At 71.6% G+C, this 113,296-nt stretch carries 103 protein-coding genes, 2 pseudogenes and 1 riboswitch (1 of these 106 cut by a window edge); of the genes and pseudogenes, 25 read left to right on the forward strand and 80 right to left on the reverse strand.

All coding sequences use genetic code 11. From position 1 onward, the window contains the following. The 4 genes and pseudogenes from GA0115233_RS05180 to GA0115233_RS05195 all read right to left on the reverse strand — a co-directional run. Positions 1 to 1,207 (reverse strand): annotated as a pseudogene (locus GA0115233_RS05180) (hypothetical protein); the annotation flags it as partial. 37 nt (positions 1,208 to 1,244) lie between these two features. Beyond that, positions 1,245 to 2,126 carry a hypothetical protein gene (locus GA0115233_RS05185; RefSeq protein WP_093718883.1) on the reverse strand — a complete coding sequence of 294 codons (882 nt, stop codon included), beginning with the start codon at positions 2,124 to 2,126 and terminating at the stop codon, positions 1,245 to 1,247. Between the two features lie 31 nt (positions 2,127 to 2,157). Continuing rightward, on the reverse strand, positions 2,158 to 3,684 hold the full coding sequence (locus GA0115233_RS05190; protein ID WP_093718884.1) for a hypothetical protein: 1,527 nt from the start codon (positions 3,682 to 3,684) through the stop codon (positions 2,158 to 2,160). A 110-nt stretch (positions 3,685 to 3,794) separates the two neighbouring features. Then, positions 3,795 to 4,496 (reverse strand): GntR family transcriptional regulator, encoded by a 702-nt coding sequence (locus GA0115233_RS05195; RefSeq protein WP_093718885.1) that lies wholly within the window; start codon positions 4,494 to 4,496, stop codon positions 3,795 to 3,797. A 140-nt stretch (positions 4,497 to 4,636) separates the two neighbouring features. On the opposite strand from GA0115233_RS05195, the gene GA0115233_RS05200 reads away from it, so the two are divergent. The 3 genes from GA0115233_RS05200 to GA0115233_RS05210 are packed head-to-tail and all read left to right on the forward strand — an operon-like array spanning position 4,637 to position 6,893. Continuing rightward, positions 4,637 to 5,395: a LamB/YcsF family protein gene (locus tag GA0115233_RS05200; protein WP_093718886.1), complete on the forward strand. Its 759-nt coding sequence runs from the start codon at positions 4,637 to 4,639 to the stop codon at positions 5,393 to 5,395. Beyond that, positions 5,392 to 6,030, forward strand: coding sequence for a 5-oxoprolinase subunit B family protein (locus GA0115233_RS05205; RefSeq protein WP_093718887.1), 639 nt, complete (start codon positions 5,392 to 5,394; stop codon positions 6,028 to 6,030). The genes GA0115233_RS05200 and GA0115233_RS05205 overlap by 4 nt, the downstream gene beginning before the upstream one ends. Then, a complete protein-coding gene (locus GA0115233_RS05210) occupies positions 6,027 to 6,893 on the forward strand; it encodes a 5-oxoprolinase subunit C family protein (protein WP_093718888.1) in 867 nt (288 codons plus the stop codon). The genes GA0115233_RS05205 and GA0115233_RS05210 overlap by 4 nt, the downstream gene beginning before the upstream one ends. 45 nt (positions 6,894 to 6,938) lie before the next feature. Here the strand turns inward: GA0115233_RS05210 and GA0115233_RS05215 are convergent, their stop codons facing one another. Together GA0115233_RS05215 and GA0115233_RS05220 are read right to left on the reverse strand one after the other, a co-directional pair. Beyond that, positions 6,939 to 8,357, reverse strand: a complete 1,419-nt coding sequence (locus GA0115233_RS05215) for a HEAT repeat domain-containing protein (protein ID WP_093718889.1) — start codon at positions 8,355 to 8,357, stop codon at positions 6,939 to 6,941. 300 nt (positions 8,358 to 8,657) lie between these two features. After that, positions 8,658 to 9,050 (reverse strand): ankyrin repeat domain-containing protein, encoded by a 393-nt coding sequence (locus GA0115233_RS05220; RefSeq protein WP_093718890.1) that lies wholly within the window; start codon positions 9,048 to 9,050, stop codon positions 8,658 to 8,660. A gap of 260 nt (positions 9,051 to 9,310) precedes the next feature. Between GA0115233_RS05220 and GA0115233_RS05225 the strand changes: the two genes are divergently transcribed. Continuing rightward, the gene (locus tag GA0115233_RS05225) at positions 9,311 to 9,505 is read left to right on the forward strand and encodes a hypothetical protein (protein ID WP_093718891.1); all 195 of its coding nucleotides are present in this window, start codon (positions 9,311 to 9,313) and stop codon (positions 9,503 to 9,505) included. Positions 9,506 to 9,545: 40 nt separating this feature from the next. Beyond that, positions 9,546 to 11,111 carry an ATP-binding protein gene (locus tag GA0115233_RS05230; protein WP_093718892.1) on the forward strand — a complete coding sequence of 522 codons (1,566 nt, stop codon included), beginning with the start codon at positions 9,546 to 9,548 and terminating at the stop codon, positions 11,109 to 11,111. Between the two features lie 77 nt (positions 11,112 to 11,188). Here GA0115233_RS05230 and GA0115233_RS05235 read toward each other — a convergent pair whose 3' ends face one another. Next, positions 11,189 to 12,688, reverse strand: coding sequence for an SCO1417 family MocR-like transcription factor (locus tag GA0115233_RS05235; RefSeq protein ID WP_093718893.1), 1,500 nt, complete (start codon positions 12,686 to 12,688; stop codon positions 11,189 to 11,191). A gap of 101 nt (positions 12,689 to 12,789) precedes the next feature. Here GA0115233_RS05235 and GA0115233_RS05240 point away from each other — a divergent pair, with 101 nt between their 5' ends. From GA0115233_RS05240 to GA0115233_RS05255, 4 genes are all read left to right on the forward strand, one after another. Next, on the forward strand, positions 12,790 to 13,443 hold the full coding sequence (locus GA0115233_RS05240; RefSeq protein WP_093718894.1) for a membrane protein YczE: 654 nt from the start codon (positions 12,790 to 12,792) through the stop codon (positions 13,441 to 13,443). Next, positions 13,440 to 14,207 (forward strand): glycerophosphodiester phosphodiesterase, encoded by a 768-nt coding sequence (locus GA0115233_RS05245; RefSeq protein WP_093718895.1) that lies wholly within the window; start codon positions 13,440 to 13,442, stop codon positions 14,205 to 14,207. The genes GA0115233_RS05240 and GA0115233_RS05245 overlap by 4 nt, the downstream gene beginning before the upstream one ends. Before the next feature lie 42 nt (positions 14,208 to 14,249). Then, entirely contained in the window at positions 14,250 to 15,605 is a 1,356-nt protein-coding gene (locus GA0115233_RS05250; protein WP_107406416.1) for an MFS transporter, read from the forward strand. Positions 15,606 to 15,860: 255 nt separating this feature from the next. Continuing rightward, on the forward strand, positions 15,861 to 16,235 hold the full coding sequence (locus GA0115233_RS05255; RefSeq protein ID WP_003977404.1) for an RNA polymerase-binding protein RbpA: 375 nt from the start codon (positions 15,861 to 15,863) through the stop codon (positions 16,233 to 16,235). A 101-nt stretch (positions 16,236 to 16,336) separates the two neighbouring features. Here GA0115233_RS05255 and fxsA read toward each other — a convergent pair whose 3' ends face one another. The 4 genes from fxsA to GA0115233_RS05275 form a co-directional block, all read right to left on the reverse strand. Beyond that, complete coding sequence (fxsA, locus tag GA0115233_RS05260) at positions 16,337 to 16,894, reverse strand: FxsA family membrane protein (protein ID WP_093718896.1); 558 nt, start codon at positions 16,892 to 16,894, stop codon at positions 16,337 to 16,339. 125 nt (positions 16,895 to 17,019) lie between these two features. Further along, a complete protein-coding gene (locus tag GA0115233_RS05265) occupies positions 17,020 to 17,835 on the reverse strand; it encodes a polyprenol monophosphomannose synthase (RefSeq protein WP_093718897.1) in 816 nt (271 codons plus the stop codon). A gap of 548 nt (positions 17,836 to 18,383) precedes the next feature. Then, positions 18,384 to 19,985 carry an amidohydrolase gene (locus GA0115233_RS05270; protein WP_093718898.1) on the reverse strand — a complete coding sequence of 534 codons (1,602 nt, stop codon included), beginning with the start codon at positions 19,983 to 19,985 and terminating at the stop codon, positions 18,384 to 18,386. Between the two features lie 48 nt (positions 19,986 to 20,033). Then, entirely contained in the window at positions 20,034 to 20,474 is a 441-nt protein-coding gene (locus tag GA0115233_RS05275) for an Lrp/AsnC family transcriptional regulator (RefSeq protein ID WP_093718899.1), read from the reverse strand. A gap of 268 nt (positions 20,475 to 20,742) precedes the next feature. Here GA0115233_RS05275 and GA0115233_RS05280 point away from each other — a divergent pair, with 268 nt between their 5' ends. Together GA0115233_RS05280 and GA0115233_RS41620 are read left to right on the forward strand one after the other, a co-directional pair. After that, the gene (locus GA0115233_RS05280) at positions 20,743 to 21,186 is read left to right on the forward strand and encodes a hypothetical protein (protein ID WP_093718900.1); all 444 of its coding nucleotides are present in this window, start codon (positions 20,743 to 20,745) and stop codon (positions 21,184 to 21,186) included. 191 nt (positions 21,187 to 21,377) lie between these two features. Beyond that, positions 21,378 to 21,626: a hypothetical protein gene (locus tag GA0115233_RS41620; RefSeq protein WP_093718901.1), complete on the forward strand. Its 249-nt coding sequence runs from the start codon at positions 21,378 to 21,380 to the stop codon at positions 21,624 to 21,626. On the opposite strand, the gene GA0115233_RS05290 is transcribed toward GA0115233_RS41620, so the two are convergent. The 4 genes from GA0115233_RS05290 to GA0115233_RS05300 all read right to left on the reverse strand — a co-directional run bounded on the left by GA0115233_RS05290 (position 21,589) and on the right by GA0115233_RS05300 (position 25,371). Further along, positions 21,589 to 22,761 (reverse strand): acyl-CoA dehydrogenase family protein, encoded by a 1,173-nt coding sequence (locus GA0115233_RS05290; protein ID WP_093718902.1) that lies wholly within the window; start codon positions 22,759 to 22,761, stop codon positions 21,589 to 21,591. The genes GA0115233_RS41620 and GA0115233_RS05290 overlap by 38 nt on opposite strands. 248 nt (positions 22,762 to 23,009) lie before the next feature. Further along, positions 23,010 to 23,675 (reverse strand): TetR/AcrR family transcriptional regulator, encoded by a 666-nt coding sequence (locus GA0115233_RS05295; protein WP_093718903.1) that lies wholly within the window; start codon positions 23,673 to 23,675, stop codon positions 23,010 to 23,012. Between the two features lie 91 nt (positions 23,676 to 23,766). Continuing rightward, positions 23,767 to 23,907 (reverse strand): SCO1431 family membrane protein, encoded by a 141-nt coding sequence (locus GA0115233_RS40100; protein ID WP_107406417.1) that lies wholly within the window; start codon positions 23,905 to 23,907, stop codon positions 23,767 to 23,769. Positions 23,908 to 24,006: 99 nt separating this feature from the next. Further along, a complete protein-coding gene (locus GA0115233_RS05300) occupies positions 24,007 to 25,371 on the reverse strand; it encodes a peptidase C39 family protein (protein WP_093718904.1) in 1,365 nt (454 codons plus the stop codon). Between the two features lie 195 nt (positions 25,372 to 25,566). Between GA0115233_RS05300 and GA0115233_RS05305 the strand changes: the two genes are divergently transcribed. Continuing rightward, complete coding sequence (locus GA0115233_RS05305; protein ID WP_093718905.1) at positions 25,567 to 26,187, forward strand: uridine kinase family protein; 621 nt, start codon at positions 25,567 to 25,569, stop codon at positions 26,185 to 26,187. Positions 26,188 to 26,617: 430 nt separating this feature from the next. After that, positions 26,618 to 28,483: an AAA family ATPase gene (locus tag GA0115233_RS05310; RefSeq protein ID WP_093718906.1), complete on the forward strand. Its 1,866-nt coding sequence runs from the start codon at positions 26,618 to 26,620 to the stop codon at positions 28,481 to 28,483. A 36-nt stretch (positions 28,484 to 28,519) separates the two neighbouring features. On the opposite strand, the gene GA0115233_RS05315 is transcribed toward GA0115233_RS05310, so the two are convergent. The 9 genes from GA0115233_RS05315 to GA0115233_RS05355 all read right to left on the reverse strand — a co-directional run bounded on the left by GA0115233_RS05315 (position 28,520) and on the right by GA0115233_RS05355 (position 35,871). Further along, on the reverse strand, positions 28,520 to 29,566 hold the full coding sequence (locus tag GA0115233_RS05315; protein ID WP_093718907.1) for a hemolysin family protein: 1,047 nt from the start codon (positions 29,564 to 29,566) through the stop codon (positions 28,520 to 28,522). Beyond that, complete coding sequence (locus GA0115233_RS05320) at positions 29,563 to 30,888, reverse strand: hemolysin family protein (protein WP_093718908.1); 1,326 nt, start codon at positions 30,886 to 30,888, stop codon at positions 29,563 to 29,565. The genes GA0115233_RS05315 and GA0115233_RS05320 overlap by 4 nt, the downstream gene beginning before the upstream one ends. Positions 30,889 to 31,086: 198 nt before the next feature. Beyond that, positions 31,087 to 31,539, reverse strand: coding sequence for a PH domain-containing protein (locus tag GA0115233_RS05325; protein ID WP_093718909.1), 453 nt, complete (start codon positions 31,537 to 31,539; stop codon positions 31,087 to 31,089). A 13-nt stretch (positions 31,540 to 31,552) separates the two neighbouring features. Beyond that, positions 31,553 to 32,401: an ATP phosphoribosyltransferase gene (gene hisG / locus GA0115233_RS05330; RefSeq protein WP_093718910.1), complete on the reverse strand. Its 849-nt coding sequence runs from the start codon at positions 32,399 to 32,401 to the stop codon at positions 31,553 to 31,555. Between the two features lie 68 nt (positions 32,402 to 32,469). Next, positions 32,470 to 32,742 (reverse strand): phosphoribosyl-ATP diphosphatase, encoded by a 273-nt coding sequence (locus tag GA0115233_RS05335; RefSeq protein WP_081223298.1) that lies wholly within the window; start codon positions 32,740 to 32,742, stop codon positions 32,470 to 32,472. Between the two features lie 34 nt (positions 32,743 to 32,776). Further along, on the reverse strand, positions 32,777 to 33,262 hold the full coding sequence (gene ribH, locus GA0115233_RS05340; protein WP_093718911.1) for a 6,7-dimethyl-8-ribityllumazine synthase: 486 nt from the start codon (positions 33,260 to 33,262) through the stop codon (positions 32,777 to 32,779). A gap of 37 nt (positions 33,263 to 33,299) precedes the next feature. Further along, the gene (locus tag GA0115233_RS05345) at positions 33,300 to 34,643 is read right to left on the reverse strand and encodes a bifunctional 3,4-dihydroxy-2-butanone-4-phosphate synthase/GTP cyclohydrolase II (protein WP_093718912.1); all 1,344 of its coding nucleotides are present in this window, start codon (positions 34,641 to 34,643) and stop codon (positions 33,300 to 33,302) included. Then, the gene (locus tag GA0115233_RS05350; RefSeq protein WP_093718913.1) at positions 34,640 to 35,281 is read right to left on the reverse strand and encodes a nicotinamide mononucleotide transporter family protein; all 642 of its coding nucleotides are present in this window, start codon (positions 35,279 to 35,281) and stop codon (positions 34,640 to 34,642) included. Before GA0115233_RS05350 ends, GA0115233_RS05345 begins: the two co-directional genes overlap by 4 nt. After that, the gene (locus GA0115233_RS05355) at positions 35,278 to 35,871 is read right to left on the reverse strand and encodes a riboflavin synthase (RefSeq protein WP_093718914.1); all 594 of its coding nucleotides are present in this window, start codon (positions 35,869 to 35,871) and stop codon (positions 35,278 to 35,280) included. The genes GA0115233_RS05350 and GA0115233_RS05355 overlap by 4 nt, the downstream gene beginning before the upstream one ends. Positions 35,872 to 36,020: 149 nt before the next feature. Next, a riboswitch (FMN riboswitch) is annotated at positions 36,021 to 36,151 on the reverse strand. A 196-nt stretch (positions 36,152 to 36,347) separates the two neighbouring features. Between GA0115233_RS05355 and GA0115233_RS05360 the strand changes: the two genes are divergently transcribed. From GA0115233_RS05360 to GA0115233_RS05370, 3 genes are all read left to right on the forward strand, one after another. Further along, positions 36,348 to 38,681 carry a chitinase C-terminal domain-containing protein gene (locus GA0115233_RS05360; protein WP_093718915.1) on the forward strand — a complete coding sequence of 778 codons (2,334 nt, stop codon included), beginning with the start codon at positions 36,348 to 36,350 and terminating at the stop codon, positions 38,679 to 38,681. Positions 38,682 to 38,782: 101 nt separating this feature from the next. Further along, positions 38,783 to 39,667 carry an RNA polymerase sigma-70 factor gene (locus GA0115233_RS05365; protein ID WP_093718916.1) on the forward strand — a complete coding sequence of 295 codons (885 nt, stop codon included), beginning with the start codon at positions 38,783 to 38,785 and terminating at the stop codon, positions 39,665 to 39,667. A gap of 101 nt (positions 39,668 to 39,768) precedes the next feature. Next, a complete protein-coding gene (locus tag GA0115233_RS05370; RefSeq protein WP_093718917.1) occupies positions 39,769 to 40,512 on the forward strand; it encodes an SDR family oxidoreductase in 744 nt (247 codons plus the stop codon). 97 nt (positions 40,513 to 40,609) lie between these two features. Here the strand turns inward: GA0115233_RS05370 and GA0115233_RS05375 are convergent, their stop codons facing one another. Further along, on the reverse strand, positions 40,610 to 42,190 hold the full coding sequence (locus GA0115233_RS05375) for an ROK family transcriptional regulator (protein ID WP_093719006.1): 1,581 nt from the start codon (positions 42,188 to 42,190) through the stop codon (positions 40,610 to 40,612). A gap of 116 nt (positions 42,191 to 42,306) precedes the next feature. On the opposite strand from GA0115233_RS05375, the gene GA0115233_RS05380 reads away from it, so the two are divergent. Next, a complete protein-coding gene (locus tag GA0115233_RS05380) occupies positions 42,307 to 43,518 on the forward strand; it encodes an MFS transporter (RefSeq protein ID WP_093718918.1) in 1,212 nt (403 codons plus the stop codon). Positions 43,519 to 43,720: 202 nt separating this feature from the next. After that, on the forward strand, positions 43,721 to 45,100 hold the full coding sequence (locus GA0115233_RS05385) for a uracil-xanthine permease family protein (protein ID WP_093718919.1): 1,380 nt from the start codon (positions 43,721 to 43,723) through the stop codon (positions 45,098 to 45,100). On the opposite strand, the gene GA0115233_RS05390 is transcribed toward GA0115233_RS05385, so the two are convergent. Then, positions 45,079 to 46,200 carry a glycoside hydrolase family 6 protein gene (locus GA0115233_RS05390; protein ID WP_093718920.1) on the reverse strand — a complete coding sequence of 374 codons (1,122 nt, stop codon included), beginning with the start codon at positions 46,198 to 46,200 and terminating at the stop codon, positions 45,079 to 45,081. The two genes, GA0115233_RS05385 and GA0115233_RS05390, sit on opposite strands and share 22 nt — an antisense overlap. A 226-nt stretch (positions 46,201 to 46,426) precedes the next feature. Between GA0115233_RS05390 and GA0115233_RS05395 the strand changes: the two genes are divergently transcribed. Then, a complete protein-coding gene (locus tag GA0115233_RS05395) occupies positions 46,427 to 47,113 on the forward strand; it encodes a DUF5995 family protein (RefSeq protein ID WP_093718921.1) in 687 nt (228 codons plus the stop codon). A 4-nt stretch (positions 47,114 to 47,117) separates the two neighbouring features. On the opposite strand, the gene GA0115233_RS05400 is transcribed toward GA0115233_RS05395, so the two are convergent. The 11 genes from GA0115233_RS05400 to rpe all read right to left on the reverse strand — a co-directional run bounded on the left by GA0115233_RS05400 (position 47,118) and on the right by rpe (position 58,059). Next, positions 47,118 to 48,818: a flavin monoamine oxidase family protein gene (locus tag GA0115233_RS05400; protein WP_093718922.1), complete on the reverse strand. Its 1,701-nt coding sequence runs from the start codon at positions 48,816 to 48,818 to the stop codon at positions 47,118 to 47,120. 47 nt (positions 48,819 to 48,865) lie between these two features. Next, positions 48,866 to 49,654 (reverse strand): carbon-nitrogen hydrolase family protein, encoded by a 789-nt coding sequence (locus GA0115233_RS05405; protein ID WP_093718923.1) that lies wholly within the window; start codon positions 49,652 to 49,654, stop codon positions 48,866 to 48,868. Positions 49,655 to 49,800: 146 nt separating this feature from the next. Then, the gene (locus tag GA0115233_RS05410; RefSeq protein WP_093718924.1) at positions 49,801 to 51,030 is read right to left on the reverse strand and encodes an MFS transporter; all 1,230 of its coding nucleotides are present in this window, start codon (positions 51,028 to 51,030) and stop codon (positions 49,801 to 49,803) included. 144 nt (positions 51,031 to 51,174) lie between these two features. After that, complete coding sequence (locus GA0115233_RS05415) at positions 51,175 to 51,627, reverse strand: Lrp/AsnC family transcriptional regulator (protein WP_093551890.1); 453 nt, start codon at positions 51,625 to 51,627, stop codon at positions 51,175 to 51,177. 10 nt (positions 51,628 to 51,637) lie between these two features. Next, positions 51,638 to 53,143, reverse strand: coding sequence for an amino acid permease (locus tag GA0115233_RS05420; protein WP_093718925.1), 1,506 nt, complete (start codon positions 53,141 to 53,143; stop codon positions 51,638 to 51,640). Positions 53,144 to 53,380: 237 nt separating this feature from the next. Further along, the gene (locus GA0115233_RS05425) at positions 53,381 to 53,875 is read right to left on the reverse strand and encodes a GNAT family N-acetyltransferase (RefSeq protein ID WP_093719007.1); all 495 of its coding nucleotides are present in this window, start codon (positions 53,873 to 53,875) and stop codon (positions 53,381 to 53,383) included. Between the two features lie 88 nt (positions 53,876 to 53,963). Continuing rightward, positions 53,964 to 55,415 (reverse strand): GuaB1 family IMP dehydrogenase-related protein, encoded by a 1,452-nt coding sequence (locus tag GA0115233_RS05430; RefSeq protein WP_093718926.1) that lies wholly within the window; start codon positions 55,413 to 55,415, stop codon positions 53,964 to 53,966. A 97-nt stretch (positions 55,416 to 55,512) separates the two neighbouring features. After that, entirely contained in the window at positions 55,513 to 55,827 is a 315-nt protein-coding gene (locus tag GA0115233_RS05435; protein WP_093718927.1) for a barstar family protein, read from the reverse strand. After that, positions 55,824 to 56,210: a ribonuclease domain-containing protein gene (locus tag GA0115233_RS05440; protein ID WP_093718928.1), complete on the reverse strand. Its 387-nt coding sequence runs from the start codon at positions 56,208 to 56,210 to the stop codon at positions 55,824 to 55,826. The genes GA0115233_RS05435 and GA0115233_RS05440 overlap by 4 nt, the downstream gene beginning before the upstream one ends. 40 nt (positions 56,211 to 56,250) lie before the next feature. Then, positions 56,251 to 57,294, reverse strand: coding sequence for a sugar-binding transcriptional regulator (locus GA0115233_RS05445; protein WP_093718929.1), 1,044 nt, complete (start codon positions 57,292 to 57,294; stop codon positions 56,251 to 56,253). A 78-nt stretch (positions 57,295 to 57,372) separates the two neighbouring features. Next, positions 57,373 to 58,059 carry a ribulose-phosphate 3-epimerase gene (gene rpe / locus GA0115233_RS05450; RefSeq protein WP_093718930.1) on the reverse strand — a complete coding sequence of 229 codons (687 nt, stop codon included), beginning with the start codon at positions 58,057 to 58,059 and terminating at the stop codon, positions 57,373 to 57,375. 158 nt (positions 58,060 to 58,217) lie between these two features. On the opposite strand from rpe, the gene GA0115233_RS05455 reads away from it, so the two are divergent. Continuing rightward, entirely contained in the window at positions 58,218 to 60,377 is a 2,160-nt protein-coding gene (locus GA0115233_RS05455; RefSeq protein ID WP_093718931.1) for an MMPL family transporter, read from the forward strand. On the opposite strand, the pseudogene GA0115233_RS05460 reads toward GA0115233_RS05455, so the two are convergent. The 3 genes and pseudogenes from GA0115233_RS05460 to fmt form a co-directional block, all read right to left on the reverse strand. Then, positions 60,328 to 60,755 (reverse strand): annotated as a pseudogene (locus GA0115233_RS05460) (DUF6027 family protein). The gene GA0115233_RS05455 and the pseudogene GA0115233_RS05460 sit on opposite strands and share 50 nt — an antisense overlap. Positions 60,756 to 60,811: 56 nt before the next feature. Further along, the gene (locus GA0115233_RS05465) at positions 60,812 to 62,230 is read right to left on the reverse strand and encodes an RsmB/NOP family class I SAM-dependent RNA methyltransferase (RefSeq protein ID WP_093718932.1); all 1,419 of its coding nucleotides are present in this window, start codon (positions 62,228 to 62,230) and stop codon (positions 60,812 to 60,814) included. Positions 62,231 to 62,314: 84 nt separating this feature from the next. Further along, positions 62,315 to 63,247 carry a methionyl-tRNA formyltransferase gene (gene fmt, locus GA0115233_RS05470; RefSeq protein ID WP_093718933.1) on the reverse strand — a complete coding sequence of 311 codons (933 nt, stop codon included), beginning with the start codon at positions 63,245 to 63,247 and terminating at the stop codon, positions 62,315 to 62,317. Positions 63,248 to 63,455: 208 nt separating this feature from the next. Between fmt and GA0115233_RS05475 the strand changes: the two genes are divergently transcribed. After that, positions 63,456 to 63,974, forward strand: coding sequence for a hypothetical protein (locus GA0115233_RS05475; RefSeq protein WP_093718934.1), 519 nt, complete (start codon positions 63,456 to 63,458; stop codon positions 63,972 to 63,974). Positions 63,975 to 64,227: 253 nt separating this feature from the next. Here the strand turns inward: GA0115233_RS05475 and GA0115233_RS05480 are convergent, their stop codons facing one another. The 14 genes from GA0115233_RS05480 to pyrR form a co-directional block, all read right to left on the reverse strand. Further along, a complete protein-coding gene (locus tag GA0115233_RS05480; protein ID WP_093718935.1) occupies positions 64,228 to 66,384 on the reverse strand; it encodes a primosomal protein N' in 2,157 nt (718 codons plus the stop codon). Between the two features lie 128 nt (positions 66,385 to 66,512). Beyond that, positions 66,513 to 67,721 (reverse strand): methionine adenosyltransferase, encoded by a 1,209-nt coding sequence (metK, locus tag GA0115233_RS05485; protein ID WP_093718936.1) that lies wholly within the window; start codon positions 67,719 to 67,721, stop codon positions 66,513 to 66,515. 239 nt (positions 67,722 to 67,960) lie between these two features. Continuing rightward, on the reverse strand, positions 67,961 to 69,163 hold the full coding sequence (coaBC, locus tag GA0115233_RS05490) for a bifunctional phosphopantothenoylcysteine decarboxylase/phosphopantothenate--cysteine ligase CoaBC (RefSeq protein ID WP_093718937.1): 1,203 nt from the start codon (positions 69,161 to 69,163) through the stop codon (positions 67,961 to 67,963). A gap of 109 nt (positions 69,164 to 69,272) precedes the next feature. Continuing rightward, positions 69,273 to 69,545, reverse strand: coding sequence for a DNA-directed RNA polymerase subunit omega (gene rpoZ / locus GA0115233_RS05495; RefSeq protein WP_003988945.1), 273 nt, complete (start codon positions 69,543 to 69,545; stop codon positions 69,273 to 69,275). 50 nt (positions 69,546 to 69,595) lie between these two features. Continuing rightward, the gene (gene gmk, locus GA0115233_RS05500) at positions 69,596 to 70,153 is read right to left on the reverse strand and encodes a guanylate kinase (RefSeq protein ID WP_093718938.1); all 558 of its coding nucleotides are present in this window, start codon (positions 70,151 to 70,153) and stop codon (positions 69,596 to 69,598) included. A gap of 60 nt (positions 70,154 to 70,213) precedes the next feature. Continuing rightward, positions 70,214 to 70,537 carry an integration host factor gene (locus GA0115233_RS05505; protein WP_003977346.1) on the reverse strand — a complete coding sequence of 108 codons (324 nt, stop codon included), beginning with the start codon at positions 70,535 to 70,537 and terminating at the stop codon, positions 70,214 to 70,216. A gap of 310 nt (positions 70,538 to 70,847) precedes the next feature. Beyond that, a complete protein-coding gene (gene pyrF, locus GA0115233_RS05510; protein ID WP_176711647.1) occupies positions 70,848 to 71,690 on the reverse strand; it encodes an orotidine-5'-phosphate decarboxylase in 843 nt (280 codons plus the stop codon). After that, positions 71,687 to 72,796 (reverse strand): quinone-dependent dihydroorotate dehydrogenase, encoded by a 1,110-nt coding sequence (locus GA0115233_RS05515; protein ID WP_093718939.1) that lies wholly within the window; start codon positions 72,794 to 72,796, stop codon positions 71,687 to 71,689. The genes pyrF and GA0115233_RS05515 overlap by 4 nt, the downstream gene beginning before the upstream one ends. A 68-nt stretch (positions 72,797 to 72,864) precedes the next feature. Further along, positions 72,865 to 76,173 carry a carbamoyl-phosphate synthase large subunit gene (carB, locus tag GA0115233_RS05520; RefSeq protein WP_093718940.1) on the reverse strand — a complete coding sequence of 1,103 codons (3,309 nt, stop codon included), beginning with the start codon at positions 76,171 to 76,173 and terminating at the stop codon, positions 72,865 to 72,867. Further along, positions 76,166 to 77,308 carry a glutamine-hydrolyzing carbamoyl-phosphate synthase small subunit gene (gene carA, locus GA0115233_RS05525; RefSeq protein WP_093718941.1) on the reverse strand — a complete coding sequence of 381 codons (1,143 nt, stop codon included), beginning with the start codon at positions 77,306 to 77,308 and terminating at the stop codon, positions 76,166 to 76,168. Before carA ends, carB begins: the two co-directional genes overlap by 8 nt. Further along, a complete protein-coding gene (locus GA0115233_RS05530) occupies positions 77,305 to 77,865 on the reverse strand; it encodes a PH-like domain-containing protein (protein ID WP_093718942.1) in 561 nt (186 codons plus the stop codon). The genes carA and GA0115233_RS05530 overlap by 4 nt, the downstream gene beginning before the upstream one ends. Then, positions 77,862 to 79,148, reverse strand: a complete 1,287-nt coding sequence (locus GA0115233_RS05535) for a dihydroorotase (protein WP_093718943.1) — start codon at positions 79,146 to 79,148, stop codon at positions 77,862 to 77,864. Before GA0115233_RS05535 ends, GA0115233_RS05530 begins: the two co-directional genes overlap by 4 nt. A 5-nt stretch (positions 79,149 to 79,153) precedes the next feature. After that, complete coding sequence (locus tag GA0115233_RS05540; RefSeq protein ID WP_093718944.1) at positions 79,154 to 80,131, reverse strand: aspartate carbamoyltransferase catalytic subunit; 978 nt, start codon at positions 80,129 to 80,131, stop codon at positions 79,154 to 79,156. Between the two features lie 84 nt (positions 80,132 to 80,215). Beyond that, entirely contained in the window at positions 80,216 to 80,773 is a 558-nt protein-coding gene (gene pyrR, locus GA0115233_RS05545; protein ID WP_093718945.1) for a bifunctional pyr operon transcriptional regulator/uracil phosphoribosyltransferase PyrR, read from the reverse strand. A gap of 255 nt (positions 80,774 to 81,028) precedes the next feature. Here pyrR and bldD point away from each other — a divergent pair, with 255 nt between their 5' ends. Further along, a complete protein-coding gene (gene bldD / locus GA0115233_RS05550) occupies positions 81,029 to 81,529 on the forward strand; it encodes a transcriptional regulator BldD (RefSeq protein ID WP_003956405.1) in 501 nt (166 codons plus the stop codon). Between the two features lie 183 nt (positions 81,530 to 81,712). Here bldD and nusB read toward each other — a convergent pair whose 3' ends face one another. The 14 genes from nusB to GA0115233_RS05625 form a co-directional block, all read right to left on the reverse strand. Further along, on the reverse strand, positions 81,713 to 82,147 hold the full coding sequence (nusB, locus tag GA0115233_RS05555) for a transcription antitermination factor NusB (RefSeq protein WP_093718946.1): 435 nt from the start codon (positions 82,145 to 82,147) through the stop codon (positions 81,713 to 81,715). A gap of 2 nt (positions 82,148 to 82,149) precedes the next feature. Continuing rightward, positions 82,150 to 82,716 (reverse strand): elongation factor P, encoded by a 567-nt coding sequence (efp, locus tag GA0115233_RS05560; protein WP_093718947.1) that lies wholly within the window; start codon positions 82,714 to 82,716, stop codon positions 82,150 to 82,152. A 52-nt stretch (positions 82,717 to 82,768) separates the two neighbouring features. Then, positions 82,769 to 83,875, reverse strand: coding sequence for an aminopeptidase P family protein (locus GA0115233_RS05565; protein WP_093718948.1), 1,107 nt, complete (start codon positions 83,873 to 83,875; stop codon positions 82,769 to 82,771). A 98-nt stretch (positions 83,876 to 83,973) separates the two neighbouring features. Beyond that, on the reverse strand, positions 83,974 to 84,807 hold the full coding sequence (locus GA0115233_RS05570; protein WP_093718949.1) for a Pro-rich N-terminal domain-containing protein: 834 nt from the start codon (positions 84,805 to 84,807) through the stop codon (positions 83,974 to 83,976). 165 nt (positions 84,808 to 84,972) lie between these two features. Beyond that, entirely contained in the window at positions 84,973 to 86,064 is a 1,092-nt protein-coding gene (gene aroB, locus GA0115233_RS05575) for a 3-dehydroquinate synthase (RefSeq protein ID WP_093718950.1), read from the reverse strand. Further along, on the reverse strand, positions 86,061 to 86,573 hold the full coding sequence (locus GA0115233_RS05580; RefSeq protein WP_093718951.1) for a shikimate kinase: 513 nt from the start codon (positions 86,571 to 86,573) through the stop codon (positions 86,061 to 86,063). Before GA0115233_RS05580 ends, aroB begins: the two co-directional genes overlap by 4 nt. Next, positions 86,570 to 87,754 (reverse strand): chorismate synthase, encoded by a 1,185-nt coding sequence (gene aroC / locus GA0115233_RS05585; RefSeq protein WP_093718952.1) that lies wholly within the window; start codon positions 87,752 to 87,754, stop codon positions 86,570 to 86,572. The genes GA0115233_RS05580 and aroC overlap by 4 nt, the downstream gene beginning before the upstream one ends. 185 nt (positions 87,755 to 87,939) lie before the next feature. After that, positions 87,940 to 88,221 carry a hypothetical protein gene (locus GA0115233_RS05590; RefSeq protein ID WP_093718953.1) on the reverse strand — a complete coding sequence of 94 codons (282 nt, stop codon included), beginning with the start codon at positions 88,219 to 88,221 and terminating at the stop codon, positions 87,940 to 87,942. 51 nt (positions 88,222 to 88,272) lie between these two features. Continuing rightward, positions 88,273 to 89,112: a shikimate dehydrogenase gene (locus tag GA0115233_RS05595; RefSeq protein ID WP_093718954.1), complete on the reverse strand. Its 840-nt coding sequence runs from the start codon at positions 89,110 to 89,112 to the stop codon at positions 88,273 to 88,275. Between the two features lie 39 nt (positions 89,113 to 89,151). After that, positions 89,152 to 90,843 (reverse strand): endolytic transglycosylase MltG, encoded by a 1,692-nt coding sequence (mltG, locus tag GA0115233_RS05600; protein WP_093718955.1) that lies wholly within the window; start codon positions 90,841 to 90,843, stop codon positions 89,152 to 89,154. Positions 90,844 to 90,968: 125 nt separating this feature from the next. Beyond that, positions 90,969 to 91,433 carry a Holliday junction resolvase RuvX gene (ruvX, locus tag GA0115233_RS05610; protein WP_093718956.1) on the reverse strand — a complete coding sequence of 155 codons (465 nt, stop codon included), beginning with the start codon at positions 91,431 to 91,433 and terminating at the stop codon, positions 90,969 to 90,971. Then, positions 91,433 to 94,105: an alanine--tRNA ligase gene (alaS, locus tag GA0115233_RS05615; RefSeq protein WP_093718957.1), complete on the reverse strand. Its 2,673-nt coding sequence runs from the start codon at positions 94,103 to 94,105 to the stop codon at positions 91,433 to 91,435. The genes ruvX and alaS overlap by 1 nt, the downstream gene beginning before the upstream one ends. Continuing rightward, positions 94,105 to 94,455, reverse strand: coding sequence for a hypothetical protein (locus GA0115233_RS05620; RefSeq protein ID WP_093718958.1), 351 nt, complete (start codon positions 94,453 to 94,455; stop codon positions 94,105 to 94,107). Before GA0115233_RS05620 ends, alaS begins: the two co-directional genes overlap by 1 nt. A gap of 7 nt (positions 94,456 to 94,462) precedes the next feature. Further along, positions 94,463 to 94,906: a DUF948 domain-containing protein gene (locus GA0115233_RS05625; RefSeq protein ID WP_093718959.1), complete on the reverse strand. Its 444-nt coding sequence runs from the start codon at positions 94,904 to 94,906 to the stop codon at positions 94,463 to 94,465. Positions 94,907 to 95,058: 152 nt separating this feature from the next. Between GA0115233_RS05625 and GA0115233_RS05630 the strand changes: the two genes are divergently transcribed. After that, a complete protein-coding gene (locus tag GA0115233_RS05630; RefSeq protein ID WP_176711648.1) occupies positions 95,059 to 97,215 on the forward strand; it encodes an ATP-binding protein in 2,157 nt (718 codons plus the stop codon). 29 nt (positions 97,216 to 97,244) lie between these two features. Here GA0115233_RS05630 and rpsD read toward each other — a convergent pair whose 3' ends face one another. The 5 genes from rpsD to GA0115233_RS05655 all read right to left on the reverse strand — a co-directional run bounded on the left by rpsD (position 97,245) and on the right by GA0115233_RS05655 (position 102,499). Further along, positions 97,245 to 97,859, reverse strand: coding sequence for a 30S ribosomal protein S4 (rpsD, locus tag GA0115233_RS05635; protein WP_093718960.1), 615 nt, complete (start codon positions 97,857 to 97,859; stop codon positions 97,245 to 97,247). Between the two features lie 299 nt (positions 97,860 to 98,158). Next, complete coding sequence (locus tag GA0115233_RS05640; RefSeq protein WP_093718961.1) at positions 98,159 to 99,514, reverse strand: replication-associated recombination protein A; 1,356 nt, start codon at positions 99,512 to 99,514, stop codon at positions 98,159 to 98,161. Between the two features lie 44 nt (positions 99,515 to 99,558). After that, the gene (locus tag GA0115233_RS05645; protein ID WP_093718962.1) at positions 99,559 to 100,215 is read right to left on the reverse strand and encodes a vitamin K epoxide reductase family protein; all 657 of its coding nucleotides are present in this window, start codon (positions 100,213 to 100,215) and stop codon (positions 99,559 to 99,561) included. Between the two features lie 295 nt (positions 100,216 to 100,510). Beyond that, on the reverse strand, positions 100,511 to 101,773 hold the full coding sequence (hisS, locus tag GA0115233_RS05650) for a histidine--tRNA ligase (protein WP_093718963.1): 1,263 nt from the start codon (positions 101,771 to 101,773) through the stop codon (positions 100,511 to 100,513). 12 nt (positions 101,774 to 101,785) lie between these two features. Then, a complete protein-coding gene (locus GA0115233_RS05655) occupies positions 101,786 to 102,499 on the reverse strand; it encodes an MBL fold metallo-hydrolase (protein ID WP_093718964.1) in 714 nt (237 codons plus the stop codon). A gap of 181 nt (positions 102,500 to 102,680) precedes the next feature. On the opposite strand from GA0115233_RS05655, the gene GA0115233_RS05660 reads away from it, so the two are divergent. Both GA0115233_RS05660 and GA0115233_RS05665 read left to right on the forward strand, forming a co-directional pair. Continuing rightward, positions 102,681 to 103,529: a peptidylprolyl isomerase gene (locus tag GA0115233_RS05660; RefSeq protein ID WP_093718965.1), complete on the forward strand. Its 849-nt coding sequence runs from the start codon at positions 102,681 to 102,683 to the stop codon at positions 103,527 to 103,529. A 136-nt stretch (positions 103,530 to 103,665) separates the two neighbouring features. Beyond that, positions 103,666 to 104,895 carry a DUF349 domain-containing protein gene (locus GA0115233_RS05665; RefSeq protein ID WP_093718966.1) on the forward strand — a complete coding sequence of 410 codons (1,230 nt, stop codon included), beginning with the start codon at positions 103,666 to 103,668 and terminating at the stop codon, positions 104,893 to 104,895. Positions 104,896 to 104,954: 59 nt separating this feature from the next. Here the strand turns inward: GA0115233_RS05665 and GA0115233_RS05670 are convergent, their stop codons facing one another. The 7 genes from GA0115233_RS05670 to ruvA form a co-directional block, all read right to left on the reverse strand. Then, positions 104,955 to 107,495 carry a RelA/SpoT family protein gene (locus GA0115233_RS05670; RefSeq protein ID WP_093718967.1) on the reverse strand — a complete coding sequence of 847 codons (2,541 nt, stop codon included), beginning with the start codon at positions 107,493 to 107,495 and terminating at the stop codon, positions 104,955 to 104,957. Positions 107,496 to 107,748: 253 nt separating this feature from the next. Continuing rightward, positions 107,749 to 108,288, reverse strand: a complete 540-nt coding sequence (locus GA0115233_RS05680) for an adenine phosphoribosyltransferase (protein WP_093718969.1) — start codon at positions 108,286 to 108,288, stop codon at positions 107,749 to 107,751. Further along, on the reverse strand, positions 108,285 to 109,391 hold the full coding sequence (secF, locus tag GA0115233_RS05685) for a protein translocase subunit SecF (protein ID WP_093718970.1): 1,107 nt from the start codon (positions 109,389 to 109,391) through the stop codon (positions 108,285 to 108,287). Before secF ends, GA0115233_RS05680 begins: the two co-directional genes overlap by 4 nt. 1 nt (position 109,392) lies before the next feature. Further along, entirely contained in the window at positions 109,393 to 111,168 is a 1,776-nt protein-coding gene (gene secD, locus GA0115233_RS05690; RefSeq protein WP_093718971.1) for a protein translocase subunit SecD, read from the reverse strand. Positions 111,169 to 111,300: 132 nt separating this feature from the next. Next, on the reverse strand, positions 111,301 to 111,798 hold the full coding sequence (gene yajC / locus GA0115233_RS05695) for a preprotein translocase subunit YajC (RefSeq protein WP_093718972.1): 498 nt from the start codon (positions 111,796 to 111,798) through the stop codon (positions 111,301 to 111,303). Positions 111,799 to 111,984: 186 nt separating this feature from the next. Next, positions 111,985 to 113,058: a Holliday junction branch migration DNA helicase RuvB gene (gene ruvB, locus GA0115233_RS05700; protein ID WP_093718973.1), complete on the reverse strand. Its 1,074-nt coding sequence runs from the start codon at positions 113,056 to 113,058 to the stop codon at positions 111,985 to 111,987. 29 nt (positions 113,059 to 113,087) lie between these two features. Beyond that, positions 113,088 to 113,296 carry the end of a Holliday junction branch migration protein RuvA gene (gene ruvA, locus GA0115233_RS05705; protein WP_093718974.1) on the reverse strand. It continues 397 nt past the right edge of the window, so 209 of the gene's 606 nt are visible here — the last part of the coding sequence; the start codon falls outside the window, past its right edge; the stop codon is at positions 113,088 to 113,090.

Raw genomic sequence — 113,296 nt, forward strand, 5'->3', positions numbered from 1 at the left:
AGTGCAGGGTGCGGGCCTCGGCCAGCTCGCGCTTCTGCGCGGCCGCGGACTTCTCGGCGGCGGCGAGCGCCAGCGAGGCGTGCCGGTAGGCGAGTTCGGCGGCGACGAGCGCGCTGCGCTCACGGGCGGCCTCGGCGTGCGTGACGGCGTACGCGGCGGCGGTGACCCGCTGGGCGAGGTCGGCGGCCCGTACCCGCTCCTGGACGCCGCGCGCGGACAGCCGCCGGGCCAGGGTCCGGGTGCGGCGCTCGGCCCCCGCGTGGATGTCACGCGCGCGTGCGCGGGTCTCGGCCGCCTCCACGATCCGCCCGAGCAGATCGACGGAACCGGCTGTGAAGTCCCGTTCGGCGATCAGCTCGGCACGTCGGCCCAGCTTGTTGCCGAAGCCGCTGACCAGGTCGGCGAGCCCGTCGGTGTCGCGGGTGTCGGTGACCGCGCGCAGCAGCAGATCGGTGAAGTCGGAGTCCTTCTTCACCGCGAAGAGACCGGCCGCCTCGCCCTCGTCGGCGTTCATCTCCCGCTGGTAGCGGAAGAGTTCGGGGTCGAGGCCGAGGTCGCCGAGGTGCTCGATCCACCGGTCGTGGATCTCCTCCCAGTGCACCTCCAGGTGCGGATACGCCTTGCCCGCCTCGGTGAGCGCGTCCCGGAAGCCCTTCATGGTGCGCCTGCGCCCCTGCGCGCCGGAGGTGCCCTCGACGGGCGGCCGTACGGCGGTGGACTCGGCGACCGGCAGGTTGTCCAGGGAGAGGCCGGGGCCGGGCCGGAAGGAGTACCAGGCCTCGGCGAACTTGCGCGGGTCGTTGGAGACCTGCCGTCCGCGCCACTCGCTGACCTTGCCGACCACCACGCACTCACCGGTCAGCGTGTGCTGCCACTCCAGGGCGACATGGCCGCAGTCGTCGGCGAGCAGGAACTTGCGCAGCACGCCGGAGCTGGCGCCGCCGAGGGTGTTGCGGTGGCCCGGGAGCATCACCGAGAAGATCAGCTTGAGCAGGACCGACTTGCCGCCGCCGTTCTCCAGGAACAGCACGCCCGCGGGCGCGGGCCGGCGCGGCGGGCCGACGGGCTCCTCCTCGAAGAACTCCGCCTGCGTGGGCGCGGGGTCGGGCACGGGCTCGCCCACGCCGCGCAGGTCAAGCACGGTGTCGGCGTAACGCGCACCGGCGGGCCCGATGGAGTAGAGGCGGACCCGGGACAGCTCGTACATGGCGGACTCTCGTAAGTCTTCGGCAGGTGGGGGGTGTTCAGGCGGAGTGGAACGGCAGCCCGGCGTCGGCCACCAGGTCCAGGTCGTCGGTCTCGTCCGGCGGCAGCAGGGTCGCCGAGCCGTCGGTGACCGGGACGACGCCCAGTTCCAGCAGCTCTGCCATGGCGGCGCTGCCCGCCATGTCACGGACCTGGAGCTGGTAGCGGGCGGTGGTGCGGTACGTACCGCCGTTGTCGTCGCCGGTGCGCTGGAGGAACCCGGAGTCGGTGAGGAACGCGACGGCCTTGCCGACGATGCCGGTGGTGGACCCGGCGAGGCGGCGGGCGTCCTTGGTGGCGCCGGTGGCGGTGCGTCTGGCCCAGATCCGCCAGGCGGCCTCCAGTCCGGGCGCGTCGGTGGCCGGGTCGGTGTTCTCGCCCTGCTGCTCGGCCCGCTCCTCCAGGCGCCGGCAGGCCTGCCGTACGAAGGCGTCGACGCCGTTGACGGAGACGCGGCCGATGTAGCCGTCGTCGGCGAGGTCCTCGGGCCGCGGGAAGGCCATGGCGGCGACGGCGAGGTGGGCGAGGCCGTGCAGGAACCGGTCGCCGCCGTCGGCGGAGGTGCGCCGGGCGTAGTCGCCCATACGGACGGCGAACACCGAGTCCTCGGCGGCGGTCACCGCCATCCCCGCGCGCGGGGACACCTCCAGCACGATCAGGCCGAGCCCGGTGGCGACGGCGTCCGCGAGCCGGGCGAAGGGCGGGTCGTCGCGATAACGCCGGAGCAGTTCGGTGTACTCCTGGTCGCGCGCGGGCTGGAGCTTCGGCTGGAGGCCGAAGGACACCAGGCGCGCGGCGTCGGCGGCGTCGGCGGGCGTGACGGCGGCACCGGCGGAGGGGGCTGCGGCCTCCGGCTCGCTCCACTCGACGTGCTCGGTCACGGTCGGTCTCCTTGCTGTGCTGTCTTTCGGGTCATGCTGCTTCCGTCCGGTCCGCCGCCATTCCGGCCGCGTCCAGCAGGGCCGTGCCGACGATCAGGTCCGCCCCGCCGAACTCCGGGTCGTCGAGTTCGGTGCCGTCGTCCACGGCGAACAGCAGCTTCTCCTCGCCCTGCCGGTAGGCGGTGCCGACGGCCGGGCTGGCCGCGTGCACGGCCAGCAGGGCGACCAGGTAGGGCAGGTCGGGGTCGGAGCGGCGGGCCTCGGCGAGCAGTCCGGACAGCCGGCGCGGCGCGTCCGCCGGGAGGTCGAGCAGTTCCATGGCGGCGGCGAGCTGCTCCTCGGTGAACCGGCTGTCGTCCGGAGTGGCGATGAGGTCCGGCTCGGGCATCTCCGCACCCAGGTGCTCCCGCTCCACCGGGGGCGTCAGCAGTATGTCGACCAGGTCGCCCACACGTACCGACACCGGCGTCCGCAGACCGGTCCCGCGCGCGAAGAACGCGTCGGTGACCCGGACCGCCTGTTCGACCGGCATCGGCAGCAGAGGCGCGACGAGCTGGCCGTAGAGGTCGATCCCGGCCGTGGCCGTGGGGGTGGCGAAGGCCTGCCGGTCCTGCTCCGCGCGGAACAGCGGTCCGGCCTCCAGCAGGCGGGACTGGAGCTGGGTGTGGCGCCGGATGCAGTCCTTGACGATGTCGACGAGTTCGGCGGCGCGGCGCTTGTGCTCGGGGTCCTCGGACTCGTCGCGGGCCTTGCGGATGTTGGTGAGGATCGCGTTCTCGTGGCGGTAGCGGTCGGCGACGTGGTCCAGCGCCTCGGCGATCATGTCGGGCACGGCCTGGAGCCAGTCCACCGCGCGGACGTTGCGCCGGGTCGCGTCCAGGGCCCTGCGCAGGGTCTCCGAGTACTGCACGGTCCGGTAGCGGGCCTGCTCGGCGGCGAGCTGGGCGTCGGCGAGGCGGCCCCGGCTGATCAGCACCTCCAGCTTGACCTCGGCGGCGATCTGGGCGCTGGTGACGTCGGTGTCGAGGGCGCCGACGAGGACGTTGACGGCCTCGTCCGTGGTCCGCAGGTACACCGTGCCGCCGGGGCCGGGGACCTCCTCGATCAGCTTGAAGTCGTAGTCGCGCCGGACATAGGTGCCATCGGCGGTGAAAGTGCCGTAGACGGCGCGGAATCCGCGGTCGATGCTGCCGACGTTGATCAGGTTCTCCAGCACCCAGCGCGCCACGCGCTCGTGCTCGGCGACGGGGCGCTGCGGGGCCTGTGCGGCGATGCGCGGGATGAGCCTGGCCACTATCTGATCGTGGTCGGCGCCCGTGTCGAAGTCCATGTTCAGGGTGACCAGGTCGATGGCGGCGAGCGCCACCTCCGCCATGCCGTAGACCGAGTACTCACCGGCGAGGTTCGCCTTGCGCGCGTCGAGGTCGTGCAGGGGGGCGGTGCAGGCGAGCGCGCGCAGGCGCCGCGCCAGGCCCTCGTCGGCGGCCGGGCCCGGCGCGGGGCGCGGCCCCGCGCTGAGCTGGGGCGGAACGCTGTCCGTCGATGCAGGCGAAGTCACGGTGCACAGACTAGGTGCTAGGTCTGACATCGACCCAAACGACTCAGAAGCCCCGGTCGTCACCGGGACGCGACAACGGGCCCGGCCGGCGACAACAGGCCCGACCGGCCTCAGGCGCCCCCGTCCTCCCCCACCCGCCGCCGGTAGACCTCCACCATCCGTCGCAGCGAGTCGTCGAGGTATCCGCCGAGGATTCGTTCCGCCTCGTCGCGGTCGCCGTTGTGGAGGGCCTGCAGGAGCTCCTGGTTGCGGACCAGATAGGGCTCGTGCAGCCGTCGCGGGTCGTCCACCACGTGGAAGGCCAGCCGCAGTTCGGCGAAGACGCTGCGCATCAGCTCGTCGGTACGGTCGCTGCCCGCCAGGGCCACCAGCTCCCGGTGGAAGTGGATATTGGCCGTACCCACTCCCTTCCAGTCACCTTCGCGCGCCGCCCGCTGTCCCCCCGCGACGGCCTCCTCCAGGTCGCCGAGGTCGTACGGCGGCTTGCCGAGACCCCGGACGACAGCGCACTCGACGAGCTTGCGGGTGCGGTAGATGTCCTCGACGTCCTCGACGGTCAGGACCCGGACGAAGACGCCCCGGTTGAGCTCGTGGACGAGCAGGCGTTCGTGCGTGAGCAGCCGGAACGCCTCGCGCAGCGTGTTGCGGGAGACCCCGAGCGCGCCGCCGATGCCGTCCTCCGACAGGCGGGTGCCGGGCGGGAAGTACCCCTCGGCGATGCGGGTCCTGAGGATGTCCGAGACCCGCTCGGCGGTGCTGGTGCGCCCCAGGAGCGCACGGTCGTCGGCAAGACCCGACAGCTGCTCTGCCATGCCCGGAATTCAAGCGCAGATACCGGAACGAAACAACGCGGGTATTGAGGGATCGTTCAACAATCCTCTACCTTGCTACGGACGGCGCCCGCTTCCCCCACCACTCCCGCACGGCAGGTTCGGCCGAGGACAGGAGACCCATGACCGCGATCGATCTGAACGCCGACCTCGGCGAGGGCTTCGGCCGCTGGCGGCTGACCGACGACGAACGGCTGCTGTCCGTCGTCACCAGCGCCAACGTGGCCTGCGGGTTCCACGCCGGGGACGCCGCCACCATGCGGCGGGTGTGCGAGCTGGCGGCCGAGCGCGGGGTTCGCATCGGCGCCCAGGTCTCCTACCGGGACCTCGCGGGATTCGGGCGGCGCGCGATGGACGTGCCGCCCGAGGAGCTGACGGCCGAGATCGCCTACCAGATCGGCGCGTTGGAGGTCTTCGCCCGCGCGGCGGGCACGCGCGTGTCCTACGTCAAACCGCACGGCGCGCTCTACAACCGGGTCGTGCACGACGAGGAGCAGGCGGGCGCGGTCGTCGACGGAGTGCTCCTCGCCGACGCCTCGCTGCCGGTGCTCGGGCTGCCCGGCTCGCGGCTGCTGAAGCTGGCCGGGAAGGCGGGACTGCCGACCGTCACGGAGGCGTTCGCAGACCGCGCCTACACCGAGGAGGGCACGCTCGTGCCGCGCGGACGGGAGGGCGCCGTGGTCACCGACCCGGACGCCGTCGTGGCCCGCTCGGTGAGCATGGCCCGCTTCGGCGAGGTCGACGCCCACGGCGGGGCGCGCATCCGGGTGCGGGCCCGCTCCCTGTGTCTGCACGGCGACACGCCCGGCGCGGTGGACCTGGCCCGCCGGATCCGCGAGCGGCTCCTGGGCGCGGGCGTCCGGGTGGAGGCCTTCGCATGAGGGCGTTGCAGGTCGGCGGCGACGCCCTGCTCGTCGAGGTGTCCTCGGGCGAGCAGGCCCGGGCGCTGCACGCGGAGTTGCTGCGCCGCCGCGCGGAGGGCTCACTGTCCGTCCGTGAGATCGTCCCGGCCGCGCGTACGGTCCTCCTCGACGGAGTGACCGACCCGGCCCGGCTGGCGTCGGAACTGACCGCCGCCGAGACCCCGGCCGCGCCCCCACGCGCGGGCGGGGTCGTCGAACTCCCCGTCCGCTACGACGGCCCGGACCTGGCGGACGTCGCCGCGCACTGGGGCGTCGGCCCCGAGGAGGCCGCCCGCATCCACGCGGACACCGAGTTCACGGTCGCCTTCTGCGGTTTCGCGCCCGGCTTCGGCTATCTGACGGGGCTGCCCGCGCACTACGACGTGCCCCGCCGGGCCACACCGCGCACCGCGGTCCCCGCCGGTTCGGTGGCGCTCGCCGGACCGTACACGGGCGTCTACCCGCGCTCGTCCCCGGGCGGCTGGCAGCTCATCGGCATCACGGACGCGGTTCTGTGGGACCACGCGCGCGTACCGGCCGCATTGCTGTCACCCGGCACGCGCGTGCGGTTCGTTCCCGTGACCGCCCCGGCGTCCACCGCGAGGCCCGCATGACCGACCGCGCCCTGGCCGTCGTACGCGCGGGTGCCCTGACCACGGTCCAGGACACCGGCCGTCCGGGCCACGCCCACCTCGGGGTGCCCCGCTCCGGCGCCCTGGACGCCCCCGCGGCGGCGCTGGCGAACCGGCTGGTGGGCAATCCGCCCCAGGCTGCAGTGCTGGAGACCACGCTCAACGGGGTCGCCGTGCGCCCGCGTTCGGCGGTCACCGCCGCCGTCGCGGGCGCCCCCTGCGCGGTCACCGTGGACGGCCGCCCGGCCCCGTGGAGCGCCCCGGTGCATGTACCCGCAGGAGCGGTACTGGACATCGGCCCGGCCGACCTGGGCCTGCGCAGCTACGTCGCCTTCGCGGGCGGCGTCATCGTGGACCCGGTGCTCGGCAGCCGCTCCACGGACCTGCTGTCCGGCCTCGGCCCCGCACCGCTGGCGGACGGCACGGTGCTGCCCCTGGGCATCCCGGCGAACCTCCACGCGCGCGTGGACGTGGCCCCGCAGCCGTCCCCGCCCACGGAGCTGCTCCTCCGCGTCACCCTCGGCCCCCGCGACGACTGGTTCACGCCAGAGGCCGTACGGACCTTCACCACCCGCACCTACGAGGTCTCCCCCGCGAGCAACCGCATCGGCCTGCGCACCCGGGGCCCCGCCCTGGAGCGGGCGGCCGCGGGCGAACTCCCCAGCGAGGGCATGGTGCTGGGCGCGGTCCAGGTCCCGCCCGACGGCAGGCCGGTGGTGTTCCTGGCGGACCATCCGACGACGGGGGGCTACCCGGTGATCGCGGTGGTGCGCCCCGAGGACCTTCCGGCAGCGGCCCAGGCGGTACCGGGGACGCCGGTGCGGTTCATCGCTGCGGGCAGGTGAACGACGCGGGTCGGGCCCCGGGACGGCCCGACCCGCGCGGGGCGTTCACCCGGTGGGCGTGTCCGGCCCGATCCGGCTGCGTACGGCGGTCTGCACCTCGGCCTCCTCGGCCGGGTCGGCGGCGAGCCTGCGCAGACGCTCCACGACACGGTTGTCACCGGTCTCAGCGTGCCGGGCGGCGATCTCGCGGGTGGTCTCCTCGCAGTCCCAGAGGCACTCGACGGCGAACCCGGAGCGGAAGGAGGGATCGGTGGCGGCCAGCGCGCGGGCGGTCCGGCCGCGCAGGTGGGAGGAGGCGGTCTCGCGGTAGATGTGGCGCAGGACGGGGGCGGCGCAGGCGATGCCGAGCCGGCCGGCGCCGTCGACGAGCGTCCACAGGGTCGGCGCGTCGGGGCCCTCGCCCCGGACGGCCTCGCGCAGTGCCGCGAGGACCAGGTCCTTGTCCTGGGCCCCACCGCGGCAGGCGAGCATGCGCCCGGCGGCGGCGCCCAGCGGATCGGGGCGGTGGACCCAGCCGCGGGCCCGGTCTACGGCGGCGACACTGCGCATCCGTTCGAAGGCGTCGACGGCGGCGTCCACGACGAAGCGCGGCCCGTCGGAGACAGCGGCCTCGATCAGGTCGAGGGCGTCGGGGTCGTCGCTGTCGGCGAGATAGCGCAGGGCGGTACAGCGGGCGCCCTCGGTGCCGTCCTTGGCGGCCTGCACGATCTCCGGCCGGTCCTCGGGACCCGCGACGGCGGCGAGACACCGGGCGGCGGGCACATGGAGCACGGCACCGCGGTCGATGCCCTGCTGGGCCCATTCGAAGACGGCGCGCACGCTCCAGCCGGGGCGGGGCCCGGAGGGGCGCATCTGCCGCTGCCAGCGGTCGAAACAGCCGGCTTCCTGGGCGGCACGCACACGCGTGGCGATCGATTCGCGCGGATCCTCGGCCCACAGCCGCCACGGGCGTGGCTCGAAGGCGTCGCGTACGGCGGCGGCCAGGGCGGCCTCGCCCTCGGGGTCGGTGGAGAAGCGGGCCAGCACCGGCGCCGCGAGGGCGCGCAGGCCCGCGTCGTCGTCGCGCAGCGCCAGTTCGTCCAGGGCCCAGGCCCAGTTCGAGCCGGTGGCGGCGTACCTGCGCAGCAGGGCGAGCGCGTCGCGCCTGCCGTAGGACGCCAGGTGGCCGAGGACGGCCAGGGCCAGGCCCGTGCGTGACTCCTCGGTGTCGTAGACGTCCTCGACGCCGAGGAGATGGGCCTCGATCTCGTCCAGCTCGCCGTTGAGGTCGAGGTAGAGCCGGGCGTAGTAGAGGGAGCGGTTCTCCACCTGCCAGTCGTGGCGGGGGTCGTTGAGCACGCAGTGGTTGAGGGCCGCGAGCGCTTCGGCCCGCGGTGCGGTGAGCGCGTGCAGCGTGCCGTCGCCGCGGCCCCGCTGGAGCAGGCCGAGCAACGTGCCACTGGGCGCTATGACCGGATCGAACATGGGAAACAGCCTCACATCAAGCGTCGACGCAACCGGGGACGTGCTCTACCTGGCCGCGTGACAACACGTCGGGGCGCCCGCCGTTTCCTGCTTGCTGTAGACCATTTTCCTCTGCCTCTCGTCGGTGGCCCATGCGGACCGCATCACGGTCCGCGCGGTGCGGCAACACCTGCCCAGCCATCGCGTCCGTGAATCACGACGCCATGATGACTCGGCAGTTCCGCCTGCCGCGACCGATATTTCGGCGGCCCCTTACCGCCTCCCCCGTTTTCTGTGTCGTTGCTGGTCAGACCATACGGATCACTGCGCGCCGAACAGTTCGAGCAGTTCGGTCCTGGCGAACATCCGGGCGGTGTCGACCGCCGACGGCGTCCCGGCGGAAGGATCGGCTCCGCCTTCCAGGAGAACCTTGATCACTTCCGTCTCACCCTTGAACGCGGCCCCGGCGAGCGGGGTTTGGCCCCGGTCGTTGATCCGGTCCGCCTCGGCGCCCCGCGCGAGGAGCGCGCGTACCGCGTCGGCGTGGCCGTGGTAGGCGGCGAGCATCACCAGGGAGTCGCCCCGGTCATTGGTGAGGTTGGCCGGAACACCCGCGTCGAGATACGCCACCAGCGCCTCGGTCCGCCCCTGCCGGGCCAGATCGAAGATCTTGGTCGCCAGCTCCACGACCTCGGGGTCGGGGGCTTCACTCATCGCCGGACCGCCTCTCCATACAACCGTTCAGGTGAATCGCCAGGGTACTGGCTCGCGCGGCACATGACCCGATGTGCCCGAGGTAAAGATCACCGGGAACCCGGTCGGACGCAAGAGCGCAGCTCATCCGGGCCGTGACGGCTCCGCCGAGCGGGGGAAATCCGCCGGATTTCATCCGTTTGCACCTTTTATCGTATGGATACATCCTGTGAGCCTGGAAGTACTCATGGTGACTGTCCCCGCGAACCAGGAGATCCCAAATGATCCTCTCCATCTCAGGCGTGGTCCTGCTCGGCATCATCGTCTTCCTGTTCTTCAAGAAGGACGGGTTGAAGGCGTCGCACGCACTCGTCGCATCCCTGTTCGGCTTCTACCTGGCGAGTACGGCCATCGCCCCGAGCATCAAGGCCGGCGGCGAGAGCCTGGCGAGCCTGCTCGGCGGCATCAAGTTCTGAGCCCGACCGCCCCGTCCGTACGCACCAACAGGAGACAGCAGTGGCCCGCCGCCCCCTCCCCCGCATCCTGAGCACAGGCAGCGCCCAGATCGCCCGGAGCCGGGAGCTGGCCCGCACGGCGGCCGACAGCGCCACCGACGTCCTGCATCCGCTGATCACCATCAGCCGCGGGTTGCGTCGGCTGGCCTCGGCCGGGCGGCACAAGTGGTCCGACACCCCGAAGGACAAACGCGGACCTCTGCTGTTCCTGGCGGCCTCGGTGATCCTGGTGGTGGTGCTCGTCCCGTACGGCCCGCTGCTCGCCGCCATCACCCTGATGGCGGCGGCGGCCTGGCACGGCCGGGAACGCGCCCCGGAGGCCCCCGAGGGCCCGGACGAGTCGCAGACGGAGCGCCTGAAGTCGCTGTACGAGGCGCTGGTGCCGTACTTCTCCACCGCCGAGGACCCGGCCCCGCTGTACTCCCACGGCGGCGCCTGGGAGAGCGCCTTCCCGGCGTACGAGTTCGACTCCTCGGGGCGGGTCACGAGCCTCACGGTCCGCTACCCCGCCTACTTCACCGACGGCGAGCCGGAGGCCCGCGCGCGGATCGAGCACCTGCTCACCGCGAAGTCGGGGCGCGGCCGCGAGTACCGCTTCACCTGGGACGAGGAGGGCAACCAGCTCTCCGTCTCGGCCCTTCCCCCGCTGCCCGTGGACATCGCCGCCCAGCGGTTCGTCACGGCACCGGGCGAGACCGTGCTCGGCTTCACCGACCCGGGTGAGGTCCAGCGCACGCTTCCCCTCACGCACGGCGAGGAGCAGCGCGACATGCCGCCGGTCGTCTGGCGCACCGGCATCCGCTCCACCGAGCCGCACCTGCTGGTCCTCGGCCAGCCCGGCACCGGCACGTCCACATTGCTCCGCTCGATCGCCCTCCAGGCGCTCCAGCACGGGGACGTCGTCATCGTCGAGGGCGGCGGCACCGGCGAGTACGCCTGTCTGATCGGCCGCGACGGCGTGCTCGCCGTGGAGTGCGCGCTGGCCGGGGCGCTGGCCAGCCTGGAGTGGGCCGCGCACGAGACGGAACGACGGCTGATCGCCGCCAACCGCGCCCGGCAGGCGGGGCATCCGCCGCCGGAGGACACCAGGCGCCCGCTGTGGATCCTGCTGGACCGCCCGACGGCCTTCGCCCACCTGGCCGCGACCGACGGCCACAAGGACCCCCAGTCCCTGCTCCAGGTCCCGCTGCGCCACGGCCGCGCCGCCAATGTCACGGTCGTCGTGGCCGACCAGTTCGACACCGCCGACCTGCTGAGCGACGCGGTACGTCAGCACACACGCGCGCGTGCCGTCCTCGGCCCCGCGACCGCCGACCAGCTCACGGCGTTCCTCGGCGCTCCCCCGCAGACCACCCCGCTCGCCCAGGTGCCCCCGGGCCGCGGTTACGCCCGCCTGGGCTCCGGCCCGGTGCTGCGCCTCCAGGTCCCGGCCACCCCGGACCCCTACGACGACGCCACCTCCGACGCCCACCGCCAGGCGGTCCTGGACCTGCTCCCGCCCCGCACCACCCCGGCGGACCAGGAGGAGCCGGTCGCGACGGAGGCGGTACCCGCCGAGACGGCCTGACCGGGCCCGAGCCGGAACACGCACACCGCCTCCCGCCGGTCTTCCGGCGGGAGGCGGTGTGCGTGTTCCGGCTCGGCTCAGGCCACGAAGGTCCGCGGCGCCTCCCCGCCCCCGGCCCCGCCGTTCTCCACCACTCGCGCAGCCGCTGCCAGCCGTACCGCCGCCTCCTCGGCTACCGCGCCCCCCACGGTGAACGGGAGCCGGACGTACCCCTCGAAGGCCCCGTCGACCCCGAAGCGCGGGCCGGACGGGACGCGGACGCCGACCCGCTCCCCCGCCTCGGCGAGCCGCGACCCGGACAGACCGCCGGTGCGGACCCACAGGGTGAGGCCGCCCTTGGGGACCTCGAACTCCCAGTCGGGCAGTTCCCGGCGCACGGCGGTGATCAACGCCTCGCGGTTCTCCCGGGCCTGGCTGCGGCGCAGTTCCACCGCCTGTTCCCAGCCCCCGGTGCTGAACAGCCAGTTCACGGCGAGCTGCTCCAGCACGGGCGTCCCGAGGTCGGCGTAGGCGCGCGCGGCGACCAGACTGCGGATGACGTCGGGGGCGGCGCGGACCCAGCCGATGCGCATGCCCGCCCAGAAGGCCTTGCTCGCCGAGCCGACCGTGATGACGGTGGCCCCGGCGGGGTCGAAGGCGCAGACCGGCCGCGGCATGGTGACGTCCTCGTCCAGCCACAGCTCGCTCATCGTCTCGTCGGCGACCAGTACGGTCCCGGCCGAGCGCGCCGCGTCCACCATCGCCCGGCGCTGGTCGTCGTCGGCCAGGGCGCCGGTCGGGTTGTGGAAGTCGGCGACCACGTAGGCGATCCGGGGCGCCGCGTCGCGCAGCACCTGCCGCCAGCGGTCCATGTCCCAGCCGGTGAGCCCCTCGGCCATGGCGACCGGCACCAGCCGGGCGCCCGCCTCCCGCATCAGCTGCAGGATGTTGGCGTACGAGGGCGACTCCACCGCGATCCGCTCGCCGCGCCCGGCGAAGAGGTGGCAGATGGCGTCGATGGCGCCCATCGCCCCGGTGGTCACCATGATCTGCTCGGGCATGGTGGGGATGCCCCGCGCGGTGTACCGCTCGGCGATCATCGCGCGCAGCGCGGGCAGCCCGGCCGGATAGTCGCCGTGCGTGTGGGCGTACGGCGGCAGCTCCTCCAGCGCGCCCTGCACGGAGCGGGTGAGCCAGGGCTCGGGCGCAGGGAGCGCCGCGCAGCCGAGGTCGATCATGGAGCCGAGGGCCTCGGGGGGCAGCGGTTCCAGACCGCGCGCGGGCAGCGGGTTCCCCGCGGGTACGGCGGTCCAGCTGCCGACGCCGCGCCGGGACTCCAGGAAGCCCTCGGCGCGCAGCGCCTCGTAGGCGGCGGCGACGGTCGTACGGCTGACGGACAGGCTGAGCGCCAGTTCGCGTTCGGCGGGCAGCCGTGCGGCCACCGGGACCCGGCCCTCCAGGACCAGCAGGCGGATGCCGTCGGCCAGTGCGCGATAGGCGGGCGGGCGGCGTGTGCCGGGGCCCGCGGGGCGGTCCTGCTGGGAGCTGAGCAGCCGGGCGAGCTGAGCCGGCCCCACCGCCGAGGTCCACTGCGCCATGGAAATCAGTCCACCTTCCCCGAATTGGCCATGGATGGCCTGTCTCCTCAAGCCACAGGGTGTCATGAGGCAGGCCACTACCACCACAGGGGGCACCCACCTTGTCCACCAGGAGCCGTCTCGGACGACGGTTGACCCAGCTGTACGCCGGTCTCGCGCTGTACGGGGCCAGCTCCGCCCTTCTGGTCGAGGCCGGCCTCGGCCTCGAACCCTGGAACGTGCTGCACCAGGGCCTCGCCGAACTGACCGGGCTGACGATCGGCGTGGTGTCGATCATCGTGGGCGCGGCGGTGCTGCTCCTGTGGATCCCGCTGCGCCAGCGGCCGGGACTCGGCACCGTCTCCAATGTGTTCGTGGTCGGCATCGCCATGGACGCGACCCTTGCCGCCGTCCCCGCGGCGCACTCCCTGGCCGTCCGGATCCCCCTGCTCGTCGCCGGCATCGTCCTCAACGGCGTGGCCACCGGCCTCTACATCGCGGCCCGCTTCGGACCCGGCCCGCGCGACGGCCTGATGACGGGGCTGCACCGGCGCACCGGACGCTCGATCCGGCTGATGCGCACAGGCATCGAGATCGCGGTGGTCATCACCGGCTTCCTGCTCGGCGGCACGGTCGGCGTGGGCACCGTCCTGTACGCGCTCGCCATCGGCCCGCTCGCCCAGCTCTTCCTGCGCCTCTTCGCCGTCCCCGCGACGTCGGACGGCAGCGCGGTCGTTGCCTCGCATGTCCCCCGGCGGGCCATACTGCGACGGTGAGCACGCCGATACGCCATGCCTACCTCGACCACCCCGGTCCGATCCCCTTCGCCCACCGCGGCGGCGACGCCGACGGCCTGGAGAACACCCTGTTCCAGTTCCGCCGGGCGGTGGACCTGGGCTACCGGTACCTGGAGACCGACGTCCACGCCACCTCCGACGGCAGGCTGGTCGCCTTCCACGACGCGACGCTGGACCGGGTCACCGACGGGGCGGGCCGGATCGCCGACCTGCCCTGGGCGGACGTGCGGCACGCGCGCGTGGCCGGTCAGGAGCCGGTGCCGCTGTTCGAGGAGCTGTTGGAGGAGTTTCCCGAGGCGCGCTGGAACGTCGACGTGAAGGCGGAGCCCGCCCTGCTGCCCTTCCTGGAGCTGGTGGAGCGCGCCAACGCCTGGGACCGGGTCTGTCTGGGCTCGTTCTCGGAGGCGCGGGTCGTCCGGGCCCAGCGGCTGGCCGGTCCGCGGCTGGCCACGTCGTACGGCACGCGCGGGGTGCTCGGTCTGCGGCTGCGCTCCTGGGGGCTGCCCGCCGCCGTGCGCGGGTCCGCCGTCGCCGCGCAGGTTCCGGAGGCGCAGTCCGGGGTCCCGGTCGTCGACCACCGCTTCGTGCGCACGGCCCACGCGCTCGGGCTGCAGGTCCACGTATGGACGATCAACGAGGAAGATCGGATGCACCGGCTCCTGGACCTGGGAGTCGATGGCATCATGACCGATCACATCGAGACATTGCGCAAGGTCATGGAGGACCGGGGCGCCTGGGTCTGAGCCCGGCGGCCCGCGGCCCGGACGGGGAAGCGAGGGGCGCGGGTGGACACCGGCACCATGGGCACGACGGCGGCCGAGCAGGTCGCGGACCGGCGCCGCGAACAGCGCGGCTGGTACTTCTACGACTGGGCCTGCTCCGTCTATTCGACGAGCGTGCTCACCGTGTTCCTCGGCCCCTATCTGACGTCGGTCGCCGAGAACGCCGCGGACACGGACGGCTTCGTCCATCCGTTCGGCATCCCGGTGCGCGCCGGGTCCTTCTTCGCCTACTCGGTCTCCCTGTCGGTGATCGTGGCCGTGCTGGTGATGCCGCTGGTCGGCGCCGCCGCCGACCGCACCGGCCGGAAGAAGCCGCTGCTGGCGGCGGCCGCGTACACCGGGGCCGCGGCGACGACGGCGATGTTCTTCCTCGACGGCGACCGCTATCTGCTCGGCGGCGCCCTGCTGGTCGTCGCCAACGCCGCGCAGTCCGTGGCGATGATGCTCTACAACTCCTACCTGCCGCAGATCGCCCCGCCCGAGGAGCGCGACGCGGTCTCCTCACGCGGGTGGGCCTTCGGCTACGCGGCGGGCGCCCTGGTGCTGGTCCTGAACCTGGTGCTGTATCTCGCCCACGACAAATTCGGCCTCTCGGAGTCCGCGGCCGTCCGGATCTGCCTGGCCTCCACCGGACTGTGGTGGGGCGCCTTCGCCCTTGTCCCCCTCCGGCGCCTGCGCGACCGCCGCTCGACCACCGAGGGCACCACGGCTCCGACGGCCACCGGCTTCCGACAGCTCGCCGCGACCCTGCGCGACATGCGCCGCCACCGGCTGACCCTCGCCTTCCTGCTGGCGTACCTCGTCTACAACGACGGCATCCAGACCGTGATCTCCCAGGCCTCCCTCTACGGCTCCGAGGAACTCGGGCTCGGCCAGTCCACGCTGATCGGCGCCGTCCTGCTGGTCCAGGTGCTGGCGGTGGCCGGGGCGCTGCTGCTGGGACGGCTGGCGAGAACCTACGGCGCGAAGCGCACCATCCTCGGCTCGCTGGTGGCGTGGACGGTCACGCTCGCGGCCGGCTACTTCCTGCCCGCCGGGGCGCCGGTGTGGTTCTTCGTACTGGCGGCCGGCATCGGACTGGTGCTCGGCGGCAGCCAGGCGCTGTCCCGCTCCCTGTTCTCCCATCTGGTGCCGCCGGGCAAGGAGGCCGAGTACTTCTCCGCCTACGAGGTGAGCGACCGCGGGATGAGCTGGCTGGGCCCGCTGCTGTTCGGGCTCACCTACCAGCTGACCGGGAGCTATCGCGACGCGATCATCTCCCTGGTGGCGTTCTTCGCGCTCGGGTTCGTGCTGCTCGCACGGGTTCCGGTGCGGCAGGCGATCTCGGAGGCAGGGAACCCCGTTCCGGCAAGGATTTAGCGTTGGACGCGAAAGGGCTGTAGTGTACGCGTTTGGCCTGCCAGGCGTACCGTTACTGCGCGTCAAAGATGCCGAAACGCTGGGTGACATCTGCTAGCAGATGTGACAAACCGGGCGCCGGTGGGTAGAACAAGGGGCGGCTACGACGGCGACGCATGACCCGGAACGGGAATCTTTACCGCCGACCGGACGTTGACCGGATGACGACGACAGCGACACCTGTCCTGTGGGCGACAAGCCCGGGAGGCACGATTCATGAGTGAGCGAGCTCTTCGCGGCACGCGCCTCGTGGTGACCAGCTACGAGACGGACCGCGGCATCGACCTGGCCCCGCGCCAGGCCGTGGAGTACGCATGCGAGAAGGGGCACCGCTTCGAGATGCCCTTCTCGGTCGAGGCGGAGATCCCGCCGGAGTGGGAGTGCAAGGTCTGCGGGGCCCAGGCACTCCTGGTTGACGGTGACGGCCCTGAGGAGAAGAAGGCCAAGCCCGCGCGTACGCACTGGGACATGCTGATGGAGCGGCGCACCCGCGAGGAACTCGAAGAGGTCCTTGAGGAGCGCCTGGCCGTTCTGCGTTCCGGCGCGATGAACATCGCGGTTCACCCAAGGGACAGCCGCAAGTCGGCCTAGCCCCATCGGGGTCCGGACCCGACAGAGCAACACAAGACCGCGGGCGCCGTACGTTTCGACGTACGGCGCCCGCGGTTTTGTCCTGCGCTCAGGTCGTGCGCTCAGTGGGTCAACGGCGGACGCGGGCCCTCGGGGGTGTCGCGCGGTTCGTCCCGGATGACCTCGCCCTGGACGACCTTGCCGTCGGGCCGGTGGATTCGCGCCTGCTGGAAGGCGTCGCCCAGGGAGCCGGATCCGGCCTGGCGGAGCTTCTTCTCGACGGTCCGCTCCGCGTACCGCCCGAGCACCTTCTGGACCGGCGGGACCAGCAGGACCAGACCGATCGCGTCCGAGATCAGCCCGGGCAGCATCAGCAGCAGACCGCCGAGCATCATCAGACCGTTGCCGCCGCCGGAGGGCGCCGGGGTGCCGCCGCGCTGAAGCGCCTCGTTGAGGTTCTGGAAGGCGCGCCGGCCCGCGCGCTTGATGACCACGCTGCCGAGCACCAGGCCGGCCACCAGCAGCAGGAAGACCACGAGGCCGCTGGTCGCGTCGGCGACCATGAGCAGCAGCCAGATCTCCAGCACCAGCCAGGCGGCGATGCCCAGCGGCAGGAAGGTGCGCAGCCGGGAGCGCCGGGGCCGCGCGGGATACGTGGGACTCGGAGCGCCAGTCGTCATGCGTCCAGTGTGCCTGGCGGCGGCTCAGTGCGGGATAAGCGCCGGTGGCGGGGTTACGGCCGGGCGATTCAGCGGGGTTGCGGCCGGGCGGCTCGGCGGGATACCGGCGGGGCGGCTCGGCGGGGTTACGGCCGGGGCGGGTCGGCGGGCTTCTTCCCCCGCCCGAGGAGCTTGCCCGCCCTCTCCTGCGCGCCCCAGGTGGTGACCCGCCACAGCGCCTCGACGAGGATGTCGCGGCTCATCTTGGAGTCGCCCAGCTCGCGCTCGACGAAGGTGATGGGCACCTCGACCACGTGGTAGCCGGCCTTGACCGCGCGGCGGGCCAGGTCGACCTGGAAGCAGTAGCCCTGCGAGGCCACGTCGTCGAGGCCGAGGCCCTCCAGGGTCTCGCGGCGGAAGGCGCGGTAGCCGCCGGTGATGTCGCGCAGCGGCAGGTCCAGGGCCACCCGGGAGTACAGGCTGCCGCCGCGGGAGATGAACTCACGGCTCCTGGGCCAGTTCACCACCCGGCCGCCGGGCACCCAGCGCGAGCCGAGCACCAGGTCGGCGCTCTTGAGGGCGGTGAGCAGCCGGGGCAGTTCCTCGGGGCGGTGGGAGCCGTCGGCGTCCATCTCGACCAGGACGCCGTAGCCGTGCTCCAGGCCCCAGCGGAAGCCCGCGAGGTAGGCGGCGCCGAGGCCCTCCTTGCCCTTGCGGTGCAGCACCTGGACGTGATCGTCCTCGGCGGCCAGTTCGTCGGCGAGCTTGCCGGTGCCGTCGGGGCTGTTGTCGTCGGCCACCAGGATGTGCGCCTCGGGCACCGCCGTGCGCACCCGGCCGACGATCGCCTTGATGTTCTCCGCCTCGTTGTAGGTCGGAATGATCACCAACGCCGTGCCGAGCGGGCCGAACCGCCTCCCCGAGGACTCCGCCTCACGGATCCCGTCGCCGTCGTTGTTCACTGCTGCCCCTTCGTGTGCGTCCGCAGATGCACCACCTTAGTGGTCTCGGCCTGCGATTACGTGACATCACGTTCGTATGGTGGTGTCCATTGCACAAGAGCGGGGTAGTCATCTGCGTTTCGGATCATGCCCGCGCGCGGCGGATGGGGGCCCGGCACCCTTCGGGCCGACCTGGGGCCCGCTGGCTGCGGGTCGACCGAAAGCCGTTGTCTACTGAGCACCCGGGCCCCACCCGGGTCACACCTCCCCGACCGGCCGGAACGTTCCCTCGCCGTGGCGCGGGCGCTGAGCCTGGCTCCCTGGTGACGGTGCCCCGGTGCGGCACACCGTCCCTGACCCAGCGGCGTTTGCGACGAGTTCCCGGACGTTGCCGGGTACCGGTTCGGGCGTCCGGTGGTGGACTCGCCGAACCTACCGGCCCCCTGCCGTCGACTGTCAACAGCCGTCTGACCTGCGTCTTTCCGGTCAATGCCCTGGTCAGCGGGGAGGATACGCAGGTCGCGCGACGGGGTGGCGGCGCCGGATCGGCGGTACGCCACCCCGGGAGATCACTCGCCCGGCCGTACGAACACCGTCCGTCCGCCGACCACCGTGCGCAGACAGACCGGCAGGTCACGGCCGGGGGTGAGATCGGGCAGGCCGGGGGTGCCGGAGCGGGGGTCGGTGGACCAGCGGGCGACGCGGTCGTCGGGGGCCTGGACGACCAGTTCGTCGGTGCGCCACACGGCGTAGTCGGCGGGCGCGCCGGGCACCAGGACGCCCGCGTCGTCGCGCCCGGTCGCCCGCCAGCCGCCCCGGGTGTGCGCGGTGAACGCGGCCCGCACCGAGATCCGGTGCTCGGGGGTGCGGTGGAAGGCGGCGGCCCGGACCGTGCCCCAGGGGTCCAGCGGGGTCACCGGGCTGTCGGAGCCGAAGGCCAGCGGGACACCGGCCCGCAGCAGCGCCGCGAAGGGGTTGAGGGTGCGGGCCCGCTCGGCGCCCAGGCGGGCGGCGTACATGCCCTCCTCGCCGCCCCACAGGGCGTCGAAGGCGGGCTGGACGGAGGCGGTCAGGCCGAGTTCGGCGAAGGCGGCGATGGTCTCGGGGGTCAGCATCTCGACGTGCTCGACGCGGTGCCGGGCGGCGCGGACGCGGGCCAGGCCGACCTTCTCGGCGGCGGCGCGTACGCCTTCGACGACGGCGGTCACAGCGGCGTCGCCGATGGCGTGGAAGCCCGCCTGGAGGCCCGCCTCGGTGCAGGCGGCGACGTGCTCGGCGACGGCGGCGGCGTCCAGGTAGGCGACGCCGGTGTGCCCGGCGTCGGCGTACGGGCGGTGCAGACAGGCGGTGTGCGAGCCGAGGGCGCCGTCGACGAAGAGGTCCCCCGCCGCGCCCACCGCGCCGAGCGCGCGTGCCTTGTCGACGTCGCGCTCGGCCCAGTAGCCGACCACCCGGGGGCCCGGCTCCTCGGCGGCGAGCCGGAGCAGACCGGTGAAGTCGTCCTCGGAGGAGATGTCCGGGCCCGCGCACTCGTGCAGGGTGCCGATGCCCAGGGAGGCGGCGTGGGCGAGGGCGGCGCGCTGGGCCTCGGCGCGCTGGGCGGGGGTGACGGCGCCGAGCGCGGCGGCCCGTACGGCGTGGTGGGCGTCGGCGGTGAGCGGGGCGTCGGGCGCGTCGAGGCCCGGGACCAGGTCCAGCAGGGCCGTGCTGACGACCGCCGAGTGGACGTCGATGCGGGAGAGGTACAGGGGCCGTCCGCCGGTGGCCGCGTCCAGCTCGGCGCGGGCCGGGGGCCGTCCGCCGGGCCAGCGGGCGGCGTCCCAGCCGTGGCCGAGCAGAACCCTGTCGTGCGGGCGGGCGGCGGCGAAGTCCCGTACGAGGTCCAGGGCCGCCTCCAGGGTGGCGGCGGCGGACAGGTCGAGGCCGGTCAGGGCGAGGCCGGTGGCGGTGGTGTGCACATGGGCGTCGGTGAAGGCCGGGGTGACCAGGGCGCCGTCCAGGTCCACGACCTCGTCCACGCCGTCCGCGAAGGCGTCCGCGGCGCCCTCGGAGCCGACCCAGGCGACCTGGCCCCGCTCGACGACCATCGCGGTGGCGAACGGGTCGGCGGGGCTGTGGACCTCTCCGCGGCGGAGCAGGACGGTGGTGGACTCGGCGGTGCGCTCACTCATGGGGAACAGTCTCGCGCCTGTCCGGGGCCGTCCTGCGCGCGGGTCGGCTCAGATACGCGGCGGGCGTGCCTCGTAGGGCGTGGAGAGGACCACCGTCGTACGGGTGGAGACGCCGGCCAACGAGCGCAGCCGGGCCAGGAGTTCCTCCAGTTCGTGCGGGGTCGACACGCGCACCTTGAGGATGTAGTTCTCGTCGCCCGCGACGCTGTGGCACGCCTCGATCTCCGGCACCCCGGCGAGCCGCTCCGCGATGTCGTCGGGCGCGCTGGGGTCGAACGGTTTCACCGAGATGAAGGCGGTCATGGGCAGCCCGACCGCCTCGGGGTCCACGACCGCGCGGTAGCCGCGGATGACGCCTCGCTGTTCGAGCCGTCGCACCCGCTGGTGCACGGCGGACGTGGACAGGCCCGTGGCCTTGCCCAGGTCGGTGTAGCTCATTCGCCCGTCCTTGACGAGCAGCTGCACGATCTGTCGATCCAGCTCCTCCATGGCGCTAGAACCTACAGTGCCTCTGACCTCACGGGACACCTCGGCGGCCCAGGTCATACCCGGTTCGTGATCTGCGGGCGCCGGGCCGGCGAGCCGGCCGGGGGACAAACCGGCCGCCGCGGGCACCTGCGGGCGGCATGTGACGAACGCCACAGGCGTGGAACCGGCTCCGTGATGTTCTCGTGATTACCGCCGAGACGGGGCGGGAAGTGCTTGCTGTGGTCGAGGCCGCAGTGCCTGAACGGCCCAGCCCGAGGGGGAGAATCCCATGCAGAGTCTGAAGCGCCCCGGTCGTACCGCGGCAAAGCGTTCCAAGCCGGTTGTCGAGCCCGAGCCGGAGGGCGTCGAACCCGTCGCGTCCGACCTCGCGGACGAGGATTTCGACGCGTACGACACCTTCGAGATGTACCGGGTGATCTGCCCGGACTGCGCGCAGCCCATCGCACTGCTGGCGGACGAGGAGGTCCTGCCGGAGCACGCGCTGTGCGCCTCGCCGTGGAACCCGTTCGGCCTGACGGTGTGCGCCGGCACCGGCCGCCGCGCCAGTGAGGCCCGTTCCGCGGACGAGTCGGCCGAACCCCAGGAGCAGGACACCGCCCTTCTGTTGACGCTCCCGCAGGGCCTCGACTGGCGGATGCAGCCCTTCTCGCACGTCGGCGGCCCGGGATCACGCCCGATGCGCGTGCCGACGATGCGACGCCACGCCGCCTGAGCGGTCCTGGCGCCGAGCACGCGGCCCGAGAGAGCGCCGAGAAAGCCGAAAGACCCGCACCACCGCCGTCAGGCTGCCGTGGTGCGGGTCCGGTGAGGTGGGGGGCCTGCCGGCCCGCGGGGGTCAACGGCGAACGCACGCCCGATTCAACCGAGAGGTGACCTGCCCGGTCGCCCCCGCGTTGCCCTGGTATGACCCCCACCTATTCCACGACCGGGCGTCAGCTCCGCATCTTCGTGCCGCCACCCGCAGAATCGCTTCCGCCGGCGCCGCCGCTCCACCCCGACCCGCCGATCTACCGGGATCTGATGCGTGCGTGGGCGGACCGGGGCCGCACGCTTCCGGGCCACCACGACCCGGAGTGGGTCAGGCTGGCGGCGCCGACGGTGCGGCCCGGTGCGTTCAGCGCCCCTCGGGACCCGCGAGGTGACGGGCGATGACCATGCGCTGGATCTGATTGGTGCCCTCGACGATCTGGAGCACCTTGGCCTCGCGCATATAGCGCTCGGCCGGGAAGTCGGCGGTGTAGCCGTAGCCGCCGAGGATCTGCACGGCGTCCGTGGCCACCTTCATCGCGGTGTCGGTGCAGTGCAGCTTGGCCATGGCGGCCTGCTTGGCGAACGGCCGCCCCGCGTCCCTCAGCCGCGCCGCCGCCAGGTACAGCGCGCGGCCCGCCTCGATCTGGGTCGCCATGTCGGCGAGCATGAACCGCAGGCCCTGGAAGTCGGAGATCGGCCGCCCGAACTGCCTGCGCCCCCGCGCGTAGGTCACGGCCTCGTCCAGCGCCGCCTGGGCCACGCCTATGGCGCAGGCCGCGATGCCGAGGCGCCCGGAGTCCAGCGCGGACAGGGCGATGGCGAAGCCCTGGCCCTCCTCGCCCAGGCGCCGGTCGTCGGAGACGCGGACGCCGTCGAAGTGGACCTGGGCGGTCGGGGAGCCCTTCATGCCCATCTTCTTCTCGGGCGCCGCCGCGCTCAGCCCCTCGGCGTCGCCGGGCACCAGGAAGGCGGTGATCCCGCGCGGGCCCTCCTCGCCGGTGCGGGCCATGACCGTATAGAAGTCGGCGATGCCGCCATGGGTGATCCAGGCCTTCGTGCCGGTGATCACCCAGTCGTCGCCGTCGCGCACCGCCTTGGTGCGCAGGGAGGCGGCGTCGGAGCCGGAGGACGGCTCGGAGAGGCAGTAGGCACCCAGGAGTCCGCCGCCGAGCATCGCGGGCAGGTGCTCGACCTGCTGTTCCTTGGTGCCGTATGCGGCGAGGGCGTAGGAGGCCAGGGTGTGCACGCTGACTCCGAGGCCGACCGTGAGGCGGGCCGCCGCGAGCTCCTCAAGAACCTGGAGGTAGACCTCGTAGGGCTGCTCGCCGCCGCCGTACTCGGCGTCGTAGGGCAGTCCGAGCAGGCCGGACTCGGACAGGAGGCGGAAGACCTCGCGCGGGAAGATCCCGGCGTCCTCCTCCTCGGCCGCCTTCGGGGCGATCTCGCGCTGGGCGATGTCGCGGACGAGCGAGATCAAGTCCCGGGCCTCGTCCGTGGGCAGTTGCCGGTCCACCGGCTGCGGGGCGCGGTCGGGCATGGCGACGCTCTCCTCCCTTTTCGGGCGCATCGGCGGACGTGCGCCTTGGGTGGGGCGGCTCCGCCGGGGTCTCACTTGGTGCGGGCCGAGGCTCGCACTCCCGGGTCACGGAAGCTGCTGACCAGCGGCTGCGCGCTGTGAGTATGCCCGATCGGAGGCACCCAGTCACCAGTTAACGACCGCTTACTCCAAGAAAGCTGGAGCCGACGGAAATGGTCCGGACCAATGATCCGTCCCCAGGGGGCGTGTCACCGCTCGCGGCGGGCCGGGGCCGGCGCCGGATAGGAGGGGGCGAGCTCCTCGACGGCACGCAGCGCGCCGCCCAGCATCTTCACCAGCAGGTCGCGCATGGTGTCGCGGGAGAGTTCGGGACGGTCGATCCAGTCCAGGGCCGCGCCCTCGACGCTGCATACCCAGGCCAGCAGACCCATCCGGGCCACCGGGTCGATGTCGGTACGGCCGTACGCGCCCTCGGCGATGGTCGTGATGATCGCCTCGCGCACCCCGTCCCGGATGCCGTGCACCTCGGTGTCGAAGCCGACGCCGCCGCTGACGATGGTGCGGTAGGCGGCCTGGTTGGCCTCGGCGTAGCGCAGATAGCTGTCGATCGTGCGGTGGACCCGCTCCACCGGGGGCAGCTCGACACCGCTCGCCGCGTAGGTGACCAGGTCGGCGACGGAGTCCTCGATGATCGCCAGGTAGTAGCCGCGCTTGGACTGGAAGTAGTAGTAGATCAGCCCCTTGGCGACATGGGCGTGGCGCGCGATGTCGTCCATGGAGAGCGCGTCGTAGGAGGTGTCGGCGAACAACCTCCGCCCGATGGCGATGAGTTCGGCGCGCCGGGCCGCCGATCGCTCGGTGCCGCGAGGCCGGGGCCGGGGCCTGACGACCGCAACGTGCTGCTGACTGTTCAATGTCGACCCTGGTCTTCATACGAGCGGCGGGACATCCGCAGTATGACAGGTTCGAATATGTGTCAGGTCACATCGGTCGGGTCACAACGGGTCAGAGCAGGCCGAGTTGGGTCACGAGCATCGCGACCACCACGACCAGGGTCCACCCCAGGACGTGTTCGAGGATCTTCGGGCCGTTCTCCTGCGGTCCGCCGGTGCGGACCCGGCCGGCCGCGGCTGCGTTCGTGCTCATCCGCCCACCTTGCCACCGGCCGGGGCTTTTGCGACCGAGAGCTTGGTCACAGGGGACGGCCCCCGGACCCGGGGTCCGGGGACCGTCGCCGCGCATCCGTCAGCGCACGCCCACCGAGGCCAGCGCGAGCCGCTGGCGCCCCGAGGGACGGGCCGGGAAGTACAGGTAGCAGACGCCTCCGGTGCCCGAGACGACCTTGCCACTGGCGTTGTACCGCTTGGTGCGCAGCCAGATGTTCTCGAACTCCCGTCTGCGGTAGACCCGACGCACCGCGTCGTTGGTCGGCGAGGCCGGGTCGTTGGCGATGACGTCGCCGTCGGCGGTGAAGCCGATCACGGTCATCAGATGGCCCGAGGTGCCGTACCCCGCCCCGGTCAGCTCCTCCTTCAGGAAGGACTGGGACGTTATGGCCGGGATGCCGGCCGCGATCAGCCGCTCCAGCTCGGTCAGTGAGCCGAGCCGGGTGACCACGCCCTGCAGGCCGTCGAAGGTGGCCGCGTAGGCGGCGTTGAACGGCCAGTTGCCACAGCCGCCGTACTGGTAGTCGTAGGTGTACCGGGCCGCGTGGCACACCTGCGGGTCGGCGAACGTCGGGTCCACCCAGGCCAGTTGCTCCGGGGTGAGCCGGCCGCCCCAGTACTCGATGATCATCTGCGAGGAGGTGGGGCTGCACCAGGCCTCGCCGCCGTTGTCGTACTCGGGGTACTGGCCGACGTGGATCTCCTGCGAGTACCGGGGCACCGCGAGTTCCTGGGCGAGCCCGGGCGTGGTGGCGGGGACGGTGAAGCGGTCCGGGATGTCGGAGGCCATCGCGCCGAGCCGCCATACGACGGGCGACTTCTTCGTGCCGGGCTTGCGGTACAGGGTCAGCCGGAGCCGGTACGAGGTCAGGCGCAGGCCGGTCGCCGGGTCGTCGATGGCGAAGGTGTCGGTCCAGACCGTCGACCTGTCGTCGGTCTGGTCGTCGACGGAGGTCCGCTTGATGTCCCCGTCCCCGGCGGCCCAGCGCCCCATCACGTACCAGGGGCTGTCGGTGCCGTCGGAGTAGGTGCCCTTCAGTTCGATCTGGATCCAGGTCCCGGCCGGGGTGTGCGCGTTCCACGAGGCGATGGCCTCGGTCGAGGGCACGGACAGCCGGTGGACCGGTGAGGTCCAGGTGGCGTACTCCCAGGTGGCGGTGGTGCCGGTGTGCGGGTCGGTGTAGTCGGCGAGGCCGATGGGGGAACCGATCATCACGCCGGGCCGGGAGCCCGCGACGGCGCGGGTGCCCCTGGCGCTGCCCGAGCGCCAGTCGGTGTACGTCGTCCAGGCGCGGTTGTCGATCGGGCGGGCCGGGTGCTTGCCGTGGCCGGGCGCCCCGGTGGGGGCGGCGGCGGCCGGGACCGCACCGGCGCCACCGGCCACGGCGGCGGCGACCGCGGCGGTCAGGACAGTTCTGCGGGACGGCTGTTCGGATCTGCTCATGGGCGGAATGACCCCCAGGTGTCCGAGTCGGGGCAGGTCCTATGGTGTGTGGGCCAACTATGGACGTACGGAAAGGCTCCTGCCAGCACTTCGGGGCATGCCACGGCAGGAACATTGGACTCGACCTCTGACATCACCCCGGGGCCGGATCACTAGACTCGGCACGCACCCGCTCCCCATCCCCCGGGACCCGTCATCGACCAGTTCGCCTCGCGCCTTCTCCGTCTGTCCCCCTCCTGCGGTCCGGTCCGGCTGGTCGGGGTCGACGGGCACGCCGGGTCCGGGAAGTCCACGTTCGCCGCGCGGCTGGCGCGTGCGATGGGCGGGGCGCCGGTGCTCAGGCTCGACGACATCGCCAGCCACGACGAGCTGTTCGAGTGGACCGACCGGTTGCTCACCCAGGTGATCACCCCGTTCTCCCGCGGCGAGAGCGCCCGCTACGCCCCCTACGACTGGCACGCCCGCGCCTTCGGGCCCCCCGTCCCGCTGCCGCCCTCCCCCGTCGTCCTCGTCGAGGGCGTCGGCGCCGGGCGCCGGGCGCTGCGGCCGTTTCTGGCTTTGCTTCTGTGGATGGATCTGCCGCGCGAGCAGTCCTGGGCGCGCGGCCGGGCGCGGGACGGGGAGGAGCAGCGGGAGTTCTGGGACACCTGGGTCCGGGCGGAACGCAAGCACTTCGCCGACGACCCGTCGGAGCCCTTCGCGGACTGGCTGGTACGTCAGTGCGGGGAGGGGTACGAGGTGCGTTCCGGGCCTGCCGGGACAGGAGAAACGGACCACTTCCTCACGCTCAGTGATGGACCGTCCCCAATGTGGTGAAGTTGTGAAGGGCCGCCTGCGAGAACTCGCCGGAGTGCCCCAACTCGGCTTGACCCAAGGGCCGTACAGGTCTTACGTTCTCAATGTGCGGTCCTCGCAGACCGCCCGAAAGACGCGAAGCCCCCGGTTGTTCCCCCGTGATCGGGGGCTTCGTTCTGCCCTGACCCCGTTTTCCGGCCGTACCGAGGCCGAATCCGCTCACCCTCGGTCACCGAGTCGTGCGCTCCGGGTCCGTCCCCACCTCGCCAAACGGGCGGTGCGGCACCCTGGGGCGGGCGACGCCACCGCAGGTACGATGCCCTCGGTGCGACCTGGACAGTTGCTCCGCGCACCGTTGCAACTGCGGTCCGCCGTACGGCGGTTCGACTTGGCGGCCGACGGGTGAACGCCCGCCGGCCAACCGACGGGGGCACGGTTTGTGGGGGACGTGATGGACTTCGGCACGCAGGGCCCCGAGGCCCCGGCCGACCTCGCCTGGTTGCGAGGCGTGGACGCCTACACCATGGGCGCCTATCCGCAGGCGGAGGAGGAGTTCCGCACCGCGGTGCGGATCGATCCCGGCATGGCCGACGGCTGGCTCGGCCTGCACGCGCTGCGCGTGGACACCACCACCGCGCTGCTGCGGATGTTCCGCCACCGCGACCGCTTCGGCGAACAGCGCACCCGCCACCGCCGCACCCTCAACTCCTGGTACTGGCTGGGCTGGTGGGTGCAGCCGGTGCTGGAAAGCCCGCGCGACCTGCTGCTCGCGCACGCCTCGCACTGGCTGGACGGCCGCCACGTACCCGAGCTGGACCGGGCCCTGGCCGGTCTGCCGCCGGTGGACACCGACCCCCAGGTCCGCTTCCTGCACGCCTGCCGGGCCTACCTGGTCAAGGACTGGGAACAGCTCGTCCGGCACACCGACCCGCTGCTCGACGACCCGATGCTCGGCATCGAGGCCGGGCTCTTCGGCGGGATGGCCCGGGTCCGTCTGGAGATGTACGGCCAGGCCGAGCCCCTGCTGTCCACGGCGCTGATGCGCTGCCGCAGCGAGCAGCCGCAGCGCAAGGAACTGCGCTACTGGCTGGCCCGCGCCCACGAGGGCACCGGCCGCTCGGCCGCCGCGCTGCCGCTGTACCGGGCGGTGCACCGGGTTGACCCGGCCTTCATGGACACCTCCGCCCGGCTCGCCGCCATCGCCGAGGGCGACGGGTACGAGGAGGCCGGCGATCTCGCCCCGATCACGCTGACCGGGTTCGGCCAGGACTCCGTGGACGGCCCCGACACCCTGGACCCGCTCTTCGGCGAGGGCCGCGACCTGAAGCTGTCCGGGCCCGAGATGCCCTCCTCCGGCCCGCTCCCCCCGGTGATCGATCCGGCCGTACGGGAGCGGACGAGCCTGCCCGGCGGCCAGCCGCCGCCCGCGGGACCCACCGATCCCGGGTTACTTGAGGAGGCGCTCGCCGAACTGGAGCGCATGGTGGGCCTGGAGCCGGTCAAGCGCCAGGTGAAGGCGCTGTCCGCGCAGTTGAACATGGCCCGGCTGCGGGCGGGACAGGGGCTTCCGGTCCAGCCGCCGAAACGGCACTTCGTCTTCTCCGGGCCCTCCGGCACCGGCAAGACCACGGTCGCGCGCATCCTGGGCCGCGTCTTCTACGCGCTCGGCCTGCTCGGCGGCGACCATCTCGTCGAGGCGCAGCGCGCCGACCTGGTCGGCGAGTACCTGGGGCAGACGGCCGTGAAGGCCAACGAGCTGATCGACTCCGCGCTCGGCGGTGTCCTCTTCGTGGACGAGGCGTACTCGCTGTCCAACTCGGGCTACGGCAAGGGCGACGCGTACGGCGACGAGGCGCTCCAGGTGCTGCTGAAGCGGGCCGAGGACAACCGGGACCACCTGGTGGTGATCCTCGCCGGGTACCCCGAGGGCATGGACCGGCTGCTCGCCGCCAACCCCGGGCTGTCCTCCCGCTTCACCACCCGTGTGGACTTCCCCTCCTACCGCCCGCTGGAGCTCACCGCGATCGGCGAGGTGCTGGCCGCGGAGAACGGCGACGTGTGGGACGAGGAGGCCCTGGACGAGCTGCGCTCCATCGCGGGGCACGTGGTGGACCAGGGCTGGATCGACGAGCTGGGCAACGGCCGCTTCCTGCGCACCCTGTACGAGAAGAGCTGCGCCTACCGGGATCTGCGGCTGTCGACGTACCCCGGGACGCTGACGCGGGACGACTTGTCGACTCTGCGGCTGCCGGACCTGATGCAGGCGTACGGGGAAGTGCTGTCGGGCCGGGGGCCCCAGGACCCGCCGGGGATGTGACCCCGCGCCCCCTGGGGGGCGCGGGACCACGTCCGGCTAACTCGCCAGCGCCTGCTTCGGCAGGGTCCGGTGCGCCGGGTCCGTCACCTCACCGACCAGCAGTTCCAGGACGTCCTCCAGTGCCACCAGACCGAGCACCCGGCCGGAGGCGTCCGCCACCTGCGCCAGATGGGTCGCCGCCCGCCGCATCACCGTCAGGGCGTCGTCCAGCGGGAGTTCGGGCCGCAGCGTCGTCATCGGCCGCCACACCTGCTGCGGCACCGCCCGTTCGGTGTCCTCCAGGTCGAGTACGTCCTTCACGTGCAGATAGCCCATGAAGGCGCCGGAGTCGGCGACCACCGGGAACCGGGAGTACCCGGTGCGGGCGGTGAGGCCGACGATCTGGCCCGGGGTGACCGAGGGCGGCACGGTGACCAGGGACTCCCTCTTCAGGAGCACGTCCGTCACCGGGCGGGACCCCAGTTCCAGGGCGTCCTCCAGGCGCTCCTGCTCCTCCGGGTCCAGCAGACCCGCCTGACCCGCGTCCTCCACCAGCCGGCCCAGCTGCACGCTGGTGAAGACCGCCTCCACCTCGTCCTTCGGCTCCACGCGAAAGAGTCTGAGGATGCCCTGGGCGCAGGCGCCGAGGGCGACGGTGATCGGCCGGCACAGCCGGGCGAAGGCGACCAGGCCGGGGCTGAGCCACAGCGCGGCCTTCTCCGGCGCGGCCATCGCGAGGTTCTTCGGGACCATCTCGCCGATGACGAGGTGGAAGAAGACGACCGTCGCGAGGGCGATGACGTACCCGAGGGGGTGGATCATCGCGTGCGGGAGGTGGATCCAGGCGAAGACGGGTTCCAGGAGGCGGGCCACGGTCGGTTCGGCGACCGCGCCGAGCGTCAGGGAGCAGACCGTGATGCCGAACTGGGCGGCCGCCATCATCTGCGGCAGGTGTTCGAGACCGTAGAGCACCTGGCGGGCGCGGGCGGTGCCGAGCGGTTCGATCTGGCTGCGGCGCACGGAGACCAGCGCGAACTCGGCGCCGACGAAGAAGCCGTTGGCGAGCACGAGCAGCGCGGCGAGCAGGAGTTGGAGCAGGCTCATCGGGCGGCCTCCGCCACCGGGGCGGTCCGCACCAGGCGGACCCGCTCGGCCCGGTAGTGGCCGACCTGGCGCACCGACAGCCGCCAGCCGGGCAGTTCGGCCTTGTCGCCGGGGACCGGGATCCGGCCGAGCAGATCGGCGACGAGCCCGGCGACGGTCTCGTACGGGCCCTCGGGCACGTCGAGTCCTATCCGCTGGAGCGTGTCGACCCGGCAGCTGCCGTCGGCGTCCCAGGCGGGCCTGCCGTCCTCGGCCGGGGCCGCGGCGAGTTCGGGCAGGTCCTGTCCGTCGTGCTCGTCGCGGACCTCGCCGACGATCTCCTCGACGATGTCCTCCAGGGTGACCACGCCCGCGGTGCCGCCGTACTCGTCGACGACGACCGCGATGGGCTGCTCGCTGCGCAGCCGGGCCAGCAGCGGCCGGACCGGCAGGGTCTCGGGGACCAGCAGGGGCGGGCGGGCGATGGCGTCCACCTGGGTGCGCAGGCGGTCGGCGGCGGGCACGGCGAGCGCGTCCTTGAGGTGGACCATGCCGACGACCTCGTCGATGCGCTCCCGGTAGACGGGGAAGCGGGACAGGCCGGTGGCGCGGGTCAGATTGACCACGTCCTCGGCGGTCGCGGACGACTGGAGCGCGCTGACCTTCACCCGCGGGGTCATCACGTGCTGCGCGGTCAGCTCGCCGAGCGAGAGGGTCCGTACGAACAGGTCCGCGGTGTCCTGCTCCAGGGTTCCGGCGCGGGCCGAGTGGCGGGCCAGGGAGACCAGTTCACCGGGGGTGCGGGCGGAGGCCAGCTCCTCGGTGGGCTCGATGCCGACAGCGCGCACGAGCCGGTTGGCGACGGAGTTCAGGGCGGCGATGACCGGCCGGAACAGCCGCGCGAACAGGTGCTGGGGGCCCGCGACGAAGCGGGCGACCTGCATCGGGCGGGACACCGCCCAGTTCTTCGGCACGAGTTCGCCGATCACCATCTGCACGGCCGAGGCCAGCAGCATGCCGACCAGGACGGCGACCCCGGAGACGGCGCCCTCGGGGACGCCGGTCGCGGTGACGGGGCCGTGCAGCAGCGCGGCGAGCGCGGGCTCGGCCAGCATGCCGACCACCAGGGAGGTGATGGTGATGCCGAGCTGGGTGCCGGAGAGCTGGAAGGAGAGTTCCTTCAAGGACTCGACCACGGTGCGGGCGCGGCGGTCGCCCTCGGCGGCGGCCTTCTCGGCCTCCGGGCGTTCCACCGTGACCAGGCCGAACTCGGCGGCCACGAAGAAGCCGTTGGCGAGGATCAGCAGGAATGCCGCGGCAAGGAGCAGCAGGGGGATGGTCATGCCGCCGCCTCGGTATGTCGGGAGGGGGCGGCGCAGGTACTACAGGACGATCCGTCCATCGCTGGAGGGGGTCACTCCTCGGGTAGCAGGGGGCCGCTGCGCACCCGGGGGGAGATCAGCGGCGGAGGCGTCACGACAACGCCTCCGCCAACAGATTAATCAAGAGGGGGCCGCCTACGGCAGATCCCTCGTGCCGGCCTACGGCAGATCCCTCGTGCCCCGGGCCTCCGCGAGGGCCCGCAGCGCGCGGGCGTCGGCGATGGCCCGCTGCTTGGCGATACCGGGCTGGATGCCCAGCGCGGGCAGGCTGGTGCCGTCGCTGAGGTCGAGGAAGACCCAGGGGTCACCCGGGCGGAGGTTCACCTGGATGATCTCGGCCCACTCCAGCCGGCGGCGGCTCGCGATGTTCACGACCGTCACACCGGAGTCCTCGGCGACGACCTTGACCCGGGCGAGCATCGCCAGGACGCCGAACATCAGCGCCCCGGTGAGGATGAAGCTGAGCCGCTCGCCGGGGCCGAGCTTCTCCAGCAGCAGCGCCACCGCGGTGATCACCACGAGGATCGCGGCGCCCGCGGTGAGCAGCACGGCCCGGGTGCGGCCCGGCCGGAAGGTGACGGGCAGTTCGGGGAGGTCGGGCTGGTCGGACATCGCTCGTGGTCCCTCAGAGACGGCAGGCGTGGATGGCCGTCGTCAGGATGGCCCGCGCGCCGATGTCGTACAGGTCGTCCATGATCCGCTGCGCCTCCTTGGCGGGGACCATCGCGCGGACGGCGACCCAGCCCTCGTTGTGCAGCGGGGAGACGGTCGGGGACTCCAGGCCGGGGGTGAGCGCGACGGCCTTCTCCAGCTGCTCGACCCGGCAGTCGTAGTCCATCATCACGTACGTCCGGGCCACCAGGACGCCCTGCAGACGGCGCAGGAACTGCTGCACCTTGGGGTCCTCGGTCTCGGCGCCGGTACGGCGGATGACGACGGCCTCGGACTTCATGATCGGCTCGCCGAAGACCTCCAGGCCGGCGTTGCGCAGCGAGGTGCCGGTCTCGACGACGTCCGCGATGACCTCGGCGACGCCGAGCTCGATGGCGGTCTCGACGGCGCCGTCGAGGTGGACGACGGAGGCGTCGATCGCGTTGTCGGCGAGGTGGCGCTCGACGATGCCCTCGTAGGAGGTGGCGACGGTCTTGCCCTTGAGGTCCGCCAGGCCGCAGGCGGTGCCGGGCTTGGCGGCGAAGCGGAAGGTGGAGCGGGCGAAGCCGAGCGGGAGGATCTCCTCGGCGTCGGCGCCGGAGTCGATCAGCAGGTCGCGGCCGGTGATGCCGATGTCGAGGCGGCCGGAGGAGACGTAGATGGCGATGTCGCGGGGGCGGAGGTAGAAGAACTCGACCTCGTTCTCCGGGTCGACGATGCGCAGTTCCTTGGACTCGCGGCGCTGCTGGTAGCCGGCCTCATGCAGCATGTCCGCCGCAGGGCCTGAGAGGGAACCCTTGTTGGGGACGGCGATGCGCAGCATGAGGTCGGCTTCCTTCGTTGTGTGATTCGCGGGAGTCCGCGAGTGATGTGCGGGTGTGCGGCGTGGGCTCAGAGGTGGGCGTAGACGTCGTCCAGGGAGATCCCGCGGGCGACCATCATCACCTGGACGTGGTACAGCAGCTGGGAGATCTCCTCGGCTGCCGCGTCCTTGCCCTCGTACTCGGCGGCCATCCAGACCTCGGCGGCCTCTTCGACGACCTTCTTGCCGATGGCATGGACGCCCTTCCCGACCAGTTCTGCGGTGCGGGAAGTGGCGGGGTCGCCGGTGGCGGCCTTCTGCTGGAGCTCGGTGAAGAGCTCCTCGAACGTCTTCTTGGACATGGTGACGCTCAGCCTATGCCACATACCCGCTTCGTCAGCGCCAGGGTTCGGATACTGAACGCAAGGTGGCCGCGGTGGCGACCGCCGCGGTGACCGCCTCGTGCCCCTTGTCCTCGCTGGAGCCCTCCAGGCCGGCCCGGTCCAGGGCCTGCTCCTCGGTGTCGCAGGTGAGCACGCCGAAGCCGACCGGTACCCCGGTCTCCACCGAGACCTGGGTCAGGCCCTGGGTGACGCCCTGGCACACGTAGTCGAAGTGCGGGGTGCCGCCCCGGATGACGACGCCGAGGGCGACCACGGCGTCGTAGCCCCGTCCGGCGAGGACCTTGGCGACGACCGGCAGCTCCCAGCTGCCGGGGACCCTGAGCAGGGTCGGCTCGTCGATGCCGAGGTCGTGCAGGGCGCGCAGGGCGCCGTCCACCAGGCCGTCCATCACCTTTTCGTGCCACTGCGCCGCGATGACGGCGACCCGCAGATCGCCCACGCCCTGTACGGACAGTTCCGGTGCGCCCTTGCCGCTCACGTCTCTCCTTCGGAGTGTTTCTGGTTGTCGCTGTCGTCTACTGGTTGCCGCAGGCGGAGACGGGGGCCGCCTCCAGCCAGGGCAGGTCGTGGCCCATCCGGTCCCGCTTGGTGCGCAGGTAGCGGATGTTGTGCTCGCCCGCGGTGACGGGCATCGGCTCGCGGTCGGTGACCTCGATGCCGTGCCGGACGAGGGCGTCGGTCTTGTCGGGGTTGTTGGTCATCAGGCGGACGCTCACAATTCCGAGGTCCCGCAGTATCCGCGCCCCGGCCGCGTAGTCCCGGGCGTCGGCGGGCAGGCCCAGCTCCAGGTTGGCGTCCAGGGTGTCGCGGCCGCGCTCCTGGAGCTCGTAGGCGCGCAGCTTGGACATCAGGCCGATGCCGCGACCCTCGTGTCCGCGCAGGTAGACCACGATGCCGCGGCCCTCGGCCTGGATGCGCCGAAGGGCGGCGTCGAGCTGGGGGCCGCAGTCGCAGCGCTGGGAGCCGAAGACGTCGCCGGTGAGGCACTCGGAGTGGACCCGGACCAGGACGTCCCGGCCGTCGCCGATGTCGCCGTGCACCAGGGCGACGTGCTCGATGCCGTCGACGGTGGAGCGGTAGCCGTAGGCGGTGAAGGTGCCGCGGCCGGTGGGCAGGTGCACCTCGGCCTCGCGGCGGACCACGGGCGCGGCGGCGGCCGGTGCGGCCTGCGGGGCCGCGGTGGTCTCGGCGGCCGGGGCCTCCGTGGCGCGGCGGTAGGCGATCAGGTCCTCGATGGAGATGATCGACAGGCCGTGCTTGCGGGCGAACGGGATCAGGTCGGGCAGCCGCAGCATCCGGCCGTCGTCCCCGGCGATCTCGACGATGGCGCCGGCCGGACGCAGCCCCGCGAGACGGGCGAGGTCGACGGCGGCCTCGGTGTGGCCGTCGCGGACCAGGACGCCACCCGGGCGGGCGCGCAGCGGGAAGATGTGGCCCGGGCGGACGAAGTCGTCGCTCTCGGCCTTGCCGCTCGCCAGCAGCTGCAGCGTGGTGGAGCGGTCGGAGGCGGAGATGCCGGTGGTGACGCCGTGGACGGGTGCGGCGTCCACGGTGACGGTGAACGCGGTCCGCATGGACTCGGTGTTGTTCTCCACCATCAGCGGGATGCCGAGCCGGTCCAGTTCCTCGCCCTCCATGGGGGCGCAGATCATGCCGCGGCACTCGCGCATCATGAACGCGACGATCTCGGGGGTCGCCTTCTCGGCGGCGACGATGAGGTCGCCCTCGTTCTCCCGGTTCTCGTCGTCGACGACCACGACCGGACGTCCGGCGGCGATGTCGGCGATGGCCTGCTCGACGGGGTCCAGCGACCAGTCCTCGATGTTCTCGGTGCCGTACAGGGCGGTTGAGGTGCTCACGCGGGCGCTCCTTCCAGGACGGGCCGCGGGTCCCTGCGGGAGCGCAGCCACCAGTCGCGCATGCCCCACAGGACGAGTGCGCCGTAGATGACGTAGACGAAGCCGGAGAAGGCGTAGCCGTTGGCGAAGTTCAGCGGGACGCCGACGAGGTCGACCAGGAGCCAGGCGAACCAGAACTCGACCATGCCGCGGGCCTGGGCGTACATGGCGACGACGGTGCCGACGAAGATGTAGGCGTCCGGCCAAGGGTCCCAGGACAGGCTCGGGTACGCCTTGAAGATCAGGGCCACCGCGACGGTGCCGGCGGCAGCGGCGGCGACCATGGTGGCGCGCTCCGGCCAGGTGGCGAAGCGGACGGCGATCCTGCCGTCCTCGGCCTTGCCGGTGCCGCGGCTCCACTGGGACCAGCCGTACAGCGCGACGGCCATGACGACGGCCTGCTTGCCCGCGCTGCCGCTGAGGTGCCCGTAGAAGGCGCCGAAGAGGACGAGACCGGAGAGGAACTGGACCGGCCAGGTCCACAGCGAGCGCCGGAAGCCGAGCGCGAGGGTGATCAGGCCCAGGGTGTTGCCGATCATGTCCGACCAGATGATGTGCTGGCCGAACAGGACGAAGGCCTCGGAGTTGAGCGTGTTCACCTGGCTGCTCCCAGCAGGCGTTCGACGTACTTGGCGACGACGTCGACCTCCAGGTTGACCGGGTCGCCGGGCTGCTTCACCCCGAGCGTGGTCAGGGCGAGCGTGGTGGGGATCAGGCTCACGGAGAAGTAGTCCGGGCCCGCGTCGACGACGGTGAGGCTGATGCCGTCGACGGTGATGGAGCCCTTCTCCACGACATAGCGGGCCAGGTCCACGGGCAGCGAGATCTTGATGATCTCCCAGTTGTCGGAGGGCTTGCGCTCCAGGACGGCGCCGGTGCCGTCGACGTGGCCCTGCACGATGTGGCCGCCGAGCCGGGCGCCGACCGCGGTGGGGCGCTCCAGGTTGACGCGGGAGCCGACGCCGAGGGCGCCGAGGCTGGAGCGGTTGAGGGTCTCGGCCATCACATCGGCGGTGAACTCGTCGCCCTCGTGCTCCACGACCGTGAGGCAGACGCCGTTGACCGCGATGGAGTCGCCGTGCTTGGCCCCCTCGGTCACCACGGGACCGCGTACGCGGAAGCGACAGGAGTCACCGAGGTTCTCGACGGCGGTGATCTCGCCCAGCTCTTCGACGATTCCGGTGAACACTTCCCGGGTCCTCCTGCCTCAACGGGGCACGGACTCCGGGGCTGTCGAAGAACGACAGAGACTGCGGACTGCGACACCGGGGGCGACGCCGGTGAGAATCGTCCCGAAGGACGTGCTCAGCATCGGCGGCGCGCACGAATGCCCGCCCGCCGCGCACTGCCTCCCATCCGGACTTTAACCGTCGGTCCAGGAATTTCACCTGGTCAACCGGCCGCTGGAAGCGGTCGGGTCGCGGACTGTAACCGCCGGTTCGGACTTTCACCGACCCCGGAGTGCGCTGCTTTAGGTACAGGGCCAGTGTGCCACGCCTGACCTGCGTCCATGCGGGCGAGGGCTGTGGGGTGGCTCACAGGCGCCTTGCCCGGCCGGCCCCGGGCGCCCCTCGCATCCCTTGAACTCCAAATTGGTCCATACCTATTGACGCATTGGTCTAGTCCTTCCTATGGTCTGCGCAACTTCCGTGGAGAGGAACCGACTTGCTGTCACGCAACCGAGCGAGAACCTCCCTGCTCGCGGGCGCCGCGGCCGTCGCCGGGCTGCTGCTCGCGGGTCTGCCGGCCACCGTCTCGCACGCCGCCGACCAGGAGTCCTGTCGCCCCGACGGGCTCTACACCACGCCCGGCGTGGACGTGCCGTACTGCTCGGTCTACGACACCGAGGGCCGGGAGAAGATGGGCGCCGACCACCAGCGCCGGGTGATCGGCTACTTCACCGGCTGGCGCACCGGCAAGGACGGCACGCCCGCCTACCTCGCCCCGGACATCCCGTGGGACAAGATCACCCACATCAACTACGCCTTCGCGCACATCGACGGCTCGAACAAGATCTCCGTCGGCGCGGACGGCCCCACCAACGCCTCGACCGGGATGACCTGGCCGGGTGTGAGCGGCGCGGAGATGGACCCGGAGTACTCCTACAAGGGCCACTTCAATCTGCTCAACAAGTTCAAGAAGCAGCACCCCAATGTCAAGACGCTGATCTCGGTGGGCGGTTGGGCCGAGACCGGCGGCTACTTCGACGCCGACGGCGACCGCGTGAACTCGGGCGGCTTCTACTCGATGGCCACCAACGCCGACGGCTCGGTGAACCAGGCGGGCATCGAGACGTTCGCGAACTCGGCGGTCGACTTCATCAGGAAGTACGGCTTCAACGGCGTCGACATCGACTACGAGTACCCGACGACCATGAAGGACGCGGGCAACCCGCTGGACTGGTCGGTCTCCAACGGCCGCCGGGCCGGGCTGGTCAAGGGCTACGCCGTGCTGATGAAGACCCTGCGCGAGAAGCTCGACCGGGCGGGCGCGGCGGACGGCAGGCACTACCTGCTCACGGTCGCGGCCCCCTCCTCCGGCTATCTGCTGCGCGGCATGGAGACCTTCCAGGTGCAGAAGTACCTGGACTACGTCAACATCATGTCCTACGACCTGCACGGCGCCTGGAACGAGTACGTCGGCCCGAACGCCTCGCTCTTCGACGACGGCAAGGACGCCGAACTGGCCGCCGCGGGCGTGTACGGGGCCAACCAGTACGGCGGTATCGGTTACCTCAACACCGACTGGGCCTACCACTACTTCCGCGGCTCGATGCCGGCCGGCCGCATCAACATCGGACTCCCCTACTACACCCGCGGGTTCAAGAACGTCACCGGCGGCACTGACGGCCTGTGGGGCAAGGCGGCGTCCACCAACTGCCCGGCCGGGTCCGGGCTGACCAAGTGCGGTGACGGCGCCACCGGCATCGACAACCTCTGGCACGACCTGGACACCAACGGCAAGGAGTCGCCCGCGGGTTCCAACCCGATGTGGCACGCCAAGAACCTGGAGAAGGGCGTCGTCGGCGACTACGTGACCAAGTACGGCTTCCCCGCCGACACGCAGCTCACCGGCACCTACGCCCGCAAGTACGACTCCACGCTGGTCGCGCCGTGGCTGTGGAACGCCGAGAAGAAGGTGTTCCTGTCCACCGAGGACGAGCAGTCGGTGAAGGCCAAGGCCGACTACGTGGTCGACCGCGGGATCGGCGGCACCATGGTGTGGGAGCTGGCCGGCGACTACCAGTGGAACGCGGCCAAGGGCCAGTACGAGCCGGGCTCGACGCTGACCACCGCGATGTACGACAAGTTCAAGTCCGCCTCCCCGTACGGGGCGAAGGTCTCGAACAAGCAGCTGCCCACCAAGGCGGTCGACATCGGTGTGGAGTTCGGGGAGTTCAAGCTCGGTGACTCCAACTACCCGATCACGCCCAAGGTGAAGATCACCAACAACACCAAGGCCACCCTGCCGGGCGGCACGGAGTTCCAGTTCGACTACTCGACCGCCGCTCCGGCCAACGCCTCCGACCAGTCGGGGTTCGGCGCCAAGGTGATCAGCAGCGACCACACCGGCTCCAACGTGGGCGGGCTGAAGGGCGACTTCCACCGGGTCTCGCTGAAGCTGCCGGGCTGGCAGTCGCTGGCGCCGGGCGCGTCGGTGGAGCTGTCCTTCAACTACTACCTGCCGGTGTCCACGCCGTGGAACTGGACGGTGAACATCAACGGCACGACGTACGCGCTGGCCCAGGACCTGGCCCGGGGCGTGACGGTCGTGGAGCCGGGCTCGGACACCACCCCGACCCCGGAGCCGACGGACCCGACGCCGACCCCCACGCCGGGTGACTGCACCGCGCCCGCCTGGGACTCCTCGACGGCGTACGGCGGCGGCACCGAGGTCTCCCACGAGGGGCACACCTGGAAGTCGAAGTGGTGGACGAAGGGCGAGGAGCCCGGGACCACCGGTGAATGGGGGGTGTGGCAGGACCTCGGCGCCTGCTGACCCCGGAGCAGGACCGGCCCGGCGGCGGTGACGACGGCCCTTGCCCGCCGCCGGGCCTCCCAACGCCCACCCCGCCGGGCCCGCGTGGCAGGGTGACGTGCATGACGACGACCGCGGACGAGTTCGAGAACCACCGCCCCCGGCTGTTCGGGCTGGCGTACCGCATGCTGGGCTCCGCCCAGGAGGCGGAGGACGCCGTGCAGGACGCCTATCTCCGGTTCAGCTCCACCGAGCGCGCGTCGATCACGCACCCCGGCGCCTGGCTCGCCAAGGTCGTCACCAACCTCTGTCTGTCCCGGCTGACCTCGGCGCGCGCCCGCCGGGAGGTGTACGTCGGGGAGTGGCTGCCGGAGCCGGTCCTCACCTCCGACGGCACGCTCGGCCCGCTGGAGTCCGCCGAGCAGCGGGAGTCGGTGTCGCTGGCGATGCTGGTGCTGCTGGAACGGCTCACTCCGACGGAGCGGGCCGTGTTCGTGCTGCGGGAGGCCTTCGGGTACGGCCACCGGGAGATCGCCGAGGCGCTGGAGCTGACCGAGGCCAACTGCCGTCAGCTGTACCGGCGGGCGGTGCGCCGGGTGGGCGAACCGGGCTCCCGTTTCGAGGCCGAGCCGGAGCGGCGGCGAAAGCTGGTGGAGTCGTTCATCGCGGCCGCGCGGGAGGGCGATGTGACCACGCTGGAGAAGACGCTGGCGGCCGATGTGACCTGGACCGGCGACGGCGGCGGCAAGGTCAGCGCGGCCCGGCGTCCGATCGAGGGCCGCGACCGGGTGTCCCGCTTCCTGGTCGGGACACGGCAGACCTTCCTGGCCGGAGTGGAGTTCTCGGCCGTCGAGATCAACGGCGACACGGGCATGGCCGCCTGGTCCGGCGACACGCTGCTCTCGGTGGTCGCCTTCGAGGTCCGCGAGGGCGTCATCGTCCACGCGCGCGCCGTGCTGAATCCGGAGAAGCTGGACTTCGTGCGGCGTCAACTTGCACGGGCCTAGTTTCCGCCGGGGGCTGTCACATTTCGCGCCGCTGATCGGTCCGAGCTGGTGCGGGAGCCCCGACGGTCGGGGCTCCGCCCTGCGAGAGGACGGAAACAGCGATGACCACGATCCTGGTGACCGGCGGTACCGGAACCCTCGGACGGCTCGTCGTCGAGCGGCTGCGGGCGGACGGGCACGAGGTGCGGGTGCTCAGCCGGCGCAACCGGCCGTACGCGGTGGACCTGCGGAAGGGCGGTGCCGGGCTGGACGCGGCGATGTCCGGGGCGGACGCGATCGTGCACTGCGCGACATCGCCCCGGGGCGGTGACGAGGACGCGGCCCGGAATCTGATCGCCGCCGCGCGGAAGGCCGGGGTGGGGCATCTGGTGTACATCTCGATCGTCGGGGTCGACCGGGTGCCGTTCGGCTACTACCGCAGCAAGCTCGCCGTGGAGCGGCTGATCGAGGACTCGGGGCTCGGCTTCACGATCCTGCGCGCCACGCAGTTCCACGATCTGCTGGCCCAGCTGTTCGGCACGCTGGCCAAGGCGCCGGTGCTGCTGCTGCCCGCCGGGGTGCCGGACCAGCCGGTGGAGGTGGCCGAGGTGGCGGACCGGCTGGCGGAGCTGGCTCTCGCGGCGCCCGCGGGGCGCGTGGACGACATGGCGGGTCCCGAGGTGCGGTCGATGGAGTCCCTGGCCCGCTCGTTCCTCCGGGTGACCGGCCGCAGGCGCCCGATCCTGAACGTACCGCTGGCCGGGAAGGCGTACCGGGCCTTCCGGGAGGGCGGCCATCTGGCACCGGAACGGGCGGTGGGCAAGGGCACGTTCGAGGAGTACCTGGCGGTACGGAACCGCCGCTGACGCACGTACGTCAGCCCCGGGCCGGTGTCGTCCGGTGCGTCAACCCCGGCCCGGTGTCGCTCGGCGCGTCAATCCCGGCCCGGTGTCGTCCGGTGCGTCAGTCCCGGTAGCCGAACACGTCGTCCTGCGCCTTCTCCCGCGCCGTCAGCAGCGCGCCGCGCAGCACCGCCTCCCCGCCCAGCGCGCTGGGCCGCACCTCGGTCGGCAGCGGTGACAGGGCCGCCAGCCGGGACTGGACCCGCTCCGCCAGCGGCGTGCCGCCCGCTCGGCCGTTCTCGCCCGCGAGGACCACGCAGCCGGGGTCGAGCACGGAGACGACGGCCGCCGCCCCCAGGGCGACGCGGTCGGCGAGGGCGTCCAGGAAGGCGGCGTGGGCCGGGACGGACGGGTCGGCCGACGCCGCCCTGACCAGCGCCGCTGCCTCGGGGACGGCTGTCCCGCGGGCGGCTGTCTCCGGTACGGCTGTCCCGCGGGCGGCTGTCTCCGGTACGGCTGTCCCGCGGACGGCTGTCTCCGGTACGGCTGTCCCGCGGACGGCTGTCGCTGGGGCCGCCGCCTCCGGGGCCACCGCCTCCGGCGCGCCCGTCTCGGAGGCCGCCGTCTCCGGCGGACCCGTCTCGGGGGTCACCGCCTCCGGCGCGCCCGTCTCGGGGGTCACCGCCTCCGGGGTCACCGCCTCCGGCGCGCCCGTCTCGGTGGCCACCGCCTCCAAGGTCGCCGTCTCCAGGGCGCCCGTCTCGGAGGCCGCCGTCTCCCGCGCACCCTTCTCCGGCGCGCCCGCCTTCGGGACCCCCGTCTCGGTGGCCGCCGCAGGACCGTGGGTGCCCACCTCCGCACCCGCCGCAAGACCGTGCGCGGCCGCCAGTTCGACCACCGCCGCGGAGCAGGCCAGCGAGTGGAAGCCGCCGTCGCAGCCGGTGGCCGAGGGCAGGCCCCCGGTCCCCGGCACCGGCAGGAAGCCGACCTCACCCGTGCCGCCCGACGCGCCCCGCCGGATCGCGCCGTCCAGCATCACGGCGGCACCCACGCCCACGCCGAGCCAGAGCAGCACGAAGGTGTCCCGGTCGCGGGCGGCGCCGTCGCGGTGCTCCGCCACGGCCGCGAGGTTGGTCTCGTTCTCCACGCTGACGCGGGACTCCGGGAGCCGTTCCTGGAGGGCCGCGACCAGCCGCCGGTGCCACTCCGGCAGCCCCGTGGAGTCGCGCAGTTCGCCGGTGGCCGGGTCGATCAGGCCGGGGGCGCCGATGCCCACGGTGTGCGGCCGGTCCACGCCGGCCTCCTTCACCGCCCGCTCCACCAGCGCCACCGCCTGCTCCACCGCGGGCCCGGTGCCCACCCCGGTGTCGATCGGCGCCGACGCCTCCGTGAGAACCCGCCCGAGCAGGTCGGACACGGCCACCGCGACACCCTCGGTGCGCACGTCGAGGGCGGCGAGGTGGGCGCGGCCGGCGACGATCCCGTACACCTTGGCGTTCGGTCCCCGGCGCTGTTCGCCGGACTCCCCCACCACCTCGATCAGTCCGGCGGCGGTGAGGCGTTCGAGGAGGTCGGCGACGCTCGGGCGGGACAGTCCGGTCAGCTCTTTGAGCCGCCCCGCCGTCAACGGGCCCTCCTGCTGGAGCAGTCGCAGGGCGAGCCGGTCGTTGATGGCCCGTGCGGTGCTGGGGGATGCGGGCATGCCGGGATCCTGCCAGATCGGCGGGGACGGGCGGGAGGCGGTCATGGGATATCCCCTATCTATCAGGCAGGGTTCCTGATAGTTTACGGCAGCATCGCAGAGGGAGGGGTCGGAGAATGAGTGACGTGGTCCAGAGCGGACGCGAGGTGCGGCGGGCGCGCTATGCCGTGGCCGCCGTCTTCACCGTGCACGGCGCGGTGACCGGCTCCTTCGCCACCCGGGTGCCCTGGATCCAGGACCATGCCGGGGTGAGCGCCGGCCAGTTGGGCCTCGCCCTCGCCTTCCCCGCGCTCGGCGCCTCGCTGGCCATGCCGCTCGCCGGAGGCATCACCCACCGCTTCGGCGCCCGCAACGCCCTGCGCGCGCTGATCGCCCTGTGGACGCTCGCCCTGGTCCTGCCCTCGCTGGCCCCGAACCTCCTCACCCTCTGCCTGGCCCTCTTCGTCTTCGGCGCCACCGCCGGCATGGCGGACGTCGCGATGAACGCCCTCGGCGTGGAGGTGGAGAACCGGCTCGACCGGTCGATCATGTCCGGGCTGCACGGCATGTGGAGCGCGGGCGCCGTCCTCGGCTCGCTCGGTGGCACCCTCGCCGCCCACCTGGACACCGACGCCCGCGTCCACCACGCGGTGGCGGCGGCCGTGCTGACCGTCGCGGGCGTGACCGCCTGCGCCTGGGTGCTGGACCTCCAGCCCGCCCAGGACGAGGAACCGCCGCCCCGGTTCGCGCTGCCGCCCCGATCGGCCCTGCTCATCGGTGCGGTCGGATTCTGCGCGGTGTTCGCGGAGGGTGCGAGCCTGGACTGGTCCGCGGTGTATCTGCGGGACGAACTGGAGAGTTCGGCCGGTCTGGCCGCCGCGTGCACCACGGGCTTCACGCTCACCATGGCGCTCGCCCGGATCGCGGGCGACAAGGTGGTGGACCGCTACGGCGCCGTCCGCACGGTCCGCCTCGGCGGTGTCCTCGCCGCCCTCGGCGGCCTGCTGATCGTCCTCGCGGGCCATCCCGCGGTCGCGATGACCGGCTTCGGCCTGATGGGCCTCGGCATCGCGGTGGTCGTCCCGCTGTGCTTCGCGGCGGCGGGCCGCAGCGGTCCCAACCCCAGCCTGGCCATCGCGGGCGTCGCGACCATCACGTACACCTCGGGTCTCGTCGCGCCCGGCGCGATCGGCGGACTGGCCCAGGCGACCAGTCTGGTGGTGTCGTTCGGCCTGGTCACGGTGCTGGCGACCGGTCTCGCGGCCTTCGCGGGCGTGCTCCGCAGCGCCGACCGCAAGTCGGCCACGATCACCAAGGCGGACGCCGCGGTCCCGGACGCGCGCACCTGACCGACGCGCCCACGGGACGTGCGGACGACCGGCGGTCCGGCGGGTCACCGGCCATGCGGTGGCCCGCCGGACGAACGCGTGAACCGCTGTGCGGACGACCGGCGGACCGGCGCGTCAACGGCCATGCGGATGATCGGCATCCGTTCGCACCCCTGACAATGGTGCGGACATCCGCACGCACGACCGAAAGCGAAACCGCACCATGGATCTTGGCGTCCGCTGGAAACTGCACGGAGACGGACGCACTCCGGCGCCCGGCGCGGTGGTCCGGCCCGACGAACGGCTCTCCTGGCCGCGCACGGCGGGCCTCGGCGCCCAGCACGTGGTGGCGATGTTCGGGGCGTCGTTCGTGGCCCCGGTCCTGATGGGCCTGGACCCCAATCTGGCGATCATGATGTCCGGCGTGGCGACCATGGTCTTCCTGCTCGCCACCCGCGGCCGGGTCCCCAGCTACCTGGGCTGTTCGCTGTCGTTCGTGGGCGTCGCGGCGGTCATCCGGGCCGACGGCGGCACCAGCGCCACCGTGACCGGCGCGGTCCTGGTGGTCGGCGTCGCGCTGTTCCTGGTCGGTGTCGCCGTCCAGCGGTTCGGCGCCCGGATCATCCACGCCGCGATGCCGCCGATCGTCACCGGCGCGGTCGTGATGCTGATCGGCTTCAACCTGGCCCCGGTCACCGCCACCACCTACTGGCCGCAGGACCAGTGGACCGCCCTGCTGGTGATGCTCTTCACCGGCCTCGCCGTGGTCTGTCTGCGCGGCTTCTGGTCCCGGATCGCGATCTTCCTCGGCCTGGTCTTCGGGTACGGGATCTCCTGGCTGTTCGACCGGATCTTCGGCCGGATCCACTCGGCGGACGCGAGCGGCAAGGTCACCGACCACTGGCGGCTCGACCTCTCCGGGGTCGGCCAGGCCGACTGGATCGGGCTGCCCACCTTCCACGGGCCGTCCTTCGAGTGGTCGGCGATCCTGGTCGCCCTGCCCGTCGTGATCGCCCTGGTCGCCGAGAACGCCGGACACGTCAAGGCGGTCGGCGAGATGACCGGCGACGACCTCGACGACAAGCTGGGCACCGCGATCTCCGCAGACGGCGTCGGCTCGGTGCTGTCCACGGCGGTCGGCGGACCGCCCACCACCACGTACTCCGAGAACATCGGCGTGATGGCGGCGACCCGCGTCTACTCCACCGCCGCCTACTGGGCCGCCGCCTGCTTCGCCCTGCTGTTCGGCCTGTGCCCGAAGTTCGGCGCGGTCGTCGCCGCCATCCCCGGCGGCGTCCTGGGCGGCATCACCGTCATCCTGTACGGCATGATCGGCCTGCTCGGCGCGCAGATCTGGATCAACGCCGGGGTGGACCTGCGCAATCCGCTGAACCTGGTCCCGGCGGCGGCCGGCATCATCATCGGCGTCGGCAACGTGACCATGGAGTTCACCGACACCTTCGAACTGAGCGGCATCGCGCTGGGCACCTTGGTCGTGATCACCGGCTACCACGCGCTGCGCGCCTTCGCCCCGGCCCACCTCAAGAACCGGCAGCCGCTCCTGGACGAGGGCACGTCCTCCTACGACGAGGCCAGTTCGTAGGCGTACGACGCGGAGAACGTTCCCGGAGTGCCCTTGCAGCCGTCGGACTCGCCCGGGAGCTTCACCCACAGATAGCCGTCGATACGGGCCTCCCCCGTGCTCAGCGTCGGGGTGCGGCCCAGGGCCCGTCCGTCCGGGTCGCACCACTCGCCGTCGGCCGGGGCGCCGTTGCCGTTGCGGCTGGTGTCGATGACGGCGCCCAGGGAGGCGGGGCCGCCGAGGGCGGCGAGGACCTGTCGGGCGTAGGCGACCTCGGCGGCGGTGGTGTGGAAGTTGGAGACGTTGCTGAAGATCCCGTCGGAGGACGCGGCGGAGGCGGCGCCCGCCTGCCGCAGCCAGCCCGCCTGCTTGCCGGGGGCGTGCCAGCCGGAGTGCCCGGCGTCGTAGTAGACCCGGGCGTTGGGGTTGGCGGCCTTCAGCACGCGCCCGGCGCGGGCCAGCGAGGCGAACCGGGCGGCGCGCTCGCCGCTGGAGAGGCACTCGGCCTGCGCTATGGAGTCCGGTTCCAGGATGACGATGACGCTGCCGGAGCCGAGTCCGGCGGCGAAGCGGTCGATCCAGTCGTCGTAGGCGGCCAGGCTCGGCGCCCCGCCCTGGCTGGCGCCGCCGCAGTCACGGTCCGGGATCGTGTACGCCACGACCACCGGGGTACGGCCCTGGGCGGCGCCGCCCGAGGTGACCGCGCGGACCCGGGCGGTGATGTTGTCCGGGGTGAAGTCGGCGAACCACACGGCGGCGGGCTGGGCGGCGATCCGGGACTGGATGACGCCGTGCCGGGAGTCGCCGGCGTTCGCGCGGACCCAGTCCAGGACCTGGGACTGGGGGTGCCGGTAGAGCTGGGTGGAGACTGCGGCCGTGCTCGGGGCCCGCGTCGACTTCTTCGGCGTGGGCTTAGGGCTGGTCTTCTTCTTCGTCGGCGACGGAGAGGCGGAGGGCGAGGGCGACGCGGAGGACGGCGGCGGTGACACCGGCAGGTCCTGGAGGCGCGGCGAGTACGTCACCTCGGGGCGGGCCTCGTCGGAGGCCGCCTCGTCGTCGAGCGCCGAGATCATCCCGGCGGCGGTGCCGACGGCGACCACGACGGACGCGGCCACCACCATGGCGCCCCGCCGTGTGGACCGGCGGCGCGCCGCCCTGCGCGCCTCACGCCGCTGAACACGTGAGCCAGCCAAACGCCCTTCCCCCTCCGTACGTGCGGGCCGTGTGCCGCCGGACCTCCCCAGACCGGTGCGGCTCACTCCCGTGACGGCGGGTGCGTTCCCCCGTTCTGGGGAAGCGTCGGGCCCGCCGGCACTTCAGTCACCCTAAAGGTGCGACTCTGCCCTCATGGCGCAATGCGAACAACTCACCTCACCCGTGGACGCGGTCATCGGCCGCATGCGCGCCGTCGCAGTGGATCTTCCCACACGGGACGGCGTAGCCGTCTTCAACCGTGTCTACCTGGCGGTGACCGAGGCCGTGGACCGGGGCATCGACGCCGGTCTCTTCCCGGACGCGCGGGCGGCGATCACGCTGGACGTGCGGTTCGCCGAGCGCTATCTCGCGGCGGTCGACGCCGCCGAGGCCGGACAGCGGCCCCCGGCCTGCTGGCGGCCCCTGTTCCAGTACCGGCGCCATCCCGGGGTACGGCCGTTGCAGTTCGCGCTGGCGGGCATCAACGCGCACATCGGGCACGATCTCGCGCTGGCCGTCGTGGACACCTGTCGTACGCTCGGCTGCGAACCCGTCGAGCTGGAGGACGAGTTCGATCGCGTGGGTGATCTCCTCGTGGCGCTGGAGGAGCGCATCCGCGAGGATCTGATGCCGGGCCCCGATCTGCTGCAGATCGCGGACCCGCTCACCCATCTGCTCGGCTCCTGGAGCCTGGAAAGGGCCCGGGACGCCACCTGGGCGGCGGCCCGGGCCCTGTGGGCACTGCGCAGGCTCCCCGACCTGGCCGAGGAGTTCACCGAACGGCTGGACGCGGCGGTGGGGTTCGCGAGCCGGATGCTGCTCACCCCGCTGCCGGACTGAGGGTTCAGTCCTCGGGCAGCTCGACCGGTGCGATCTCGTCGTACAGGTCGCCCGGGCCGGGGTTGGTCGGGTCGGTCTCGCCGCCGAAGTGGTGCATGACGCCCCACACCGCGTTCAGCGCCGTCTGCACCGCGCCCTCGGCCCAGCCGGCCGTCCAGGAGATGTCGTCGCCGGCGAGGAAGATGCCGCGCTTGTCCTCGGGCAGCCGGTCCTGCATGAAGTGCGTGAACAGGCGCCGCTGGTAGCGGTAGTGGCCGGGCAGGTTGGCCTTGAACGCGCCCATGAAGTAGGGCTCGTTCTCCCAGGAGACGGTGACCGGGTTGCCGATGATGTGCTTGCGGATGTCGACCTTGGGATAGATCTCGCCGAGCGACTTCAGCATGACCTCCATCCGTTCCTGCGCGGACAGCGGCAGCCACTTCAGGCTGTCGTCGCACCAGGTGTAGGACAGGCAGATCACGGCGGGCTGGTCGGGGCCGTTGTCGAGGAGGTACGTGCCGCGCGTCATACGGTCGGTGAGGGTCATCGACATCACGTCCCGGCCGGTCTCCTCGTCCTTGTCCAGCCAGAACGGCCGGTCCACGGGGACGAACAGCTTCGAGCTCTCCATGTAGTGGGTGCGCTCGATCGCGGTCCAGTGGTCGATCGGGAAGAGCGAGTCGTCGCAGTCGATCTTCGACAGCAGCATCCAGGACTGCGCGGTGAAGATCGCGGCCGGGTAGGTGCGGATGTCGCCGTTGGCGTCGGTCACGGTGATCCGGTTGCCGGCGGCGCGGTGCAGGCGGGTCACGGCCGGACGGGGCGCGCGGTTCTCGTGCAGCGAGGCCAGCGAGGTGCCCTGGGCCCAGTGCACGATCTTCTCCGGCTCGCGCTCCCACATGCGCAGCGGCAGCTGCTGGGAGCCGCCGACGATGCCGCGGTGGTGGTCGTCGGCCTCGGTGTAGACGACGCGCAGGATCTCCAGGATGGAGTTGGGGAAGTCGGTGTCCCAGCCGCCGGTGCCGAAGCCGACCTGGCCGAAGATCTCGCGGTGCCGGAAGGACTTGAAGGCCTCGGAGTCGCAGAGGAAGCCGTAGAAGGTCTGGTTGTCGAGCTTCTCCACGAGCTTCGCCCAGATCTCACGGATCCGCGGCACGTCGCGCTCGCGCATCGCGCGGTTCATGTCGGAGAAGTCGGCGCCCTCGTCGAGGCACTTGTTCCACGCCTCGGCGACGTCGCGGTAGACCTGCGGCAGGTCGTCGATGGTCTCGGCGTAGTGGCTCTCGCCCTTGAGGTCGACGACGGTCGACGGGGTGGCCTCGGCGAGCGGGTTCGGGAACGGCGCGGTCTTCAGGCCGACCAGGTCGATGTAGTGCTGGAGGGCGGTGGAGGACGGCGGGAAGCGCATGGCGCCCATCTCCGCGGTCAGGCCCTCGGTCTCCGGGCCGTCGAAGCCGACGGTGCGCAGCCGGCCGCCGATCTGGTCGGCCTCGTAGACGACGGGCTTGAGGCCCATCTTCATCAGCTCGTACGCGGCCACGATGCCGGACAGACCGCCGCCGATGACCGCGACCTCGGTGCCGTGCTCGGTCGCCGGGATCTGACCCAGGCCCGCCGGGTGGGCGAGGTAGTCGTCGTAGGCGTACGGGAAATCCGGACCGAACATGGTGATCGGCGGCTGCTGCTCGTCGGCGTGCTGGACGGCGTTGGGCACCATGGACGTCATGGGGTACGGACTCCTTGCGAAAACGGTGAGCTGGGGGGAGGGGAGCTTCAGACGAGGGACCCGTAGAGGCCGGGACGGCGGTCCTTCAGGTACGGGTTGGCCTCGCGGGAGGCGGCGAGGAGGACGGGGTCGGTGTCGGCGAACACCAGGTCCTCCTCGCGTCCGGCGCGCGTGCGGGCGACGCCGTCGGGGCCGGCCAGGGTGGAGAGGCCGACGAACTCGAACTCCCCCTCGCGGCCTACGCGGTTGACGTAGGCCACGTACATCTGGTTCTCGAAGGCGCGCACCGGGATCATCGACTCGGCGACGAACTGGAACGGGTGCATCTGCGCCGTCGGCACGACCAGCAGGTCGGTGCCGGCGAGGGCGTGGGCCCGGACGTTCTCCGGGAACTCGACGTCGTAGCAGATGAGGATGCCGACGCGGAGACCGTTCAGCTCGGCCTGCACCACCTGCTGCTCACCGGGGGTGAAGTGGTCCCGCTCGAAGCAGCCGAAGAGGTGGGTCTTGCGGTAGTTCGCGAGGCGGGTGCCGTCGGCGGAGATCAGCTGGGCGGAGTTGTAGACGGTCCCGCCGTCGCGCTCGGGGTAGCCGTACGCGACGGCGAGTCCGTGCCGGGTGGCGATCTCAGCGACGGTGTCCGCGCTGTCGCCGTCGGCGGCCTCGGCGAGTCGGGCGATGTCGTCGCCGATCGCGTACCCGGTGAGGAACATCTCCGGAGCGATCACCAGCCCGGCCCCGGCAGCGGCGGCACGGCCCGCGGCGTCGTCGAGCACCTTCAGGTTCTCGACGACCGAACCGGGGCGTCCGGAGCTCTGGAGCAGGGCGGTGCGCATGCGTGATCCTCACCGGGCAAAGGGGGTTTGGGGGGCCATAAAGAAGGTACGGTCGCGCCGTCGACCCGGACAAGAAGAACCCGTTGCGCGCCGGTGAGCGAATCATTGCGTCGACAGGGCCTTCGACGGCGATTCGTTGCACGCCCCTACGGCCGCTCCGGAACCTGCCCGGACAGTGCCCGGGCCGGACGCCACCGTCGCACCGAGGCCCAGGCCAGCGCCCACACCAGGTACGGCACCGCGAACGCCGCGAACACCGTGCCGTGGGAGACGCGGTCGCCCGCCACCGCGTACGCCCCGTACACCAGGACCGTCATCAGTTCCGTGCCCAGGCCCGCCACCGAGGTCAGGGTCGCCCGGCCGCCTTCCTCGATGCGGTGCTGGAGGCGGACGTCGGCGAGGATCGTGGCCAGCTGGAAGCCCGCGAAGGCGACGGCGACCAGGGCAAGGCCGGCGGGTGTGCGCAGCGCGGCGCCGAGCGCCAGGGCGAGCCCGGACACCGCGATCAGGCCGAGGAAACCCGGCGTGCCGAGGCGTTCGGCCGGGCCCGCCAGCAGGCTGACCGCCGTGACCGCGGCCCAGATCAGCAGCAGGGCGTACGGGACGAAGCCGTCGGGGACGCCGGTCTCTCGGACCAGGAGGGGCGAGTACTCGTCCAGCGCGCCCCAGACGCAGGCCACCGCCGGGACCAGCAGCAGCGCGCGGCGCAGGGAGCGGTTCCGGCGGGCCGTCGACAGTCCGGTGCGCAGGGTCCGCGCCCAGCCTTCGTCGTCGGGCGTGCGGCCCCGGTCGTCCGGGAAGCGGGTGGCCACGAGCGACGCCAGCAGCGACGAGGCGACGCTCGCCGCGCCGACGGCCGGGTAGCCGCCCCACGCGAACACCGGGCCCGCCGCCCCCATCGCCCCGATCACACCGAGCAGGCCCGCCGCCCGGGCCCGTCCGAGCACCCGGGCGTACCGGTCGGCGGCGCCAAGCCGGTCCAGTTCGTCGTAGACCAGGGCCTCCTGCGCGCCGGAGGCCAGCGCGCCGCTGATCCCCCACAGGACGAAGCCGACCGCGAAGGACCAGTACGTGGGCACGAGCACCCACAGGGCGAACCCGGCCGCGGTCAGCAGCGGGCCCAGCCACAGCAGCAGCCGGCGCGAGACGGCGTCGGCCCAGGCGCCGGAGGGCACCTCGAACAGGACGCCGGAGATCGACCACAGGGCGAACAGTGAGGAGATCTGCCACAGCGACAGCCCGCTGTCGGCGAAGAGCAGCGCGTACAGCGGGTAGAGCAGGACGAGGTTCTGGAGGAACTCGTAGCCGTACAGCGTGGCCGTGAGCCGTCGGACGCCGACGGAGGTGGTGGGCACACGCGCGGGTGAAAGTGTCATGAGGCCTTCCCGTGGGGCGATGCGGACGCGAGTGGACGGCGTCCGCGGCGGCCCTCGGGAGGCACGACGCGTTATGGATCAATGTCGCCAGGTCATGACATCGATGGTAGGCCGCTCCGGCCGTGATCGACAGCGGAATTCCGCTTACGTCGGCGACCCCGACGAGAAGCGCCTGAGCAGCGGGGAGAGCACCAGCACCGACTTCGTGCGCTCCACGAACGGCTCCCCCGCGATCCGCTCCAGCACCCTCTCGAAGTGCCGCATGTCGGAGGCGAAGACCTGTGCGACGGCGTCCGCGTCCCCGGTGACGGTGGACGCGGCCACGACCTCCTGGTACCGCTCAAGACCGCGCTGGATGGTCTCCGGCGAGGTGTTGCGGCGGCAGTAGATCTCGACGAACCCCTCGGTCTCCCAGCCGAGCGCCGCCGGGTCCACCCGCACGGTGAATCCGGTGATGGCCCCCGTGGCGCGCAGCCGGTCCACGCGCCGCTTCACGGCGGGCGCGGACAGGCCGACGAGTTGCCCGATGTCGGCGTAGGAGCGACGGGCGTCCTCGGCGAGGGCGTGCACGATGCGTTCGTCGAGATCGTTCAGCACTGCGGGTGGGTCACTTCACTTCTGGTGTTGCGGGAGCTTCGGGCGCTGCGAGCGCTTCCCCCGTCGCGAGACGGGAACGGCGGTGGCCGTACAGGAAGTAGAACACGAGACCCGCCGCCATCCAGAACCCGAAGACGACCCAGGTCACGGTGTCGAGGCTGAACATGTTGTACGCGCAGAAGAGGAAGCCGATGACCGGCAGCACCGGGCCGAACGGCACCTTGAAGGTCCGCTCCAGCTCGGGGCGCTTGTAGCGCAGCACGATCACCGCGATGTTGACCAGGGCGAAGGCGAACAGCGTGCCGATGCTGGTGGCGTCGACGAGCTTGCCGAGCGGGATGAGCGCGGCGAGGACACCGCAGAAGGCGGACACCAGGACGGTGTTGAGGCGCGGGGTGCCGGTCCGGCGGTCGACCTTGCCGAGCGCCTTGGGCACCAGGCCGTCGCGGGACATGGCGAAGAGGATGCGGGTCTGGCCGTAGAGGACGGTCAGGACCACGGAGGCGATGGAGATGACCGCGCCGAGGGCGAGCAGGGTGCCCCAGAAGGTCTGGCCGCTGACGTCGTTCATGATCGCCGCGAGGGAGGCCTCGGAGCCCTCGAACTTGGTCCAGTTCCAGGCGCCGACGGCGACACCGGCGACCAGCACGTACAGCGCGGTGACGATGATCAGCGAGAGCATGATCGCGCGCGGCAGGTCCTTCTTGGGGTTCTTGGCCTCCTCACCGGCGGTGGAGGCGGCGTCGAAACCGATGTACGAGAAGAACAGGGTGGCTCCGGCGGCGCTGACGCCCGCCATGCCGAGCGGCATGAAGTCCTCGTAGTTGCCGGACTTGAAGCCCATGAAGCCGACCGCGCAGAACAGCACCAGCGCGGCGATCTTCACGGCGACCATGATCGTGTTGGCGCGGGCGGACTCCCGGACGCCGCCGAGCAGGAAGATCATCGCCAGGACCACGACGAGCAGCGCGGGCAGGTTGACGATGCCGCCCTCGCCGGGCGCCGAGGACAGCGCGTCGGGGATGGTGACGCCGATGGTGCCGTCGAGGAGTTCGTTGAGGTACTCGCCCCAGCCGACCGCGACCGCGGCCACCGAGACGCCGTACTCCAGCACCAGGCACCAGCCGCAGACCCAGGCGACGAGTTCGCCCATCGTTGCGTACGCGTACGAGTAGGAGGAGCCGGCGACCGGGATGCTGCCCGCCAGCTCGGCGTAGGACAGGGCCGAGAACAGGGCCGTGAGTCCGGCTATGACGAAGGCCAGGGTGACGGCGGGTCCGGCCTCGGGGACGGCGTCGCCGAGGACGACGAAGATGCCGGTGCCGAGGGTGGCACCGATGCTGATCATGGTGAGCTGCCACAGGCCCAGGGAGCGCTTGAGCGAGCCTCCCTCACCCTGGCCGCCCTCGGCGACCAGGAGTTCCACGGGCTTGCGTCGCATCAGACGCGCGCCGATCCCCGGGGACGGTGGGGCGGCCTGGCCTCTGTTCTGCGGGGGTGCGCCTTGGTCGAGCACGCGCTGGCTCCTTCATCGCTGCCGGTCAGGGGGACGGGGACCGGCGGCACCCCCACGGACAGGGGGGACCCACCGAGCGGGGTCCCCGCCACGCCACGTACGAGGCGACAGCCTATGAGCGGGGCGTTGCCGTTGTAATGCAGCAACCTTGCGCACACCCGCAAGATCATTGCGTTCCTGCGGACTGCGCGGATGTTCGTTGCACGGCGGCTTTCGAGCGTTGCGCGGAGCCCCGTTTCAGCCGAGTTCACGGACGAGGAAGGTACAGGGGTCGGCACACTCCCGCGGCACCCCTGCACGGTCCTCGTAGGAGTAGCGGTCGAGGTAGTCGATCAGGGGCCGGTAGCCGAGCCGCCGGTACAGCGCGGCGGCGCGCGGGTTGTCCTTGCCGACGCCGATCCCCGCGACCGTCAGGCGCCGCTCGCGGACCAGTTGTTCGGCGGCCCGCACCAGGGCCGTACCGATGCCGCGGGAGCGCAGGTCCTCGGCCACGGCGAGGCCGCCGATCTCCGGGCAGCCCGGTCGAGCCGCCCGCACCGAGGCGTCCGCGCAGCCCGTCCAGCGCAGTTCGGTGTGCCCGACGGGCCGGCCGTCCAGCCGGGCCACGAGGTACGCGCACTCCCCGGCCTCCTGGCGGGCGAACCGCCGGGCATGGAAGGACGTGCGGCCGGGCGAGGGCAGGCAGCGGTCGAGGAGCGCCACGTCCGGGGCTGTGCAGAGGGTGATCTCCATGCCGCGACGGTAGTGCGGAAGCATGCGAAACGGCCCCCGAATTGTCCCGGCGGGCGGGACAACGGGGGCCGTTCGGCGGTGAGTTGTGTCAGCTCCAGCTGGCGTGCAGGGGCTTGCCCTCGGCGTAGCCCGCGGCGCTCTGGATGCCGACGACGGCCTTCTCGGCGAACTCCTCCAGGGTGGCGGCACCGGCGTAGGTGCAGGAGGAGCGGACACCCGCGATGATCGAGTCGATCAGGTCCTCGACGCCCGGGCGGGCCGGGTCGAGGAACATGCGCGAGGTGGAGATGCCCTCCTCGAACAGCGCCTTGCGGGCGCGGTCGTAGGCGGACTCCTCCGAGGTGCGGTTGCGCACCGCGCGGGCGGAGGCCATACCGAAGGACTCCTTGTACGCACGGCCGTTGGCGTCGTGCTGGAGGTCGCCCGGGGACTCGTAGGTCCCGGCGAACCAGGAGCCGACCATCACGTTGGACGCACCCGCTGCCAGCGCCATCGCCACGTCACGCGGGTGCCGGACACCGCCGTCCGCCCAGACGTGCTTGCCGTACTTCTTGGCCTCGGCGGCGCACTCCAGCACCGCGGAGAACTGCGGGCGGCCGACGCCGGTCATCATGCGGGTGGTGCACATGGCACCGGGGCCCACGCCGACCTTGATGATGTCGGCGCCGGCCTCGATCAGGTCCCGGACGCCCTCGGCGGCGACGATGTTGCCGGCCACGATCGGGACCTGCGGGTCGAGCGCGCGCACCAGCTTGATCGCGGAGATCATCGACTCCTGGTGGCCGTGCGCGGTGTCGATGACGAGCGTGTCGACGCCCGCGTCCAGCAGCTGCTTGGCCTTGCCCGCCACATCGCCGTTGATGCCGACGGCGGCGGCGATGCGGAGCCTGCCCTGCGCGTCGACGGCCGGGGTGTAGAGGGTGGCACGCAGGGCGCCCTTGCGGGTCAGGATGCCCGCCAGCTTGCCCTCGCTGTCCACGGCCGGGGCGTAGCGGCGGTTGTGCTGGTCGAGGGTGTTGAAGGCCTCGCGCGGGTCGATGTCGGCGTCCAGCAGGAGCAGGTCGCGGGACATGACCTCGGCGAGCTGCGTGAAGCGGTCCACGCCGGTCAGGTCCTGGTCGGTGACCACGCCGACCGGGCGCCGGTCGTCGTCGACGACGACCCCGGCGTTGTGCGCGCGCTTGGGCAGCAGCGCGAGGGCGTCGGCGACCGTCTGGTGCGGGGCCAGCACGATCGGGGTGTCGAGGACGAGGTGGCGGCTCTTGACCCAGGAGACGACCTCGGTGACGACCTCGATCGGGATGTCCTGGGGGATGACCACCAGGCCACCGCGCCGGGCCACGGTCTCGGCCATCCGGCGGCCGGCGATGGCGGTCATGTTGGCGACGACGAGCGGAATCGTGGTTCCCGTGCCGTCCGGGGAGCTGAGGTCCACGCCCTGCCGGGAGCCGACCGCCGAGCGGCGCGGCACCATGAACACGTCGTCGTACGTCAGGTCGTACGAGGGCTGGATGTCATTGAGGAAACGCACGTGCTGCATCCCAGTCGTTCGGAAGTGGCCCCCGGACAGGTCAGCCAGGGGGAAAGAGCACGTACTTCATTGTCCCATGTCAGGCGGATTGCCATGCACGGTCGGTTCATCCAGGGTGCCCCGGAGGTGACTGGGAGGATCCTCCAAGGACCAGGGCCACGGTGACGGCGGAGGCGGTCGCGAAGACCTCGGCGGCGGTCCCCCACTCCTCCGGGCGCGCCTCGGCGTACGGCCGCCAGTTGTGCACGAGGACCACGACCGGGTCGCCGGGCCACCGGTCCGGGTCGGACAGGACGTCGGCGAGGGCGTCCCAGTTGTTGCCGAACCAGTCGGGCAGGTCGAGGGCGCGGGCGCAGCGGTCCATCAGCGCGGCCTTGTCCAGCACCCCGTCCAGGTCCACCGTGACCACCCGCTCGGTCATCTCAGCACCGCCTTGAACGATCCGTAGTGATCATCGGTGTAGTAGACCTCCCCGTTCTGCCCGGTGACGATGCGGCGGGCGCCGCGGTCACTGGAGCCGGGGGTGGGAACGGTGTACTCGCGGTAGTAGCCGCGCGACTGCTCGGGCAGCTGCCGTTCGAAGTTGTTGAAGACGGAGCCGTCCTTGGCGTACGGGAAGGGCCCGCCCTGATCGATGAGGTCCAGCGTCTCGCGCGCCTCCTCGGGCAGGTCGGAGACGGGGACGGTGACCATGTCCGCGGCCCAGGAGGGCGCGGCGGGACCGGAGTCGGCACCGCCGGCGCCGCACCCTGTCAGCAGCAGGAGGACGCCGAGCAGCACCCGGAGAACGAACCGCGGCAGCATGCTCGTGATGCTGCCACGGTCCGCCCGTGACGACCTTCTGTCAGGGTCCGTCCGGGTCAGCCCGGTTGAGCGCGGGCTTCGGCGTCGGCCCCGCTGTCATCAGCACGTCCGCCGCCGAGGTGTCCGTCACCAGGCTGGTGACCAGGCCCGAGCGCAGCACCGCGTCGATCGCGGACGCCTTGCGCGCCCCGCCCGCGATGGCGACCACCTCGGGGATGCGGCGCAGCTGGTCGGCCTTGACGGTGATGCAGCGCTCCCCCAGGTCGCGCCCGACCCGGCGGCCCTCGGCGTCGAAGAGGTGGGCCGACATCTCGGCGGCGACGCCGAGCGAGGCGTAGTGCGCCCGCTCCTGGTCGCTGAGCATGTCGTGCACCGTCGAGATGCCGGGCTCCCAGGAGCCGATGGAGACACAGGCGACGGTGACCTTGTCGAAGTACTCGAAGGCCCGCGCGATACCGGTCTGGCTGCGCAGCGCCGCCGCGGTGGCCGCGTCCGGCAGCAGCATCGGCGCGTAGATGGGGTGGGCGTCGCCGCCGGAGACCTGGGCGGCCCGGCGCACCGCCTCCACCGAGCCGCGCTCGGCGGTGCCGGCGTCGTACACCCCCGTCAGCTGGACCACCGTGCAGGGCGGCAGCCGGTCGAGGGCGGCCGCCATGTGGATGGTGGAGCGGCCCCAGGCGAGCCCGAGCACATCTCCCTCGTTCACCAGTTCGCCGAGCAGATCGGCGGCGACCTCACCGAGGTTCTCCGGGTCGGGAGTGTCCTCGGCCTCGGCCGGCGACTCGACCACGACGGCGTGCCTGAGGCCGTAGCGGGCGCGCAGCGCGTCCGAGCGCTCGGCGTCCAGCTCGGCGGGGACGCGGATCTCGATACGCACGAGATCCCGTTCGAGGGCCGTCTCCAGGACTCGGGCCACCTTGAAGCGGCTTACGCCGAACTCCTCCGCGATCTGGATCTTGGACTTGCCCTCAAGGTAGAAGCGGCGGGCCATGGCCGCCGCCTGCACCAGCTCAGCGGGTCCCATCCGCATGGCTGACCGGCCCGCCGACATACCCGACACGGCGATCTCCTCACTACTGTTCACATTCTGGATTCGCCGTTCATCCTTGCAGATCCGGCGCGATCGATCCGCCCTGATGGACGGCGTTCACGTTCCCTTGGCTCAGTGTCCGCACGCCCAGGCAGCGGACTTCATCGCCCCCTCGGCCTGTGCGCGCAGCCCGCGGACCGCCTCGGCGGGGTCCTCGGCCCCGTAGACCGCGGAACCGGCGACGAAGACATCGGCTCCCGCCTCCGCGCACCGCTCGATGGTGGCGGCCGAGACCCCGCCGTCCACCTGGAGCCACAGCTCAAGGCCGTGCTTGCTGATCAACTCGCGGGTCCGGCGAATCTTGGGGAGCATGATGTCGAGGAACGCCTGCCCCCCGAATCCGGGCTCGACCGTCATGATCAGCAGCATGTCGAGCTCCGGGAGCAGGTCCTCGTACGGCTCGATCGGCGTCGCGGGCCTCAGCGCCATGGAGGCGCGGGCGCCCTTGGCCCGGATCTCGCGGGCCAGGCGCACCGGAGCGGTGGCGGCCTCGACGTGGAAGGTGACGGAACCGGCCCCCGCTTCTACGTACTGGGGCGCCCACCGATCGGGGGCCTCGATCATCAGATGGCAGTCCAGCGGGGTGTCCGTCGCACGGGCCAAGGACTCTACGACCGGCACGCCGAGCGTGAGGTTCGGGACGAAATGGTTGTCCATGACGTCGACGTGGAGCCAGTCGGCTCCCTCGACCGCCTTCGCCTCGTCCGCGAGACGGGCGAAGTCGGCGGACAGGATGCTGGGGTTGATCTGCACGGCCATGACCCAACTCTGCCATGTCCCGCGGGGGTCGGCCGAACGGGTCCACCCGGGAGACGCTTCTGTTATGACCGCGGACCGGGTGCGGCCGGGCGCGCGGCTGCCCGCGCCCCTTACGGGGCACGGTCGTGCGTGGCATTCTTTCGGCTTCGGGGGTGGTCATGACCGAGCAGCGTGGGATTGCCCATTACGTCTGCGGGCGCCGGGCCAAGTGGGTCGTGCTGGTGTTCTGGCTCATCGTGCTGTTCATCGCGGCACCGTTCGCCCAGAAGCTCACCGACGCCCAGGACAATGACGCCGCCTCCTGGCTCCCCGGCTCCGCCGAATCCACCCAAGTACTGGAGATCTCCGAGAACTTCCGGCCCGAGCAGATCCCCGCGATCGTCGTCTACGCGCGCGAGGGCGGCCTGACGGCCGAGGACCGCGCGGCCATCGAGGAGGACGTGCGCGAGCTGAAACAGCTCACCGCGTACGGCATCCGCGGCGACGAGACCCGCGGCCCCACCTACGACCGGGAGACCGATCCGCGCGCCGCCCAGGTGTACGTGCCGATCACCATGGACGAGCAGGGCTGGGAGCGGATCTCGCCCGCGGTCGAGGACATCCGGGACATCGTCGGTGAGGGCGGCGGCGGGCTCGCCGTGCACATCACCGGCCCGGGCGGCACCTCGGCGGACTTCGCGGAGGCGTTCGAGGGCATCGACTCCACCCTGCTGTTCGCCGCGATGGCGGTCGTCATCGTCATGCTGCTGATCACCTACCGCAGCCCGACCCTGCTGCTGGTTCCGCTGATCTCGGTGATCACCGCCCTGTTCACCGCGCAGGCCCTGGTCTACCTGCTGGCCGAGCATGCCGGTCTGACCGTGAACGGCCAGAGCGCGGGCATCCTCCTGGTGCTCGTCTTCGGCGCCGGGACGGACTACGCCCTCCTGCTGGTCGCCCGCTACCGGGAGGAACTGCGCGCCCACGAGGACCGGCACGAGGCGATGGCCCGCGCCCTGCACCGCGCCGGGCCCGCCGTGATCGCCTCCGGCGCGACCGTCGTCCTCAGCATGCTGGTGCTGATGGCCGCCGAGATGAACTCCACCAGCGGCCTGGGACCGGTCGCGGCGATCGGCGTCGCGATCGGCGTGGTCGCCATGATGACGCTGTTCCCGGCCCTGCTGGTGATCTTCGGCCGGTGGATCTTCTGGCCGGTCATTCCGCACCTCGGGGCCCCGAACCCGCACGAGAGCGGAATCTGGGCCCGCATGGGCCGCCGTATCGCCGTCCGGCCCCGGATGGTCTGGGGCGTCACCGCGGTGGTCCTCGCCATCTGCTCGCTGGGCCTGATCCAGCTGCGCGCGGAGGGCATCAGCAACGCCGACGCCTTCACCGGCACCCCGGACTCGATCACCGGCCAGGAGGTCTCCGAGCGGTACTTCCCGGCGGGCAGCGGCGACCCCCTGGTCATCATCAGCAACCAGGCACAGGCCGAGGAGGTCGGCCGCGTCGTCTCGGAGACCCGGGGCGTGGTCCCGGAGTCGCTCGGACTGCCGCCGGGCACCAAACCCGCCTTCGAGGGCAAGGTGCTGTTCGAGGCCACCATGACCGACCCGGCCGACAGCGAGGCCGCCAAGCAGACGGTGGAGCGGGTCCGGGACGCCGTGCACGCGGTGCCGGACGCCGACGCGCAGGTCGGCGGCGGTACGGCCGCCCTGCTGGACATGGACGAGGCCACCACGCACGACAACATCCTGATCATCCCGCTGGTGCTGGTCGTCGTGCTGCTGATCCTCTGCGTCCTGCTGCGCGCCCTGATCGCCCCGCTGCTGCTGATCGGAACGGTGATCCTGTCCTTCGCGGCGGCCCTGGGCATCAGCGCGCTGGCGTTCCGGTACATCTTCGACTACGCGGGCGAGTCGACGGACTTCCCCCTGTTCGTCTTCGTGTTCCTGGTCGCCCTGGGCATCGACTACAACATCTTCCTGACCACCCGCATCCGCGAGGAGGCCGCCCACCAGGGCACCCGGCCCGGCGTGGTGACCGGGCTCGCGGCGACCGGTGCCGTGATCACCTCGGCCGGCCTGGTCCTGGCCGGTACGTTCGCGGCCCTGGGCACGCTCCCGATGGTCGCCTTCGCCGAGATCGGCTTCGCGGTCGCCCTCGGTGTTCTGCTGGACACCTTCATCGTGCGGTCCGTCCTGGTCACGGCCCTGTTCCTGGACGTCGGCCCGAAGGTGTGGTGGCCGCACCGGCTGGCGCGGGAGGACGGCGGTCAGCAGACCCCGGTCAGTCCCGCTGCGGCGGATACACCGTCGGGTCGTCCAACGGGACCTTGAGCCAGGCGATCATCTGCCGCAGCTGGTGGTACGCCGGCAGCCGCTCCTCGTCGCTGTCGGCCTCCTCGGCTGCGGCGACGGGCTCCCACAGCCGCGGCACCATCACCGGCCCCACCTCCAGCAGCCCGCCACTGCCCCCGGACGCCCAGCGGGCCAGCACGTACCGGGCGAGCGCGCCCACCGGGACATCCAGGTTCCGGGACATCCCGCGCAGGGTCTCCAGGGGGTCCAGAAGGCCGTAACCCGCCACGTCCGACTGAAGTTGGCGTGCGGGTCGTCCTCGTCCCACTCCCCCTTCCAGCGGCGCAGCCGGACGACGTCGTGGCCGTCGGCGTCGGTCCACACGTCGGGGTCCTCGGGCGTACTCGGCACGGGCATCGGCCTCCTGGGGCGGGATCGGCTCCTAAGTGTCTCGCCCCGGCCGCCCGCCGCCGTCAGGCGGTCCGTCGGACAAGCGCCAGATACATCGCGTCGGTTCCGTGCAGATGCGGCCACAGCTGGACGTCGGGGCCCTCGCCGAGGTCCGGTACGCCGGGCAGCAGGGGCCGGGCGTCGAGGAGTTCGGCTCCGGGATGCTGCTTGAGCACGTCGTCGACAACCGCGCGGGTCTCCGCGAGATGCGGGGAACAGGTCGCGTAGCCGACGACGCCGCCGACCCGTACGGAGTCCAGCGCGGTGCGCAGCAGGCCCCGCTGGAGCGGCGCGAAGCCGTCGAGGTCCTCGGGCCTGCGCCGCCAGCGGGCCTCCGGACGCCGCCGCAGCGCGCCGAGTCCGGTGCAGGGCACGTCCATCAGCACCCGGTCGAAGGTGCCGGGCCGCCACGGCGGGCGGGTCCCGTCGGCGGCGATGACCTGGTACGGGCCGGGGTTCCCGGCGAGCGCCTTCGCGACCAGTCCGGCCCGATGCGGCTGCTTCTCGGAGGCGAGCAGTACGGCCCCGCGCTCCGCGGCCAGCGCAGCGAGCAGCGCGGCCTTGCCGCCGGGACCGGCGCACCCGTCGAGCCACTTGCTGTCGGAACCGTCCAGTGGGGCGTTGGCCAGCGCGAGGGCGACGAGCTGGCTGCCCTCGTCCTGCACCCCGGCGCGCCCCTCGCGCACGGCCTCGATGGCGCCGGGCTCCCCGCCCTCGGCCAGCCGCACCGCGTACGGCGACCAGCGTCCCGGCACCGCCGCCTCCTCGGTGAGGAGTTCCTCGGTGGTGGCCCGGCCCGGCCGGGCGACCAGGGTGACCTCGGGCCGCGCGTTGTCGGCCGCGAGCAGCTCCTCGATCCCGGCCCGGCCGCCGCCGAGCGAGTCCCACAGCGCGGAGACGACCCAGCGCGGGTGGGAGTGCACGACGGCGAGATGGTCCTCGGGGTCCTCGTCGTAGGGCGGCGCGACCCGCTCGATCCACTCGTCGAGGTCGTACTGGGAGACCTTGCGCAGCACGGCGTTCACGAACTTGGCCCGCCCGTCGCCGAGCACCACCCGGGCCAGCTCGACGGTGGCGGACACCGCGGCGTGCGTCGGGATCCGGGTGCCGAGCAGCTGATGCACACCCAGGCTCAGCACGTCGAGCACCGGCGGGTCGACCTCGCGCAGCGGCCGGTCCACACAGGCGGCGATGACCGCGTCGTACGTGCCCTGGCGGCGCAGCGTGCCGTACACCAGCTCGGTCGCCAGGGCCGCGTCCCGCCCGTCGAAGTCGCCCTTCTCCCGTGCCTTGCGCAGCAGCGGCGGCAGGACGAGGTTGGCGTAGGCGTCCCGCTCGTCCACGGCCCGCAGGGCCTCGAAGGCGAGCATGCGGACAGGGTCCTTCTTAGGCCGCCGGTAGGGCTTGGCGGGCCTGCGGGGCCGACGGGAGGTGTCGCTCACGAAAAAGGTGCTCCGGATTGCTGGATGACGCTGGTCGCGTGTGCGTCCAGCCTACGTCGCACCGGGCGCCCGGTGCGCGGCCGGTCAGGCGCCGAGGCGCTCGCCGTCGCCGATCCGCGCCCCGCGTGCCCAGTCGGCGGCTCGCATCGGCTTCTTGCCCTGGGCCTGCACCCACAGCAGCTCCACGGCGTACGAACCGGTGCCGACGTGCACGCTGTTCTTGCCCGCGGCCAGCGCGCCCGGCGCGAGTTCGGTGCGGTCCGGGACCGGCTTCACCTGGATCAGCTTCAGCCGCTCACCGCGGAAGACGGTCCACGCGCCGGGCGCCGGGGTGCAGCCGCGCACCACCCGGTCGACCCGCAGCGCGGGGGCGTTCCAGTCGATGTGGGCGTCCTCGACGTTGACCTTCGGCGCCTGGGTGACGCCGTCGGCGGGCTGCGGTACGGCCTTCAGGGAGCCGTCCTCGATGCCGTCCATGGTCGCCGCGAGCAGCCCGGCGCCCGCGAAGGCGAGCCGGGTGAGCAGGTCGCCGCTGGTGTCGGTGGGACGGATGGTCTCGGTCACGGTGCCGTAGACCGGCCCGGAGTCCAGCCCTTCCTCGATCAGGAAGGTGGTGGCGCCGGTGATCTCGTCGCCCGCCATGATGGCGTGCTGCACGGGGGCGGCTCCGCGCCAGGCGGGCAGCAGCGAGAAGTGCAGGTTGACCCAGCCGTGGGCGGGGATGTCCAGGGCGACGCGGGGCAGCAGGGCGCCGTAGGCGACCACGGGACAGCAGTCCGGGGCGATCTCCCGCAGCCGCTCCAGGAACTCCGGGTCGCGCGGCTTGACGGGCTTGAGCACCTCGATCCCGGCCTCCGCCGCCCGCTCGGCCACGGGAGAGGCGACCAGCCGCCGTCCCCGTCCGGCGGGCGCGTCGGGCCGCGTCACGACCGCGGCCACCTCGTGCCGCTCGGAGGCGATCAGCGCGTCCAGAGCGGGAACGGCGACCTCGGGGGTACCGGCGAAGACAAGCTTCATGGGTGACTACGGGCCTCTCGCTCGGGGTTGGTCGGCAGCGCACCAGTCTATGGGGGACGGACCCCACCCCCCGGCGCACGCATATGCCGGTACGCCCCCTCTGCGTGACCAGCGGAGCTCAAACGCGTTGGTCAAGAAAGAGTTGACCACAGCGGGCCGCACGTCGCGCGGCCCGATCCTTTTCAACGCCGGTTCGAGAGGCTTGTTCATGGCCGACCACGCAACCCACGACGCCCAGGCTCGGGCCAGCCTGCACTTGCTGGTGCGGGACATCGAGCGGGTCCGCCGGCAGGTGGACGCACTGCGCACGCTCACCGCCCAGTTGGGCAACGTCTACCGCCCGCGCCGCTCCGGCCCGTCCACGGGCTTCGTCGTCTACGGACGCGCCCCCGCCCCGACCGTACGGCTGGCTCAGGAACTACGGGACAGCGTCGAGACCCTGGTCACGGCGGCGGTGGACTTCGACCGCTCGCTGGGCTTCTCGTGGGACGCGGTGGGCTCCGCGCTCGGCGTGACCAAGCAGGCGGTCCACCGCCGCTACGGCTCCCGCCGCGCCGCGACCCAGGCGGCGGCCGAGGCGGAGCGCACGACGGAGACGCCGAGCACGCGCCCGGTGAGCATCAACACCGGCCTCCCCACGGTCCCCGCGGCCCGCTCCATGCCCACGCAGCCCACAGCAGGCAGCGACCCCCGCCCTCCAGCCTTCCCCTCCCCCCGAAACGGCTGACGCCCCAAGGCCGATCCCCCGCACTCCTCTCCCGAAGGCGAGTGCGGGGGCACCCCACAAACCCAGGTAGCTGCGGGCAGCCGGTGCCGTCCTACCTGCATAGCTGCAGGCAGCCGGTGCCGTCCTACGTGCATAGCTGCGGGCAGTCGTGCCGCTGGGGCGGCACGGGTGGGCTGGGGGTCCCCCCTCTGGGGGAGGCACCCGCAAGCGCGGGCGAGCGAAACCCACGCCCACGGCACCCCCCACGCACCGCTCACCCAATATCCGGCGGATCGATCCGCACCCGAACCGCCGCCTCCCCACCGCCCGCCCCCCGAGCCATCCGCGCCGCCTGCGCAGCCTTCAGCGCCGCGGCCAAAGCCGCCCCCTTCCCCGGCGGCACCCGAATCAGCGCCCGCTCCCACCACTCCCCCGGCGGCGGCGCCCCCACCCGACGAGGACCGCCGGACGACACCACTGGCACCGGCACCGGCCCCAACACCTCGGCCTCCGCAGGCAGTTCAACAGCCCGCAGGAACTCCCCCACCGCAGCGACCGCCCCCGACACCGCCGCCATCCGGGACACCGGCGGAAACCCCAGCTCCGCCCGCTCCGCAAGCTCCCGCACCGCATGCCCCACGGGATCCCACCGCACCAACGCCTGCACAGGCCGCAGCGTGGGCTCGGCAACGGCCACCACGATCCCCCCGGCCGTCTGCGGCCGCACCAACCCCGCCGCCCCGATCCACCGCCGCAGCGCGTCCTCCCCGGCCCGCAGATCGGGCCGCCCGAGCATGGCCCAGCCGTCGAGCAACAGCGCCGCCGCGTAACCCCCCTCGGCCACCGGCTCGGCCCCGGGCGTGCTCACCACCAGCGCGGGCGCCCCCGGCACCGTGTCCAGCACATGCTCCCGCCCGGACGTCCGCACCGGCACCGCCGGAAACGCCCGCCCCAGCTCCTCCGCGGTCCGCCGCGCGCCGACGACCTGCGCCCGCAGCCGGTACCCCCCGCACTCGGCACAGTGCCAGGAGCCCTCCTCACGCCCGCACCAGCCGCACCGCAACGCCCCGGCCTCCTGCGCCTCCAACGGCCCCGCACAGTGCCGACACCGCGCCGGCGCCCGGCAGTTGGCGCAGGCCAGCCGAGGTACGTACCCCCGGCGCGGCACCTGCACCAGCACCGGCCCGCTCCGCAGCGCGTCCCTGACGACCTGCCAGGCCAGGGTCGGCAGCCGGGCCGCCCGCGCGGCCTCGTCCCGCGCGAGATCCTGGTCCCCCACGGTCCGCACCAGCGGCGCGGCCCCCCGCACCCGTTCCCGCGAGGCGACCAACGGCCGGGCCCACCCGGTCTCCACGAGCTGGGCGGCCTCCACCGTGCAGCTCCAACTGCCCAGCAGGAACGCGCACTTGTCCTGCGCCGCGCGTAGCAGCAGCACCTCACGCGCATGCGGCTGAGGGGCGTGCAGCTCGCTGTGGCTGTCGTCCCCGTCGTCCCAGATGACGACCAGCCCGAGATTCCGCACGGGCGCGAACATGGCGGCCCGGGTCCCCACCACGACCCGTACGGACCCGCGCCGCACGGCGAGCCACTCCCGGTAGCGCTTCTCCGGCCCCGCGTCCGCGGTCAGCACCGCGTGCCGCCCGGTCCCCAGCAGCTCCGTCAGCGCGGCGTCGACCCGGGCGACGGCCCGCCCGTCCGGCACCACGACCAGCGCCCCGCGCCCGCCGGCCAGCGTCGCCGCGACGGCCCGGGCGATCTCCGCGCTCCACTCCGGGCCCGGCAGCGCGTTCCACACCGCCCTGGGCGCCCCGCCGGACGCGAGCGCCCTCAGGAACGCCTCCCCGTGCTCGTAGCGCCCCCAGGACCCCGCCCCGGGCGCGGCGGGCGGCGGCAGCGGGTCGGGAGAGGGCCGTTGCTCGGCCTTGGCGCTGCGCGGCGGCACCGCGAGCTGGAGGACATCAGCGAGGCTTCCCGCGTACCGGTCGGCGACCGCCCGCGCCAGTCCGAGCAGTTCGTCGTCCAGCACCCGCTCCGGGGACACGACCTGGGCCAGTGCCGCGAGCGGGCCGGAGTAGTCGGACTCCGCGAGCCGTTCGACGAGGAAGCCGTCGATCAGCCCGCCGCCCTCCCGGCGCCCCTCGCGCACCCGGTGCCGCCCGGCCCCGAACCGCACACGGACGCGCACCCCGGGCTGGGCGTCGGCGTCGAGTTCCTCGGGGACGGCGTAGTCGAAGTACCGGTCGAGGTGGAGGACGCCCTTGTCCACCAGGACCCGCGCGACGGGCAGCTCGGGGGCGAGTGCCGCCCCGCGCCACGTCCGCGGCTTGGCCCGGGGCCCCTTGGCCTTGCGCACGCTCTCCCGGATGAACGCGAGCTGCTCCGGCGGCGCCCCCTCGGCCCCACCGCCGTCCCGCCCGTCTTCCCTGCTCACCCTTGCATTCTTACCAAACCCCACTGACAGCCGAAGCCGCCCGGACATGCGACGAGGCCCGGCGTCCCCACCGGGACACCGGGCCTCGTCGGTCGATCAGAGGCGCGCGGCCTTACAAACCCGCGGCCTTACAGACCCGCGGCCTTGCGCAGGGCGTCCACGCGGTCCGTGCGCTCCCAGGTGAACTCGGGAAGCTCACGGCCGAAGTGGCCGTACGCCGCCGTCTGGGCGTAGATCGGGCGCAGCAGGTCGAGGTCGCGGATGATCGCGGCCGGGCGCAGGTCGAAGACCTCGTCGATGGCCTTCTCGATCTTCTCGGCGTCGACCTTGGCGGTGCCGAAGGTCTCGACGAAGAGACCGACCGGCTCGGCCTTGCCGATCGCGTACGCGACCTGGACCTCGCAGCGGGAGGCGAGGCCCGCGGCGACGACGTTCTTGGCGACCCAGCGCATCGCGTAGGCGGCCGAGCGGTCCACCTTGGACGGGTCCTTGCCGGAGAAGGCACCGCCGCCGTGGCGGGCCATACCGCCGTAGGTGTCGATGATGATCTTGCGGCCGGTGAGGCCGGCGTCGCCCATCGGGCCGCCGATCTCGAAGCGGCCGGTCGGGTTGACCAGCAGCCGGTAGTTCTCGGTGTCCAGCTTGATGCCGTCGTCCAGCAGCGCCTTCAGCTCCGGCTCCACGACGAACTCGCGGATGTCGGGGGCGAGCAGCGACTCCAGGTCGATGTCGGAGGCGTGCTGCGAGGAGACCACGACGGTGTCGAGGCGGACGGCCTTGTCGCCGTCGTACTCGATGGTGACCTGCGTCTTGCCGTCGGGGCGCAGGTAGGGGATGGTGCCGTTCTTGCGGACCTCGGACAGCCGCTTGGACAGCCGGTGCGCGAGGAAGATCGGCAGCGGCATGTAGGTGGGCGTCTCGTCGGTGGCGTAGCCGAACATCAGGCCCTGGTCACCGGCGCCCTGCCGGTCCAGCTCGTCCTCGTCGCCCTCGACCCGGGTCTCGTAGGCGGTGTCGACGCCCTGGGCGATGTCCGGGGACTGCGCGCCGATGGAGACCGAGACACCGCAGGAGGCGCCGTCGAAGCCCTTCTTGGAGGAGTCGTAACCGATCTCCAGGATCTTGTTCCGGACCAGCGTCGCGATGTCCGCGTACGTCTTGGTCGTGACCTCTCCGGCCACATGCACCAGGCCGGTGGTGATCAGCGTCTCGACGGCGACCCGGGAGGTCGGGTCCTCGCGCAGAAGCGCGTCGAGAATGGTGTCGCTGATCTGGTCAGCGATCTTGTCGGGGTGACCCTCGGTCACGGACTCCGAGGTGAACAGGCGACGGGACACAACGCTCCCTGGGGTTGCAGCGGCTGCTGGCTGATCATTGGCGGACGGGACGGGGGCTGCGCCCGGCGTCGTCCGAGAACAGTTTATCGGTCGCGCTCGGCCACGGGCCCACCTGTCTCGCCTCTCGGGAGCGCTGTGACCTGCGGCACGGGCATTCTGCCCAATCCCTCACGGCCTTGGCCAGGGGCGCCACGCCCCAATGTGCGGGGTTTCGGAGCGGGGTGCGCCGAATGCGACATTCAGCTCAGCCGTCCGGCCACCAGATCCCACACGATTTCGGCCAGGGCCTCCTTGGGGCCGTGCGGCACGGGTGTCTCACTGCCGTCGGCGCCCAGCACCACGGCCTCGTTCTCCTCGGCGCCGAACGTCTTGCGCTCGCCCACCTCGTTCACCACCAGCAGGTCGCACCCCTTGCGGGCGAGCTTGGCACGGCCGTTGGCCAGCACATCGTCCGTCTCTGCCGCGAAGCCGACGACGACCTGGCCGGGGCGGGCCCGGTCGGCGGAGATCTCCGCGAGGATGTCCGGATTCCGCACCAGGACGATCGGCTCGGGGTCCTGGCCGTCCTTCTTCTTGATCTTCCCGGCCGCGTAGGCCGCCGGGCGGAAGTCGGCGACCGCGGCGGCCATGACCACCGCGTCGGCGTCGGCGGCGGCCTTGAGCACCGCCTCCCGCAGCTGCACGGCCGTGCCCACCTGGACGACGTCCACGCCCGCCGGGTCGGGCAGCAGGGTGTTGGCGGCGATCAGCGTGACCCGGGCGCCGCGGGCGGCGGCGGTGCGGGCGAGGGCGTAGCCCTGCTTGCCGGAGGAGCGGTTGCCGAGGAAGCGGACCGGGTCGAGCGGCTCGCGGGTGCCGCCGGCGCTGACGACCACGTGCCGTCCGGTGAGGTCGGGCTCGGTGACACCGCGGGCCAGGACACGGCGGCAGACCTCGAAGATCTCCGCGGGGTCGGGCAGCCGGCCCTTGCCGGTGTCGACGCCGGTGAGGCGGCCGACGGCGGGTTCGACGACCACGGCGCCGCGGCGGCGCAGCGTCGCCACGTTCTCCTGGGTGGCCGGGTGCTCCCACATCTCGGTGTGCATGGCGGGGGCGAAGACGACCGGGCAGCGGGCGGTGAGCAGGGTGTTGGTCAGCAGGTCGTCGGCGAGGCCGTGGGCCGCCTTGGCGAGCATGTCGGCGGTGGCCGGGGCGACCACGACGAGGTCGGCGTGCTGGCCGATGCGCACGTGCGGCACCTCGTGGACGGAGTCCCACACCTCGGTGGAGACGGGGTTGCCGGACAGGGCCGACCAGGTGGCGGCGCCGACGAAGTGCAGCGCGGAGTCGGTGGGCACCACGCGGACGTCGTGGCCCGACTCGGTCAGCCGGCGCAGCAGCTCGCACGCCTTGTAGGCGGCGATGCCACCGCTGACCCCCAGAACGACCCTCGGCTTGTCCACGGTCTCTCCCCTGCTCGGCGCGGCTCGCATTACCTACCCCCATGACACACCACAGGCCCGGCAGTCGTGCTGCCGGGCCTGTGGATAAGACTGCTGCAAGCAGGAAATATTACTGCGCCGGGCCCTCGACGGCCTCGGACGTCAGCAGCCCCGCGTTGATCTCGCGCAGCGCGATCGAGAGCGGCTTCTCGTGGACGTGCGTGTCGACGAGCGGACCGACGTACTCCAGGAGGCCCTCGCCGAGCTGCGAGTAGTACGCGTTGATCTGACGCGCGCGCTTGGCCGCGTAGATCACGAGGCTGTACTTCGAGTCCGTGGCCTCAAGAAGCTCGTCGATCGGCGGGTTGATGATGCCCTCGGGCGCGGAGATGGAAGAGGACACGCTCTACCTTCCGATGGATGGGAAAGATTCAGTCAGGCGATCGGAGACGATCACACAACGTCCATCAAGGCTAGCAGCTCGCGCGCCACGTCCTCGACGGAGGTGTTGACCAGGGTCTCGTCGAACTCCGGCTCGGCGGCCAGCTCGATCTTGGCCGCCGCGAGGCGGCGCTCGATGACCTCGGGGGGTTCGGTGCCCCGGCCGGTGAGTCTGCGCACCAGCTCCTCCCAGGAGGGAGGGGCCAGGAACACCAGATGGGCGTCCGCCATCGACTCGCGGACCTGCCGTGCGCCCTGGAGATCGATCTCCAGCAGCACGGGCTCGCCCTTCTCCAGGCGCTCCATCACGGCCGCGCGCGGCGTGCCGTAGCGGTTCCCGGCGAATTCGGCCCATTCCAGCAGCTCGCCGTTGGCGATCAGCTTGTCCATCTCGTCGTCGGTGACGAAGAAGTAGTGGACTCCGTGCTGCTCGCCGGGGCGGGGCTTGCGGGTCGTCGCCGACACCGAGAGCCAGACCTCGGGGTGTTCCTTGCGCATATGGGCGACGACCGTGCTCTTGCCGACCCCTGAGGGGCCGGAGAGCACGGTCAGCCGCGGACGTTCACTCATGCAGCGATTATTCCAGCAATCCCGGGGTGCCCGGGACTCCCTTCCCGCCTAAGTGCGGGTTCAGGAACCAGTGCTGCCGAACTCACGCTCCAGGGAAGCGATCTGGTTGGAGCCGAGGCCACGTACCCGGCGGCTCTCGGAGATGCCGAGTCGCTCCATGATCTGCTTGGCGCGGACCTTGCCCACGCCCGGCAGGGACTCAAGGAGGGCGGAGACCTTCATCTTGCCGATGACGTCGTTCTCCTGGCCCTGCTTGATGACCTCGTGCAGGGAGGCGCCGGAGTGCTTGAGTCGATTCTTGACCTCGGCCCGCTCCCGGCGAGCCGCGGCGGCCTTTTCGAGCGCGGCTGCGCGCTGTTCAGGGGTAAGGGGCGGAAGAGCCACGCCTACGTCACCTCGGATGTTGAACTGTCGGATACGGACCGGTGAGGAACCTAGTCGCCCCACACCTGGGGAGCCACGAGCAACACGCTTGCCCGTTCTCTGCTCGGAGACTAGCGGGCAAGTGGGCCAGAGTCAGCGAGAACAGCGGAAAAGTCCTGGTCAGCCTCAGCCAGGACGGACTTTTCGGACATATTGCCCTGGATTTGAGGATGTATTCAGGCTCAAGTCGCCTCGGAGCCGCCCTCCGAGGAGTCGAACAAGCGTCTAAATACGTCCGTCCTGTCGGCCCGTTCCGACCTGCGGCGACGGCTCAGGCGGCCGCCACGGCGGCCCGGACCTCCTCCGCGAACCGCTCCGCCGCCGACCGCAGCGCGGCCACGTCCGGACCGTGCCGCAGCACTCCCCGGCTGACATTCGGGACCACATTGCGCACCGCCGACCCGAACACCCGCGGCAGATCCGCGGCCGTCGCCCCCTGGGCGCCGATGCCGGGAGCCAGGAGCGGGCCGTTGATGTTCAGGTCGTAGGTGGACAGGTCCCCGAGCGTGGCGCCGACCACCGCGCCGAAGGACCCCAGCGGCTCCTCCCCCGCGTTCTCCGCGGCCAGGTGCGCCAGCACGGTCGCGCCCACGGTGCGCCCGTCGGTCCGTACCGCGTGCTGCACCTCGCCGCCCTCCGGGTTCGAGGTCAGCGCCAGTACGAAGAGCCCGGCGCCGCTCTCCCGGGCCATCGCCACGGCCGGCGACAGGGAGCCGTAGCCGAGGTACGGGGAGACGGTCAGGGCATCCGAGAAGAGCGGGGAGTCCTTGCGCAGGAAGGCCTCGGCGTACGCGGCCATGGTCGAGCCGATGTCGCCGCGCTTGGCGTCCATCACGACCAGTGCCCCGGCCGCGCGGGCCTCCTCCACGGACTTCTCCAGCACGGCCATCCCGCGCGAGCCGAAGCGCTCGAAGAACGCGCTCTGCGGCTTCAGCACGGCCACCCGGTCCGCCATCGCCTCCACCACGGTGCGGCTGAACCGCTCCAGACCGGCGATGTCGTCGTTCAGGCCCCACTCCTGCAGGAGGGAGGCGTGCGGGTCGATGCCGACACACAGCGGCCCGCGCTCGTCCATGGCACTGCGCAGCCGGGCACCGAAGGGTTCCAGAGTCATACTGCGGCCTTCCTGACGTCGGCGCCGACCGCGTCGGCGAGGGTGGCGTACGGGCTGGTGCGCAGGCGCGCGGCGAGCCCCTTGTGGATGGCGCGGGCCCAGAACGGGCCCTGGTAGATGAAGGCGCTGTAGCCCTGGACCAGCGTGGCCCCGGCCAGGATGCGCTGCCAGGCGTCCTCGGCGTTCTCGATGCCGCCGACGCCGACCAGGGTGATCCGGTCGCCCACACGCGCGTACAGGCGCCGCAGCACCTCAAGGGAGCGCTCCTTGAGCGGGGCGCCGGACAGGCCGCCGGTCTCCTGGACGAGGGCGGGCTCGGAGGTCAGGCCGAGGCCCTCGCGGGCGATGGTGGTGTTGGTGGCGATGATGCCGTCCAGGCCGAGTTCGACGGCGAGGTCGGCCACGGCGTCGATGTCCTCGTCGGCGAGGTCCGGCGCGATCTTCACCAGCAGCGGGACCCGGCGGGTGCTCACGGCCCGGTCGGCCGCCTCGCGCACGGCGGTCAGCAGCGGGCGCAGCGCCTCGGTGGCCTGGAGGTTGCGCAGTCCCGGCGTGTTCGGCGAGGACACGTTCACGACCAGGTAGTCGGCGTACGGGGCCAGCCGCTCGGCGGACTTCACGTAGTCGGCGGTCGCCTCTTCCTCGGGCACCACCTTGGTCTTGCCGATGTTGACGCCGAGAACGGTGCGGAAGACAGGCGTACGGGAGGCCAGGCGGGCGGCGACGGCCAGGGAGCCCTCGTTGTTGAAGCCCATGCGGTTGATCAGCGCCCGGTCCGGCACCAGCCGGAACAGCCGCTTCTTGGGGTTGCCGGGCTGCGGCTCCCCCGTGACGGTGCCGATCTCGACGTGGTCGAAGCCGAGCATGGCCAGGCCGTCCACGGCGACGGCGTTCTTGTCGAAGCCCGCGGCGAGCCCGAACGGGCTGTGCAGGCGCAGGCCGAGCGCCTCGGTGCGCAGTTCCTTGTGGCGGGGCGCGAGCACAGCGGCGACGAAGGTGCGCAGCACCGGGATGCCGGCGACGAGCCGGATCCAGCGGACGGCGAGGTGGTGCGCCTGCTCGGGGTCCATCCGCTTGAAGACGAGGTTGAAGAAGAACTTGTACATGGTCCTCACCGGGAAGTGGTGTCCTCACCAAGAGGGGGACACCGTTTCCGGTGTCCCCCTCAGGGCTGCTAGTCGCGGGCCGCGGTCAGATGTTCGGCGTGTTCCTGGAGGGAGCGCACGCCCACGTCGCCGTGGTTGAGGGCGTCGATGCCCTGGACCGCGGCGGCCAGCGCCTGCACGGTCGTCAGGCACGGCACGGACCGCGCCACGGCCGCCGTACGGATCTCGTAGCCGTCCAGACGGCCGCCGGTGCCGTACGGGGTGTTGACGATGAGGTTGACCTCGCCGTCGTGGATGAGCTGGACGATGGTCTTCTCGCCGTTCGGGCCGGGGCCCTCGGACTGCTTGCGCACGACGGTGGCGTTGATGCCGTTGCGCTTGAGGACCTCGGCGGTGCCGGAGGTGGCCATCAGCTCGAAGCCGTGGGCGACCAGCTCACGCGCCGGGAAGATCATCGAACGCTTGTCGCGGTTGGCGACCGAGATGAAGGCGCGGCCCTTGGTGGGCAGCGGGCCGTAGGCGCCGGCCTGGGACTTGGCGTACGCCGTGCCGAAGACGGAGTCGATGCCCATGACCTCGCCGGTGGAGCGCATCTCCGGGCCGAGGACGGTGTCGACGCCGCGGCCGTGGATGTCGCGGAAGCGCGACCACGGCATGACGGCCTCCTTGACAGAGATCGGCGCGTCCAGCGGCAGCTCGCCGCCGTCGCCGGTGGCCGGGAGCAGGCCCTCGGAGCGCAGCTCGGCGATGGTGGCGCCGAGTGAGATCCGGGCGGCGGCCTTCGCCAGCGGCACGGCGGTGGCCTTGGAGGTGAAGGGCACCGTGCGCGAGGCGCGCGGGTTGGCCTCCAGGACGTAGAGGATGTCACCGGCCATGGCGAACTGGATGTTGATCAGTCCGCGCACTCCGACGCCCTTGGCGATGGCCTCGGTGGAGGCGCGCAGCCGCTTGATGTCGAAGCCGCCGAGGGTGATCGGGGGCAGCGCGCACGCCGAGTCGCCGGAGTGGATGCCGGCCTCCTCGATGTGCTCCATCACGCCGCCGAGGTACAGCTCCTCGCCGTCGTAGAGGGCGTCCACGTCGATCTCGATGGCGTCGTCCAGGAAGCGGTCGACGAGGACCGGCCGGGTGGGGCTGATCTCGGTCGACTCGGCGATGTACGACTCCAGCCGGGACTCGTCGTAGACGATCTCCATGCCGCGTCCGCCGAGCACGTAGGAGGGCCGCACCAGGACCGGGTAGCCGATCTCGTCGGCGATGGCCTTGGCCTCGGCGAAGGTGGTGGCGGTGCCGTGCTTGGGGGCGGGCAGGCCGGCCTCCTTCAGGACGCGGCCGAAGGCGCCGCGGTCCTCGGCGGCGTGGATCGCCTCCGGGGAGGTGCCCACGACCGGCACGCCGTTGTCCTTCAGCGCCTGCGACAGGCCCAGCGGGGTCTGGCCGCCGAGCTGGACGATCACACCCGCGACCGGGCCCGCGAGGGTCTCGGCGTGCACGATCTCCAGCACGTCCTCAAGCGTCAGCGGCTCGAAGTACAGGCGGTCGGAGGTGTCGTAGTCGGTGGAGACGGTCTCCGGGTTGCAGTTGACCATCACGGTCTCGTACCCGGCGTCGTGCAGCGCGAAGGAGGCGTGGACGCAGGAGTAGTCGAACTCGATGCCCTGGCCGATGCGGTTGGGGCCGGAGCCGAGGATGATCACCGCGGGCTTCTCGCGCGGGGCGACCTCGGTCTCCTCGTCGTAGGACGAGTAGAAGTACGGGGTCCTCGCGGCGAACTCGGCGGCGCAGGTGTCGACCGTCTTGTAGACCGGGCGGACGCCGAGGGCGTGCCGCACCTCGCGGACGATGTCCTCGCGCAGGCCGCGGATCTCACCGATCTGCAGGTCGGAGAAGCCGTGTTGCTTGGCCCCGGCGAGCAGCTCGGGCGTGAGCTCCGACGCCTCGGCGAGCTCGTCGGCGATCTCCTTGATGAGGAAGAGCTGGTCGACGAACCAGGGGTCGATCTTCGTGTGCTCGAAGACCTCCTCGGGCGTGGCGCCCGCGCGGATGGCCTGCATGACCGCGTTGATACGGCCGTCGGTGGGGCGCACCGCCTCGCGCAGCAGCTCGTCCTTGTCGCCGGGGTCGCCGACGAAGGTGAACTGGCTGCCCTTCTTCTCCAGCGAGCGCAGCGCCTTCTGGAACGCCTCGGTGAAGTTGCGGCCGATGGCCATGGCCTCGCCGACCGACTTCATGGTGGTGGTCAGCGTGGAGTCGGCGCTCGGGAACTTCTCGAAGGCGAAGCGGGGGGCCTTGACGACGACGTAGTCGAGCGTGGGCTCGAAGGAGGCCGGGGTCTCCTGGGTGATGTCGTTGGGGATCTCGTCGAGGGTGTAGCCGACGGCCAGCTTCGCGGCGATCTTGGCGATGGGGAAGCCGGTCGCCTTGGAGGCGAGCGCCGAGGAGCGGGAGACGCGCGGGTTCATCTCGATGACGATGACCCGGCCGTCCTCGGGGTTGACCGCGAACTGGATGTTGCAGCCGCCGGTGTCGACGCCGACCTCGCGGATGACGGCGATGCCGATGTCGCGCAGGATCTGGTACTCGCGGTCGGTGAGCGTCATCGCGGGCGCGACGGTGATGGAGTCACCGGTGTGCACGCCCATGGGGTCGAAGTTCTCGATGGAGCAGACGACCACGACGTTGTCGTGCTTGTCGCGCATCAGCTCCAGCTCGTACTCCTTCCAGCCGAGGATGGACTCCTCCAGGAGCACCTCGGTGGTCGGCGAGAGGGTGAGGCCCTGGCCGGCGATGCGGCGCAGCTCCACCTCGTCGTGGGCGAAGCCGGAGCCGGCGCCGCCCATGGTGAAGGAGGGGCGGACGACGACCGGGTAGCCGCCGAGTTCCTCGACGCCCTTGAGGACGTCGTCCATGGAGTGGCAGATCACCGAGCGGGCGGACTCGCCGTGGCCGATCTTGGCGTTGACCGCGTCGACGACCAGCTTGAACTGGTCGCGGTCCTCGCCCTTGTGGATGGCCTCGACGTTGGCGCCGATCAGTTCCACGCCGTACTTGTCCAGGACACCGTTCTCGTGCAGGGAGATCGCGGTGTTCAGGGCCGTCTGGCCGCCCAGGGTGGGCAGCAGGGCGTCGGGGCGCTCCTTGGCGATGATCTTCTCGACGAACTCGGGGGTGATCGGCTCGACGTAGGTCGCGTCGGCGATCTCCGGGTCGGTCATGATCGTCGCCGGGTTGGAGTTGACGAGGATGACGCGCAGGCCCTCGGCCTTGAGCACGCGGCAGGCCTGCGTGCCGGAGTAGTCGAACTCGGCGGCCTGGCCGATGACGATCGGGCCGGAGCCGATGACCAGGACGGACTGGATATCGGTGCGCTTAGGCACGCTGGCCCTCCATCAGGGATACGAAGCGGTCGAACAGGTAGGCGGCGTCGTGCGGGCCCGCTGCCGCTTCGGGGTGGTACTGGACGCTGAAAGCCGGGCGGTCGAGGAGCTGGAGGCCCTCCACCACGTTGTCGTTCAGGCAGACGTGGGAGACCTCGGCGCGGCCGTAGGGGGTCTCGGAGACCTGGTCGAGCGGGGCGTCGACGGCGAAGCCGTGGTTGTGCGCGGTGACCTCGACCTTGCCGGTCGTCCGGTCCTGCACGGGCTGGTTGATGCCGCGGTGGCCGTACTTCAGCTTGTAGGTGCCGAAGCCGAGGGCGCGGCCGAGGATCTGGTTGCCGAAGCAGATACCGAAGAGCGGGGTGCCGCGCTCCAGTACGGCCTGCATCACGGAGACCGGGTGGTCGGCGGTGGCCGGGTCGCCGGGGCCGTTGGAGAAGAACACGCCGTCCGGGTTGACGGCGTAGACGTCGTCGACAGTGGCCGTGGCGGGCAGCACGTGGACCTCGATGCCGCGCTCGGCCATCCGGTGCGGGGTCATGCCCTTGATGCCGAGGTCGACGGCGGCGACGGTGAACTTCTTCTCGCCGATCGCGGGGACGACGTAGGTCTCCTTGGTGGCGACCTCGGCGGAGAGGTCGGCGCCCTTCATCTCGGGGGCCTGGCGGACCTCGGCGAGCATGGTGCCCTCGTCGGGCAGGGCGTTGCCGGAGAAGATGCCGACGCGCATGGCGCCGCGCTCGCGCAGGTGGCGGGTGAGGGCACGGGTGTCGATACCGGAGATGCCGACGACGCCCTGGTGGCGCAGCTCCTCGTCCAGGGAGCGGCGCGAGCGCCAGTTGGAGGGCACGCGCGCGGGGTCGCGCACGACATAGCCCGCGACCCAGATCCGCTTGCTCTCGGGGTCCTCGTCGTTGACTCCGGTGTTGCCGACGTGCGGCGCGGTCATCACGACGACCTGGCGGTGGTAGGAGGGGTCCGTCAGGGTCTCCTGGTAGCCGGTCATACCGGTGGAGAACACGGCCTCGCCGAAGGTCACCCCCACGGCCCCGTAGGCACGGCCGCGGAAGATGCGGCCGTCCTCCAGGACGAGGACGGCGGGAACCCTCGTGGCTCCCCGGGTGGAGGTCGTCATCGTGCGCCTTCCGTGTTGTTGATCAGTTCGTTCAGGGTGTCGACCCAGGTGGTGTGCTCGGCGGCGGTGTCCGAGCGGAAGCCGGAGTCGATCAGGCGGTCGCCGTGCGCCCAGGTCACCACGAGCAGCCCGCCCTCGGTGAGCACCTTGCCGGCGATGCCCTTGTCCAGCCGGGCGCCGCGCAGCTGTACGGCCGGGACGAAGAAGTCGCGCGCCCCGGGGCGTTCGACGACCAGGCCCGCCTCGGTGAGGCTGAGCTCGACGCGGCTGCGGGTGCCCAGGCCGTGCGCCACGATCCGGTCGAGCCACTGTCCGGCGGTGGTGGAGCCGTGGTAGCGGCCGCTCATCGTCAGTGTGGCCTCGCCCGGCTCCGACGGCGCGCTGGGCAGCTCCGGCAGGTCGCTCTGGAGGGTGCCGCGCCATTTCCAGCCCTCGCGCATCAGCCAGTAGACGAGGGCGACGAAGAGGGCGAGTCCGACGAGCCAGCCGATGCGGGCGGCCCAGTCGGTCACCTCGGCCGACTTCTGGTCTGCGGCGATGGTCAAAAGGGGTGTCACGTGAGCTTCCCGTCGACGAGCGTGGCCTTGCCCCGCAGCCACGTGTGCGTCACACGGCCGGGCAGCTCACGCCCCTGGTACGGGGTGTTGCGGCTGCGCGAGGCGAAGCCCGCGGGGTCCACCTGCCCACGGTATGCCGTGTCGACGAGGGTGAGGTTGGCGGGCTCACCTGCCGAGACGGGACGGCCGTGGCCCTTGGCCTGTCCGATCTCGGCGGGCTTGAAGGACATACGCTGGGCGACCCCGGCCCAGTCGAGGAGCCCGGTGTCGACCATGGTCTCCTGCACCACGGACAGGGCGGTCTCCAGGCCGACCATGCCCATGGCGGCGGCGGCCCACTCGCAGTCCTTGTCCTCGTGCGGGTGCGGGGCGTGGTCGGTGGCCACGATGTCGATGGTGCCGTCGGCGAGCGCCTCGCGCAGCGCCAGGACGTCCCGCTCGGTGCGCAGCGGCGGGTTGACCTTGTAGACGGGGTTGTAGGTGCGCACCAGCTCGTCGGTGAGGAGCAGGTGGTGCGGGGTGACCTCGGCGGTGACGTCGATACCGCGGGACTTGGCCCAGCGCACGATCTCGACGGAGCCGGCGGTGGAGAGGTGGCAGATGTGGACGCGGGAGCCGACGTGCTCGGCGAGCAGCACGTCGCGGGCGATGATCGACTCCTCGGCGACGGCGGGCCAGCCGCCCAGGCCCAGCTCGGCGGAGACGATGCCCTCGTTCATCTGGGCGCCCTCGGTCAGGCGCGGCTCCTGGGCGTGCTGGGCGACGACGCCGCCGAAGGCCTTCACGTACTCCAGGGCGCGGCGCATGATCACGGCGTCGTCGACGCACTTGCCGTCGTCGGAGAAGACGGTGACCCCGGCGGCCGAGTCGTGCATGGCGCCCAGCTCGGCGAGCTTCTTGCCCTCCAGTCCGACGGTGACGGCGCCGATGGGCTGGACGTCGCAGTAGCCGTGCTCCTGGCCGAGCCGGTAGACCTGCTCGACCACACCGGCGGTGTCGGCGACGGGGAAGGTGTTGGCCATGGCGAACACGGCCGTGTAGCCGCCGCTCGCAGCGGCGCGGGTGCCGGTCAGGACGGTCTCGGAGTCCTCGCGGCCGGGCTCGCGCAGGTGGGTGTGCAGGTCGACCAGGCCCGGCAGGAGGACCTTGCCGGCCGCCTCGACGACCTCGGCGCCCTCGGCGGACAGGCCGGTGCCGACGGCCTCGATGACCTCGCCGTTGATCAGGACGTCCTGCGGCTCGCCGCCGAGCACCTTGGCACCACGGATAAGGATCTTGCTCATCGGTCTTACTTCTCCTCGACGCGGGTGTGGGTGACGGCGGGCTGGTTGCCGCCCAGCAGCAGGTACAGGACGGCCATCCGGATGGAGACTCCGTTTGCGACCTGCTCGATGGCGGTGCAGCGCTCGGAGTCGGCGACCTCGGCGGTGATCTCCATGCCGCGGACCATCGGGCCGGGGTGCATCACGATGGCGTGCTCGGGCATCTTCGCCATGCGGTCGCCGTCCAGGCCGTAGCGGCGGGAGTACTCGCGCTCGGTGGGGAAGAACGCGGCGTTCATCCGCTCGCGCTGGACGCGGAGCATCATCACCGCGTCGGACTTGGGCAGGGTGGCGTCGAGGTCGTAGGAGACCTCGCAGGGCCAGGTCTCGATGCCGACCGGGAGCAGGGTGGGCGGGGCGACCAGGGTGACCTCGGCGCCGAGGGTGTGCAGCAGGTCGACGTTGGAGCGGGCGACCCGGCTGTGCAGGACGTCGCCGACGAGGGTGATGCGCTTGCCGGAGAGGTCCTGGCCGATGCCGGCGTCCCGGCCGACCAGGCGGCGGCGCATGGTGAAGGCGTCCAGCAGGGACTGGGTGGGGTGCTGGTGGGTGCCGTCACCGGCGTTGATGACGACCGCGTCGATCCAGCCGGAGTTGGCGAGCCGGTAGGGCGCGCCGGAGGCGCCGTGCCGGATGACCACCGCGTCGACGCCCATGGCCTCCAGGGTCTGGGCGGTGTCCTTCAGGGACTCGCCCTTGGAGACGCTGGAGCCCTTGGCGGTGAAGTTGATGACGTCGGCGGACAGGCGCTTCTCGGCGGCCTCGAAGGAGATCCGGGTCCGCGTGGAGTCCTCGAAGAAGAGGTTGACGATGGTGCGGCCGCGCAGGGTCGGCAGCTTCTTGATGGGCCGGTCGGCCACCCGGGCCATCTCCTCGGCGGTGTCGAGGATCTGGACGGCGTCGTCGCGGGTGAGATCGGCGGCCGAGATGAGATGACGCTGCATCTGTCAGGCTCCGTAAGGCAGTTCAGTTCGGGAGATTCCGGGCAGGCGTGGGCACGCCGGGATCCGGCGGGTCCGGTCGGCTCGCTACTGGGTCGGCTTCACACCGAGCAGGACGGTGTCGCGACCGTCCTCCTCGACGAGGTGGACCTTGACCGTCTCCCGCAACGACGTGGGGAGGTTCTTGCCGACGTAGTCGGCGCGGATGGGCAGTTCGCGGTGGCCGCGGTCGACGAGCACGGCGAGCTGCACCGCGCGGGGGCGGCCGATGTCGTTGAGCGCGTCGAGGGCGGCGCGGATGGTGCGGCCGGAGAACAGCACGTCGTCGACGAGGACGACGAGGCGGCCGTCGATGCCGTCACCGGGGATCTCGGTGCGGGCGAGGGCACGCGGCGGGTGCATGCGCAGGTCGTCGCGGTACATGGTGATGTCCAGCGAGCCGACCGGGATCTTGCGTGCGGTGATCTCTTCGAGCTTGTCGGCGAGCCGCCGGGCGAGGAAGACGCCTCGGGTGGGGATGCCGAGAAGAACCACGTCGTCGGCGCCCTTGGCGCGTTCGACGATCTCGTGGGCGATGCGGGTCAGGACCCGCGCGATGTCGGGACCCTCAAGAACGGGCCGCGCATCGGACGCTTGGGTGTCCATACGGAAAGGACCTCCTTCTCCGCCTCACGGGACGGACCTTAAAGGACGTCGGGTTTGCGTCATCCACCGTAGCAGGCCGGGAAACGGACCCCGATCACCCCCTTGGCGCAATCGGCCACCGCTACCACGGAAGAGTCGGTGTGGACCATTCGGCTTGACGCACGAGTGTCACGCTGCGTAACCTCACAGTGAGTTACCAGCCGCGCGGCAGGAACCCCTCCCGCCGCGTCGACGACACAGTGTCCGGGGAGCTATATGTCCAGCGAATACGCCAAACAGCTCGGGGCCAAGCTCCGGGCCATCCGCACCCAGCAGGGCCTTTCCCTCCACGGTGTCGAGGAGAAGTCCCAGGGGCGCTGGAAGGCCGTGGTGGTCGGCTCGTACGAGCGCGGCGACCGTGCCGTGACCGTGCAGCGTCTTGCCGAGCTGGCGGATTTCTACGGCGTGCCGGTGCAGGAACTGCTCCCGGGCACCACTCCGGGCGGCGCCGCCGAGCCGCCGCCGAAGCTGGTCCTGGACCTGGAGCGGCTGGCGCACGTGCCGGCCGAGAAGGCGGGCCCGCTCCAGCGCTACGCGGCGACCATCCAGTCGCAGCGCGGTGACTACAACGGCAAGGTGCTCTCGATCCGCCAGGACGACCTGCGCACACTCGCCGTCATTTACGACCAGTCCCCCTCGGTCCTCACCGAGCAGCTGATCAGCTGGGGTGTGCTGGACGCCGACGCCCGTCGCGCGGTGTCCCACGAGGAGAGCTGAGCCTTCTGGCGACTCAGCAGAAACGTGCCGCCGGGGTGGCCCGAACCGTTCGGTTCGGGCCACCCCGGCGGTCTTTTCCATGCCCTGGCGGTCCTGTCGATGTGCGGGCACGCAGAAGGCCCACAGCGGATCGCTGTGGGCCTTCCGAGGACCGGTGGGCCTCCCGAGGGCCGGGATGCCCTCCTACGCCTCCTCGCGGCGCAGCGAGGGCTTGAGCTCCTTCAGCCGGCCGAGCAGGCCGTTGACGAACGAGGGCGACTCGTCCGTCGAGAACTCCTTGGCCAGCTGCACCATCTCGTCCAGCACGACGGCGTCGGGAGTGCCGTCGACCCAGATCAGCTCGTAGGCGCCGAGCCGCAGGATGTTGCGGTCCACGACCGGCATCCGGTCCAGCGTCCAGCCGACCGAGTACTGGGCGATCAGCTCGTCGATGCGCGCCGCCTGCCGGGCGTAGCCCTCGACCAGCTCCATCGTGTACTCGCTCACCGGCGGCTGCCGGGTGTCGGCCCGGGAGTGCCGGACCCAGTCCGCGAGGACCGTCAGGACGTCGACGCCACGCTGGTCGCCCTCGAAGAGGATCTGGAAGGCGCGCTTGCGGGCCGTGTTGCGGGCAGCCACGGTTAGCTGTTCACCCGGCCGAGGTAGTCGCTGGTGCGGGTGTCGACCTTGATCTTCTCACCGGTGGTGATGAAGAGCGGGACCTGGATCTGGTGGCCGGTCTCCAGGATGGCGGGCTTGGTGCCACCGGTGGAGCGGTCGCCCTGGACGCCCGGCTCGGTCTCCTTGATGGTCAGCTCGACGGCGGCGGGCAGCTCGACGAAGAGCACCTCGCCCTCGTGCTGCGCGACGGTGGCGGTGAAGCCCTCGATCAGGAAGTTGGCGGCGTCGCCGACGGCCTTGCGGTCGACCATCAGCTGGTCGTAGGTCTCCATGTCCATGAAGACGAAGTAGTCGCCGTCCATGTAGGAGAACTGCATGTCGCGCTTGTCGACGGTGGCCGTCTCGACCTTCACGCCGGCGTTGAAGGTCTTGTCGACGACCTTCCCGGAGAGCACGTTCTTGAGCTTGGTGCGCACGAAGGCGGGGCCCTTGCCGGGCTTGACGTGCTGGAACTCGACGACGGACCAGAGCTGGCCGCCTTCGAGCTTGAGCACCATGCCGTTCTTGAGGTCGTTCGTGGAAGCCACGGTTGCGGAATCTCCTGGACTGACGTGGACGACCCCGGGGGCACGCACCTGCCTATAGTGCGAGCAGCTCCTTGGTCGTGATGGTGAGTAGCTCGGGTCCGCCGTCCGCCTCGGGGCGGACGACGAGCGTGTCATCGATCCGGACGCCGCCCCGGCCCGGGAGGTGGACCCCCGGTTCGACGGTGACCGGCACGCAAGCGTCCAGTTTACCCATGGCCGCGGGGGCCAACTGCGGGTCCTCGTCGATTTCGAGTCCGACGCCGTGCCCGGTGAGCGGTGGCAGTCCCTCCGCATGGCCCGCGGAGTCCAGCACCTGACGTGCCGCGCGGTCCACGTCCCGGAAGGCGGCGCCGGGCGCGAGGGTCTCCCGTCCGGCGCGCTGAGCGGCGAAGACCAGGTCGTACAGCTCGATCTGCCAGTCCGCGGGCGAGGTGCCGATGACGAAGGTGCGGCCGATCTCGCAGCGGTAGCCGCGGTAGGTGGCGCCCAGGCAGACGGAGAGGAAGTCGCCCTCCTCGACCCGCCGGTCGGTGGGCCGGTGCCCGCGGCGCCCGGAGTTCGGCCCGGTGGCGACGGAGGTCGGGAAGGCGGGGCCGTCGGCGCCGTGGTCGACCAGCCGGCGCTCCAGCTCCAGCGCGAGATGCCGTTCGGTGCGGCCGACGAGGATGGACTCCAGGAGTTCCCCGAGCGCCTGGTCGGCGATCTCGGCGCCGATGCGCAGACAGGAGATCTCCTCCTCGTCCTTGACCACCCGGAGCTGCTCCACGGCACCGCCGAGGTCGCCGAGGCGGATACGGGGGGCCACCGAGCGGATCTCCCGGTGCCGGGCGACGGTCAGGTGGTGCTCCTCCACGGCCAGGGTGTCGGCGCGCTGGGCGTCGGCGAGACCGGCGGCGGCCACCGCAGGGTCGCCTCCGGCGCCGGGGAGGACGTGGACCCGCAGGGCCTCGTCGGGGCGGCCCTCGGAGGGGCGGTCGTCCGGGGGGCTCACGCACACCAGGACGTCCTCGGTACGGCCGATCAGCAGGACGGCGCCGCGGGGGGCCGCGCCCGCGAGGTAGCGGACGTTGGCGGGACGCGTGACCACGGCGGACTGGCTGCCGCCGGCCTGGCAGCGGTCGCGGAGTCGTGCTCTTCGGGTGGCGTACACCTCTGACATGTGTCGAGCGTAGGAGTTTTGTCCGAGGTGCGCGTTTTGGGAGGGCCGTGTGGGGGTGGGTCCCGGAGCGGGCTCCGTCCCGGAGCGGGCTCCGCTGTCTACCAGCTCGGCGGGCTGGCTATCGAGCGGGACAGGACCTCGTTCAGGACCTGGGCCGTCTGCGGGACGTCCATCTGGGAGTTGTCGATGATCGGCAGGCCCGAGCCGTACCAGCCCGCCATGCGGCCGTGGATACGGGCCACCTCCTCGTCGGTGAGGCGGCGGTTGCCGGAGCGCTGGGCGTTGCGCTCCAGGACGATCTCCAGGCCGGGCAGCAGGACCACCGGCAGCAGACCGGGGCCGACATGGCGCTTCCAGCCGCCGAGACCGACGACCGGGCGGTCCGGGAAGACGGCGTCGTCGAGGATGCAGGAGATCCCGTTGGCGAGGAAGTTGCGCGCGGCGAAGCCGCAGGTGCGGCGGGCCAGCCGGTACTGGGCCTCGGAGTTGTCGTTCCAGCCGGTCTGCGGGTCGGCGAACCCGGAGCGGACCCACTCACGCACGTCGTCGAGGCTGATGTGGGCGGTGGGGACCCGGCGGTGGTCGGCCCAGTACTTGGCGACGCTGGTCTTCCCCGCGCCCGCCGGGCCGATGAGCAGCACCGCGAGCGTGGTGGTGGACGGGTCGGGCGCGGCCGGGGTGTTCGGCACGGCGACCGGGCCGCCGGGCGGCAGCGGCACATGGCCGGTGGTGTCCGGCGCCGGGTGCGGCGGGATGTGCTGCGGGGCGGGCGGCACCTGGCCGGGGGGCGGTGCGGTGAATCCCGGAGGTGGGGGCACCGGGGCGGCTCCCTGGTGCGGACCCGGGTGTTGTGCGGCCGGGGACCAGCCGACGGCCGGTCCGTGCCCCGGCTGGTGGGGCGGCGGCAGCGGAGAACCCACTGCGTGCTGCATCCGGTGCCACTCCATCTCGTACGGGCCATGAGCGTGGGCAGCGGGGGCCGAACCCCCGTTCCCTACCGAACGGTACCGCCCCCGGCCGCCGTTTGGTGAACGGCCGGGAGCGGCAGGAAGTGCCCATTCCCACAGGAAAATCGGGCGTACGGCGTCCTGACGGACTTACTGCCCCACTTCTCCGTACGCGGCGAGGAGCACCGCCGGGTCGGGACCCTCAAGGACGGTCGGCTTGGCGAGGCCGTCCAGGACGATGAAGCGGAGCAGGTCGCCGCGGGACTTCTTGTCGACCTTCATGGTCTCCAGCAGCTTGGGCCACTGGTCGTGGCGGTAGTGCAGCGGAAGACCGACGGACTGAAGGATCGCGCGGTGCCGGTCGGCGGTGGCGTCGTCCAGCCGCCCCGCCAGGCGCCCGAGTTCGGCGGCGAAGTGCATGCCGACGGCGACCGCCGCGCCGTGCCGCCACTTGTAGCGCTCGTTCTTCTCGATGGCGTGGCCGAGGGTGTGGCCGTAGTTGAGGATCTCGCGCAGGCCCGACTCCTTCAGGTCCGAGGAGACGACCTCGGCCTTCACACGGATGGAGCGCTCGATCAGCTCGGCGGTGTGCGGGCCCTCCGGGCTGCGGGCGCCCTCGGGGTCGGACTCGATGAGGTCGAGGATGGCCGGGTCGGCGATGAACCCGGCCTTGATGATCTCGGCGAGCCCGGAGACGTAGTCGTTGACCGGGAGGGAGTCCAGCGCGGCCAGGTCGCACAGGACTCCGGCGGGCGGGTGGAAGGCGCCGACGAGGTTCTTGCCCTCGGCGGTGTTGATGCCGGTCTTGCCGCCGACGGCCGCGTCGACCATGGCGAGCACCGTGGTGGGGATGGCGATCCAGCGCACCCCGCGCAGCCAGGTCGCCGCCACGAAACCGGCGAGGTCGGTGGTGGCACCGCCGCCCACGCCGACGACCACGTCGGTGCGGGTGAAGCCGGACTGGCCGAGCGCCTTCCAGCAGTAGGCGGCGACCTCGGCGGTCTTGGCCTCCTCGGCGTTGGGCACCTGGATGGCGACGGCCTCGTAGCCCTGTCCGGCGAGGTCGGCGCGCAGGGCCTCGCCGGTCTCGGCGAGCGCCTCGGGGTGGATGACGGCGACGCGCTTGGCCTTCTCGCCGATCAACCCGCCGAGTTCGCCCAGCAGCTGACGGCCCACCAGGACCTCGTACGGCTCGCTGCCCGCGGTGCCGCCGACCTGGATCCGGGTCACTGCCTCGCTCATGCTTCCTTCAACTCCAGTGCGTCGAGCACGGCTTGGGTCACTTCTTCGGGCGTGCGGCCGTCCGTCGCGACGACCGCCGTGGCGATCTGCTCGTACAGGTGCCGCCGGGCCTCCATCAGCTCGCGCCACTGCTTGCGCGGGTTGACCGCGAGCAGGGGACGGGCGGCGTTGAGGCCGGTCCGCTTGACGGCCTCCTCGACGTCCATCGAGAGGTAGACCACCGGCTGCCCGGCGAGCAGGGCACGCGTGTCCTCGTCGAGGACGGCGCCGCCGCCGAGGGCGAGGACCCCGTCGTGCCCGGCGAGTGCGCGGCGCACCGCTTCCTTCTCCAGCGCGCGGAAGGCGGGCTCGCCGTCGTCGACGAAGATCTCGGAGATGGCCCGGCCCTGCCCGGCGACGATGTCGTCGTCGGTGTCGCGGTAGCCGACGCCGAGCCGCTCGGCGAGCAGCTGTCCGACGGTGGACTTGCCCACGCCCATCGGGCCGACGAGCACCACCACCGGGTTCATCGGATCGCCAGGTTGTCGAGGTACGAGCGCACGTTGCGGCGGGTCTCCGCCACGTTGTCGCCGCCGAACTTCTCGGCGACCGCGTCGGCGAGGACGAGGGCCACCATGGCCTCGGCGACGATACCGGCGGCCGGGACCGCGGAGACGTCGGAGCGCTGGTGGTGGGCCTGCGCGGCCTCGCCGGTGGTGACGTCGACGGTCTGCAGGGCGCGCGGCACGGTCGCGATCGGCTTCATCGCGGCGCGGACCCGCAGCAGCTCACCGGTGGACAGACCGCCCTCGGTGCCGCCGGAGCGGCCGGAGACGCGCTTGATGCCCTCGGGCGTGTTGACGATCTCGTCGTGCGCCTTGGAACCGGGCACCCGCGCCAGCTCGAAGCCGTCGCCGAGCTCGACGCCCTTGATGGCCTGGATGCCCATGAGGGCGCCGGCGAGGCGCGCGTCCAGCTTGCGGTCCCAGTGCACATGGGAGCCGAGGCCCACGGGGACGCCGTAGGCCAGGATCTCGACGACACCGCCGAGGGTGTCGCCGTCCTTGTGGGCCTGGTCGACCTCCGCGACCATCGCCTTGGAGGTGTCGGCGTCCAGGCAGCGCAGCGGGTCGGCGTCCAGCTTCTCGACGTCGGCCGGGGTCGGGTAGACGCCCTGCGGGGCCTTGACCGAGCACAGCTCGACGACATGGCTGACGATCTCGATGCCGGTCGTCTCCTTCAGGTACGAGCGGGCCACCGCGCCGAGCGCCACGCGGGCGGCGGTCTCGCGGGCCGAGGCGCGCTCCAGGATCGGGCGGGCCTCGTCGAAGCCGTACTTCTGCATACCGGCGAGGTCGGCGTGGCCGGGGCGGGGCCGGGTCAGCGGGGCGTTGCGGGCGAGTCCGGCGAGGATCTCCGGGTCGACCGGGTCGGCCGCCATGACCTGCTCCCACTTGGGCCACTCGGTGTTGCCGACCATGATCGCCACCGGGGAGCCGAGGGTCAGGCCGTGCCGGACGCCGCCGAGGAAGGTGACCTCGTCGCGCTCGAACTTCATCCGCGCACCGCGGCCGTAGCCGAGCCGGCGCCGGGCCAGGTGGTCCGCCACCATCTCCGTGGTGATCGGCACGCCGGCCGGGAGGCCCTCCAGCGTCGCCACGAGTGCGGGGCCGTGGGACTCCCCCGCGGTCAGCCAGCGCAACCTGCTCAACGATGCTCCTCAGTGCTCGCGCCCTGGTACTGCCCTTCGTACGCGCCTCGTGGCGTACGGCGACGGCTGGACCAGGTGCGCGGCCCCGGCCCGCCATGTCCGATCCTCCCACGTCCCGGCACGGTGCCCGGCCGCCGGTCCACCAGGCGGACGCGAATGTGTCAGGGCGCGGCGCGGCTGCGGCATCAGACCGCGGGGTCCTCCGGGCGCCGCTGCGGGGCGTAGGCGCCGAGGTAGTCGGCACCGCTGCCCTGGTCGTACGGCACGGGCGTGGGCGCGGGCTGCGTCCCGGCGCTGCGCAGGGCCCGGCGCTGGACGATCTTGTTGCGCAGCTTCAGGCCCCAGGTGGCGAGCACGGCCAGGATGATCAGGACGAGCGCGGTGTGCTGGGCCCAGTCGGGCAGGAACCCCAGCAGGCTCTCGAAGATCTGCGTCTTCGCGGACGCCAGCGGCTGGCCGGTGGTCATGATCGGTCGTTCCCCCTCCTGGCCCCGCCTCCTGCGGAACCGGACGGGAGCCTAGCGATCTTCGAGCGCGTGTTCCCCTGCTTTTCGCATCGCGTCCAGCGGCGCCGGGGCGCGGCCCGTCATCTGTTCGACCTGGAGGACCGCCTGGTGGACCAGCAGGTCGAGGCCGCTGACCACGGCGCCGCCGAACATGGACCAGCGGGCGGCGAGGTCGGTGGGCCAGGGGTCGTAGAGGACGTCGAAGAGGGTGGCGGGGCGCTCGGGCACGGCGGTGGCGAGGGCGTCGGTCGTACCGGCCGGGGTGGTGGCAATGACCAGCGGCGCGCGGAGCGCTTCGGCGGCGTCGGACCAGTCCGCCGTACGGACCTCGACGTCGAGCCGTTCGCCCCATTCGCGCATCTCGGCGGCGCGGGCGGCGCTGCGGACGTAGGCGACAACCTCGCCGGTGCAGATGCGGGAGAGCGCGGCCAGCGCGGAGGAGGCGGTGGCGCCGGCGCCCAGGATCGCGGCGGAGTCGACCTGCTCGATGCCGCGCTCGCGCAGCGCGGCGACCATGCCGGGGATGTCGGTGTTGTCGCCGACCTTGCGGCCGTCCTTGGTGAAGACCACGGTGTTGACCGCCTCGACCGAGCGTGCCGTCTCGCTGATCTCGTCGAGCAGCGGGATGACCGCCCGCTTCAACGGCATGGTCAGCGACAGCCCGGCCCACTCCGGACCGAGGCCGGCCAGGAAGCCGGGCAGCGTCTCCTCGTCCACCTCGAACCGGTCGTACGTCCAGCCGGTGAGCCCCAGCTCCGCGTACGCCGCCCGGTGCAGCACCGGGGAGAGGGAGTGGGCAATGGGCGAGCCGAGCACCGCGGCCCGTCGGGCTTCACTGCCCTGAACTGTCATCGAACCTGTTCCTCAGTCGTCTCTTCCACGTCCCCGCCGTCACCGGGAGGCGTTGAACTCCTGCACCAGCTTGTCGTGCTCGGCGAGGGTCTTGGTGAACTTGCTGGTCTTGCCGTCCAGCGAGATGAAGTAGTACCAGCCGTCGTCGGTCGGGTTGAGCGCGCCCTTGAGCGCCTCCTCGCCGGGGTTGTCGATCGGGCCGGGCGGCAGTCCCTTGACGAAGTACGTGTTGTACGGGTTGTTGAACTTGCGCAGCTCTTCGATCGACAGGTCGATCTTGCTCTGGTTCTTGATGTAGTTGTACGTGGAGTCGAACTCCAGCGAGCCGTAGGTCTCGGGGTTGTTCTTCTCCAGGCGGTTGTAGACGACCTCGGCCATCTTGCGGAAGTCGTCGTGGCTGGTGCCCTCGGCCTGCGCCAGGCTCGCCACGGTGAGCAGCTCCCAGGGTCCGTCCAGGCCCAGGCCCTTGGCCTTCTTCTCCAGGCCGAGCTTCTCGTACTGCTCGGTGGCGCGCTCGACCATGTCCTTCAGGACGGCCTCGGGCTTCTGCCCCTTGGCCACGGGATAGCTCGACGGGTAGAGGAAGCCCTCCAGCGGGTCCTTGACGTTCTCGTGGTTCAGCGCCCAGTCGGGAAGGCCGAAGCTCTCCCACTTCTTGGCGGCGACCTTCTTCGTCGTGCCCTTGTCGATTTCGAGACGCGCGTCGATCATCTCGTAGACCCGGACATTGCGGGTGCCCTCGGGGATGATCAGATTGCTCTGGCTCTCCGGGCTGAGCATCATCGCGACGGCGGCCTCGGCCGACATCTCCCGCTCCAGCGTGTACACGCCGGCCTGGATCGACTTGCCCTTGGGGTTCTTCTGCTGCGCGGCGACGAACGCGTCGACGCTCTTGACCACGCCCTTCGCCTTCAGTTCCTGGCCGATGGCATAACCGCCCGCACCCTTGGGGATCTCTACGGTGACCTGCTCGCCATTGCCGCCCCCCGCATAGTCCTCAGGTTCGGCGAAACGATCCTGGTAAAACTGGTACCCGAAATATCCGACACCGGCGACACCGCCGCCGAACACGAGCAGGACCACGAGACACGCGCATCCGCTGCGGCGTTTCTTGCCGCCTTTGCCACTGCGTCCGCGTCGTTCGCCGCGGGTCCGCCGGTCCCCCGCGTCGTCGTCGAGGTCGTCGTCATCGTCGTCGCGGCCCGCGAAGAAGGCGTGCTCACCGCGGTCCGGCCCGGGGTCCCAGTCGGTGCGCGGCTCCGGTTCCGGTTCGGGCTGCGGCGCGGGTTCGGCCCGGCGCCTGCCCGGCGGCTCGGGCGGCGGGTACGCCTCGGGGGTGCCGTAGTAGTCCTGCTGCTGCCCGTAGGCCGCGGCGGCCTGCTGACCGTACGGATCGGAGGGATCGGGGTACGGGACCTGCCCGTGCGCGCCGGTGCCCCACCCGGAGTTGTCGTACCCCTGCTGGTAGCCCTGGTTGGCGTAGTACTGCTGCTGATGCTGCTGACCGTACTGCTGCTGGTCGTACTGGGGCTGCTGCCCGCCCTGCTGACCCCAGTCGCCGTACTGCTGCTGGTGCTGCGCCTGCTGCTGCTCCGGATAGTGCTGCGGCTGGCCGCCGTAGGGGGACTGCTGACCCGCCTGGGCCTGCTGTCCTCCCCACCCGTCGTCCCCGTAGTACGGGTCCTCGGGGTGCCACGGTTCGGAGCCCTGGCCCCGGCCATACTCAGTCATCGATCCCCTAGAGCCGCGAGGTGGTGGCCGCTTGGGGCGTCGAGCCCGGTGCTTCCGTTCCGCCTCTCTTTGTGCGGTGGCTGTTCGAACACCATCGCATCGCGCGGAACGTTACCGTATCGCGATCAGATGACCACTTCGACGCCCTCGCCGGGTGCTTTACCTGACACCCGTTCGGATTCCAGCGCCTGCTGGAGGATGATCACAGCGGCTGCCTGGTCGATGACCGATCTGCCCTTTTTGGATGTCACGCCCGAGGCGCGCAGTCCTTGACTCGCCGTCACCGTGGTCATCCGCTCGTCCACGAGCCGTACCGGGACCGGCGTGATCATGCGCGCCAGTTCCTGGGCGAAGCCGCGGACCTTGACCGCGGCCGGGCCCTCGCCGCCCTTGAGGGAGCGCGGGAGCCCGACGACGACCTCGATCGGCTCGTACTCCTCCACCAGCGCCTTCAGCCGGCGCTGGGCTGCCGGGACGTCCCGGCCCGGCACCGTCTCCACCGGGGTGGCGAGGATCCCGTCGGGGTCGCACGAGGCGACCCCGATGCGGGCGTCCCCGACGTCGATGGCGAGCCGACGTCCTCTGCGCATTACTTGGCCGTCTCCTGCACCAGACGCTCCACGGCGTCCACGGCCTCACCGACGGCCGCCGGGTTCTGTCCGCCGCCCTGGGCGACGTCCGGCTTGCCGCCACCGCCGCCACCGAGCGTCTTGGCGGCGGTACGGACCAGGTCACCGGCCTTGAGACCGCGCTCGCGGGCGGCCTCGTTGGTGGCGATGACCGTGAGCGGCTTGCCGTTGTTCACCGTGAACAGGGCGACCACGGCGGCGCGTCCGCCCTGGATCCGGCCGCGCACGTCGAGGACCAGCTTGCGCAGGTCGTCGGCGGTGGTGCCGTCCGGGACCTGGCCGGTGACGACGGCGATGCCGCGGATGTCCCGGGCGGACTCGGCGAGACCGGCGGCGGCCTGCAGCACCTTCTCGGCGCGGAACTTCTCGATCTCCTTCTCGGCGTCCTTCAGCTTGCCGAGCATCGCGGAGACCTTCTCCGGCAGCTCCTCCGGACGTCCCTTGATCAGCTCCTGGAGCTGGGCGACGACCGTGTGCTCACGGGCGAGGAAGTTGTAGGCGTCGACACCGACGAGGGCCTCGATACGGCGCACACCCGAGCCGATCGACGACTCGCCGAGCAGCTTGACCAGGCCGAGCTGGGCGGTGTTGTGGACGTGCGTACCGCCGCACAGTTCCTTGGAGAAGTCGCCGATGGTCACCACGCGGACCCGCTCGCCGTACTTCTCGCCGAACTCGGCGATGGCGCCCTGCTTCTTGGCCTCGTCGATGCCCATGACCTCGGCGTGCACGTCCAGGTCGCGGGCGAGCACCTCGTTGATCTTCTGCTCGACGTCGGTCATCACGGCCGTCGGCACGGCGGAGGGCGAACCGAAGTCGAAGCGGAAGCGGCCGGGCTGGTTCTCCGAACCGGCCTGGGCGGCCGTCGGGCCGAGGGCGTCGCGCAGCGCCTGGTGGGTGAGGTGGGTGGCGGAGTGGGCGCGGGCGATGGCCTTGCGGCGCCGGTTGTCGATCGAGGCGTGGGCCTTGGCGCCCACCGTGACCTCGCCGACCTGGACGACGCCCTTGTGGACGTAGACGCCCGGGACCGGCTTCTGGCAGTCGCGGACCTCGATGACGGCCCCGGAGTCGACCTTGATGCGGCCGGTGTCGCCGATCTGGCCGCCGCCCTCGGCGTAGAAGGGGGTGCGGTCCAGGACGATCTCGACCTCGTCGCCCTCGGTGGCGGCCGGGGAGGAGGCGCCGTCGACGAGGATGCCGACGATCGTGGACTCGCCGGAGGTGTCGGTGTAGCCGATGAACTCGGTCTCACCGGCGCTGTCGGCGATCTCGCGGTAGGCACCGAGGTCGGCGTGGCCGGTCTTCTTGGCCTGGGCGTCGGCCTTGGCGCGCTCGCGCTGCTCCTTCATCAGGCGCCGGAAGCCGTCCTCGTCCACGGACAGGCCCTGCTCGGCGGCCATCTCCAGGGTGAGGTCGATCGGGAAGCCCCAGGTGTCGTGGAGCAGGAACGCCTTGTCGCCGGAGAGGACCTTGCCGCCGGCGGCCTTGGTCTCGGTGACGGCCGTGTCGAGGATGTTGGTGCCGGCCTTCAGCGTCTTGAGGAAGGCGTTCTCCTCGGCGAGGGCGACCTTCTCGATCCGCTCGCGGTCGGTGATCAGCTCCGGGTACTGCTGGCCCATCATGCCGATGACGACGTCGATGAGGTCCTTGACGACCGGGCCGGTGGCACCGAGCAGGCGCATGTTGCGGATGGCGCGGCGCATGATGCGGCGCAGCACGTAGCCGCGGCCCTCGTTGCCCGGCGTGACGCCGTCCCCGATGAGCATGGTGGCGGTGCGCATGTGGTCGGTGACCACGCGCAGGGAGACGTCCGAGTCGTGGGCGTCGCCGTAGGCCACGCCGGTCAGCTCGGTGGCCTTGTTGATGACGGCCATGGAGGTGTCGATCTCGTACATGTTCTGCACGCCCTGCAGAATCATGGCGAGGCGCTCCAGGCCGAGCCCGGTGTCGATGTTCTTGCTCGGCAGCTCGCCGAGGATCTCGAAGTTGTCCTTGCCGGTGCCCTCGCCCCGCTCGTACTGCATGAAGACGAGGTTCCAGATCTCCACGTACCGCTCGTCGTTGACGGCGGGGCCGCCCTCGACGCCGAACTCGGGACCGCGGTCGTAGTTGATCTCGGAGCAGGGGCCGCAGGGGCCGGGCACGCCCATGGACCAGTAGTTGTCCTTCATGCCGAGGCGCTGGATGCGCTCCTTCGGCACACCGACGACCTCGTGCCAGATGCGCTCGGCCTCGTCGTCGTCCTGGTAGACGGTGATCCAGAGCTTCTCCGGCTCCAGGCCGTAACCACCCTTGTCCTGGGGCGTGGTGAGCAGCTCCCAGGCGTACTTGATGGCGCCTTCCTTGAAGTAGTCGCCGAAGGAGAAGTTGCCGCACATCTGGAAGAACGTGCCGTGCCGGGTGGTCTTGCCGACCTCCTCGATGTCCGGCGTGCGCACGCACTTCTGCACGCTGGTGGCGCGCGGGAACGGCGGCTTGACCTCACCCAGGAAGTAGGGCTTGAAGGGCACCATGCCGGCCGGGACGAGGAGCAGAGTCGGGTCGTCCGCGATGAGCGACGCCGAAGGGACGACGGTGTGCCCGCGCTCCTCGAAGAAGCTCAGCCAGCGGCGGCGGATCTCAGCCGACTCCATCAGTGGTCCTCATTCCGGTTGTACGAGTACGTCGTGCTGTCGATGACGTACGTCTTCGGCTTGTTGCGGTTCTCGATCGCGGCGTGCCGCCGCGGTGCGGGGAGTTCGGGGTCCTCGCGGATGCCGAGGGCGTCCTCCAGCTCGGCCTCCCGCTGGGCCATGTTGTCGCGGACGTCGAGCGCGAAGCCGACGGCCCGGTCCTTGAGCCGGTTCCCCGCCTCCAGCGCCTTGTTGGCGGCCTGGGTGGCGATGTGCTCGGGGGTCAGCTGCTTCAGTTTGCGGTTGACCTTGGTGGTGGCCCACACACCGGCCGCGACGCCCGTGGTGAACCAGAAGCTACGGCGGAACATCGGTGGCTCAGCCCTTCTTCCGCTTGCTCCGTCGCGCGGCCGGAACCGTGCGGCCCACGATCACCGTACGCCGGGGCTCCCGCGCGGGCACGTCGTCCTTGCGGCCCGCGATGGCCCGGCGTACGCCGTAGCCGAATGCCGCGACCTTCACCAGCGGGCCGCCGAAGGTGGAGGCCACCGTGGTCGACAGCGCGGAGGCGTTGGAGGTGACCTCCTGGACGTCGGAGGCGATGGCGTCGACCCGGTCGATCTGGGTCTGCGCCGAGCGCACCGCCGAGGAGGCGTCCGCGAGCAGCGGTACGGCCTGATCGGTCACGTCCGCGACCAGCTTGGTGGTCGCCCTGAGCGTCTGGGCCAGCCTCACCAGTGCCACGGCGAGGAAGGAGACCAGGATCGCCCAGAAGACGGCCACCAGGATCCCGGCCACCTCTCCACCGGACACTGTGTGCACCCGCTCCCTGAAACGCGCCTCAACATCGAAAAGTCGTGGACCGAGCCTATCGCGCCGGGCAAGGCGGTCCGTACCGCATTACCGCGCGCGGGGCGGCGGGTTCCGGGGAGCGATTGTACGGAGTGAACACGCTTCAGTACGCTCCGTGTCCCATGTGCGATCGACAGCCCGAGGACACCCCGGCGACCGGCAATCTGCCCTGCGAGCTCGACGCGTTCGTCGGGCGGGAGGCCGAACTGGCGGAACTGGCCGGGGTGCTCGACGGAGCGCGGCTGGTGACGGTGACCGGCACGGGCGGCGTGGGCAAGTCCCGGCTCGCGGCCCGCGCGGCGGCCCGCATCGCGCCGCCGGACGGGGTGTGGCGGGTGGAGCTGGCGCCGGTGCTCGATCCCGCGTTCGTCGACCACGCGGTGGTGGCCGCGCTCGGACTCACCGACCACACCGCTCGCGCGCCGCGCGAGACGCTCCTCGACCATCTCGCCGAACGTCAACTCCTGCTGGTCCTGGACGGGTTCGAGCACCTGGTGGGGACCTGCGCCCAGCTCGTGGCCGAGTTGCTGGGCCGGGCGCCGGGGCTGCGGGTGCTCGCGGCGGGCCGCAGACCGCTCGGCGTGCCGGGCGAGCGGCTGTTCCCGCTGGCGCCGCTGGACGAGGACGAGGCGGTGGACCTGTTCACCGACCGCGCCGCCCTGCACGGGGTGTGCGCCCCGGACGGGGCGGAGGTACGGGAGCTGTGCCGTCGGCTGGAGGGGATTCCGCTGGCCGTGGAGCTGGCGGCCGGGCGGCTGCGGGCGCTGTCCCCGGGGCAGTTGCTGGACCGGCTGGACGACCGGTTCCGGCTGCTGACCCGGACCGACCCGGACGCGCCGTGGCGGCATCGCACCCTGCGCACCGCGATCGGCTGGAGCCACGAACTGTGCACGCCCGGGGAGCGGTTGCTGTGGGCGCGGCTGTCGGTGTTCGCCGGCTGCTTCGACCTGGAGGCCGTGGAGTACGTGTGCGGCGGGCACGGCCTGCCCGCCGAGGACGTCCTCGACGTGCTCCAGGAGCTGCTGGCGCAGTCGGTGGTCTCCCGCGAGGACACGGAGACGGGCGTGCGCTACCGCATGCTCGACACGGTCCGGGCCTACGGCGCCGACTGGCTGGCTGCCACCGGGGACACCGAGCGGCTGCGGCGCCGGCACCGCGACTGGTACCTGGGCCTGGCCACCTGGTGCGAGCTGGACTGGTTCTCGCCGCGCCAGCCCGAGGTCGCCGCGCGCGTGGAGGCGGAGCTGCCGAATCTGCGCCGGGCCCTGGAGCACTGCCTGTCCGAACCCGAGGAGGCCCATCTGGGCCAGCTGCTCGCGGGGTCCCTGTGGTTCTGCTGGGTCGGCTGCGGGCGGCTGTCGGAGGGGCGGCACTGGCTGGACCAGGCCGTCCGGCTGGACTCCGGGCACGAGCCGTCCCGGCTGAAGGCGCTGTGGGTGCTCGGCTACGTGGCGATCCTCCAGGGCGACACGGTCGCCGCGCTGGCGGCCCTGCACGAGTGCGGCGAGGAGGCGGAACTGTCGGTGAACGACACCGCCGCGGCCTACGCAGAGCACCGCACCGGCTGTCTGGCGCTGGTCAGCGACGACATGGCCGGTGCCGAGGCGCTGCTGCGCTCGGCGCTGGACCGCTACCGGGAGATCGGCGAGCTGAACAGCAACGTCCTGATGGGCCAGGTGGAGCTGGGCATGGCCCGGGCCTTCCAGGGCGATCTGGCGGAGGCGGTGCGCCTTTGCGAGGACGTGCGGGAGATCTGCGAGGACCACGGCGAGCGCTGGGCCCGCTCGTACGCGCTGTACGTGCTGGCGTACGCGGCCTGGCGGGAGGGCGACCAGGTCAGGGCGCGGGAGCTGCTGGCGGACTGCCTGGGCCACGCGCACTCCTTCCGGGACCTGCTGGGCTCGGTGCTCGTCGTGGAGCTGCTGGCCCTGGTCACGGTGACCGACGGGGACGCGGCGGAGGCGGCCGTGCTGCAAGGGGCGGCGGCGCGGATGTGGCCCTCGGTGGGGCTGCCGCTGTTCGGCTCGGCCTACTACAACGCCCCGCACGAGCTGTGCGAGGCGACGGCCCGGGAGCGGCTGGGCGACGAGCGGTACGAGGAGTGCGTACGGGCCGGTGCACTGCTGGACCGGGAGGCGGCGGTGGCGCGGGCGCTCGGCACCCGGCCCGCGGACCCGGACCTGCTGGAGGCGCTTCCCGCGCCGCGCACCGGGATCTCCCCCGACATGCAAGAACCCGCCGCCTCCCCGACCCGGAAGGGCGGGGAGACGGCGGGCTGAGGCGCAGGTGTCCTACGACCGCCGGAGGATCAGCGGGCGTAGTACTCGACGACGAGCTGCTCGTCGCAGATCACCGGGATCTCCTTGCGGTTCGGCTCACGGTCCAGGCGGAACGCCAGGGCCTTGAGGTTCACCTGGAGGTAGCGCGGGGTCTCGCCGTCGGCGGCGAAGCCACCCTCACGGGCGATGGAGAAGAGGGTCTTCTCACGGCTGCGCTCACGGACCATCACGACGTCGTCGGGACGGACACGGAACGAGGGCTTGTCGACCTTCTGGCCGTTGACCTCGATGTGGCCGTGCACGACCATCTGACGGGCCTGGTAGATGGTGCGGGCGATGCCCGAACGCAGCACCAGGGCGTCCAGACGGCGCTCCAGCTCGACGATCAGGGCCTCACCGGTCTTGCCCTGGACCTTGGACGCACGCTCGTAGGCGCGGACCAGCTGGCGCTCGGAGATGTCGTACTGCGCGCGCAGACGCTGCTTCTCCAGCAGACGGACCTTGTAGTCCGAGTTCTGCTTGCGGCCACGGCCGTGCTCACCCGGCGGGTAGGGACGGGCCTCGAAGTACTTGACGGCCTTCGGGGTCAGCGCGATGCCGAGGGCACGCGACTTCTTGACCTTGGGGCGGGACTGGTTCGCCACAATCTCTCATTTCTTGGTGTTCGGCTTGTCAGTGTTGGCGGGAGGTCGCATCCGCAGCCGGGGAATCCCTGGGGCCCGCGAGGGCCGTCAGGGCAGCCGCTCCCCTGGTCTGGGCACATACGTGCAGCACGCGAGTGGCCCACCGACCTGTTCCGTCCCGTGGGACGGAGGGTGGTGGGCTGCCCGCGACACCGTTCGACGGTGCGCGACGCTCCTGGAACCCCCGCTGGGAGGGTTCCGGCTGGATGTCCCGCTCTGACTGCGCGGGACTCAGCACTCCGAGCGATTCTACAGGCAGCTCAGGACCGTCTGCGACCGAGGTGCTTGCGGGTCCATTCCACGGCGTCCGCGTACCGCGCCTCCGCGCCGTGCCGGGTCGGGGCGTAGTACTCGCGGTCCTTCAGGGCGTCCGGGGCGTACTGCTGCTCGGCGATGCCCTCGGGCAGGTCGTGCGGGTACACATAGCCCTGCGCGTGCCCGAGCTTGGCGGCGCCCTTGTAGTGCCCGTCGCGCAGATGCGGCGGCACGGACCCGGCCAGCCCCTTGCGTACGTCCTCCAGGGCGGCGCCGATGGCGGTGGTCGCGGAGTTGGACTTCGGGGCCAGCGCGAGGGCGATGGTGGCGTGGCTGAGGGTGAGCGCGGCCTCCGGGAAGCCGATCATGGCGACGGCCTGGGCGGCGGCGACCGCGATGGGCAGGGCGTTGGGATCGGCGAGACCGATGTCCTCGCTGGCGGAGATCATCAGACGGCGGGCGATGAACCGGGGGTCCTCGCCGGCCTCGATCATCCGGGCCAGGTAGTGCAGGGCGGCATCGACGTCGGAGCCCCGGATGGACTTGATCAGGGCGCTGGCGACGTCGTAGTGCTGGTCGCCGTCGCGGTCGTACTTCACCGCGGCCCGGTCGACGGTCTGTTCCAGGGTCTGCAGGCTGATCTCGCTCTCGCCCTGGTCCAGGGCGGCCCCGGCGGCGGCCTCCAGGGCGGTCAGGGCGCGGCGGGCGTCCCCGCCGGCGATCCGCAGCAGGTGCTCCTCGGTGTCCTCGGGGAGGCCGACGGCGCCCTTCAGTCCGCGCTCGTCGTCCAGCGCCCGGCGCAGCAGGCCCCGGACGTCGTCGTCGGTGAGGGGTTCGAGGGTGAGCAGCAGGGAGCGGGAGAGCAGCGGGGAGATCACCGAGAAGTACGGGTTCTCGGTGGTCGCCGCGATCAGGGTCACCCAGCGGTTCTCCACCGCCGGGAGCAGGGAGTCCTGCTGGGCCTTGCTGAAGCGGTGGATCTCGTCGAGGAAGAGGACGGTCTCCTTGCCGAAGCCGCCGGTGGCGCGGCGGGCGCCCTCGATGACGGCGCGGACCTCCTTGACGCCCGCGGTGATCGCGGACAGCTCCACGAACCGCTTGTTGGTGGCCTTGGAGACCACGTACGCGAGCGTCGTCTTGCCGGTGCCGGGCGGACCCCAGAGGATCACCGAGGAGGGTCCGGCGGGGCCGCCGCCGGACTCGCCGACCAGTCTGCGCAGGGGTGAGCCGGGCTTGAGCAGGTGCTGCTGGCCCACCACCTCGTCGAGGGTGCGCGGGCGCATCCGGACGGCCAGGGGGCTGGCGGCCGGGTCCTTCTCCTGGCGCTCTTCCGCCGCGGCGGTGAACAGGTCGGGCTCCACGTCTGAAACCCTAAATCACGGCACTGACAAACCCTCCGGGCCGGTCAGCTCGTCCAGAAGTCCCACCAGCGGGTCAGGATCAGCATGCCGATGATGCCGATGTGCAGTACCGGCATCACCCAGGTGAACTCGCCGAAGAAGCTCTTCAGCCAGCTCGGTGCCGGAAGGAAGCCCTGGCGGATGTTGAACGAGGTCACGTACCAGAACATGATGATCGTCGCGACCCAGGCCAGGGAGCACCACAGGCACAGGGCGTTGATGCGGTACAGCGACTGGAACATCAGCCAGGCGCAGAAACAGACGCCGAAGAGGGTGCCGGCGTTGAAGGTGAGCCAGTACCAGCGCGGGAAGGTGGCGCGGGTGAGCAGGCTGACGCCGACGCAGATGACGATGCCGTAGGCGACGAGGCCGAGCATCGGGTTGGGGAAGCCGAAGACCGAGGCCTGGTCGCTCTCCATGACGCTGCCGCAGGAGACGACGGGGTTCAGGCTGCACCCGGGGACGAAGGTCTTGCCCTCGACCTTGGCCTCCAGCAGCTTGAACTTGTCGATCGTGATGACCCAGGCCGCGAGCAGTCCGGCGGCGCCGGTGATCATCAGCATCAGCGCGAAGGCGGTACTGCCGCCTTCCTTGCGCGGCGCCTCGGCGATGCGCTCCGGTTCGGGCTCTGTGGAGACGTCCTTCACTGTCGTCTTGCTCATCACGCCGATTCCGTCTGTTGGGGGGTGGGGGCCTTCTTCGAGCAGGGGCCATTGTGCCGCACCCGGAGCCCTTTCCACCGTTCGGTGGACATAAGGACGTACGGACGACGGCCCCCGGGCGTTCGGCGCGCTGGCGGGCGGATCTGCGGCTGCGGCGGACCCGGCGCACGGCACGCGGGCGTGCCCGGATGTCCGGAAATCAACGGGAAGGATGACGCCCGGGCCGCGGAGTTGACGGGCGCGCGCACGACGAAGGCGCCGGGCGGGTGCCCGGCGCCTTCGGTCCACGCGGCTGTCAGCCGAGCTTGGACTCCAGCTCCGCCACGATCTCGTTCACGCCGATCGCCACCTGCTCGCCGGACTCCATGTCCTTGAGCTGGACGACGCCCTCGGCGAGGTCGCGCTCGCCGGCGATGACCGCGTAGCGGGCACCGCTGCGGTTGGCGCTCTTCATGGCGCTCTTCAGGCCCTTGACGCCGAAGGAGAAGTCCGCCGCGACGCCGTTTCGGCGCAGCTCGGTGACCTTCGCGAACAGCACACGCCGGGCCTCCTCGCTGAGCGGCACCGCGAACACGCTGGTGGTGGAGGGCAGTTCGAGCTCGATTCCCTCCGCCTCCAGGGCGAGGACCGTGCGGTCGACGCCGAGGGCCCAGCCGACGGACGGCAGCGCGGGGCCGCCGATCATCTCGGACAGGCCGTCGTAGCGGCCGCCGCCGCCCACCGCGGACTGCGAGCCCAGACCGTCGTGGACGAACTCGAAGGTGGTGCGGGTGTAGTAGTCCAGACCGCGCACCAGCTTGGGGTCGTCCTCGAAGGAAACCCCCGCGGCCGTGATCAGCTCACGGACCTCCTCGTGGTACGCCTTGCAGGCGTCGCACAGGTAGTCGCGCAGCAGCGGGGCGTCGCCGAGCTGCTTCTGGACCGACTCGCGCTTGTCGTCCAGGACGCGCAGCGGGTTGATCTCGGCCCGGCGCAGGGTGTCCTCGTCGAGGTCCAGGCCGCGCAGGAAGTCCTGGAGCGCGGCCCGGTAGACGGGGCGGCACTCCTTGTCGCCGAGGCTGTTGAGCAGGATGCGGAAGTTGCTCAGGCCCAGCGAGCGGTACGCCTGGTCGGCCAGGATGATCAGCTCGGCGTCCAGCGCCGGGTCCTCGGCGCCGATCGCCTCGGCGCCGACCTGGGAGAAGTGCCGGTAACGGCCCTTCTGGGGGCGCTCGTAGCGGTACTGCGAGCCCGAGTACCAGACCTTCACCGGCAGGTTGCCCGCCTTGTGCAGGTTGGCCTCCAGCACCGCGCGCAGTACCGGCGCCGTGGTCTCCGGGCGCAGGGCGAGCCGGTCGCCGCCCTTGGTCTCGAAGACGTACATCTCCTTGGTGACGATGTCGGTGGACTCACCGACACCGCGCGCGAACAGCTCGACGTTCTCGAAACCGGGGGTCTCGATGTAGCCGTAGCCGGAGTTGCGCAGGGGCGCGGCGATGGCCTCGCGCACCGCCAGGAACTTCGCGGAGTCGGGCGGCAGCAGGTCGTACGTGCCCTTGGGGGCCTTGAAGGTGCTCACGGAAGTCTCTCGTCACATTCCTCGTCGGGGAGGGGTGTCCACACCCGCTCCCTGGCCGGCGGCCACCTGCCGCAGATACGGGTTGGTGGCGCGCTCCTGGCCGATGGTCGTCTGGGGGCCGTGGCCGGACAGCACCACGGTCGAGTCGTCGAGCGGCAGGCACACGCGGGCCAGCGAGTCGAGCATCTCGGCCATGTCACCGCCGGGCAGGTCGGTGCGTCCGATGGAGCCGGCGAACAGCAGGTCGCCCGAGAACAGGATCGGCGGGATGTCCGCCGCCTCGGGCAGGCCGAAGGTCACCGACCCCTTGGTATGGCCCGGCGCATGGGCGACGGACAGTTCCAGGCCCGCCAGCTCCAGCTGCGCGCCGTCGGTCAGCTCCTTGACGTCGTCCGGCTCCCCGATGGTCAGCTCGCCCATCAGCGGCATACCGATGGACCGGCCGAGCGCCTTCTCCGGGTCGCTCATCATGTACCGGTCCTCGGGGTGGATCCAGGCCGGTACGTCGTGCGCGCCGCAGACGGGGACGACCGAGGCCACGTGGTCGATGTGGCCGTGGGTGAGGACGACGGCGACGGGCTTGAGGCGATGCTTCCTGATCGCTTCCGCGACTCCGTCGGCGGCCTGGTGACCGGGGTCGATGATCACGCACTCCTCACCCGCGGCCGGGGCGACGAGGTAACAGTTCGTCCCCCAGGCCCCGGCGGGGAACCCGGCAATGAGCACGATCGTCCTTCGTTTGTGTCGGTTCGGGTGACAAGTCGTTGGGCTGCGCCTGAGGTCAGAGCCTACCGGCGCTGCCGATTCCTCAGCGAACCCATATACGGTACGGGGCACACGCAGACGGTCGGCTCACCGGGCGCACCCGCCCCGGTCGACGCATACAGACGCTTGAGGAGACAACCCCGTGGTCAGCCAGGAACAGCGGCGGCGTCAGCTCGCCCGGGAGAAGTTCTTGCGGCAGCAGCAGCGGCGCACGGAGGCGCGGCGCAAGTCACGTACACGCAACGCGGTGATCGCGTCGGCGCTCGGTGTCGTCCTCATCGGCAGCCTCGGGCTCTACACGGCGGGCGCCTTCGACGGGGACGACTCCAAGTCGAACGCGGGCGCGGAGGTCACCCCGAGCGCCACGCCGACCAGCAAGGCGCCGGACCCGTGCGAGAAGCCGGCCAAGGGCAAGGTCGAGACCATGAGCTGGAAGAAGGAACCGGCCATGACCATCGACAAGTCCGCGAAGTACACGATGAAGCTGGACACCACGTGCGGTGAGATCGACATAGCGCTCAAGGCCGCGGCCGCCCCGCACACGGTCAATTCGTTCAACTTCCTGGTGAACAAGGGCTACTTGGACCACACCAAGTGCCACCGGCTGACGGACAGCAGTATCTGGGTCCTGCAGTGCGGCGACCCGACGGCCACCGGCAGTGGCGGTCCGGGCTACACGATCCCGGACGAGAACCTGAAGGACGAGGACATCAAGGGCGACGTGTACCCGGCGGGCACGGTCGCGATGGCCAACCAGTTCAACGCCCAGACCGGTGAGGGCAAGGACTCCGGCGGCAGCCAGTTCTTCCTCGTCTACCAGGACAGTCCGCTGCCGGCCAACTACACCCCGTTCGGCACCGTGTCCAAGGACGGGATGAAGGTTCTGAAGAAGCTCGCCGCCGCCGGAGCGCAGGCTCCGGACCCCGCGACGGGCAACACGGCGCCCAACGCGACCGTGGTGATCAACAAGGCAACTGTCACCAAATCCTGACCCCCCAACTGCGAAATTTCGGTCGCGCGGGATGCGGACAGGCAACCCGCCGGTCGCCTATGTTGGCCGTGACGAAACTGTGGACGATGCCCGGGGGCGCTGAAGCCCCGCGCAGGCATCATGTGGAGGAGGCGCTGTGAGCAGCGACCCGTGGGGCCGCGTCGACGAGACGGGGACCGTGTACGTGCGTACGGCCGACGGCGAGCAGGTCGTCGGTTCCTGGCAGGCGGGCTCCCCCGAGGAGGCGTTGGCCTACTTCGAGCGCAAGTACGAGGGCCTGGTTGTCGAGATCGGCCTCCTCGAAAAGCGAGTGAAAACCACCGACCTGTCCGCCAAGGACGCGATGGCGGCGATCGACCACATCCGTGAGCAGGTCGACGCGCATCACGCGGTCGGTGATCTGGACGCCCTGCGGCAGCGTCTGGACCGGCTCGTGGAACTGGTCGAGAAGCGGCGCGAGGAGCGCAAGCAGCAGCGGGCCAAGCAGTCCGACGAGGCCCGCCACGCCAAGGAGGCGCTGGTCGCCGAGGCGGAGGAGCTGGCCCAGTCCGACCAGTGGCGGGCGGCCGGTGAGCGGCTGCGGGCGCTGGTGGACACCTGGAAGGGGCTGCCGCGGCTGGACCGCAAGTCCGACGACGAGCTGTGGCACCGCTTCTCGCACGCGCGCTCGGCGTTCTCCAAGCGGCGCAAGGCGCACTTCGCGGCGCTGGACGCGCAGCGCGAGGAGGCCCGCAGGACCAAGGAGCGGCTGGTCGCCGAGGCCGAGGCGCTGTCCGGGTCGACGGACTGGGGTCCGACGGCCGCGCGCTACCGCGAGCTGATGGCGGAGTGGAAGGCCGCGGGCCGTGCCCAGCGCGAGCACGAGGACGATCTGTGGAACCGCTTCCGCGGCGCCCAGGACGTGTTCTTCGCGGCGCGCAGCGCGGTCTTCGCCGAGCGTGACGCCGAGCAGGCCGAGAACCTGAAGCTGAAGGAGGAGCTGGCCCAGGAGGCCGAGAAGATCCTCCCGGTGACGGATCTGAAGGCCGCGCGGGCCGCGTTCCGGCAGATCAACGAGCGCTGGGAGGCCATCGGCCATGTGCCGCGGGACGCCCGCCCGAAGGTCGAGGGCCGGATGCACGCCGTGGAGCGGGCGATCCAGGAGGCCGAGGAGGCCGAGTGGCGCCGCACCAACCCGGAGGCACGCGCGCGTGCCGAGGGTCTGACGGGGCAGCTCCAGGCGGCCGTGGACAAGCTCAAGGGCCAGATCGAGCAGGCCCGCGCCCAGGGCAACAACGCCAAGGCGGAGAAGCTGGAGCGGGAGCTTGAGGGCCGCCAGGCCCTGCTGGACCAGGCCCTGAAGGGCCTCCAGGAGTTCGGCGGCTGAGCGGACCGGATGAGGAGAAGGGCCCCGCACCCTGAGGTGCGGGGCCCTTCTGCGTGGTCCTACGAGCGGCTGCGGGCCGAGGTCACGCGGTACACGTCGTACACGCCCTCCACGCCCCTGACCGCTTTCAGGACGTGTCCCAGGTGCTTGGGGTCGCCCATCTCGAAGGTGAACCGGGAGGTGGCGACGCGGTCGCGGGAGGTCTGCACGGCCGCGGAGAGGATGTTGACGTGCTGGTCGGACAGGACGCGGGTGACGTCCGACAGCAGCCGGGAGCGGTCCAGCGCCTCGACCTGGATGGCGACCAGGAACACCGAGGACTGGGTGGGCGCCCACTCGACGTCCAGGATGCGCTCGGGCTCACGGGACAGTGACTCCACGTTGACGCAGTCACTGCGGTGAACCGATACGCCACTACCACGAGTGACGAAACCGATGATCGGATCGCCCGGAACGGGTGTACAGCAGCGCGCGAGCTTGACCCAGACGTCGTCGACGCCCTTGACCACGACCCCGGGGTCCTGGCTGCTGCGCCGCTTGCGACTGCGGGCACGGGCCGGCGGGACCGCCTCGTCGATCTCCTCGGTGGCCGCCTCCTCGCCGCCGAGCGCCTGCACCAGCTTCTGCACGACGTTCTGCGCGGCCACATGGCCCTCGCCGATCGCCGCGTACAGCGAGGAGATGTCCGGGTAGCGCATCTCGTGTGCCAGCGTGACCAGCGAGTCGCCGGTGAGGATGCGCTGGATCGGCAGGTTCTGCTTGCGCATGGCCCGCGCGATGGCGTCCTTGCCCTGCTCGATGGCCTCGTCCCGGCGTTCCTTGGAGAACCAGGCGCGGATCTTGTTGCGGGCGCGCGGCGACTTCACGAAGCCGAGCCAGTCCCGCGAGGGGCCCGCACCCGCCGCCTTGGAGGTGAAGACCTCCACCAGATCGCCGTTGTCCAGGGTCGACTCCAGCGGCACCAGCCGCCCGTTGACCCGGGCGCCTATCGTGCGGTGGCCGACCTCGGTGTGCACGGCGTAGGCGAAGTCCACGGGGGTGGCACCGGCCGGGAGCGCTATGACATCGCCCTTGGGGGTGAAGACGAAGACCTCGTTGCGGGACAGGTCGAAGCGCAGGGACTCCAGGAACTCGCCCGGGTCCTCGGTCTCCTTCTGCCAGTCCAGCAGCTGGCGCAGCCACGCCATGTCGTTGAGGTGGTCGTCCTTGCCCTTGCCGGCCTTCGGCACGTCGGTGCGCACCTTGGAGGCACCGGCGACGGCCTCCTGCTTGTACTTCCAGTGCGCGGCGATGCCGTACTCGGCGCGGCGGTGCATGTCGAAGGTGCGGATCTGCAGTTCGACCGGCTTGCCGTTGGGGCCGATGACCGTCGTGTGCAGCGACTGGTACATGTTGAACTTGGGCATCGCGATGTAGTCCTTGAACCGCCCCGGAACCGGGTTCCAGCGGGCGTGGACGGTGCCCAGGGCCGCGTAGCAGTCGCGGACGGTGTCCACCAGGACGCGGATGCCCACCAGGTCGTAGATCTCCGCGAAGTCCCGGCCGCGGACGATCATCTTCTGGTAGACGCTGTAGTAGTGCTTCGGGCGGCCGGTGACGGTGGCCTTGATGCGGGCGGCGCGCAGGTCCTGCTGGACCTCGTCGGTCACTATGGCCAGGTACTCGTCCCGCTTGGGGGCGCGCTCGGCGACCAGCCGCACGATCTCGTCGTACATCTTGGGGTAGAGGATCGCGAAGGCGAGGTCCTCCAGCTCCCACTTGATGGTGTTCATGCCCAGGCGGTGGGCGAGCGGCGCGTAGATCTCCAGGGTCTCGCGCGCCTTCTTCTCCTGCTTCTCGCGCTTGAGGTAGCGCATGGTGCGCATGTTGTGCAGACGGTCGGCGAGCTTGATGACCAGGACGCGCGGGTCCTTGGCCATGGCGACGACCATCTTGCGCACGGTCTCGGCCTGCGCGGCCTCGCCGAACTTGACCTTGTCCAGTTTGGTGACGCCGTCGACGAGCAGGGCCACGGAGTCGCCGAAGTCGCGGCGGAGCTGGTCCAGGCCGTACTCGGTGTCCTCGACGGTGTCGTGCAGCAGGCCCGCCATCAGCGTGGCCGGGTCCATGCCCAGCTCGGCGAGGATGGTGGTCACCGCGAGGGGGTGCGTGATGTACGGGTCGCCGCTCTTGCGCTTCTGGCCGCGGTGCCAGCGCTCGGCGACCTGGTAGGCCTTCTCGATCTGGCGGAGCGTCGACGACTCGATCTTCGGGTCGTTGCTGCGCACGATCCGCAGCAGCGGTTCCAGCACCGGGTTGTACGGGTTGGAGCGCTGCACGCCGAGGCGGGCCAGGCGGGCGCGGACGCGGTTGGAGGAGCCGGAGCGGGGCGGCTGGCCGGTGTTCGGGCGCACGGCGGGCGTGGCCGGACGCTCGGGCGGGGCCGGCTTGGGGCGCGACTGCTCGGCCGGCTTGCGGGCCGGCGCGGACTGGCCGTGCTCGACCGGCCCGTGGACGTCGCTGCGGGTGTTCTTCGCGGTCGACGTGTCCGGCGCGGGCTTGGCCGCGGAACCCGAGGCGTCGGGCTTGGCGGCGGTCAGGTGCTGGGCCTCGTCTGGCAAGAGGGCTCCTCGTGCGCGATCCGGGTCCCCCGGTCAGGCTCCGGAGACCCCATGGTAGCGATCCTGCGCCCGAGGATCGCCTTCAGGCCGTTGTGAGGCCTGTACACCGGGGAAACGCGAGGGGGGCCGTACGCGATTCCCACCAGGCGTCCGGCACCTCAGGAGCGACGGGATGGGGCCGCGGCAGCACGACGCCCCGCGTCCCTCAAGGGCGGCGCGGGGCGTACGTGGGTGTACTGGGATGTATGGGCGCTCAGATCGTGAGCAACGCCTCCAGCGGGGCTCCGGCGAGTGCCGGGGCCAGGCGGTCGCGGCCGCCGAGGAAGCCCAGCTCCATCAGCACGGCGAGGCCCGCGACCTCGGCGCCCGCCCTGCGGATGAGCTGGATCGAGGCCTCGGCGGTGCCGCCGGTGGCCAGGACGTCGTCGACGACCAGGATCCGGTCCTCGGCGCCCAGGTCCTCGGCGTGCACCTCGATCTCCGCGGAGCCGTACTCCAGGTCGTAGGCCTGGCTGAGGGTGGCTCCGGGGAGCTTGCCCGCCTTGCGGACCGGGATGAAGCCGAGTCCGGCGCGGACGGCGACGGGGGCGCCGAGGATGAACCCGCGGGCCTCCAGGCCGACGACCTTGGTGGCGCCGGTGCGCTCGGCGACCTGCGCGAGGCTGTCGGTGAGCACGGTGAACGCCGCCGGGTCCGCCAGGAGCGGGGTGATGTCCTTGAACATCACGCCCGGCTCCGGGTAGTCCGCCACATCGCGGATGCGGCTGAGCAGCAGCTCCTGCACGTCGGTCATCGGCGCTTCCCCGAGGGACGGCCACGGCCCCGGCTGCGGGACGCGGGCTGGGTGCGGGGGCCGACGACCGCGGCCGCTGCGTCGTCGTCCACCTCGTCGGTCAGGGGCTCGTCGACGGCACCGGCCGGGGCGGACGCGGCCTGCGCCCGCTTGGCCATGACGCGCTTGCGGAGCGCCTTCATCTGCGGCTCGCGCTCCTTGAGGTCGGCGACGAGCGGCGTGGCGATGAAGATCGAGGAGTACGCACCGGCCGCGAGGCCGACGAACAGCGACAGCGAGATGTCGTTCAGCATGCCCGCACCGAGGAAGCCGCCGCCGATGAACAGCAGGCCCGCCACCGGCAGCAGCGCGACCACCGTGGTGTTGATGGAGCGGACCAGGGTGCTGTTGATGGAGCGGTTGGCGACGTCGCTGTAGGTCCAGCGGGTCTGCTTGGTGATGTCCTTCGTCTGCTCCTTGAGGCTGTCGAAGACGACGACCGTGTCGTAGAGCGAGTAACCGAGGATGGTCAGCAGACCGATCACCGTGCCCGGGGTGACCTCGAAGCCCACCAGGGCGTAGATACCGACGGTGATGGTGATGTCGTGGATCAGGGCGACGAACGCGGCGAGCGCCATACGCCACTCGAACGCGATCGCCAGGTAGATCACCACGAGGACCAGGAAGATCCCGAGGCCCTGCCAGGCCTTCTGGGCGATCTGCTCACCCCAGCTGGGGCCGACCAGCTCGCCGGTGACCTGGTTCTCGTCGACCTTGAGGTCCTTGGCCAGCTCCGCGGAGACCCGGTCCGCCTCCTTGGTCTCGATGCCCGAGACCTGGATGCGCAGCTTGCCGTCGCCGAGCTTCTGGACGATGGCGTCGTGGCCGGAGGCCTCTTCCGCCCACTCCTGCGCCTGGGAGACGGAGACCTCGGTCTTCGGGGTGGTGAAGACCGCGCCGCCCTGGAACTCGATGCCCATGTTCAGGCCGCGCACCGCGAGGCCCACGATCGCCGTGATGGTGATCAGGATGGACAGGCCGTACCAGATCTTGCGGTTGGCGACGAAGTCGTAGCCGATTTCGCCACGGTGCAGTCGGGCGCCGAGGTTGCCGAGCTTCGACATCTCACGCCTCCTTCGTCTCGATGGGGGCGGAGGGACGGCGGGTGCGGCGCAGGGGCGGCTGGGCGCCGAGGCGCTTGGGGTCGAGGCCGGACCAGGGATGGCCGCTGGCGAAGAACTTCCGGCGTGCCAGGAGCGTCAGCAGCGGCTTGGTGAACAGGAACACGACGACCACGTCGAGCAGGGTGGTCAGACCGAGCGTGAACGCGAAGCCCTGGACCTTGCCGACGGTGACGACGAACAGCACCGCCGCGGCCAGGAACGACACGAAGTCGGAGACCAGGATGGTGCGCCGGGCGCGCGGCCAGGCCCGCTCGACGGAGGGGCGCAGGGTGCGGCCCTCGCGGATCTCGTCGCGGACGCGTTCGAAGTAGACGATGAACGAGTCGGCGGTGATACCGATGGCGACGATGGCACCGCAGACGGCCGGCAGGTTCAGCGCGAAGCCGATGGCCGGGCCGAGCAGCGACATGATCACGTAGGTGAGGGCGGCGGAGACCAGCAGGGAGGCCACCGCGATCAGCGACAGGCCGCGGTAGTAGACCACCAGGTAGATCACGACCAGGGCGAGGCCGATGGCGCCGGCGATCAGACCGGCCCGCAGCTGCTCGCCGCCGAGCGCGGCGGTGACGGTGGTGACGCTGTCCTCGCTGAAGGACAGCGGCAGGGCGCCGTACGACAGCATGTTGGCGAGGCTCTGCGCGGACTCCTGGTCGAAGTTGCCGGAGATCTCGGCGGTGCCGCCGGTGAGGGCCTCACGGACGAACGGGTCGGAGACGACCTCGTTGTCCAGGACGATCGCGAACTGGTTCTGCGGGGACTGCTTCTGGGCGAGCTCGCCGGTGATGTCGCCGAACTTCTTGCGGCCCTCGCCGGTGAACTTCATGGTGACGGTCCAGCCGGCGGCGGACTGGGTGTTGAAGACCGCGTCGGCCTCGTCCACGTCGGTGCCGTCGACGGCGGCCGGGCCGAGGATGTACTTCTGCCACTGGCCCTGCGCGTTCTGACCGCAGGCGACGGTGGAGTCCTCGGGCTTGGAGCCCTCGCCGGCCTTGGCGCGGGCCTTCTCGTCGGTGCAGTCGAGCTTGGCGTACTGCTCCTCGACCTTGCCGCTGTCGGCGGCGCCGGAGGGGCTGGCCGACGGGGAGGCGCTGGAGCTCGCGCTGTCCGACGGGGTGGGGTCGGCCTTCAGGGCGTCGGAGGCGGCCCGGCCCTGGGTCGTCGAGGTCGCCGACGGGGTGGCGGTCGCCGAGGGGGACGAGGAGGAAGTGGCCTCGTCCTCGTCGGCGTCCTTCTCCTTGTCCTTGTCGCCGGTCTTGTCCTTGGAGCTGCCGGAGGCGCTCGGGGACGGGCTGGCCGGCGGGGCGACGCCGGACACCTCGGTCGCGACGACCGGGCGGAAGTAGAGCTTGGCGGTGGTACCGACCTGTTCCCGGGCCTCCTTGGAGTTGGTGCCCTTGGGGATGTTGACGATGATGTTCCGGTCGCCCTGGGTCTGGACCTCGGCCTCCGAGACACCAAGACCGTTGACGCGCCGCTCCATGATGTCGACGGCGGTGTTCATGTTGGTCTTGTTGATCGCGGATTCCTGGCCCGGCTCCGCCTCCGCGCGCAGCGTGATGCTGGTACCGCCGGCCAGGTCGATACCGAGACGCGGGGTGGTGTGCCCGGAGAGGAACATCCCTCCGGTGAGCGCCACCATGGCGATCAGAATGAGGACCAGCGAGCGCCCTGGCCTGCTCTGGGCGCCCGCGCTCCGGCCCTTCTTAGGTGCTGCCACCTTCTCGTACTCCCTCTCGGGCCGCCGTGCGCCGGGTGGGCGGCGGCGGCCATGACAATGGTCGGGACCCCCTGCGAGAGCCGCGTGTGTCCCGGGGCGCGCGAACGGGGACGGCGCGCCCCGGGTCAGCGGCTACTTCGCGTCGGTGTCGCCGTCGGACTTCTTCGGCTCGCTGTCGGCCTTCGTCTCGGCGGCCGCGACGTCGTCAGCGGGCTCCTCGTCGGTGTCCGCGTCCTTCTTACCGAGGTCGACGGACTTCTCGTCGGAGGCGGCGGCAGCGTCGTCGGTCTCGGTGAGGGAGGAGGCGTCGTCCGGGACGACGTCGGCGTCGGTCTTCAGGTCGTGCTCGATGCCGTGGACGATGCGGTTGTACTCGTCGTCGGACAGGACGGCACCGATGGCGTTCTTGGCGAAGAGCAGTTCCACGCCCGGGCCCGCGTCGAGGAGGACGGTGTCGTCGCTGACCTCCTTGACGGTGGCATACATGCCCCCGATGGTGCGGACGCCGGAACCGGGCTGCATCTGGTTCCGCATGTCGGCGGCCTGCTGCTGCTTCTTCTTGGCCGACCGGGTCATCAGGAACATGGCCCCGATGAGCACGATGAACGGGAGGAGGGTCACGAGACTCACGGGTGGGAACTTCCTTCACGCGACCGCGTTGGGGAGCGGCCTGATGGTTGGGGGTGTGGTGCGCCGTCGACAAGGGCGGCATCGGCGGAGTCTAAGCGAGTCCGCGCGCAAGGAACAACGCTCAGCATGGCACTCAGGTTCCTGACCCGGCCAATACCGCGCCCTCATGACGCGGTCACGGTGTCCTCACGCCCCGAACAGGTCCTGTTGTCCGGTTCCGGCCCCCTGGGAGCGTGGCGGGGTGAGGCCGAGATGCGCCCATGCGGCGGGCGTGGCCACCCGGCCGCGGGGGGTGCGGGCCAGCAGTCCCTCCCTGACCAGGAAGGGTTCGGCGACCTCCTCGACGGTCTCGCGCTCCTCCCCCACCGCCACGGCGAGCGTGGACAGGCCGACGGGGCCGCCGCCGAACAGCTTGAGCAGGGCCTCCAGCACGGCCCGGTCGAGGCGGTCCAGGCCGCGGGCGTCGACCTCGTAGACCGCGAGGGCGGCCGCCGCGATCTCCCGGGTGATCAGACCGTCCGCCTTGACCTGCGCGTAGTCGCGGACCCGGCGCAGCAGGCGGTTGGCGATGCGGGGCGTGCCGCGGGAGCGGCCGGCGATCTCGGCGGCTCCGGCGGGGTCGATCTCGACGTCCAGCAGGTTCGCGGAGCGGTGGACGACACGCTCCAGTTCGGCGGGCTCGTAGAACTCCATGTGCGCGGTGAAGCCGAAGCGGTCGCGCAGCGGGGGCGGCAGCAGGCCCGCGCGGGTGGTGGCGCCGACCAGGGTGAAGGGCGGCAGCTCCAGGGGGATGGCGGTGGCGCCGGGGCCCTTGCCGACGATGACGTCGACGCGGAAGTCCTCCATCGCCATGTACAGCATCTCCTCGGCGGGCCGGGACATGCGGTGGATCTCGTCGAGGAAGAGGACCTCGCCCTCCTGGAGGGAGGAGAGGATCGCCGCGAGGTCTCCGGCGTGCTGGATGGCGGGGCCGGAGGTGATGCGGATGGGGGCGCCCATCTCGGCCGCGATGATCATCGACAGGGTGGTCTTGCCGAGGCCGGGGGCGCCGGAGAGCAGGACGTGGTCGGCGGTGGCGCCGCGTGCGCGGGCGGCGCGGAGGACCAGGTCGAGCTGTTCGCGGACCTTCTCCTGGCCGATGAACTCGCCCAGGTCCTTGGGGCGCAGCGCGGCCTCGACGGCCTGGTCCTCACGGTCGGCGACGGAGCCCACCAGGCGCTCCTCTTCGGCGCCGGTGTCGGTGGTGTCGTCCCAGTTCATAGGTGGTGTGCCTCAGCGGTGGTGGGCGGTCAGCGGGCGCGGTTGAGGGTCTGCAGGGCCGCCTTGAGCAGCTGGCCGACCTGGGGGGTGCCCCCGGCGGCCTCGGCCTGCGGGGCGACGGCGTTGACGGCCTCGTCGGCCTCGCGGGTGGCGTAGCCGAGGCCGATCAGGGCGGCGTGCAGCTGGTCACGCCAGCCGTGGGAGACGGGGGCGCCGACCGCGGGGGCGCCGACGGGCT

Origin of the sequence: Streptomyces sp. DI166, assembly GCF_900091315.1 — a bacterium.
In the GTDB taxonomy this organism is placed as follows: domain Bacteria; phylum Actinomycetota; class Actinomycetes; order Streptomycetales; family Streptomycetaceae; genus Streptomyces; species Streptomyces fuscus.

Bases quoted from the DNA above. Each gene is read 5' to 3' on its own strand.
- GA0115233_RS05620 (WP_093718958.1), bottom strand. From the start codon at position 94,455: ATGTTCCGCCGTAGCTTCTGGTTCACCACGGGCGTCGCGGCCGGTGTG.
- GA0115233_RS05475 (WP_093718934.1), top strand. From the start codon at position 63,456: ATGGCCGACCACGCAACCCACGACGCCCAGGCTCGGGCCAGCCTGCAC.
- GA0115233_RS05680 (WP_093718969.1), bottom strand. From the start codon at position 108,288: ATGACCGACGTGCAGGAGCTGCTGCTCAGCCGCATCCGCGATGTGGCG.
- GA0115233_RS05220 (WP_093718890.1), bottom strand. From the start codon at position 9,050: ATGAGTGAAGCCCCCGACCCCGAGGTCGTGGAGCTGGCGACCAAGATC.
- GA0115233_RS05455 (WP_093718931.1), top strand. From the start codon at position 58,218: ATGACCGAGCAGCGTGGGATTGCCCATTACGTCTGCGGGCGCCGGGCC.
- GA0115233_RS05195 (WP_093718885.1), bottom strand. From the start codon at position 4,496: ATGGCAGAGCAGCTGTCGGGTCTTGCCGACGACCGTGCGCTCCTGGGG.
- GA0115233_RS05370 (WP_093718917.1), top strand. From the start codon at position 39,769: ATGACCACGATCCTGGTGACCGGCGGTACCGGAACCCTCGGACGGCTC.
- GA0115233_RS05280 (WP_093718900.1), top strand. From the start codon at position 20,743: ATGCAGAGTCTGAAGCGCCCCGGTCGTACCGCGGCAAAGCGTTCCAAG.
- GA0115233_RS05410 (WP_093718924.1), bottom strand. From the start codon at position 51,030: ATGACACTTTCACCCGCGCGTGTGCCCACCACCTCCGTCGGCGTCCGA.
- GA0115233_RS05315 (WP_093718907.1), bottom strand. From the start codon at position 29,566: ATGAGCCTGCTCCAACTCCTGCTCGCCGCGCTGCTCGTGCTCGCCAAC.
- secF (WP_093718970.1), bottom strand. From the start codon at position 109,391: ATGTCGAAGCTCGGCAACCTCGGCGCCCGACTGCACCGTGGCGAAATC.
- mltG (WP_093718955.1), bottom strand. From the start codon at position 90,843: ATGACTGAGTATGGCCGGGGCCAGGGCTCCGAACCGTGGCACCCCGAG.
- GA0115233_RS05590 (WP_093718953.1), bottom strand. From the start codon at position 88,221: ATGACCACCGGCCAGCCGCTGGCGTCCGCGAAGACGCAGATCTTCGAG.
- GA0115233_RS05300 (WP_093718904.1), bottom strand. From the start codon at position 25,371: ATGAGCAGATCCGAACAGCCGTCCCGCAGAACTGTCCTGACCGCCGCG.
- ruvX (WP_093718956.1), bottom strand. From the start codon at position 91,433: ATGCGCAGAGGACGTCGGCTCGCCATCGACGTCGGGGACGCCCGCATC.
- GA0115233_RS05580 (WP_093718951.1), bottom strand. From the start codon at position 86,573: ATGAACCCGGTGGTGGTGCTCGTCGGCCCGATGGGCGTGGGCAAGTCC.
- GA0115233_RS05645 (WP_093718962.1), bottom strand. From the start codon at position 100,215: ATGAGCAAGACGACAGTGAAGGACGTCTCCACAGAGCCCGAACCGGAG.
- GA0115233_RS05325 (WP_093718909.1), bottom strand. From the start codon at position 31,539: ATGTCCGACCAGCCCGACCTCCCCGAACTGCCCGTCACCTTCCGGCCG.
- rpe (WP_093718930.1), bottom strand. From the start codon at position 58,059: ATGGCCGTGCAGATCAACCCCAGCATCCTGTCCGCCGACTTCGCCCGT.
- GA0115233_RS41620 (WP_093718901.1), top strand. From the start codon at position 21,378: ATGACCCCCACCTATTCCACGACCGGGCGTCAGCTCCGCATCTTCGTG.
- aroB (WP_093718950.1), bottom strand. From the start codon at position 86,064: ATGAGCGAGGCAGTGACCCGGATCCAGGTCGGCGGCACCGCGGGCAGC.
- fxsA (WP_093718896.1), bottom strand. From the start codon at position 16,894: ATGACGACTGGCGCTCCGAGTCCCACGTATCCCGCGCGGCCCCGGCGC.
- GA0115233_RS05430 (WP_093718926.1), bottom strand. From the start codon at position 55,415: ATGCAGCACGTGCGTTTCCTCAATGACATCCAGCCCTCGTACGACCTG.
- GA0115233_RS05565 (WP_093718948.1), bottom strand. From the start codon at position 83,875: ATGTCAGAGGTGTACGCCACCCGAAGAGCACGACTCCGCGACCGCTGC.
- gmk (WP_093718938.1), bottom strand. From the start codon at position 70,153: ATGAGTGAACGTCCGCGGCTGACCGTGCTCTCCGGCCCCTCAGGGGTC.
- GA0115233_RS05425 (WP_093719007.1), bottom strand. From the start codon at position 53,875: ATGGAGATCACCCTCTGCACAGCCCCGGACGTGGCGCTCCTCGACCGC.
- GA0115233_RS05515 (WP_093718939.1), bottom strand. From the start codon at position 72,796: ATGTACAAGTTCTTCTTCAACCTCGTCTTCAAGCGGATGGACCCCGAG.
- bldD (WP_003956405.1), top strand. From the start codon at position 81,029: ATGTCCAGCGAATACGCCAAACAGCTCGGGGCCAAGCTCCGGGCCATC.
- GA0115233_RS05440 (WP_093718928.1), bottom strand. From the start codon at position 56,210: ATGCTGCCGCGGTTCGTTCTCCGGGTGCTGCTCGGCGTCCTCCTGCTG.
- GA0115233_RS05290 (WP_093718902.1), bottom strand. From the start codon at position 22,761: ATGCCCGACCGCGCCCCGCAGCCGGTGGACCGGCAACTGCCCACGGAC.
- GA0115233_RS05570 (WP_093718949.1), bottom strand. From the start codon at position 84,807: ATGCAGCACGCAGTGGGTTCTCCGCTGCCGCCGCCCCACCAGCCGGGG.
- GA0115233_RS05205 (WP_093718887.1), top strand. From the start codon at position 5,392: ATGAGGGCGTTGCAGGTCGGCGGCGACGCCCTGCTCGTCGAGGTGTCC.
- GA0115233_RS05540 (WP_093718944.1), bottom strand. From the start codon at position 80,131: ATGCAGCGTCATCTCATCTCGGCCGCCGATCTCACCCGCGACGACGCC.
- GA0115233_RS05270 (WP_093718898.1), bottom strand. From the start codon at position 19,985: ATGAGTGAGCGCACCGCCGAGTCCACCACCGTCCTGCTCCGCCGCGGA.
- GA0115233_RS05215 (WP_093718889.1), bottom strand. From the start codon at position 8,357: ATGTTCGATCCGGTCATAGCGCCCAGTGGCACGTTGCTCGGCCTGCTC.
- GA0115233_RS05320 (WP_093718908.1), bottom strand. From the start codon at position 30,888: ATGACCATCCCCCTGCTGCTCCTTGCCGCGGCATTCCTGCTGATCCTC.
- GA0115233_RS40100 (WP_107406417.1), bottom strand. From the start codon at position 23,907: ATGAGCACGAACGCAGCCGCGGCCGGCCGGGTCCGCACCGGCGGACCG.
- pyrR (WP_093718945.1), bottom strand. From the start codon at position 80,773: ATGGACACCCAAGCGTCCGATGCGCGGCCCGTTCTTGAGGGTCCCGAC.
- GA0115233_RS05400 (WP_093718922.1), bottom strand. From the start codon at position 48,818: ATGACGTCCATGGTGCCCAACGCCGTCCAGCACGCCGACGAGCAGCAG.
- GA0115233_RS05255 (WP_003977404.1), top strand. From the start codon at position 15,861: ATGAGTGAGCGAGCTCTTCGCGGCACGCGCCTCGTGGTGACCAGCTAC.
- GA0115233_RS05390 (WP_093718920.1), bottom strand. From the start codon at position 46,200: ATGGTGGTGGCCGCGTCCGTCGTGGTCGCCGTCGGCACCGCCGCCGGG.
- GA0115233_RS05235 (WP_093718893.1), bottom strand. From the start codon at position 12,688: ATGGCGCAGTGGACCTCGGCGGTGGGGCCGGCTCAGCTCGCCCGGCTG.
- GA0115233_RS05385 (WP_093718919.1), top strand. From the start codon at position 43,721: ATGGATCTTGGCGTCCGCTGGAAACTGCACGGAGACGGACGCACTCCG.
- GA0115233_RS05595 (WP_093718954.1), bottom strand. From the start codon at position 89,112: ATGACAGTTCAGGGCAGTGAAGCCCGACGGGCCGCGGTGCTCGGCTCG.
- pyrF (WP_176711647.1), bottom strand. From the start codon at position 71,690: ATGACTCTGGAACCCTTCGGTGCCCGGCTGCGCAGTGCCATGGACGAG.
- GA0115233_RS05225 (WP_093718891.1), top strand. From the start codon at position 9,311: ATGATCCTCTCCATCTCAGGCGTGGTCCTGCTCGGCATCATCGTCTTC.
- GA0115233_RS05335 (WP_081223298.1), bottom strand. From the start codon at position 32,742: ATGTCCAAGAAGACGTTCGAGGAGCTCTTCACCGAGCTCCAGCAGAAG.
- GA0115233_RS05200 (WP_093718886.1), top strand. From the start codon at position 4,637: ATGACCGCGATCGATCTGAACGCCGACCTCGGCGAGGGCTTCGGCCGC.
- GA0115233_RS05405 (WP_093718923.1), bottom strand. From the start codon at position 49,654: ATGCGCACCGCCCTGCTCCAGAGCTCCGGACGCCCCGGTTCGGTCGTC.
- GA0115233_RS05310 (WP_093718906.1), top strand. From the start codon at position 26,618: ATGGACTTCGGCACGCAGGGCCCCGAGGCCCCGGCCGACCTCGCCTGG.
- GA0115233_RS05275 (WP_093718899.1), bottom strand. From the start codon at position 20,474: ATGGAGGAGCTGGATCGACAGATCGTGCAGCTGCTCGTCAAGGACGGG.
- GA0115233_RS05365 (WP_093718916.1), top strand. From the start codon at position 38,783: ATGACGACGACCGCGGACGAGTTCGAGAACCACCGCCCCCGGCTGTTC.
- GA0115233_RS05395 (WP_093718921.1), top strand. From the start codon at position 46,427: ATGGCGCAATGCGAACAACTCACCTCACCCGTGGACGCGGTCATCGGC.
- carA (WP_093718941.1), bottom strand. From the start codon at position 77,308: ATGACGACCTCCACCCGGGGAGCCACGAGGGTTCCCGCCGTCCTCGTC.
- ruvB (WP_093718973.1), bottom strand. From the start codon at position 113,058: ATGAACTGGGACGACACCACCGACACCGGCGCCGAAGAGGAGCGCCTG.
- GA0115233_RS05375 (WP_093719006.1), bottom strand. From the start codon at position 42,190: ATGCCCGCATCCCCCAGCACCGCACGGGCCATCAACGACCGGCTCGCC.
- hisG (WP_093718910.1), bottom strand. From the start codon at position 32,401: ATGCTGCGCATCGCCGTCCCCAACAAGGGTTCCCTCTCAGGCCCTGCG.
- GA0115233_RS05210 (WP_093718888.1), top strand. From the start codon at position 6,027: ATGACCGACCGCGCCCTGGCCGTCGTACGCGCGGGTGCCCTGACCACG.
- GA0115233_RS05380 (WP_093718918.1), top strand. From the start codon at position 42,307: ATGAGTGACGTGGTCCAGAGCGGACGCGAGGTGCGGCGGGCGCGCTAT.
- GA0115233_RS05435 (WP_093718927.1), bottom strand. From the start codon at position 55,827: ATGACCGAGCGGGTGGTCACGGTGGACCTGGACGGGGTGCTGGACAAG.
- fmt (WP_093718933.1), bottom strand. From the start codon at position 63,247: ATGAAGCTTGTCTTCGCCGGTACCCCCGAGGTCGCCGTTCCCGCTCTG.
- alaS (WP_093718957.1), bottom strand. From the start codon at position 94,105: ATGGAGTCGGCTGAGATCCGCCGCCGCTGGCTGAGCTTCTTCGAGGAG.
- GA0115233_RS05535 (WP_093718943.1), bottom strand. From the start codon at position 79,148: ATGAGCAAGATCCTTATCCGTGGTGCCAAGGTGCTCGGCGGCGAGCCG.
- GA0115233_RS05630 (WP_176711648.1), top strand. From the start codon at position 95,059: ATGTGCGATCGACAGCCCGAGGACACCCCGGCGACCGGCAATCTGCCC.